Annotated in this window: 117 protein-coding genes, 6 tRNA genes and 1 pseudogene (2 of these 124 only partly in view); all 124 read right to left on the reverse strand. The window is 39.1% G+C overall.

Annotated elements, in window-relative coordinates:
* Positions 1 to 510, reverse strand: the beginning of a protein-coding gene (locus KJ593_05160) for a hypothetical protein (protein ID MBU2541272.1). Its footprint begins 807 nt before the window's first position; 510 of the gene's 1317 nt are visible here — the first part of the coding sequence; its start codon is at positions 508 to 510; the stop codon falls past the left edge of the window.
* 14 nt (positions 511 to 524) lie between these two features.
* On the reverse strand, positions 525 to 1334 hold the full coding sequence (locus tag KJ593_05165) for a polysaccharide export protein (protein ID MBU2541273.1): 810 nt from the start codon (positions 1332 to 1334) through the stop codon (positions 525 to 527).
* Entirely contained in the window at positions 1327 to 1569 is a 243-nt protein-coding gene (locus KJ593_05170; protein MBU2541274.1) for a helix-turn-helix domain-containing protein, read from the reverse strand. The genes KJ593_05165 and KJ593_05170 overlap by 8 nt, the downstream gene beginning before the upstream one ends.
* A 358-nt stretch (positions 1570 to 1927) precedes the next feature.
* The gene (locus tag KJ593_05175; GenBank protein ID MBU2541275.1) at positions 1928 to 2284 is read right to left on the reverse strand and encodes a peptide chain release factor-like protein; all 357 of its coding nucleotides are present in this window, start codon (positions 2282 to 2284) and stop codon (positions 1928 to 1930) included.
* Positions 2285 to 2297: 13 nt separating this feature from the next.
* The gene (locus tag KJ593_05180) at positions 2298 to 2660 is read right to left on the reverse strand and encodes a hypothetical protein (GenBank protein MBU2541276.1); all 363 of its coding nucleotides are present in this window, start codon (positions 2658 to 2660) and stop codon (positions 2298 to 2300) included.
* A gap of 25 nt (positions 2661 to 2685) precedes the next feature.
* On the reverse strand, positions 2686 to 2955 hold the full coding sequence (locus KJ593_05185) for a cupin domain-containing protein (protein ID MBU2541277.1): 270 nt from the start codon (positions 2953 to 2955) through the stop codon (positions 2686 to 2688).
* 20 nt (positions 2956 to 2975) lie between these two features.
* Positions 2976 to 3782 carry a nucleotidyl transferase AbiEii/AbiGii toxin family protein gene (locus KJ593_05190; protein MBU2541278.1) on the reverse strand — a complete coding sequence of 269 codons (807 nt, stop codon included), beginning with the start codon at positions 3780 to 3782 and terminating at the stop codon, positions 2976 to 2978.
* On the reverse strand, positions 3779 to 4417 hold the full coding sequence (locus tag KJ593_05195; protein MBU2541279.1) for a hypothetical protein: 639 nt from the start codon (positions 4415 to 4417) through the stop codon (positions 3779 to 3781). The genes KJ593_05190 and KJ593_05195 overlap by 4 nt, the downstream gene beginning before the upstream one ends.
* Positions 4418 to 4463: 46 nt before the next feature.
* The gene (locus tag KJ593_05200; protein ID MBU2541280.1) at positions 4464 to 5036 is read right to left on the reverse strand and encodes a nitroreductase family protein; all 573 of its coding nucleotides are present in this window, start codon (positions 5034 to 5036) and stop codon (positions 4464 to 4466) included.
* Position 5037: 1 nt separating this feature from the next.
* Entirely contained in the window at positions 5038 to 5961 is a 924-nt protein-coding gene (gene lipA, locus KJ593_05205) for a lipoyl synthase (protein MBU2541281.1), read from the reverse strand.
* Positions 5921 to 7318, reverse strand: a complete 1398-nt coding sequence (gene lpdA, locus KJ593_05210; GenBank protein MBU2541282.1) for a dihydrolipoyl dehydrogenase — start codon at positions 7316 to 7318, stop codon at positions 5921 to 5923. The genes lipA and lpdA overlap by 41 nt, the downstream gene beginning before the upstream one ends.
* A 374-nt stretch (positions 7319 to 7692) precedes the next feature.
* Complete coding sequence (locus tag KJ593_05215) at positions 7693 to 7875, reverse strand: hypothetical protein (GenBank protein ID MBU2541283.1); 183 nt, start codon at positions 7873 to 7875, stop codon at positions 7693 to 7695.
* A gap of 68 nt (positions 7876 to 7943) precedes the next feature.
* On the reverse strand, positions 7944 to 9572 hold the full coding sequence (locus tag KJ593_05220) for a GAF domain-containing protein (protein ID MBU2541284.1): 1629 nt from the start codon (positions 9570 to 9572) through the stop codon (positions 7944 to 7946).
* A gap of 263 nt (positions 9573 to 9835) precedes the next feature.
* On the reverse strand, positions 9836 to 10147 hold the full coding sequence (locus tag KJ593_05225) for a hypothetical protein (GenBank protein MBU2541285.1): 312 nt from the start codon (positions 10145 to 10147) through the stop codon (positions 9836 to 9838).
* A gap of 45 nt (positions 10148 to 10192) precedes the next feature.
* Complete coding sequence (locus KJ593_05230; GenBank protein MBU2541286.1) at positions 10193 to 10657, reverse strand: hypothetical protein; 465 nt, start codon at positions 10655 to 10657, stop codon at positions 10193 to 10195.
* A 44-nt stretch (positions 10658 to 10701) separates the two neighbouring features.
* Complete coding sequence (locus KJ593_05235) at positions 10702 to 11199, reverse strand: nitroreductase family protein (protein ID MBU2541287.1); 498 nt, start codon at positions 11197 to 11199, stop codon at positions 10702 to 10704.
* Positions 11200 to 11215: 16 nt separating this feature from the next.
* Positions 11216 to 12286 carry an AAA family ATPase gene (locus KJ593_05240; GenBank protein MBU2541288.1) on the reverse strand — a complete coding sequence of 357 codons (1071 nt, stop codon included), beginning with the start codon at positions 12284 to 12286 and terminating at the stop codon, positions 11216 to 11218.
* Positions 12283 to 12876: a hypothetical protein gene (locus tag KJ593_05245; GenBank protein MBU2541289.1), complete on the reverse strand. Its 594-nt coding sequence runs from the start codon at positions 12874 to 12876 to the stop codon at positions 12283 to 12285. The genes KJ593_05240 and KJ593_05245 overlap by 4 nt, the downstream gene beginning before the upstream one ends.
* A 144-nt stretch (positions 12877 to 13020) precedes the next feature.
* Positions 13021 to 14388 carry an alginate export family protein gene (locus tag KJ593_05250; protein MBU2541290.1) on the reverse strand — a complete coding sequence of 456 codons (1368 nt, stop codon included), beginning with the start codon at positions 14386 to 14388 and terminating at the stop codon, positions 13021 to 13023.
* Between the two features lie 197 nt (positions 14389 to 14585).
* Positions 14586 to 15239 carry a histidinol phosphate phosphatase domain-containing protein gene (locus KJ593_05255; protein MBU2541291.1) on the reverse strand — a complete coding sequence of 218 codons (654 nt, stop codon included), beginning with the start codon at positions 15237 to 15239 and terminating at the stop codon, positions 14586 to 14588.
* 37 nt (positions 15240 to 15276) lie between these two features.
* Positions 15277 to 15352 (reverse strand) — tRNA-Arg (locus KJ593_05260).
* A 5-nt stretch (positions 15353 to 15357) separates the two neighbouring features.
* The gene (locus tag KJ593_05265) at positions 15358 to 15879 is read right to left on the reverse strand and encodes an adenine phosphoribosyltransferase (protein MBU2541292.1); all 522 of its coding nucleotides are present in this window, start codon (positions 15877 to 15879) and stop codon (positions 15358 to 15360) included.
* Positions 15857 to 16684 carry a sigma-70 family RNA polymerase sigma factor gene (locus KJ593_05270; GenBank protein MBU2541293.1) on the reverse strand — a complete coding sequence of 276 codons (828 nt, stop codon included), beginning with the start codon at positions 16682 to 16684 and terminating at the stop codon, positions 15857 to 15859. Before KJ593_05270 ends, KJ593_05265 begins: the two co-directional genes overlap by 23 nt.
* A 20-nt stretch (positions 16685 to 16704) precedes the next feature.
* The gene (gene ppdK, locus KJ593_05275; protein MBU2541294.1) at positions 16705 to 19461 is read right to left on the reverse strand and encodes a pyruvate, phosphate dikinase; all 2757 of its coding nucleotides are present in this window, start codon (positions 19459 to 19461) and stop codon (positions 16705 to 16707) included.
* A 32-nt stretch (positions 19462 to 19493) separates the two neighbouring features.
* On the reverse strand, positions 19494 to 20801 hold the full coding sequence (locus tag KJ593_05280) for a glycine--tRNA ligase (GenBank protein ID MBU2541295.1): 1308 nt from the start codon (positions 20799 to 20801) through the stop codon (positions 19494 to 19496).
* Positions 20802 to 20811: 10 nt separating this feature from the next.
* Entirely contained in the window at positions 20812 to 21645 is an 834-nt protein-coding gene (gene panB / locus KJ593_05285) for a 3-methyl-2-oxobutanoate hydroxymethyltransferase (protein MBU2541296.1), read from the reverse strand.
* A 59-nt stretch (positions 21646 to 21704) separates the two neighbouring features.
* A complete protein-coding gene (locus KJ593_05290; GenBank protein MBU2541297.1) occupies positions 21705 to 22643 on the reverse strand; it encodes an FAD:protein FMN transferase in 939 nt (312 codons plus the stop codon).
* Positions 22640 to 24361: a DNA polymerase/3'-5' exonuclease PolX gene (gene polX, locus KJ593_05295; protein ID MBU2541298.1), complete on the reverse strand. Its 1722-nt coding sequence runs from the start codon at positions 24359 to 24361 to the stop codon at positions 22640 to 22642. Before polX ends, KJ593_05290 begins: the two co-directional genes overlap by 4 nt.
* Before the next feature lie 48 nt (positions 24362 to 24409).
* Positions 24410 to 24841, reverse strand: coding sequence for a metal-dependent hydrolase (locus KJ593_05300; GenBank protein MBU2541299.1), 432 nt, complete (start codon positions 24839 to 24841; stop codon positions 24410 to 24412).
* A complete protein-coding gene (locus KJ593_05305) occupies positions 24838 to 25776 on the reverse strand; it encodes a 2-dehydropantoate 2-reductase (GenBank protein ID MBU2541300.1) in 939 nt (312 codons plus the stop codon). Before KJ593_05305 ends, KJ593_05300 begins: the two co-directional genes overlap by 4 nt.
* A 17-nt stretch (positions 25777 to 25793) precedes the next feature.
* On the reverse strand, positions 25794 to 26543 hold the full coding sequence (gene recO, locus KJ593_05310; GenBank protein ID MBU2541301.1) for a DNA repair protein RecO: 750 nt from the start codon (positions 26541 to 26543) through the stop codon (positions 25794 to 25796).
* Positions 26544 to 26563: 20 nt separating this feature from the next.
* On the reverse strand, positions 26564 to 27016 hold the full coding sequence (gene ybeY, locus KJ593_05315) for an rRNA maturation RNase YbeY (protein MBU2541302.1): 453 nt from the start codon (positions 27014 to 27016) through the stop codon (positions 26564 to 26566).
* Positions 26931 to 29060 carry an HDIG domain-containing protein gene (locus tag KJ593_05320; protein ID MBU2541303.1) on the reverse strand — a complete coding sequence of 710 codons (2130 nt, stop codon included), beginning with the start codon at positions 29058 to 29060 and terminating at the stop codon, positions 26931 to 26933. The genes ybeY and KJ593_05320 overlap by 86 nt, the downstream gene beginning before the upstream one ends.
* Positions 29038 to 29979 (reverse strand): PhoH family protein, encoded by a 942-nt coding sequence (locus KJ593_05325; GenBank protein MBU2541304.1) that lies wholly within the window; start codon positions 29977 to 29979, stop codon positions 29038 to 29040. Before KJ593_05325 ends, KJ593_05320 begins: the two co-directional genes overlap by 23 nt.
* A gap of 25 nt (positions 29980 to 30004) precedes the next feature.
* Positions 30005 to 30544, reverse strand: a complete 540-nt coding sequence (locus KJ593_05330; GenBank protein ID MBU2541305.1) for a LysM peptidoglycan-binding domain-containing protein — start codon at positions 30542 to 30544, stop codon at positions 30005 to 30007.
* Between the two features lie 35 nt (positions 30545 to 30579).
* Positions 30580 to 31968 (reverse strand): aspartate--tRNA ligase, encoded by a 1389-nt coding sequence (gene aspS, locus KJ593_05335; protein MBU2541306.1) that lies wholly within the window; start codon positions 31966 to 31968, stop codon positions 30580 to 30582.
* A 14-nt stretch (positions 31969 to 31982) separates the two neighbouring features.
* Positions 31983 to 33254 carry a histidine--tRNA ligase gene (gene hisS / locus KJ593_05340; GenBank protein MBU2541307.1) on the reverse strand — a complete coding sequence of 424 codons (1272 nt, stop codon included), beginning with the start codon at positions 33252 to 33254 and terminating at the stop codon, positions 31983 to 31985.
* A gap of 136 nt (positions 33255 to 33390) precedes the next feature.
* Complete coding sequence (locus tag KJ593_05345) at positions 33391 to 33663, reverse strand: integration host factor subunit beta (GenBank protein ID MBU2541308.1); 273 nt, start codon at positions 33661 to 33663, stop codon at positions 33391 to 33393.
* Positions 33664 to 33812: 149 nt separating this feature from the next.
* Complete coding sequence (locus KJ593_05350; protein MBU2541309.1) at positions 33813 to 37265, reverse strand: DNA polymerase III subunit alpha; 3453 nt, start codon at positions 37263 to 37265, stop codon at positions 33813 to 33815.
* A gap of 145 nt (positions 37266 to 37410) precedes the next feature.
* Positions 37411 to 38952, reverse strand: coding sequence for a glutamine-hydrolyzing GMP synthase (gene guaA / locus KJ593_05355; protein MBU2541310.1), 1542 nt, complete (start codon positions 38950 to 38952; stop codon positions 37411 to 37413).
* A 12-nt stretch (positions 38953 to 38964) separates the two neighbouring features.
* Positions 38965 to 40125: a GuaB3 family IMP dehydrogenase-related protein gene (locus KJ593_05360; GenBank protein ID MBU2541311.1), complete on the reverse strand. Its 1161-nt coding sequence runs from the start codon at positions 40123 to 40125 to the stop codon at positions 38965 to 38967.
* 223 nt (positions 40126 to 40348) lie between these two features.
* Entirely contained in the window at positions 40349 to 41995 is a 1647-nt protein-coding gene (gene groL, locus KJ593_05365) for a chaperonin GroEL (protein ID MBU2541312.1), read from the reverse strand.
* A gap of 30 nt (positions 41996 to 42025) precedes the next feature.
* Positions 42026 to 42316, reverse strand: a complete 291-nt coding sequence (groES, locus tag KJ593_05370) for a co-chaperone GroES (protein ID MBU2541313.1) — start codon at positions 42314 to 42316, stop codon at positions 42026 to 42028.
* A 180-nt stretch (positions 42317 to 42496) separates the two neighbouring features.
* Positions 42497 to 43267 (reverse strand): type III pantothenate kinase, encoded by a 771-nt coding sequence (locus KJ593_05375; protein ID MBU2541314.1) that lies wholly within the window; start codon positions 43265 to 43267, stop codon positions 42497 to 42499.
* On the reverse strand, positions 43257 to 45239 hold the full coding sequence (gene uvrB, locus KJ593_05380; protein MBU2541315.1) for an excinuclease ABC subunit UvrB: 1983 nt from the start codon (positions 45237 to 45239) through the stop codon (positions 43257 to 43259). The genes KJ593_05375 and uvrB overlap by 11 nt, the downstream gene beginning before the upstream one ends.
* Positions 45240 to 45247: 8 nt before the next feature.
* The gene (gene nadC, locus KJ593_05385) at positions 45248 to 46099 is read right to left on the reverse strand and encodes a carboxylating nicotinate-nucleotide diphosphorylase (GenBank protein ID MBU2541316.1); all 852 of its coding nucleotides are present in this window, start codon (positions 46097 to 46099) and stop codon (positions 45248 to 45250) included.
* Complete coding sequence (locus tag KJ593_05390; protein ID MBU2541317.1) at positions 46086 to 48731, reverse strand: valine--tRNA ligase; 2646 nt, start codon at positions 48729 to 48731, stop codon at positions 46086 to 46088. The genes nadC and KJ593_05390 overlap by 14 nt, the downstream gene beginning before the upstream one ends.
* Positions 48731 to 50308, reverse strand: a complete 1578-nt coding sequence (gene cimA / locus KJ593_05395; GenBank protein ID MBU2541318.1) for a citramalate synthase — start codon at positions 50306 to 50308, stop codon at positions 48731 to 48733. The genes KJ593_05390 and cimA overlap by 1 nt, the downstream gene beginning before the upstream one ends.
* A gap of 5 nt (positions 50309 to 50313) precedes the next feature.
* Entirely contained in the window at positions 50314 to 51591 is a 1278-nt protein-coding gene (locus KJ593_05400; protein MBU2541319.1) for an aspartate kinase, read from the reverse strand.
* Entirely contained in the window at positions 51579 to 53189 is a 1611-nt protein-coding gene (locus tag KJ593_05405; GenBank protein MBU2541320.1) for a carbon starvation protein A, read from the reverse strand. The genes KJ593_05400 and KJ593_05405 overlap by 13 nt, the downstream gene beginning before the upstream one ends.
* Positions 53189 to 54385, reverse strand: coding sequence for a cofactor-independent phosphoglycerate mutase (locus KJ593_05410; GenBank protein ID MBU2541321.1), 1197 nt, complete (start codon positions 54383 to 54385; stop codon positions 53189 to 53191). Before KJ593_05410 ends, KJ593_05405 begins: the two co-directional genes overlap by 1 nt.
* A complete protein-coding gene (locus KJ593_05415; protein MBU2541322.1) occupies positions 54382 to 55035 on the reverse strand; it encodes a phosphopantothenoylcysteine decarboxylase in 654 nt (217 codons plus the stop codon). The genes KJ593_05410 and KJ593_05415 overlap by 4 nt, the downstream gene beginning before the upstream one ends.
* Before the next feature lie 4 nt (positions 55036 to 55039).
* The gene (locus tag KJ593_05420) at positions 55040 to 56110 is read right to left on the reverse strand and encodes a threonine synthase (GenBank protein ID MBU2541323.1); all 1071 of its coding nucleotides are present in this window, start codon (positions 56108 to 56110) and stop codon (positions 55040 to 55042) included.
* Entirely contained in the window at positions 56107 to 57492 is a 1386-nt protein-coding gene (locus KJ593_05425) for an HD domain-containing protein (GenBank protein ID MBU2541324.1), read from the reverse strand. Before KJ593_05425 ends, KJ593_05420 begins: the two co-directional genes overlap by 4 nt.
* Entirely contained in the window at positions 57492 to 58784 is a 1293-nt protein-coding gene (locus KJ593_05430) for a homoserine dehydrogenase (protein MBU2541325.1), read from the reverse strand. Before KJ593_05430 ends, KJ593_05425 begins: the two co-directional genes overlap by 1 nt.
* Before the next feature lie 42 nt (positions 58785 to 58826).
* On the reverse strand, positions 58827 to 59522 hold the full coding sequence (locus KJ593_05435) for a DUF975 family protein (GenBank protein ID MBU2541326.1): 696 nt from the start codon (positions 59520 to 59522) through the stop codon (positions 58827 to 58829).
* Between the two features lie 68 nt (positions 59523 to 59590).
* Positions 59591 to 59665: transfer RNA gene (locus KJ593_05440), tRNA-Pro, on the reverse strand.
* Positions 59666 to 59700: 35 nt separating this feature from the next.
* On the reverse strand, positions 59701 to 60702 hold the full coding sequence (locus tag KJ593_05445; protein ID MBU2541327.1) for an NAD(P)-dependent glycerol-3-phosphate dehydrogenase: 1002 nt from the start codon (positions 60700 to 60702) through the stop codon (positions 59701 to 59703).
* A 5-nt stretch (positions 60703 to 60707) separates the two neighbouring features.
* Positions 60708 to 61118, reverse strand: a complete 411-nt coding sequence (locus KJ593_05450) for a PilZ domain-containing protein (protein MBU2541328.1) — start codon at positions 61116 to 61118, stop codon at positions 60708 to 60710.
* Positions 61119 to 61221: 103 nt separating this feature from the next.
* A complete protein-coding gene (locus KJ593_05455) occupies positions 61222 to 61383 on the reverse strand; it encodes a hypothetical protein (protein ID MBU2541329.1) in 162 nt (53 codons plus the stop codon).
* The gene (locus tag KJ593_05460; protein MBU2541330.1) at positions 61380 to 61877 is read right to left on the reverse strand and encodes a nucleotidyltransferase family protein; all 498 of its coding nucleotides are present in this window, start codon (positions 61875 to 61877) and stop codon (positions 61380 to 61382) included. Before KJ593_05460 ends, KJ593_05455 begins: the two co-directional genes overlap by 4 nt.
* 46 nt (positions 61878 to 61923) lie before the next feature.
* Entirely contained in the window at positions 61924 to 62667 is a 744-nt protein-coding gene (locus KJ593_05465; protein ID MBU2541331.1) for a thymidylate synthase, read from the reverse strand.
* A gap of 3 nt (positions 62668 to 62670) precedes the next feature.
* Positions 62671 to 63096, reverse strand: coding sequence for a PaaI family thioesterase (locus tag KJ593_05470; GenBank protein MBU2541332.1), 426 nt, complete (start codon positions 63094 to 63096; stop codon positions 62671 to 62673).
* Positions 63080 to 63853, reverse strand: coding sequence for a DUF3108 domain-containing protein (locus tag KJ593_05475; protein MBU2541333.1), 774 nt, complete (start codon positions 63851 to 63853; stop codon positions 63080 to 63082). The genes KJ593_05470 and KJ593_05475 overlap by 17 nt, the downstream gene beginning before the upstream one ends.
* Before the next feature lie 4 nt (positions 63854 to 63857).
* Positions 63858 to 64244 carry a DUF3568 family protein gene (locus KJ593_05480; GenBank protein ID MBU2541334.1) on the reverse strand — a complete coding sequence of 129 codons (387 nt, stop codon included), beginning with the start codon at positions 64242 to 64244 and terminating at the stop codon, positions 63858 to 63860.
* Between the two features lie 9 nt (positions 64245 to 64253).
* Entirely contained in the window at positions 64254 to 64853 is a 600-nt protein-coding gene (locus tag KJ593_05485) for a flavodoxin family protein (GenBank protein ID MBU2541335.1), read from the reverse strand.
* Positions 64854 to 64881: 28 nt separating this feature from the next.
* Positions 64882 to 64955, reverse strand: a tRNA-Gly gene (locus KJ593_05490).
* Between the two features lie 60 nt (positions 64956 to 65015).
* Positions 65016 to 65100, reverse strand: a tRNA-Tyr gene (locus KJ593_05495).
* 9 nt (positions 65101 to 65109) lie between these two features.
* Positions 65110 to 65182, reverse strand: a tRNA-Thr gene (locus KJ593_05500).
* A gap of 23 nt (positions 65183 to 65205) precedes the next feature.
* Positions 65206 to 66267 carry a tyrosine-type recombinase/integrase gene (locus KJ593_05505; GenBank protein ID MBU2541336.1) on the reverse strand — a complete coding sequence of 354 codons (1062 nt, stop codon included), beginning with the start codon at positions 66265 to 66267 and terminating at the stop codon, positions 65206 to 65208.
* Between the two features lie 22 nt (positions 66268 to 66289).
* A complete protein-coding gene (locus KJ593_05510) occupies positions 66290 to 67495 on the reverse strand; it encodes an AAA family ATPase (GenBank protein MBU2541337.1) in 1206 nt (401 codons plus the stop codon).
* Positions 67496 to 67592: 97 nt separating this feature from the next.
* Positions 67593 to 67775, reverse strand: a complete 183-nt coding sequence (locus tag KJ593_05515; GenBank protein MBU2541338.1) for a helix-turn-helix domain-containing protein — start codon at positions 67773 to 67775, stop codon at positions 67593 to 67595.
* A 404-nt stretch (positions 67776 to 68179) separates the two neighbouring features.
* Positions 68180 to 68371 carry a hypothetical protein gene (locus KJ593_05520; protein MBU2541339.1) on the reverse strand — a complete coding sequence of 64 codons (192 nt, stop codon included), beginning with the start codon at positions 68369 to 68371 and terminating at the stop codon, positions 68180 to 68182.
* Positions 68322 to 68897, reverse strand: coding sequence for a hypothetical protein (locus KJ593_05525; GenBank protein ID MBU2541340.1), 576 nt, complete (start codon positions 68895 to 68897; stop codon positions 68322 to 68324). Before KJ593_05525 ends, KJ593_05520 begins: the two co-directional genes overlap by 50 nt.
* A complete protein-coding gene (locus KJ593_05530) occupies positions 68872 to 69189 on the reverse strand; it encodes a SpoVG family protein (protein ID MBU2541341.1) in 318 nt (105 codons plus the stop codon). The genes KJ593_05525 and KJ593_05530 overlap by 26 nt, the downstream gene beginning before the upstream one ends.
* 144 nt (positions 69190 to 69333) lie before the next feature.
* The gene (locus KJ593_05535) at positions 69334 to 70314 is read right to left on the reverse strand and encodes a hypothetical protein (GenBank protein MBU2541342.1); all 981 of its coding nucleotides are present in this window, start codon (positions 70312 to 70314) and stop codon (positions 69334 to 69336) included.
* A gap of 23 nt (positions 70315 to 70337) precedes the next feature.
* Positions 70338 to 70919, reverse strand: coding sequence for a CsgG/HfaB family protein (locus tag KJ593_05540; protein MBU2541343.1), 582 nt, complete (start codon positions 70917 to 70919; stop codon positions 70338 to 70340).
* 109 nt (positions 70920 to 71028) lie between these two features.
* Positions 71029 to 71307 (reverse strand): annotated as a pseudogene (locus tag KJ593_05545) (hypothetical protein).
* 35 nt (positions 71308 to 71342) lie between these two features.
* Complete coding sequence (locus tag KJ593_05550) at positions 71343 to 71744, reverse strand: hypothetical protein (protein ID MBU2541344.1); 402 nt, start codon at positions 71742 to 71744, stop codon at positions 71343 to 71345.
* Between the two features lie 78 nt (positions 71745 to 71822).
* Positions 71823 to 72098, reverse strand: coding sequence for a hypothetical protein (locus KJ593_05555; GenBank protein MBU2541345.1), 276 nt, complete (start codon positions 72096 to 72098; stop codon positions 71823 to 71825).
* Positions 72099 to 72304: 206 nt separating this feature from the next.
* A complete protein-coding gene (locus tag KJ593_05560) occupies positions 72305 to 72862 on the reverse strand; it encodes a PIN domain-containing protein (GenBank protein ID MBU2541346.1) in 558 nt (185 codons plus the stop codon).
* Complete coding sequence (locus tag KJ593_05565; protein ID MBU2541347.1) at positions 72849 to 73025, reverse strand: hypothetical protein; 177 nt, start codon at positions 73023 to 73025, stop codon at positions 72849 to 72851. Before KJ593_05565 ends, KJ593_05560 begins: the two co-directional genes overlap by 14 nt.
* Positions 73026 to 73433: 408 nt before the next feature.
* Positions 73434 to 74303: an NAD(P)H-hydrate dehydratase gene (locus tag KJ593_05570; GenBank protein ID MBU2541348.1), complete on the reverse strand. Its 870-nt coding sequence runs from the start codon at positions 74301 to 74303 to the stop codon at positions 73434 to 73436.
* A complete protein-coding gene (gene acpS / locus KJ593_05575) occupies positions 74257 to 74613 on the reverse strand; it encodes a holo-ACP synthase (GenBank protein ID MBU2541349.1) in 357 nt (118 codons plus the stop codon). Before acpS ends, KJ593_05570 begins: the two co-directional genes overlap by 47 nt.
* Positions 74613 to 75332 (reverse strand): pyridoxine 5'-phosphate synthase, encoded by a 720-nt coding sequence (locus KJ593_05580; GenBank protein ID MBU2541350.1) that lies wholly within the window; start codon positions 75330 to 75332, stop codon positions 74613 to 74615. Before KJ593_05580 ends, acpS begins: the two co-directional genes overlap by 1 nt.
* A gap of 135 nt (positions 75333 to 75467) precedes the next feature.
* Entirely contained in the window at positions 75468 to 76232 is a 765-nt protein-coding gene (gene cdaA, locus KJ593_05585; protein MBU2541351.1) for a diadenylate cyclase CdaA, read from the reverse strand.
* A 7-nt stretch (positions 76233 to 76239) separates the two neighbouring features.
* The gene (gene folP, locus KJ593_05590) at positions 76240 to 77133 is read right to left on the reverse strand and encodes a dihydropteroate synthase (protein MBU2541352.1); all 894 of its coding nucleotides are present in this window, start codon (positions 77131 to 77133) and stop codon (positions 76240 to 76242) included.
* Positions 77134 to 78963 (reverse strand): ATP-dependent zinc metalloprotease FtsH, encoded by a 1830-nt coding sequence (gene ftsH, locus KJ593_05595; protein MBU2541353.1) that lies wholly within the window; start codon positions 78961 to 78963, stop codon positions 77134 to 77136.
* A 141-nt stretch (positions 78964 to 79104) separates the two neighbouring features.
* A complete protein-coding gene (tilS, locus tag KJ593_05600) occupies positions 79105 to 80058 on the reverse strand; it encodes a tRNA lysidine(34) synthetase TilS (protein ID MBU2541354.1) in 954 nt (317 codons plus the stop codon).
* Between the two features lie 28 nt (positions 80059 to 80086).
* The gene (locus tag KJ593_05605; GenBank protein ID MBU2541355.1) at positions 80087 to 80995 is read right to left on the reverse strand and encodes a Fic family protein; all 909 of its coding nucleotides are present in this window, start codon (positions 80993 to 80995) and stop codon (positions 80087 to 80089) included.
* A gap of 96 nt (positions 80996 to 81091) precedes the next feature.
* Positions 81092 to 81168, reverse strand: a tRNA-Ile gene (locus KJ593_05610).
* 14 nt (positions 81169 to 81182) lie between these two features.
* A complete protein-coding gene (locus tag KJ593_05615) occupies positions 81183 to 81971 on the reverse strand; it encodes a dihydropteroate synthase (GenBank protein MBU2541356.1) in 789 nt (262 codons plus the stop codon).
* A 4-nt stretch (positions 81972 to 81975) separates the two neighbouring features.
* Entirely contained in the window at positions 81976 to 82941 is a 966-nt protein-coding gene (locus KJ593_05620; protein ID MBU2541357.1) for an acetyl-CoA decarbonylase/synthase complex subunit delta, read from the reverse strand.
* Positions 82922 to 83680 (reverse strand): AAA family ATPase, encoded by a 759-nt coding sequence (locus KJ593_05625; GenBank protein ID MBU2541358.1) that lies wholly within the window; start codon positions 83678 to 83680, stop codon positions 82922 to 82924. The genes KJ593_05620 and KJ593_05625 overlap by 20 nt, the downstream gene beginning before the upstream one ends.
* A 20-nt stretch (positions 83681 to 83700) precedes the next feature.
* Positions 83701 to 85635, reverse strand: a complete 1935-nt coding sequence (locus tag KJ593_05630) for a DUF4445 domain-containing protein (protein MBU2541359.1) — start codon at positions 85633 to 85635, stop codon at positions 83701 to 83703.
* A 16-nt stretch (positions 85636 to 85651) separates the two neighbouring features.
* Entirely contained in the window at positions 85652 to 86989 is a 1338-nt protein-coding gene (locus tag KJ593_05635) for an acetyl-CoA decarbonylase/synthase complex subunit gamma (GenBank protein MBU2541360.1), read from the reverse strand.
* A 103-nt stretch (positions 86990 to 87092) separates the two neighbouring features.
* On the reverse strand, positions 87093 to 87419 hold the full coding sequence (locus KJ593_05640; GenBank protein ID MBU2541361.1) for a helix-turn-helix domain-containing protein: 327 nt from the start codon (positions 87417 to 87419) through the stop codon (positions 87093 to 87095).
* A gap of 18 nt (positions 87420 to 87437) precedes the next feature.
* Entirely contained in the window at positions 87438 to 87941 is a 504-nt protein-coding gene (locus KJ593_05645; GenBank protein MBU2541362.1) for a polymer-forming cytoskeletal protein, read from the reverse strand.
* 67 nt (positions 87942 to 88008) lie between these two features.
* Positions 88009 to 88449, reverse strand: a complete 441-nt coding sequence (locus tag KJ593_05650; GenBank protein ID MBU2541363.1) for an MgtC/SapB family protein — start codon at positions 88447 to 88449, stop codon at positions 88009 to 88011.
* Positions 88450 to 88484: 35 nt separating this feature from the next.
* The gene (gene tsaD / locus KJ593_05655; protein MBU2541364.1) at positions 88485 to 89459 is read right to left on the reverse strand and encodes a tRNA (adenosine(37)-N6)-threonylcarbamoyltransferase complex transferase subunit TsaD; all 975 of its coding nucleotides are present in this window, start codon (positions 89457 to 89459) and stop codon (positions 88485 to 88487) included.
* 6 nt (positions 89460 to 89465) lie between these two features.
* The gene (locus KJ593_05660) at positions 89466 to 90317 is read right to left on the reverse strand and encodes a divergent polysaccharide deacetylase family protein (GenBank protein MBU2541365.1); all 852 of its coding nucleotides are present in this window, start codon (positions 90315 to 90317) and stop codon (positions 89466 to 89468) included.
* A complete protein-coding gene (locus tag KJ593_05665) occupies positions 90310 to 91605 on the reverse strand; it encodes a S41 family peptidase (protein ID MBU2541366.1) in 1296 nt (431 codons plus the stop codon). The genes KJ593_05660 and KJ593_05665 overlap by 8 nt, the downstream gene beginning before the upstream one ends.
* Positions 91598 to 93037: an Asp-tRNA(Asn)/Glu-tRNA(Gln) amidotransferase subunit GatB gene (gene gatB / locus KJ593_05670; protein ID MBU2541367.1), complete on the reverse strand. Its 1440-nt coding sequence runs from the start codon at positions 93035 to 93037 to the stop codon at positions 91598 to 91600. The genes KJ593_05665 and gatB overlap by 8 nt, the downstream gene beginning before the upstream one ends.
* Before the next feature lie 4 nt (positions 93038 to 93041).
* Complete coding sequence (gatA, locus tag KJ593_05675) at positions 93042 to 94511, reverse strand: Asp-tRNA(Asn)/Glu-tRNA(Gln) amidotransferase subunit GatA (GenBank protein MBU2541368.1); 1470 nt, start codon at positions 94509 to 94511, stop codon at positions 93042 to 93044.
* Between the two features lie 16 nt (positions 94512 to 94527).
* Entirely contained in the window at positions 94528 to 94827 is a 300-nt protein-coding gene (gene gatC, locus KJ593_05680; GenBank protein ID MBU2541369.1) for an Asp-tRNA(Asn)/Glu-tRNA(Gln) amidotransferase subunit GatC, read from the reverse strand.
* 71 nt (positions 94828 to 94898) lie between these two features.
* Positions 94899 to 95690: a ribosomal RNA small subunit methyltransferase A gene (gene rsmA / locus KJ593_05685; protein MBU2541370.1), complete on the reverse strand. Its 792-nt coding sequence runs from the start codon at positions 95688 to 95690 to the stop codon at positions 94899 to 94901.
* Positions 95641 to 96630, reverse strand: a complete 990-nt coding sequence (gene pdxA / locus KJ593_05690) for a 4-hydroxythreonine-4-phosphate dehydrogenase PdxA (GenBank protein MBU2541371.1) — start codon at positions 96628 to 96630, stop codon at positions 95641 to 95643. The genes rsmA and pdxA overlap by 50 nt, the downstream gene beginning before the upstream one ends.
* Positions 96631 to 96657: 27 nt before the next feature.
* Entirely contained in the window at positions 96658 to 97581 is a 924-nt protein-coding gene (locus KJ593_05695) for a peptidyl-prolyl cis-trans isomerase (GenBank protein ID MBU2541372.1), read from the reverse strand.
* Positions 97574 to 99532 (reverse strand): transcription-repair coupling factor, encoded by a 1959-nt coding sequence (gene mfd, locus KJ593_05700; protein MBU2541373.1) that lies wholly within the window; start codon positions 99530 to 99532, stop codon positions 97574 to 97576. The genes KJ593_05695 and mfd overlap by 8 nt, the downstream gene beginning before the upstream one ends.
* A gap of 16 nt (positions 99533 to 99548) precedes the next feature.
* Positions 99549 to 101738, reverse strand: a complete 2190-nt coding sequence (secD, locus tag KJ593_05705; protein ID MBU2541374.1) for a protein translocase subunit SecD — start codon at positions 101736 to 101738, stop codon at positions 99549 to 99551.
* 23 nt (positions 101739 to 101761) lie between these two features.
* Entirely contained in the window at positions 101762 to 102043 is a 282-nt protein-coding gene (gene yajC / locus KJ593_05710) for a preprotein translocase subunit YajC (GenBank protein ID MBU2541375.1), read from the reverse strand.
* Positions 102044 to 102108: 65 nt separating this feature from the next.
* Positions 102109 to 102363 carry a 30S ribosomal protein S16 gene (gene rpsP / locus KJ593_05715; protein ID MBU2541376.1) on the reverse strand — a complete coding sequence of 85 codons (255 nt, stop codon included), beginning with the start codon at positions 102361 to 102363 and terminating at the stop codon, positions 102109 to 102111.
* A 9-nt stretch (positions 102364 to 102372) separates the two neighbouring features.
* The gene (gene trpE, locus KJ593_05720) at positions 102373 to 103860 is read right to left on the reverse strand and encodes an anthranilate synthase component I (GenBank protein MBU2541377.1); all 1488 of its coding nucleotides are present in this window, start codon (positions 103858 to 103860) and stop codon (positions 102373 to 102375) included.
* A gap of 3 nt (positions 103861 to 103863) precedes the next feature.
* Entirely contained in the window at positions 103864 to 104232 is a 369-nt protein-coding gene (hisI, locus tag KJ593_05725) for a phosphoribosyl-AMP cyclohydrolase (protein MBU2541378.1), read from the reverse strand.
* The gene (gene hisF / locus KJ593_05730) at positions 104229 to 104984 is read right to left on the reverse strand and encodes an imidazole glycerol phosphate synthase subunit HisF (protein ID MBU2541379.1); all 756 of its coding nucleotides are present in this window, start codon (positions 104982 to 104984) and stop codon (positions 104229 to 104231) included. The genes hisI and hisF overlap by 4 nt, the downstream gene beginning before the upstream one ends.
* An 8-nt stretch (positions 104985 to 104992) precedes the next feature.
* On the reverse strand, positions 104993 to 105754 hold the full coding sequence (locus KJ593_05735; GenBank protein MBU2541380.1) for a 1-(5-phosphoribosyl)-5-[(5-phosphoribosylamino)methylideneamino] imidazole-4-carboxamide isomerase: 762 nt from the start codon (positions 105752 to 105754) through the stop codon (positions 104993 to 104995).
* Between the two features lie 9 nt (positions 105755 to 105763).
* Positions 105764 to 106363, reverse strand: coding sequence for an imidazole glycerol phosphate synthase subunit HisH (hisH, locus tag KJ593_05740; protein ID MBU2541381.1), 600 nt, complete (start codon positions 106361 to 106363; stop codon positions 105764 to 105766).
* Complete coding sequence (locus KJ593_05745; protein MBU2541382.1) at positions 106360 to 106962, reverse strand: imidazoleglycerol-phosphate dehydratase; 603 nt, start codon at positions 106960 to 106962, stop codon at positions 106360 to 106362. Before KJ593_05745 ends, hisH begins: the two co-directional genes overlap by 4 nt.
* Positions 106963 to 106986: 24 nt before the next feature.
* Complete coding sequence (gene hisD / locus KJ593_05750) at positions 106987 to 108207, reverse strand: histidinol dehydrogenase (GenBank protein MBU2541383.1); 1221 nt, start codon at positions 108205 to 108207, stop codon at positions 106987 to 106989.
* Positions 108204 to 110852, reverse strand: coding sequence for an alanine--tRNA ligase (gene alaS / locus KJ593_05755; protein ID MBU2541384.1), 2649 nt, complete (start codon positions 110850 to 110852; stop codon positions 108204 to 108206). The genes hisD and alaS overlap by 4 nt, the downstream gene beginning before the upstream one ends.
* 10 nt (positions 110853 to 110862) lie before the next feature.
* On the reverse strand, positions 110863 to 111342 hold the full coding sequence (locus KJ593_05760) for a recombination regulator RecX (GenBank protein MBU2541385.1): 480 nt from the start codon (positions 111340 to 111342) through the stop codon (positions 110863 to 110865).
* Positions 111339 to 112868, reverse strand: a complete 1530-nt coding sequence (locus KJ593_05765; protein MBU2541386.1) for a Do family serine endopeptidase — start codon at positions 112866 to 112868, stop codon at positions 111339 to 111341. The genes KJ593_05760 and KJ593_05765 overlap by 4 nt, the downstream gene beginning before the upstream one ends.
* Positions 112869 to 112881: 13 nt before the next feature.
* Positions 112882 to 113910 (reverse strand): recombinase RecA, encoded by a 1029-nt coding sequence (gene recA / locus KJ593_05770; protein MBU2541387.1) that lies wholly within the window; start codon positions 113908 to 113910, stop codon positions 112882 to 112884.
* A 372-nt stretch (positions 113911 to 114282) separates the two neighbouring features.
* On the reverse strand, positions 114283 to 115343 hold the end of the coding sequence (locus KJ593_05775; GenBank protein MBU2541388.1) for an AAA family ATPase. 2206 nt of this gene lie beyond the right edge of the window; the window shows 1061 of its 3267 coding nt (coding positions 2207–3267); its start codon lies off the right edge, out of view; it ends in the stop codon at positions 114283 to 114285.

The following is a 115343-nucleotide window of genomic DNA, read 5'->3' on the forward strand; positions in this document are numbered from 1 at the left end:
GGCTACATCTGTTTCTTTACTCTGGGACTGAACGTTCTTTTCAATAAATACATCAGTTATAGTCTTTGCAATAAGCTGGGTCTCTTCAGGTTCTTTGCCAAAATAAGCTAATCTTATAATATTAGGTCCACGCATCTGAACTAGGATATTATTTCTTAAGCTTTTTATAAGATTTTCATATTCTAACTGGTTTTTTACATTCTTTGCTAAATCCAGCTTTTTAGCTAACTCTACCAGACTGCTCCAGCTTAATATCTGCTCCCGTAGGGTGCGCATCCTCTGTGCAACTGAAGTAGATACAGCCAGGCCTTGAATTAAAGGATTAATAATCTTCTCTTCCTCAACCAAAATCACAGTTGAAGATTCATATGTTGGCGGTAAAGTAAAGGCAAGAGTAATGCTTATCACCAACCCCGCAAATATCGGAGTTATAAACAGCCATTTTCTTCTAAAGAGTATCTTTAGATAATCTGCCGGGTTTCTTTGTTTAGCGTTTTCATAATTTTCCATTTTTTCCTCTTTTTTTATGGGGTCATGGTTGTTGCTGAACGAACACCAGAAGCAGCTGTTCCAACTGGTGCAACAACCGGATTAATTACTCTCATAATCTTTGCCATTACCGTAGCCGGAACGTAAAATACATCACCCGGTTTCATCTCTATATTCTTTTTTAGTTCTCCACCGTAAAGGATCGAATACAAATCAACCTTCTTTTTCTTTCCCTTGCCGTTTTCAGAAGGGGTTATCAACTCGCATTTACGCATAGCAGCAGCTAAGGTAGGCAGACCTGCCTGAACTACAGCCTCTCTTACGGGTATATTCTCTGAGCGCATATAATATTTCCCAGGTCTTGCTACCTCTCCAAGTACATAGATAACCTTGCTTTTATAATCTAAAATGGTTATGTTTATTTCAGGGCTTATGATGAAATTAGCAACAAGCTCCTTAATTTTTTCTTCCAGCTCCTTTTTGGTAAGACCTGTAACCTCTATATCTCCTACAAATTTATACTGTATCTTTCCTTCTAGATTTATAGGATAAACTCCGCTAAACTCGGGGTGGCGCATTACAGTTATCTCTACCACATCCTCAGGTCCTAATGTGTATTTTAATGGATCAAAGTAGTTGGCATTAGCAGGAATTGAACTAGCAAAATCTAAGGCTGGAACACTGGCTGCTTGACTGTCCTTAGGTATCACCTCAACAGCTCGCATGGTCCTGCCATCCTTGGAGATGATCTCTGTTGCCCTTATGGTCTTGTCCTGGGCAAATGCCGGAACTAAAAACAGACCAATTACTAAAACAATAGTAAAAATCTTAATTATCTTATTCATCGCCATCCTCCCCAAAATAAATAATCGTTTCCTTAAAATCTCTCAATTTTTTAAGGTCCTTCTTGTCATAGACCCTCCAACCACGCCAATCACGCTTGGAACGAGTAACCTTGCCAGATTTCTCCCAACGCACAATTGTCTTGGGTGTTACTCCAATGCGATCGGCTATGTCGGTTATAGTCATTCTTTTATGTTCATGATTATTAGCCAATTTTAACCTCCTGTTTTTTAACATTTAATTTATGATTACGTTTTCTGGTCTGTCTGAGTATGTCCTAGTATGTCCTGTATTGTCTTATATATACTAATACAGCATTATCTATGCCAATTAACACCATTAAAAAATATATATTAATCAGATATTGTAACTCTTTTATTTACAATAGGTAATGAATTGAAATTATTTTGGGTTGGAATTACTTTTCGGCTAGGTATTACTGGAGAATGTTGCTAAATTTAAACGAAGAGAATTTATACTTAAAAAAATACTAAAAATGATTGCTCTAACATGTTGCTATACAATGAGATATCCATGATGTGTATTAATATAAACAGAAAATCTAAATAAACATCAAAATTATAAATTTTAAAACTTAGAAGAGATCTTCAGAAATGCCTACCTTCCTCCTAAGGACCTTCTTCTGGGAATGGATCTTTTTCTTCTCTAATCTCTTCTCATGCTTTGCGCGGGATACATTGGTGGGAATACGCGGTTTTGGCTTCTTGCTTAATTGCTTTAGTTTATCCTTTAAGCGATGAAAGGCGAGTTCTAGATTAGCAGACTGATAGCGATGCTCTGTAGCAACGCTGGTAACTCCAGTAGGCCGATGATGCAGGCGGACGGCTGTCTCTCTCTTATTCTTTCTCTGGCCGCCTGGACCTGAGCTCCTATAAAAAGTAACAGTTGTCTGTTTCTTTAAATCGCTTAAATGTAAACTAAGCTTATACATCCCTAGGCTTCAGCTATTTCTTGAAATGAGCCGCTATTTTTTTGAATGTGCTAGTTAAATCCTTCGAAACATCACCCAGCCCGACTTTTAAGTCCCCTAATGCCCCTTCGGAAGCCTTCTTATAAACATTGAATTTCTTAACCAATTCTTTCTCTTTGACCTGGTATTCTTTTAAGAGTTTGCGAAAATTAGCCCTTGCCTCAATACCAGTATCAATTGCCTCAGTCTTAAATTTTTCTATCCCGGGCTTCCATTTCTTAAGCTGGGCCTTGCTTTTTGTTTCTAATTTCTTTAGTTCTCTCTTTACCTTCTTTATCTTTGGTTCTAATTCTTTAAGTTGTTTTTTGATCTGCTTTTCGATATTCTTTTTCTTCATCTCTGCCTCCTTTATTAGCTAAGGATTATTCGAAATTAAAATGTTTTCTTATTTTTTCACTTATTTTCCATTTACACTTCAATCCTTTGGGGAATTCAACAAAGTCACCTTTGCCGAATTCTACGCTCTGATCAGCGCATTCCACCTTTGCCTTGCCTTCTAAAATAAAGCACTTTTCAATCTGATCATACTCCCAGTCAAAAGAAGATGGTTCTTTCTCCCATATTGGCCAACCATCTACACCCTGTTGTTTTAACATCTCCTGAGTAGGTTTCTCAACCTTTATCTTATCCATAACAACACCTCCCTATGTAATCAACGTCCTTTTATTAAGCTGAGTACGTTTTCCTTTGTGAAAATATCCATATCAGAAGGATTTTCCAGAAAATTCTCTACATCCTGCCTTACCTTCTGCCAATCTGTTGTTTTAACAACCTCAAAGATAAAATCCTGCCAGGTATTCTCTGATGGCATTTCCTTCTTCCACCCAGTTTGCTTAAGGGCGTTTTGTAAGAGGGTAATATTGGGCGAGATATCTCTCCAGCGCGAAAGATACCATCCCAGGTCAAAAAAATCTCTGCCCTTGGTATATTTCCTGCTCAACAGTGCACTAAACTTACCGGCAAAAAGCGAAGAAACATCATAGGATAAAAAAGAAATTGGGAAATACTTATTAACGATATCTGTCTTTAATACTGCTCCTTTTGGCGGATTTGTATCAATCTCAAGCTTTACTGAAAACTTTTGCTCTTTATAAGGAGAAATTCCAGCCTCATGCATTAATCTCTCGAACTTAACCATTGCATTTTGAACAGTTTTCTCATGTTTATAGGAAATAGAAATATCGTAACCAGCCAGTTTTAATTCCTGCTTTATTTTCGCCACCAGTTCAACAAACTCATACTCCTTTTCTCTTGTCAGAGAAAAATCTAAGTCTTCTGAGAAGCGTGGCAGATTATATAGAAAGCGTAATGCCGTACCGCCTAAAAATGCGGTAGAACGAAATACCCCTTCATCATGCATAATCCTTAAGATATATGCCTGCAGGTATTCACGCATAATATTCAATTTTGCGTTAAAACCATTCTTTGCCCCTACTAATTCTAAGCAGTAATCCTTCACAACACCTTTTCTCCCTTCTTGCTAGCGACCCTATATTCCTTGATTGCCTTGGCTACCTTTAACATCTTTGGTTTCTTAAATCGCTGCGCATATTCCAATAGTTTCTTAACATTTACTTTCTCTAGATTCTGAAGCCTTAATCCCTTTAGATAATCTAAAGAGACCTTTAGTCTCTTTACATAGAAAAAATCAAGAAGCGCTTTCTCGCAAGATGCAATAAAGGCTGTCTGTTTATTAACAGTAACGGAGCTATAGCCCCAAAAAAGAGACTCTTTAATATGCCTATAATCAAAAATCCCTGCTTTGGATACAAACCTTGCTTCTCTTTTTGTAGTAACTGATGTAAATACAGTTGTTGCCTCAGGAATCAAATTATGGTACTCAAATGCTTTTTCTAAACTAATATATGAAGGTGTTTTTAAAACAGCAGCCAGATAAGGTTCGTAAACCTCGATCTTGCGATACGGCTCTGCCAATAAATACATACCTTTTTTAAGCTGGATAATCTTGCCTGCCTTTTTCCAACGACTAATTTGCACTTCGACCAAAGCAGGGTTAGATACGCCTGCAAGCAAAGCTTCGGGATTAATTACTGGTAATTTACTTGTAATCTTTAAGAATTCTTCCCAATCCATAACAATAACATAACATATTTGTTAAGTAAATGCAATAGAAATAGTATTAAAATTTATTCTTATGAACTACCTGCTTAAGGGACCTTTTGGGAACATGCAAAGTACCCTGCTCATCCTTCCAATACTTAACATCTCCCTTGCATTCTTCTATAACCGAGCTCTCTTCAGGAAAGCCTAAGGCAAGCACAAACTCAACGCTATAATTATCCGGGACTTTAAAAATTTGTCTTATCTTTTCTTTATCAATTGCCCCTAACCAACAAGAAGCCACGCCTTCACTCCAGGCCGTAAGTATCATATTCTCTATTGCGCTGCTAGCATCTACTATACCCCAGGAGCTTTTCTTAGTATCAGTAATGACTATTATATAGGTAAGAGGCCTTTCATCCTTGCCTGGATTTCCCTTTGGAGCAATATATCCAGCCCATTTTAAAGCATTAAACAACTCATCTCTTAACTTTGGCTCATTAACAACTATAAATTCACAAGGCTGCAAGTTTGAAGCACTTGGAGCAAGCCTTGCGCTTTCCAATATTTTCTCTAAGAGCGACTCTCCTATCGACTCTTGTTTAAATTTACGAATTGTCCTGCGTGAGATTATGGTTTTATAAACGTCCATTTTAGATACCACTAGATAAGCAATATGCACTATGAGCCTTATTATATGTCTCTTTTGCGCGCCAGGAGCTTCTGGCAAGAGGCTCAGAAACAACCACTCTAAAGCCTAAAGACTCTGCACTCTTTTTAAGTTTAGCAAACTCCTCTGGTTTATAATACTTTTTAACCGGCCAATGAGCTTTTGAGGGTGAAAGATATTGGCCCAGATAAAGGATATCAACACTTACTTGCCTCAAATCATTCATAGTTTTAACAATCTGCGTTTGATTTTCTCCTAGTCCAATCAAGAGAGCGCTCTTTGTAATAATCGCATGATTAAAATCCTTTAGAGATTTCAACACCTCTAAGGACTTATCATAACTAGAGTCAGGTCTGATTTCAGGATAGAGCCCTCTTACAGTCTCTATATCATGACCAATAACCTCAGCCCCAGAATAAGCGATCCTCTCAAGAAGTTGAGGCGAATTTGCAAAATCAGGTATTAATAGCTCTATTTTTACGTGTGGGCTTTGCTGCTTAATCAGAAATACAGTTTGAATAAATCCTGAGAGACCCTTATCCTTCAAATCATCCCGCGTAACAGAGGTTAGAACAACATAATCAAGGCCTAGTTCTCTAATAGCCTGGGCAACCCTTTCAGGCTCATTAGGATCTGGCACATCCAAATCAGCCTTTGAGACATTACAGAACTTACAGCTGCGAGAACAGTTCTTACCTAGTAATATATAGGTAAGAGCAAGTCCAGACCAACAAGTGCCTATATTAGGACAAGCTGCCTCCTGGCATACAGTCCTAAGATTTAAGCGCTGATTTAGCTCTTTTATGCGCTTAAAAGAACTATTGGTGCTTAACTTAACCTTTAACCAGTCTGGTCTCTGACTTGAATTATCCATGGATTGGCTTATCAAATACTGCCTTTGCTGCATCAACAGCAAGTTCGGAGAGTGTTGGGTGGGCATGAACGGTATGGGCAATATCCTGAACGCGTAAATTATTACTTTTAGCTACTACAAACTCATGTATTAGCTCACTTGCCTCATGGCCTGCAATATGTACTCCCAGGATTTTACCGCTTCTTTTCTCAGCGATGATCTTGATAAAGCCGTCTTGCTTATGTAAAAGAATGGCCTTTCCGCAAGACCTATAAAAATGCTTAACTACTACAATATCTAGCCCTTTATCCCCTGCATTCTTTTCAGTCAAACCAACGCTTGCTGCCTGAAACTCTGAATATACAGCAGACGGTATGGATGAATAATCAATCGGCTTAGGCCTTTTTCCTGAAATCACATCAGCTGCCAGGATGCCTTCAGCTGATGCCACGTGGGCTAACATAGGAGAGTTTATGCAATCACCAATAGCATAGATATTCTTTATATTGGTCTGCATTTTTTCATTTACAACAATGCAGCCTTTTTCCAGCAAAACTGCTATTTTCTCCAAACCAAGGCTTTCAGTGTTGGGTGAACGGCCTACACAAAGAAGCACGTACTCAAACTCCTTATTAATTACCCCGTTAGCAGTCTTGATCTGGGCAATAGAAGAATGGGTTTTTCTCTCTAAGTTAACTACAGAACTCTCAAGTAAAATTTCAATCCCTGTTCTTTTGAGGTATTTGCTAATTTCCTGGGCAATATCAATATCCTCAAGCGGTAACAACTGGCCTGTAAGCTCAACTATGCACACCTCAGAGCCTAGGCTTTTAAATAATGAGCCGAATTCTACTCCTATAGCACCGCCGCCAATAACAAGTAGACTCTTTGGTATTTCCTTGAGCCTAAATACACCCTCACTTGTAATTACATTTTTATCATCTGGCTCAAGACCAGAGAATACTTTCGGCCGCGAACCTGTGGCAATAATAAAGTTGGAGGCATTGACCTCTGTCTCATTGTCGCCACTTATAACCAAAACAGATGTCTTGGAGGAAAAGCGTGCTTGGCCAATAATCAAATCAATATTATTCTTTTTGAATAAATACTCAATTCCGCTGCGAAGCTGAGCAGAACTTGATAGAGCGCAAGAGACTAGCCTAGAAAAATCCACCTCTTTAGCTTCCAGGTCTATACCAGCCTTGGCTGCTTCCTTTGGAATATCATAAAGGTGAGCACTGTTTAATAAGGCCTTGGTGGGAATACAGCCTTCGTTCAAACACACTCCACCTAAGTGTTCCTTGGCATTCTCTATAACACATACAGATTTTCCTAATTGGGCCAGCCTTATAGCTGCAACATAACCGCCAGGTCCAGCTCCAATTACAACAACATCATATGTCTTTGGCATATTTAACTCCAATCTTTCCCAGTTAAACCTATTGCTTATTCTACCATTTACAGAAAAAAATGGCAATACACAAAAAAAGGCGCCCCTTTTTAGGGACGCCTGTATAATATTCCTGAGCCGACAAAGGTTAACTTACCTTACCTCTCTCTTCGGTAACCCAACCACCATACTATGGACCTTCCCCCACTAAAAGTGAGGTTTCGGGTCGCTATAGCTATAGGTTTGCGGCTTTGTCCTGAACGAATTGCTCAGGATCCCTCAAGGAAATAATCCCTGAAAGATGTCCCTAGATTTCTCTAGGTTTACCCTTATCGGCTTAAATAAAAGAACACTTAACGTAAAGTATACCCTATAGATAAGGAAAATTCAAGATCCTATACCTCAGAATCCTTTATGAGGCGACGATAATATTCCAGGCATTTCTTACAAGTTGGATTCTTCTCGTGCCACTCAGGGTGATCCTTCAGTATCAGATTCATCAAGTATTCTTCTGCCTTAATATGAGAAATAGCAGCAACCTCATCAATCTCACGTTGGCAAATTTGGCATCTGTACATAAGTTAGCATCCTTTTTTTGTTAATACTAACATAAAAAGCATGCTATGTCAACGTGATATGATCTATATTAAATATATTTATTCTTATTAATCAAACTAACGAAAACAGGTACAATCTTAGGGTCAAATTGCAAACCAGCATTAACCCTCAGTTCCTTAATTGCATCCTTGACTGTCATTTTCTTCAATCTGTATGGCCTGTCACTTGTCATCGCATCAAAGGAATCTGCACAGGCAAGAATCCTGGCACTTAAGGGTATTTCAGTTTCGGCAATGCGATCAGGATAACCATCGCCATCAAAGCGCTCATGATGATTCCTAACTAAAGGTATGCATTGTTTCATAAATTTAAGCGGTTGGAGTACTTTTGCGCCCTTAATCGGATGAAGCTCGATAATCGAGCGCTCAACTGCAGTCAATCTTCCTGGTTTATTCAAAATCAAATCTGATATTCCTACCTTTCCAACATCATGAACAGTGCCGCCATAATGGATTATCCTAAGCATATTATCAGGTAGTTTTAACTTGCGAGCAATATCCAATGCATACATTGTAACCCGCTCTGAATGACCTCTTGTATAAGGGTCTCTGGCTTCCATTGCCAAAACCAATGCCCTCAATGTACTGAAATAGTTCTTATGCACATCATCATAGTTTTTATTTTCCTGAATGGCGACAGCAATCTGATTGGAAAATGCCTTAATCAATTCAATCTCTTCATCACTAAACTGCTTCACATGGCGATAAAACACGCTAAATACAGCAAGATTTTGCTGTTTGAAAGCTGCTGGAACAACAAGTGCTGAACGCAGATGCTCCTCTTTAGCCTTATCAGGATACAAGACGCGATCATCATGCTGCATGTCATTGCAAATAAAGACCTTACCACTTGCTGCTGCCCTACCCTCTATACCTTCACCTATCTTAAGAGGAGTCTCCATAAGCATGTTTTTACCCAAACCAATGGCAGTCTTTGGAACAAGCATTCTAGACTCATTATCTACATAACGAACTGAAGCAGCATCAGCATGCAATAAGTCTTTGGCTAATTTTGCAATCAACGAAACAGCCTTTGCAGTATCTCCGTTTGAACAAACTAACTTATTGGCAATAACTAAATCATGCAACTCTTCCTGTTTATAGTTTAATCTCTTCAGCAATGTCCTGTATCTTTTATTCAAGGTATCGTTGCCACTAGACACCTTCTTGCTAACAGAACGCATGCGCTTAATCTCAACATTAAGTTTTTTATTTGAACTCTTAAGTTTACCACAAATACTTTTAAGACTGGTAATCTTACTAGAGTGTTGCTTGCTGAGTCTAACCCGATCAGTGACCTCGTAAACTAACTCTAATACTTGAATAACATTACCCTTTTTATCTTTAATAGGATTAGCAATAACTTGAAATAATCCTTTCCTGCCATCCTCCAAGATTCCAGGACGTAATGCCTTATATGTCTTGCCAGTTTTAAATGATCTTCTACATGGACATCCCACACAGATATCATTTCTTCCTTCGTATATTTTATAACAATGTTTACCTATGATATTCCTTGTTTTTGCAAACCATTTAATATGCGTAGCATTAACCCAAACAATACGAAAGTCGCGGTCAATTAGTGAAAAACCAGCCGCGACTTCATCTACGACATGCAATCTTTTAATTAAACTTTTTAGTTGATTTACCTTTAGCATATTCTCTTTACCTATATATCAAAATAAAAAACCGCCACTGTTTTAGCGGCGGCAATTATAGACTTTCAACATTATGTCATTTCCCGGTTCCTTATTAAACCATGGCTTTTGCTAACTTAATAAATACCTCCTAAAAGCGCTTTCTCAATAGATAGTACTGTTTATAAAAGTATACATGACTTTCCTAGCTTTTTCAAGACTATGAAAAAGTTTATCAAAAAAGATTTAACTTACTTTAAAATAAGGGATTATGTCGAAATTTGCTATTTTTTGAAGAAATTTTCTGCCTGAGAGCGGTCTGAGGCATGCTTAAAATCAGCATAGTCAATAAGCTCTAATTCCGGCCGCATCTGCCCTATTCGCTTTATAAGATGAGGAGGAAATCTTCCCTGATTTTGGCGGGTAGCAATAAATTTAAACTCGGAGTTGCATTCTGGACACTTTTTAGCCTTTAGGTAATCTATTCCTATTGCTCTGCAGTTTGCACAATCGGCACTCAACTGGCCAACAATAACAAGATGTTCCTTTACTTCATTAATATCAAAATGTTTCCATACCCTTAGTCGAACACGCATTTTTTGTATTCTACAAAAAGATTTAAATTACAATTAACATAATTCTTAGACTAGTTTATAAACTCTATCCTGTATGCGAACCCGCTTTGAAACCTTCAGGCCCACCTCATCTCCTTTTACTGCTGTCTGTATGGAGACATGGTTTATTTGGATAGATTTAACGCGCTGTTTGAGATTTGTAGTAGAGCCGATAATCCTAATAGTATCTCCAACCTTTAAATTTCCACTGGTTACAGTAAGAACACAAACTGATATCTGCGGAAAAAAGTGAGTAATAACTCCAATCAGCTCTTCTCTAGCTGTCTGGATATATGTTTGCTTCTTAGTTACCTTAACCCTTACTATTTTCTTTTTTCTTGGTTTCTTTGGCCTGGACTTGCGAGAGACTAATTTAGATTTTAACTTTTTTCTTTTCTTGAGAGGGGATTTTTTCTTTAATCTAACTTTTTTTCTAGCTGTTTTCCTTTTGGTTTTAATTTTCTTCACGGTAACCATTGTTTTTGGTTCCATGCTTTGCTTTATTCTTTTGATAAGGCCGAAAATCATTTTTCTTCCTATTTGAACCTCTCCCAATGGACTAGATGATCTAAAGATTTTTTGGGTGCAATTTCGTTCTTCTCTTTCGAATATCCCAAGGCGATCATACTCACTAACTTATATTTATAAGGCACTTTTAGGATATCCAGGACATTTACACAATAGTCTTTCTTATCTCCTGCTACCCAACAGGCTGCGAGCCCAAGATCAACAGCCGCAAGCAGTAAATTCTGCGTTGCAGCAGAGCCATCCTCAAGATAATACTTAGTATCCTCAGATACTATCGCAATGCAAACCGGAGCATCTTTGATAAAATTACCATTGGGAGCTAGATCAGAGATTTTCTTTTTGGTCTGTTTATCTGTTATCACAATAAATTGCCAGGCCTGAATATTCCTTGCAGTAGGCGCAAAACGGGCACAATCCAGCAATTCTTTAATTATATCCTTAGAAACAGCTCTTGATTCAAATGTCCTTATACTTCTTCTCTTTTTGATCGTCTGAATGGTTTCCATGGTTCTTATGAGGAGGCTATCTTAAATCTAACAACGAATCAATTTCGCCAAAATGATTCTTTTCACTTACTGGGTTATTGGGATCTTCGCACCATTTCCCATCAACAACAAAGCGATAGCGATAGCGGCCGGGTTTCAGGTTTAGGTGTTTTTTCCAAATGCCGTTTTCTTCTTTAGTAAACATTGACTTCTTATTTGGCGACCATTGATTAAAATCACCTGCTAAATAAACCTCCTTTGCCTCAGGTGCATGAAGTCTGAACTCTGCCTTAATAAAGCGCTCTATTTCCTTCTTAATTACCTCTTTAACATCATCAAGACGTACATCACTAGCTTCGGCTGCGCTTATGATTTCCCGCGCCAGAGAAAAGTAATCTTTGCTGCCTCGGCAGTATTTATTGAAATCAAAAACAGCAACACCGCTATTTGCTGCTTCTTTCAGCTTAACATTGACATGGATAATGCTGTTGAATATCTTTTCTTTAAATTTCTCGCTTATGTCTGCAAGCATATTATGCGAATATTGTAATCGAGAATCAAACATCGTAACCAAGACCTTGAAGTCTACGGTGTGTTTTAGACGCTGACGAATCAACTCAGCAATACATAGAAGCCGATCTAAGCCTTCAAATGAAAAACGACTCATCTCTACAGGAATAATAAGCTCATCAGAAGAACAAATCGCATTAACAGTTAATATACCAAGATTAGGAGGACAATCCATAATACAGTAGTCATAATCATCTATTTCTGAAAGTGCTGCCTTAAGCCGGCCCTCGCGGCCTATTTCAGTTGACATCTCCTGCTCAAGTGTACTCATAAGCAGACTAGAAGGTGCGATAGAAAAATTATTCTTAACTTTTAAAACAACCTCTTTTATCTTCAATTTTGGCTTGGAAAAATTACTTAAACAATCATACATACTCTTCTCGCTCTCTATACCTAAGCCTATGCTGGCATGCGCTTGAGGGTCTAAATCAATCAACAGGGTCTTTTTGTTGTTCATAGAAAGCGCTGCAGCTAAATTAATAGCTGTTGTTGTCTTGCCGCAGCCGCCTTTTTGATTTGTAATGGAAATTATTTTCATTCTTTTTTAGTAAATTTGATTTTATCTATAAATATACGCCCTTGTTCTTTTTCAATATTCCAGCCCTCGACAATAAAACTAATACCGCTAAGGTCAGAGAAGCTCTTCAGCTCAGAGATCTCAAGCGGAATCTTGAATGTCTTCCAGCGTGATTCTATGCCTCTAATATAAATTGATTTCTTCTCGCGGCGCGAACTCTCAAGGCCCACCTTAATCAAGCTGCTAAATCCTTCTTGCGGATCACCCCGCAGGGCAAACTCCAATACATCATAATCAACCAAATTTATCTTAGGTAAATCAAGACTAATGCTCTTTATCTTTTCATGAGTCTGGGAAAAGTTATAATTAAGCTTTAGAGGCAGGATATTAGCCAAAACCGAAAGGCTCTTTTTTTGCGCCTTAACAGTGTTGGCTTTCTTAAAAATATTCCCTGAAAATAACAAGACGCCAATAAGGACAATAAGACTTACAATGCCGATACCGATAAAGAGATTGGGTCTATTTTTAGAATTAATGTTGCCTCTTGAAACCTCTTCCCTTCTTGTAAAATAGGTGTCAGCAATTCGATTGTAAAGGTGTGTATATTTCATAAGTTAAAGCTATATTCTAAAACCTTCCAGGCCTATATACTCATTTATTATATAACAAAATTTTACTAAAATAAATATTTTATGCAAAAAAAATCCCCGGTTCAATTAAGAACCGGGGATTCAAAGCTACCTACTAAACAACTCTTAGAAGGAAACCTTCATTGAACCAACAGCCTGACTTGCTGTAGAGTTAGTTGAACTATCAAATGCATTACCAGGTATAAATGCACCTAGCTTCAGACCGAACTGTACATCTTCCGTATAGTCATAAAGCAAACTTAGATCGATTTCCTGACCTACAAAAGATTTATCAGTCAAGTCTACGCTCTGTGGCAATGTTTCATGATTAGTTGCAGTTAAAGTACTGTCAAAACCATATGCCTCAGCCCACCAGTATAAATAGCCGCCAAGTTCTACATTGATGTCATCAGCAAGTTCTGCAGTGGCAACTAAACCAGCGAGGTGAATATTGGTCTGATCCAATAGAGCACAAGCAATATCACCAAATGTCTGATTTTCATACAATGGATCCCATGCATGGTAACTAGGATGTTCTGCGTTTACTGGATCCCAACCATCATCATTACCGCTAAAGTATGCATAAAGAGCAGTCAGAGTTGGAGAATATCTTACTTCTGGCCAAGCATAAGTAGCAGCTGTTTCAATAGCTACTGCTTCTCTATCAACTGTCCTATCATCCCTATCAACAGCAACATCATTTATGTAGGTACCAAGCTGATAAGCGCCTTCTAAGCTGTAAGTCAAATTTTCAATCGGATGAGTTACAACTCTTGCACCAAAGACCTGCGTTGCTTCACCATTTCTAATCTCAGCAGAAACCTCTGTATCTTTAATTCGATCATAGAAATAAGCTTCTAAGATTGAACTCCAATCATCACCTAAATCATAATTAGCTGAAATACCATATAGAGTCTGATCATCAGCAGCGCCAGCAGTAGTTTCAGCAATCTTTGCATAGAGTAAATCAACAATTAAAGGCGAATAATCTAGGGTTGCTCTCATAGCATCAAATGCTTTTTGCTTGCTTAAATCTGGCTGGGTAGTTGCAACTGTAGTTGTTACTGCACTATTGTTATCATCAGGATCACCAACAATCATTTCAGAACCCATATGAAGTTCCTGACGACCTAGCGTTAACGTTAAAGGAGAATATAAAAACTCCTTTAAAGTTACGTAAGCCAAATCAAGCTGGATATCTTCTGCATCTGTTGCGTCAGTATCCCATTCTCTTTCGTTAAGGAGCCTGGCTGTAACTGAAACATTGTCAGTTAAATCAGCATTAATCCCTAACCTCAAAAATCCCAGAATAGCACGTTCTTGGTTATCAGTAGCGGTTTGAGATTGAGTAACCAAATCCCAGCAATCACGAGCCAAAGGTACAATCTCTAGATCACCGCTTACTTTTACGTTCTGGACAGCAGCAAATGCCGGAGTAGCAATAAATGCTACAACTGCGGCTGCTAGCAGAACTAGTGTTAAGCGTTTACTCATTTGTTTTTCCTCCTTAAGGAACATTTAATTTTATATAATGAACAGCTAGATCTTTTTCTAGCAACGTTGTTTCACTTATATGTATATCATCAGACTTTTTGATAACCTTTGGGCGTCTTTTTCCTCACGCTCCTTTCTGCCCAGATTTAAAGCCATCACTGATGGTATAACCTATATAACTAGTTATATCTAAAGTATCAAATAACCTTATATTTGTCAAGGATTTTTTGATAATTTTCATAGATTTTTTCAACGTCTTTTTGGCTAAGTCCCGCACCATAAGCAACGTCCCTAAGTTGTTCTGGTGCAATTATATCGTACGGTATGTGCGCGTCGTTATTCAGGCTAAGTTCCGCACCAAATTGAAGAGCTTTTTTTGCAACATAGCCATTGGTAAGACTATGGCCCTTGCGAGATGTTAATTCAAGAGAAACGCCTTTTTTGGCTGCTAATTTAAGCTCTGAATCAGAGATAAACCCGGGATGAGCCAATATATCAATATCAGCTTCTAAGGCTGCTTTATTGGTTCCTTTTCTGACTGGTTCAACAATGGTCTGGCCATGTGCGACAATAATCTTGATTCCTCTTTTTCGAGCCAGGCTTGCAAGGGGCGCAAAATCCTCTAAGTTTAAATGAGTCAACTCTATACCGGGCAGAATTTTTAATTTTGCATTTTTTGGCCAGCCTTTACAAAATTTTAGAATTGCATCAATTACAAAGTCAATATTTGAAATATCTACGTGGTCTGTTATGGCAATTGCTTTATAGCCAGCTACTTCATAACGTCTAGCAAGTTCTGCTGGTAGGAGCTCGCCGTCGCTTAATAAAGAATGGCAGTGAAAATCATACATAATGTTTATAGCTTCTTCTGGCCCGATTTATAGATTATGCGCCTGGGTGGATTCGAACCACCCCAAGACGGGCCTTAGGAGAGCCCCGCTCTATCCAAATGAGCTACAGGCGCTTTTTTTAATATTTAATCAGGGAAAAGACTGGTAAATCACCTAACTTTTCTCTTCCCTTTAACTCAGTAAGCTCGATTAAAAAACAGATGTCGATAATATTTCCTGCAAGTTTTGCTACTAAATCGCAAACTGCCTTAACTGTTCCACCTGTGGCAAGAAGATCATCTATGATCAATATGTTAGCTCCGGGCTTAAATGCATCCTCATGGATAGTAAGCGTATCCTGACCATACTCAAGATCATAAGTAACCTCGAGCGTTTTGTAAGGCAACTTCCCTTTTTTTCTTACTGGGACAAAGCTGGTTCCTAGCTTGTAAGCAAGGGCGCCTCCAAAAATAAATCCGCGTGCCTCAACAGCAACTATAGCATCGATTTTTTTATGCTTATAGTTTTGCGCCATTAAATCAATACTTGCAGAAAAGGCATCCTTATCAGCTAAAAGTGTCGTTATATCCTTGAAGAGTATTCCTGCCTTTGGAAAATCAGGGATGGAACGGATATATTTAGCGAGATCCTGTTTCTTCATTCGTCTTCTCCTCTTCTGATGTAAACCGGCGAATCTTCTTAATCGCCTGTGCCTCAATCTGCCTGACCCTTTCACGCGAGACCTTTAATTTCCTGGCAATCATCGCCAAGGTATGGATTTTTCCGTCTCTGAGACCAAAACGTAAATCCAAAACTTCTTTTTCTCGACGATTTGTTATGTGGAGTAAATTTTCAATATCATCGTGGTCCAATGCCTGTTTTAGGCCTTGTTTTGAAGTCGAGGTTGTATCCTCTATCAAATCCATAACCTGACTCTCATCTGCCTCTCCAATCGGAGCCTCCAGAGAGGACATCTTGGTTATCCAGTTTTCTATATCATTTACCTTATCCACGTGTAATTTCATTTTTTTTGCTACTTCTTCCTGTGAAGGATTACGTTTTAATTTCTGGCGCAGGGCCTCTTGCGTCCTTTTCCATTTGGCAATAAGTTCATTCATATAAACAGGAATTCTGATAGTACGTGATTGCTCAAAGATTGCGCGAGTAATTGCCTGCTTAATCCACCAGGCAGCATAAGTGGAAAACCTAAAGCCCTTCCTATAATCAAATTTATCAACCGCCCGCATAAGCCCAACATTGCCTTCTTCAATCAAATCAATTAAAGGCAGTCCAAAATGAGCATAGCGCTTTGCCATGCTAATCACAAGGCGTAAATTTGAACGAATGAGTTTACGCCTCGCCTCTTTATTGCCACGCAAAACTTCTTTAGCTACTGCTGCTTCCTGCTTGGCTGTCAGAAGCGGGATATCGTGAATATCTCTTAAATAAGTTTTAATGGCTTCCATGATCTAATAATTAATAAAGGTTATTTCTTTGCCTTTCTAGCTTTGCCTTGAGCATTATTAAGCGCTGCTTGGGCAGCGGCAAGTCTTGCAATCGGAACCCTAAAAGGAGAGCAACTAACATAATCCATGCCCACCTTATGACAAAACTCTATAGAAGCAGGATCGCCTCCGTGCTCGCCACAGATACCTACCTTGAGCCCAGGCCTTGTGCTTCTACCCCGCTCTATTCCCATTGTTATTAACTCTCCCACGCCAGTTACGTCAACTGTCTTGAATGGATCGTCTTCTAAAATAGATTTCTGTAAATAATCCTGCAGAAATCCTCCGATATCATCGCGTGAAAACCCAAAGCTCATCTGAGTAAGATCATTCGTGCCGAATGAAAAGAATTGAGCAACCTTGGCAATTTCATCAGCAATGAGTGCTGCGCGCGGAATCTCAATCATCGTACCCGCAAGAAACGACAATTTTCTTAAATTATATTTTTTTAAAACCTGTTTATAAACCTCATTTATCAAATTAAACTGATTATCTAGTTCGCGAGAAGCGCAAACTACAGGAATCATTATCTCTGGTTTAACCTTAACGCCTTCCTGCGTCAACTCTGCAGCTGCCTCAAGGATAGCACGTACCTGCATCTTTGTTACTTCTGGATAAGTAACTCCCAAGCGCACTCCGCGATGACCCATCATCGGATTGCTCTCATGCAAGGCCTCAGCACGTTTCTTTACTTCAGCAACGCTAATAGATAAACTATTTGCCAAGGCATCTAGCTGCTCCTCTTGTTTAGGAACGAATTCATGCAACGGCGGATCAAGAAGCCTTATAGTAACTGGTAGGCCTTCCATTGCGCGCAATGTACCTTTAAAATCATTCTTAACGTGGCCAAAAAGCTCATCAAGCGCTTTCTTCCTTTCAAGGCTTGAATTTGCCATTATCATCTTGCGCAGCTTAAACAAAGGCTCTGCGCAATTCTTGCCATAGAACATATGTTCGGTTCTAAACAGACCAATACCTTCAGCGCCAAAACTACGTGCGCGTTTTGCATCCTCTGGCGTATCAGCATTAGTCCTGATATTAAGCTTGCGTAAAGAATCACAATGTGTGAGAAATGAAAATAACAGCTTATTTTCCTCACCAGCATCTATCATTCCAAGCTTTCCACCATAGATGTTGCCTTTAGTGCCATTGAGTGTTATCCAGTCTCCTTCTTTAACAACCTCAGAGCCTACATTAATTATCTTTTCCTCAGCATTAATCTCTAAAACAGAGCAGCCAACAATACAACATTTACCCCAGCCCCTAGCAACCAATGCTGCATGGCTTGTCATGCCACCGCGAGCAGTAAGTACTGCCTTGGCAGCACGCATGCCTTCAACATCTTCCGGACTTGTCTCTTCTCGTACCAAAATCACTTCTTTGCCTTCATTTGCCCATTTCACAGCATCGCCTGAAGTAAAGACAACTTGACCCACTGCTCCTCCTGGACCAGCAGGAAGGCCTTTAGCAAGAGGTTTTGTAGCCATCTCTTCTTTGGGGTCAACGATTGGATGTAGTAACTCATCTAGCTGATTAGGAGTAACCCGCATCACTAAAGTCTTTTTATCAATCAGCTTTTCCTTATACATATCCATAGCCATACGTAAGGCTGCCGGACCATTTCTTTTGCCAACCCGGCACTGAAGCATAAACAGCCTGCCTTCTTCTATGGTAAATTCAATATCCTGCATATCCTTATAATGTTTCTCTAGTCTCCTCTGGATGCTATCAAGTTGTGAATATATCTTAGGCATTACCTGTTGTAGGGTTTTTAAATCTTTGTTGTGTTCGCTCTGAGAATAGCTATTGATAGGTGCCGGAGTTCTGATACCAGCAACAACGTCCTCACCCTGGGCATCAATAAGATATTCACCATAAAATTGATTCTCTCCGTTTCCGGGATTGCGTGTAAATGCTACTCCGGTTGCGCTATTCTTACCCATGTTGCCAAATACCATTGTCTGTACATTAACTGCTGTGCCCCATTCATCAGGAATATTCTCAATGCGACGATAGGAAATTGCACGCTTGCCATTCCAGGAAGCAAAAACTGCGCCAATACCACCCCAGAGCTGCTTCATCGCATCATCAGGAAATTCCTTTCCTAAGACTTCTTTTACCTTCAATTTATATTCAGCGCATATCTTCTTTAAATCATCTGCATCCAACTCTGTATCTGATTTAGCGCCCTTTTGGCCTTTGACTCTTTCCAGTATTGCCTCTAATTGTTTTCTCACACCTAGATTATCGCTTTTAGGCTCAATCCCAGCTGCCTTTTCCATAACTACATCAGAATACATGGTAATAAGCCTGCGGTACGCATCATAGACAAAACGTTCATTTCCGGTCATATTAACAAGGCCGGGTATTGTCTTTTGCGTCAAGCCGACATTCAACACAGTGTCCATCATTCCAGGCATTGATTTTCTGGCACCGGAACGAACGCTTACCAAGAGCGGATTACTAGAATCACCGAATTTCTTACCCATAACCTTCTCCACCTTTGACAAGGCCTTATTTACCTCTTGCATTAACCCAGCTGGGTATTTCTTATTATTTTTATAATAATAGATACAGACATCGGTAGTGATTGTAAAACCAGCTGGCACTGGTAATCTTAAATCTTTATGGCCTGCCATCTCAGCTAGATTAGCGCCTTTGCCACCTAAGAAATTCTTCATTTTTCCATTTCCATCTGCCTTGCCTGCTCCAAAGAAGTAGACATTTTTCTTCGCCATTACCTAAAACTCCTTTCCTGTTGTATAAAAAATTAACCTAAATTGTCTTTTAAATATTGCCCTACGTTACCAACATCTATCCTGTCTTGTTTCATTGAGTCTCTGTCGCGAACAGTAACCTTAGAATCCCCTAAACTCTCTACATCAACTGTAACGCAATAACAGGTACCAATCTCATCCTGTCGACGATAAAGTCTTCCGATACTTGCTGTATCATCATAAGCACAGAAAAAAGACCTTTCTAAATCAGCTGCTATTCTCTTACATAAGTCGACTATTTCCTTATTCTTTTTAAGAAGCGGCAATACTGCTACCTTTATAGGCGCAAGTTGTTTTCCGAGGCCTAGGACGACTCTTTGCTGGCCACGTACCTCTTCTTCCCTATAGGCATCCACAAGAAAAGCCAAGATTGCCCTGTCAACGCCTCCGGAAGGCTCAATAATAAAAGGTAAGCTCTTTTCGTAGGATAGATCTTTCTTAGAACAATCCTGATGTTGCCTTAAATCAAAATCTCCTCTGTTGGCAATGCCCTCAAGTTCACTCCAGCCAAAAGGAAACTTATATTCAATGTCAGTGCAGGCCAAGGCGTAATGCGCCAACTCCTCTTTTTTGTGTTCGCGCTTTTTTAGATTCTCTTCCTTCATACCGAGTTTTAAATACCAATCGAATCTATCATTAATCCACTGCTTGTAGAATTTATCAGCCTCGTTCGGCAAGACAAAATATTCTATCTCCATCTGTTCGAATTCTCTGGTCCTGAAGGTAAAGTTTCCCGGCGTGACTTCGTTACGAAATGCCTTACCGATCTGGGCAACGCCAAATGGTAATTTTTTACGCGTAGTATTCAGGATATTGGAGAAATTGACAAATATTCCTTGGGCAGTCTCAGGGCGCAGATAGGTTTCTGCTCCACCAACTCCTAACGCACCCAAGGTAGTCCTAAGCATTAGATTAAATTCTCTGGCGTCTGTCAAGCCAACGCCGTCATTACCGCATTCTGGGCACTTATTTGGTTTTTTAGGATTCCAGCGCGGATCATCCGCTTTTATTCTTTTTTTGCAAACCAAGCAATCTTTGTATTTATCGATAAAGCTTTTCACATGCCCTGACGCCTTCCAAACCTCAGGATGCATAAGTATGGCAGCATCTAGACCCACCATGTCTGAACGCATCTGCACGTTCTCTTTCCACCAGGCATCTTTAACATTTCTCTTTAACTCTACACCTAAAGGACCGTAATCCCAGGTATTTGCCAGGCCGCCATAAATCTCAGAACCCTGGAATATAAATCCACGCCGCTTACAGAGTGAAACTATTTTATCCATTAAGTTATCAGACATCTTTTAGCGATTATAATTTCTTCAACTCTTCTTCTTTGATTGAAAAACTATGCTCTTTCGTCGGGAACTTAGCTTCGATAACCTCTTTTTTATATTCCTGGACAGCTGTCTTGATTGCTCTTGAGAGATCTACATACTGCTTTATGAATTTTGGCCGAAAGCGCTGAAAAAGCCCCAACAAATCATGGGTAACTAATACCTGGCCATCGCAATGAATACCAGCGCCAATGCCAATAGTAGGGATTTTAAGTTCTTCTGTTATTCTTTTGGAAATCATATCCGGTACGCACTCCAGTACGATAGAAAAACAACCCAAGTCTTCTAGGAGGTGAGCCTGTTCTATTAATTTGGCTGCCGTAGCAGCATCTTTACCCTGGACCTTAAATCCACCTATCTTTTCTGCGGTCTGGGGCGTAAGGCCAATATGGCCCATAACTGAAATTCCGGCCTTTATTATTGATTCTGTTACTTCAAGACAACGATCAAACCACTCAAGCTTAACGCAATCACAACCTGCCTCATCCAAAAACCTACGGGCATTTTTTACTGAATCCTTAATATCAACCTGGTAGGATTCATAAGGCATATCTCCAATAACTAAAGAGTATTTAACAGCGCGCCTTACTGCCTTGGCATGATGAAGCATTTCAGCCATTCCTACCTTAGTTGTTGAATCCAGACCCAATACAACATTGGCCACAGAATCCCCTACTAAGATCATATCAATACCACACTCATCAATTATAGAAGCAAGAGGAAAATCATAGGCAGTAAGCATGGTGATTTTTTCACGCCTTTTCTTCTTCTCCAGAATCTGGGGGATTGTAATTTTCTCTCTGGTCATAAGAGTCCTCTGCTATTACAAAAATTCTATTTTAGCAAGCTATAAACATACTGTCAAGGTCAGCGGCTTATTATCTTAACCTCTATACCTTCAAATTTATCTGCCAATGCTAAACCCTTTTTCTCACCCAGGATGAAAATTGCTGTTGCCAACGCATCAGAAGTCATGGCGCGATCTGAAACAACAGTTACCGAGCTAATCCTTGAATCTATGGGATAACCAGTGCGGGGGTCAACAATATGACTGTAACGCTTTCCTCCCAGAGTAAAGAATTGCTCATAATCTCCACTTGTAGCAACCGCCCTATCAACCAAAGAAAATACCTGACTAAATTTTCCTTCTTTTTCTGGATGCCTCACTGCAATCTTCCAGGGTCTATTAAATTTTTTTCCCAAACAATAGATGTCACCGCCGGCATTAATTAAAGCAGAGCTAATGCCTGCTGCCTTTAATTTTTCTACGGCAATATCTACAGCAAAACCTTTAGCAATTGCACCTAAATCGATTTTCATACCTGCTTTTTTAAATTTGATTAAGCCATTTTCCCTATCAACAGAAACCTGCTTCCAGTCCACTAATTCCCTGGCCTTTTTTATTTCCTTATGAGGCGGCAATTCTTTACCCTTAATCGCCTTCTTCCAGATATCACTCAAAGGGCCGATAGTAATATCAAATGTCCCTGAGGATTCCTCTGATATCCTTAAAGACTCAACTATTAAATCCAGCAATTCTTTATCAGCGCTAACTATACCATCTCTATTCAACTCAGCTACAGGACTTGAGCTTTTAAAATGACTTAATTTTTCATCAAGGCGCTTAAAGGTATCGAAGACAATCTTTGCTGCCTGATCCGAGTTAGAGGTGACCTCGACAATCGTGCCCATAAGAAACTTTCTCTGAAGCGTAAAGGCCTCTTCTGAATCGCGATAAGAGCATCCAGAAAAAATCAGAGAAATAAAAACTATAATTAATAATTTAGATAAAAATTGTGGTTTCATTTCTTTAAAATCCTCATTAACTCCTTCAAGCCTTTAGTGTTAATACAATCCTTTTTCTCTATCCATCCCCGACGAGCAGTGGCAACGCCCAAACGCATAAAATCCAGATGGTTAAGATTGTGGGCATCGGTATTTATAGCCAGATTAACGCCGTGCGCCTTTGCCTGGCGAGAATTAATATCATTTAAATCAAGCCTATCTGGAAATGAATTTATTTCCAATGCGGTGTTAGTGCTAGCTGCTACTTTGTAGATCTCTTTAAAATCAATGTCGTAGGACTCGCGCACACCCCAAAGCCGGCCTGTAGGATGGGCAATAATATTAACGTATTTATTCTTGCATGCCTTTATAATCCGCTGCGTGAGTTCCTTCTTTGGCTGCTTAAAACCAGAGTGAATTGCAGCAACAACAACGTCAAATTCAGCCAAAAGATCTGCCGGGTAATCAAGCTCCCCATGCGAATCAATGTCAACTTCAGCAGCGTATAAAATACGAATTGAGGAAAATTCCTTATTCAATCTTTCGATCTCCTGTTTCTTTTTCTTCAATGCCTCCTTATCCAGGCCACTTGCAATCTTTAAACTTTGAGAATGATCAGCAATAGCTATATATTCATAACCCTTATTTTTTGCCCTAGAGGCAATATCGGAAATAGAATTTAGGCCATCTGAATAATTTGAATGAACATGCAAATCGCCTTTTATGTCTGATAGCTCTAATAACTTTGGCAATCTATTTTTAATAGCTAATTCCACTTCACCCCTGTCTTCCCTTAATTCTGGCTGAAGAAAAGATAGGCCTAAAGATTTAAAGATGCCCTCTTCTGTTTTTCCAGCCAATAACTTCTCTTTTTTACCTTTAACAGAAAACAGGCCGTATTCGTTTATCTTCATTTTCTTCTTAAGCGCGAGCTGCCTTAGTCTAATATTGAAATCCTTTGAACCAGTAAAATAAAGCAAGGCCGCACCAAAGCTCATCACAGGTACAACCCTCAAATCAACCTGAATGCCGCTGGCTGCAATTATACTTGCCCTTGTCTGACCCTTAGCAAGTATCCTTTTTACGCCTCCTAAATTGATAAAGCTATCAATAATCTTTTTAGCGTTATTTGAAGCTGCAAGGATATCAATGTCTCTTACAGTCTCTTTCATGCGTCGTGCTGAACCAGCATACATAAGCTTCTTAGCCTGCTTGTTGCAAGAGAGATTATTCAGGATGCCCTCAGCAATCTGAAGTGCCTTAGCCAAAGAGATCCTTTCTCTCCCCTTTTTAAAGATGTCTATGCCTGCTAAGATATTGGAAACCGTCTTTTCCCTAATCCCTTCTAACTTATGAAGCCTGCCTCTTTTTGCGCATATCTGGAGTTCTGTAACAGATTTGACTCCCAGTTTTTTGTATAACAAACCTACGGTCTTAGGACCTAAACCAGGGACCTCAAGTATATCCAGAAGGCCCAGAGGAATGGTCTTTTTTAGATCCTCATGAAATTTAAGACTTCCGGTTAAGGCTATTTCCTTAATCTTTGCTGCTAAGTCTTTCCCTATGCCTGGAATGGTTTCTAATTGATCTTCCCTGATAAGTGTGTTAATGCCCTCATTTAAGGATTCGATTGTTGCTGCAGCACGCGCATAAGCACGTATGCGAAATGGATTATCGTTTTTAATCTCTAGAATTTTACTTATCTGCCTGAAGATTTGAGAAATCTCAAGATTATCCATTAATTTTTTCCCTGTTTTTTCCTCTTAAGTGAAAAAATCTAAAATAAACTAACTCTTGGGTATTTTGAATAATAAACTTCCCTTAAATCCTCTAGATAACCTATAGAGGAAAAAATATGCACCTGGCGAGGCTATGGGATTTCTAAATAAATCAAAGACCAGATGCATGGTTATGCCTATTGCAAAAGCTGTCCAAAACAAATTAAACTCAAACAAAAGAATCATCAACCACAATAAGAATACTAATTCAAAAGAATGAAAGACAATGTAGATTCTTTCCTTGTCCTTAACTATATTAGAATAATACAATGCCTTCAAACTAAACTCTCTATTTTTTATAGACAGGTATTCCGGAATATGATCCAGATCAATAAGGGTCCCGCCTAAAAAACAGATAATCGCAGCCAGTAATGAATCTAACCAGCTATAGACAACTAAAGAAGCTGCAAAAGATGTAATTGCATGCGGTAATGGCCTCATATCTTACTAACCCTGTGCTCATAGCTTGCCTCAATAGTCTTTACTAACTCATATAACATGAGATTGATTGGCGTAGCAATGCCTAAGCTCTGACCATGGCGGACTATAACACCATTAATAAAGTCTATTTCTGTCTTTTTCTGTCTTAGCACATCCTGTAGCATTGAAGAAACATTCTTAGCTGTTGCCTCACAAACAGACTCAACCTTGCCAAGGGGATCATCAAAAATTAGTTTTATGCGTTTGCGTTTAGTAACCTTTATTGCCTCTGTGACAGTATCTTTCAAGATCTTATGTGTCCACTCATACTCAATAAGCCTGCCATTATTTAAGCCGGTTATTGCTGTTAAGGCATTTATGCCAACGTTAATGATCAATTTAGACCAAAGCAATCCTTTAATATCCCGCGATATGCGCGTTGACAGGCCGCAAGTATTAAATATCTCGCGTAATGTGCGCAGCTGAGAAGTTATCTTACCATCAAGCTTGCCTAAAACAGTCTCTCCCAAACCGGCATGACGAATATGACCAGGTGTTAACAAGGTGGCACCCATATTAGTGGAGCCAGCAGCAACCTGATTATTACTAAAGATATCATTTATTAACTCTATATTTCCGATACCATTTTGTAAAGTTATTATGAGTGATTCTTCGCCAAGCAAGGACCTAAGCCCTTTGAGGGCCTTTTGCGTATCATAGGATTTTACGCAGATGATGATGAAGTCTGCTGCCTTAATATCGCAGACATTATCACTCGCATTAACCTTGCTGCGCCAATTTCCGCTTACGCCTTCAAGCCTTATGCCTGTATCATTAATTCGCTTTGCCCGAGATTTGTCCTTATCCAGCAACCATACTTCATTTTTGCCTTTAGTTAAATATGCTGCTAATAAGCTGCCGATTGCACCTGGGCCTACAACAACTATCTTCGCCATGGGAATCTACCCCCTCCTTATGACATACTGATGTAGGAAGAAGACTTTAACTCTTTTTCGAGATGATATTTTAAAAACTTATTAAGTAGCGTTGAAAGTTCTTTCTTTATCAAAGTATTCAAACCTAAACGTAAATTATTATCAATTTCGTTATTTTGGATATAAGTGATAGAGGCAATCGTACCCCTGTAAATTAACCTGGATGCCCTATCCTTTTCTAGGCATTTTTCACATAAAAGTCCGCCGCGCGATGAACTAAAGTATGTCTTTTTTGTGTAATCAATATGGCTTGTGCAACTAACACAAGAGTCAAAATGCGGTTTGAACCCGCTTAAGGAAAGAATCTTAATCGTAAATATAAATAGAAGCTTATGATGATCTTGGCCTTGGGACATAAGCCTAAGACAATCATTAAGCAATGTAAACAAGGGAATGCTTACTTCTTCCTGCTGCATAAGAGAATCAATCAAATCAAGCATAAACGAACAGATATAGACCTTATTTATATCTTCACGAATCTTAGAATAATTTTCAATACAATCGCATTGACTTGCCAAATTAAGCTCACCTCTATTATTCTTATAAAAGATTATCTCATTTAGAGAAAAAGGCTCTAAGTTGCTTGCAAACTTTTTCGGCTCACCTCGTATGCCCTTAAACAGACAGCTTATCTTTCCATAGTCCTGGCTAAAAAAGCGTGCTATGAGGCTTGTCTCACGAAAATCGTCTTTTTTTATGAGGAAGGCCTGGGTTTTGTAGATAGACATGACTTTGTCTTTGAGGGATCTTACTTGAGTAGATATTTTATTTCTGGTTTAAGCTTCTTAAGCCAGTGCTGCTGTTCTTTTTCCATACGCTGTCTTTGCGAGGCAGTATTATCATCAAAGCCTAAAATGTGTAAAATTCCATGAATTATATAGAGACAGAGCTCTTGATTAACCGAGGTTTTAAAATAACGACTATTTTTGATCGCTGTATCTGTTGATATCGCAATATCAGCCCAAAGAACACTACCTGATTTTTCCTTTGAGCCTTTATAAGGAAATGCTAATACATCGGTGGGAAAATCGCTGCCTAAAAATCGCTTGTTAAGCCGCTTAATATTTTCATCATCCAAAAAAGCTATACAGATCCGGTAGCGTGAAATGCTAAATTTAGAGAGAATTTTTTTTGCTATCTGCCTTACTGTTCCCTTTACTACTGGAAGCTTGTTTTGGTGATTCTTTATAGACAGAACCATTTTTCTTTTCAGGATATACTACTCGGCTATGATATATACCAGTCAGGATATGGGTAAACACCTTGGCTATCTTTTCTAAATCCTTAAGTGTTAAATCGCATTCATCGAGCTGACCGTCAATAAATTTATTATTGATAACCTTATGTACAGCATCCTCTATCTTAGGAGAGGTCGGCTCTTCGATAGAGCGTGTTGCCGCCTCCACTGAATCAGCCAAAAGACATATCGCAGTCTCCTTATTCTGAGGCTTGGGTCCGGGGTAACGAAATACATCTTCTTTTATATCGTCTTCTTTCTTGAGATCCTCTAAGGCCCTACGATAAAAATAATAGACCAAACTCGTGCCATGGTGCTGGGCAATAAAATTTATTATCGGTTTCTTTAATTTATATTTGCGTGCTATCTCCTGACCTTCTTTTACATGGTTTATGATTACCAATTTACTCATAGAAGGATTGAGTACATCATGCTTACTTTCCGGCTGACTCTGGTTTTCGCTAAAATATTCTGCCTTATCAATCTTGCCGACATCATGGAAATAGGCACCAACGCGGGCAAGGAGTGAATTCGCCCCTATTGCCTCAGCAGCAGTTTCGCTTAAGTTTCCTACCAGTAGACTATGATGATACGTACCAGGAGCCTTTAATACCATATCTTTAAGTAAGGGCTGATTAAAATCAGAAAGCTCCAAAAGCGTGATGTTTGTAATCAGGCTGAAGAGACCTTCTAAGAGCGGTAAAATAACCATCAAGATAACTGCACTTAAGATACCGCCTATAACACCCCAGCCTGCCTGTTCTAAAATTACCGCATATTCTAAATTATTAAATAATCCCCAGGCCAAAATACTGATAAACTGTACACTGCCGACCAAAAGTCCGGCCTGTAATATTTGATTGCGTCTACGCACCTTTGAAACCGCAGTAACGCCTGCGATACTACCTATAAAGAATATAATAAGCAGGCCGATATTATTACTAAAACTTATACCCAGAACCATAGAAAGCAAGGCGGCTAGCACAAAGGACATCGCAGCATCATTGGTAAGCATAAAATAGGCCATAGAAAAAGCTGCGACCGGAACTATAAAACTACTATAAGGAGAAAGTTCAACAAATTTTCCTAAAATTATAGCTGATAAGAATAATACGGCCAGTAACGTCAATTCCTTATTTGAAGAGTAAACCTTGGGGTAATAAATTTTTAAGAAGGCAGCACTTATAATAATAAACATAATCATCAAAATACTCATGCCTAGATTAAAGGAAATCAATTCTTGCTGCGGCCGAGAGGTGTGGGAGGCATTCAGTTTTTTAAGGATACCTTGGGTTAAGATCTGACCTTTACTAATGATCAGTTCGTTATCTTTCACGTTTACCTGTTTATAAATAGGCGCTACTGCGTCCTTGGCCTCAGCTTTTTTCTTTGCAGTCTGCTCGGCATCAAAGATAATATTAGGAACTAATGAAGCTGTTATAAGGTCTAAAACAATATCCTTGTCTTTTTTGCTTTTAAACTCCTTACCTAATTCTTTCTCAATTTGTTTGCGGGCATCTTTAACGGTCTTAATTTCTGTTATGGGTATATTTTTAGAAGTTTTCTTGCGGGAATCAAATACAGTTATCTCCTCTGCCTCAGCTTCTGAAAACCGCTTCTTATCCTCTGCCTTAAGAAAATAATTGTTGTTAAAAGTGCGAGAATAAATCTGGCTTATATTTGGCGCCTTTAATCTTATCCTTTTTGCTAAATTTCTAAATAGGCCTTCGTCCAAGGCAAGCTGCTTAAGGTTATAAATTTCCGATATCTTTCTTGTTGCATTAACCCTTGCCTTTTGAGTTTCCTCCTCATCAATAGGCCCTTGGTAGGTAAAATCTAGCGGGGCATAGATGTCTTTTAGGGCAACATCACCTTCAGAAAGTTGACCGACAAGACCTGTCTTGCTCATTATAATCATAACAATCGGCAGAGAACAAAGAATAATAAGCAATAGACCTCTAGACAACCAATGTATGAGTTTTTCTTTATTTAAAGTTGGGGCGTGCATTTTCATAAGCCTTTATTATCTCAAGCACTAATTCATGTCGCACAACATCTTCGCCAGTAAAATTTACGAATTTTATTCCTTTGATATCAGCCAATAAATCCTTGGCCTGCAGGAGACCTGTAGGCCTACCTTCCGGAAGATCGCTCTGGGTAATATCACCTGTAATAACCGTCTTTGAATCAAAACCCAAACGCGTCAGGAACATCTTCATCTGCTCAGTAGTACAATTCTGCGCTTCATCAAGTATAATAAAGGCGTCGTTGAATGTACGGCCGCGCATATAAGCTAAAGGTGCTACTTCGATAATTCCCATCTCTATTAATTTTTCAATACGCTCAGCATCCATCATATCATAAAGCGCATCATAAAGCGGTCGCAGGTAAGGTGAAACCTTCTGATTCATATCCCCCGGCAAAAAGCCTAAACTCTCGCCTGCCTCTATAGCCGGTCTAGTAAGAATAATCCTGCGCACTATACCTTTCTTGAGGGCATTTACTGCCATGGCCATTGCTAGATAGGTCTTTCCTGTTCCTGCTGGACCTATACCAAAAACAATATCATATTCTTTTATTGTCTTAACATAAGCATACTGACCACTGGTCTTGGGTCCGATATGCTTGCCCTTTAAAGAAACCTCAATTCCCTCCTCTTGACGTATATCATTCTTAGCGCCATTCTTTAAAACAGTATTTACCTCAAGCTTACTGATAACGCCTCTTTTCTCAATGATTGAAAGTAAGTAAGTAATTACCTCTGTTGCCTTCTTTACAGCAACAGCTGCACCTATGACTTTAAGGCCTTCTTTTCGAGTTAAGAGATTGACCTCAAGTTCTTTCTCAATAAGCTTTAAGTTAACGTCACAAGAACCAAATAACTGACGCAAGTCATCTTGATTTTTTAATTTAATTACATATTCCATCTAGACGATCTTTCTTAACATCGCTCTATTTAATAATCTTGATGACCTGTCCAGGATAAATCTTCTCACAGCTCTTTAATTTATCTTTATTATCTTGGCAGATCTTTTGGAATTTCTTGGTGGTATTAAAAAAGCGCATTGAGATCTTCTGCAGCGTATCCCCTTTCTCTATCATATATAAAACAACTTCCCCAACCTCCTTAACGCGTTGCCTAATGCGGGTTGTCTCTTCTGATCCCTCGGAACCGCTCACATATCCCTGATTTCCCCATAATTCTTCATCTTGTGTAGTTTCAGTCTTTGGCTTAGGCAGACCTCTCTCAAATTTTATTGGTGACTGCAATTCAATCTCCACGACATTGACTTTACGCGTTTTCTTTATGTCTTTACTTACATCTTTTGCTGGAATATTACCCTGAATATAACCTTCGTTTCCAGCTACTTCCTGGTCTACTCTCTCCTTAGTCACTGTGTAGGTGCGCACAATACAACCTGAAAGCAGACTAGCAAGAAACAAGAAGCAAAAAGTAAGAACAACAGCTAAAACTGCATCATTCCTTTTCATCTTAACACCCTCCTTTGATATTTTTAGAGAATTGTTTATCTCTTATCTTGCGGATTCCTTAAATCTATACCTAATTCCTTCAACTGTCTTTGGTCCACATCAGTGGGGGCTCCTGTTAAAGGACAAAAACCACTCTGCGTCTTAGGAAATGCAATCACATCTCTTATGGAATCTTTTCCTAAAATTATCGCTATTAATCTATCTAAACCAAAGGCAATACCAGCATGGGCTGGTGCGCCAAAATTAAAGGCCTCCAGCAAGAAACCAAAGCGTTCTTTCGCCTGTTTATCCGAAATGCCGATAAGCTTAAAAATCCTTTCCTGGAGTTGGCGCTTATGGATTCTGATAGAACCACTGGCAATCTCTGCGCCATTTAGAACCAAATCATAGGATTGTGCCCTTACCTTTTTAGGTTCAGTCTCCAAAAACTGAATATCTTCTTCTACTGGTGCGGTAAAAGGATGATGTTCGCTTTCCCACCTTTTTTCCTCTTCATTATACTTGAACAAAGGAAAATCAATTACCCAGATAAAATTAAACTTATCTTCACCAATCTTAGGTTTATCAGTTGCATATTTATCCTGGGCCTGCTTATAACTAATACGCGCAAAAGGAATCTTCAGCTCTAGATTCAGGCAATCCTTAAAGATTTTCTGCAGGAGACTCTCGCAAATATTGAATATATCCTCCTGCCCTAGAAAAGACATCTCCATATCAAGTTGAGTAAATTCGGGTTGGCGGTCTGCACGCAAGTCCTCGTCACGAAAACATTTGGCAATCTGAAAGTATCTTTCAACGCCAGCTACCATTAACAACTGTTTGAAAAGTTGAGGTGATTGCGGAAGTGCAAAAAATTTAGAGGGCAATAATCTTGAAGGGACCAGGTAGTCTCTGGCTCCCTCAGGGGTAGACTTGGTTAAAATCGGTGTCTCAAATTCTAAAAATCCAGACTCATCAAGAAAACAGCGAATCGAATGATTTATACGATGCCGCAGCTTAAAAACATGCAGAACTTCAGGCCGCCTTAAATCAAGATAGCGATATTTCAAGCGCAGCTCCTCAGAGACAGGAGTTTCAGAATCAACCTCAAAAGGCAAACCTGCCGAGACATTTAAGATCTGCATTTCTTTAGCATAAAGTTCGACTTCACCAGTAGGAATCTTGGGGTTTATCATGCCCTTTGGCCTGGCATTTACCAATCCCCTTACGCAGATTAAGAATTCGCTACGTACTTTACTAGCCTGGGCGTGTGCTTCGGGAAAATCCTTAGGATGGAACACGACTTGAGTCCAGCCTTCGCGGTCACGGATATCTAAAAAGATTAATTTTCCGTGGTCACGCCGGCGATAGACCCAGCCAATCAAAGTAGCCTCTTTATCAACGTCTTGCTTTCTTAACTGCCCGCATGTATGAGTTCTTTTCATAACCTATCTTTGGCTTAATCCTTTTTAAGCAACTCTCCCAACTTAGATATAACCTCATCCTTAGGATATGTATTCTGGCTTCCTGTTTCCATGTCCTTCAGAGTAATCTTATTAGTTTTAATTTCTTCCTCACCCAACATAAGTACGATTCTTGCCTTGATGTTATTGGCTCTGCGCATTTGAGCTTTAAGCGATTTATTGCAATAGTCTATATCTGCACTTATTCCAGCAGCACGTAAATCATTCAGAAGCGACAGCCCCGCAGGTAAAAATGTCTCTTTGGTCAAGGCCAGAAAAACATCCGGCCCCCTCTTGCCTACTCCTGGCGAAGTCTTTGCTTGGCTATTAAGGCAAAGGGCAATTCGTTCAAAACCAAGAGCAAAACCAACTGCACCCATATCCGAACCACCCAGCTGTGCCACCAAATTATCATATCTACCTCCAGCACCTAAGGCATCCTGACTGCCTAGATTAGAATTAGTAACTTCAAAAACAGTGCCGGTATAATAATCAAGGCCACGCACAAGAGTCGCTACCTCGTTAAACTTCACTTTAAGCTGATTAAGAAAACCTTTCACCATCTTAAAATGACGAGCACAATCCGAACAGCGAAAGTCACTATCCAATGTAATCTCAGAAACGATTTGTTTACAAGTTTCCTTTTTGCAATCAAGAATCCGCAATATATTCTTTTTTAGCCTCGCCTGGCAATCTTTGCAAAGCCTAGAGGCCTTGGATTGCAGTTTTTTATTCAAGATGGCTTTTAGCTTTTCTTTGTCTTTTGCACAGCCAACGCTATTTAGATTAAGGACATAATCACAAACACCAAAGCTGTTTAAGAGTCTTGTCATTAAAACTATGATCTCTGCATCAAGCGCAGGACTATAAGAACCAATAGCCTCAGCACCAATATGGGTGAATTGCCGCAAGCGTCCCTTTTGAGGCCGTTCTCCCCGAAACATTGGCCCAATATAAAAAATCTTCTTAAATCCTTCTTTTCTGTCCAGGTGATGCTCCAGATATGCACGGATAATCGATGCCGTACCCTCTGGCCTTAATGTTAGAGGCCTTTGGCTAGTTTTAATATTTAGCATCTGTTTTGTTACGATATCACTTGCCTCACCCAAGGAACGGACAAAAAGACCTGAATCTTCAAAGGCAGGGGTAATGATTTCCTCAAAAGCAAAAAGAGAGAATATTTCACGACTTTTCTCATAAATATTATATAAAAACTGAATATCTGAACCTAAGATATCATTTGTGCCACGCGGGGCTTTATAAATCATAGCTAATTAGAAAGATTTGGGGCTACAAATTAAGCTGGAATTTGTGATTAAGAATTGAACATGAGGTTAAGTTTGGAAGTAGTCTTATCCACAAAGGATAGACCTTCCCATTCCTTTTAAGGAAGGGTCTTATCAATTATCTAACTTTCTTTTTCATCTCTAATCCCGGCTTGAAGACTACTACTTTGCGCGGGGGAACTGGCACAACCTCACCAGTGCGGGGATTTCTTCCTGTCCTACTTTTTCTTTCTTTTATTTTAAAGACACCGAAATTGCGCAGTTCTACCTTCTCGCCTCTGACCAAGGCATCCACAATTGAATCAAATGTCTTCTGGACTATCTTTTTTACTACCACCTGTCTTACATTAGTCTGATCTGCAATCTTCAGCACTATGTCTTTCTTGGTCATACTCGCACCTCCAAGGTCATTTGCACGAACAAGAACATCTAATCCTAAATTATGTCCTTATTTAACATAAATACAGTACCACCAAAATGTTACGATGTCAAGTTAAATCTACTTTCTAGCAGATCTAACTTGGAATCAATATGAGAATTCTAGGCGTGATGATGCTCTAAGGACAGACTGAGATTAAGATTGTTACTCAACCCTTCTAATTCTGCTATAAGTTCTTTGGCAGGACGCACATACAACTCCTTACCTACTCGTATCTGTACATGCTGCTTATGAGCATCGGTTATATCCAAGTCAACAGGCGTATTTCCTGGAAATTGCGCTAATTTTTCTTTCAAACTCCTGATAATATTGGCATTTGAGTGTTCTATCCTTATTTTAACGTTTGCAACCAGCTTATAAACCTCTTCAAGCGGAAAGACGTAATTAGCAATTATCTTGGGGCTCTCTTCCTTTAGATTAAGCCGACCTGAAACAAAAACCACAGAGTGACCCTGCAAATAACGTTCATATTCTTTAAACACTCTAGGAAAGACTATAACCTCTACAGAGCCCTCCAGGTCTTCAATCTTTAAAACTGCCATCTTTTCTTGTTTCTTACGAGTCGTTAAATGGCGGATCTTATTTATTAGTCCAACAATGACAACATCTTCGGAGTCAGCGCGGCTAGCTAGCTTAGCTATAGAACAAATGGCTAGCCTGGATATATCCCTCTCGTACTTTGCTAAAGGGTGCCCTGTAACATAAAATCCTAAAACCTCCTTTTCAAAAGTCAAGACTTGAGTCTTAGGCCATTCATTAATCTTTGGTAATTCCTGGCTGTCTTTAAGAATTATATCAAAAGAGCTCTTGTCAGTTTCAAAGAAAGATAGCTGGGGGCAATTGCGTTCCTTCTGAACCCTTGAACCAATCTCGATAGCCTTTAGCAAGACCGTCATCAGCTGCGCCCGATGTGCCCCAAAACAATCTAATGCCCCACACTTAATTAAGCTCTCCAGCACCTTCTTATTCACTAATCTCGAATCAACGCGCTGACAAAGGTCAAACAAAGACATAAACTTACCGTCTTTTTTTCTTGCCTCTAATACGGAATCTATGGCACCTCTTCCTACATTTTTTACGGCCAGAAGTCCAAAGCGTATAGTTCTATCATCTTCTACAGTAAAATCAGCAAAACTTTCATTAATATTAGGCGTAGAAATCTTTATCTTGAGTACCTGCGCTTGTTTGACATACTCCACGATTTTATCAGTATTGTCTTTTTCGCTTGAAAGAAGCGCACACATGAATTCAACAGGATAGTTGGCCTTTAGATATGCGGTGCGATATGAAATAAGGGCATAGGCGGCAGAATGACTCCGGTTAAATCCGTAACCAGAAAAATAATCAATCAAATCAAATATCCTGCGTGCAATTGCTTTATCAATCTTGTTCTTAGCACAGCCATCGGCAAATACTCTACGTTGTTCCTCCATAACCTCAGGTATCTTCTTACTCATTGCCCGACGCAACATATCAGCTTGAGAGAGTGAAAAACCTGCTAATTCACTTGCTATGCGCATAACCTGTTCTTGATATACTATTATTCCATAGGTCTCTTCTAATATCGGCTCCAATTTAGAATGCTCATAGTGAATATGCAGCTTGCTACGTTTTCGGGTGATATAATCATCAAGCATACCACTACCTATAGGACCAGGACGATATAGGGCAAGCAAGGCAATCAAATCTTCAAAACGAGTAGGCTGCGAACGCCTTAAGAGATCACGCATGCCTGAACTTTCAAGCTGGAAAATTCCAATACTCTTTGCAGCCGAAAGCAAATCAAAAGTCCTTTTATCATCCAAGGGTATCTCATGGATTTTAATATCTATATTATGACGCTTCTTTATAATCTTTACGGCCTGTTCAATTACAGTAAGGGTCCTTAAACCCAAAAAATCCATTTTAAGCAGACCGATTTTTGCTACGGCATTCATTGAATAACCTGTAGTCAGCTGGCCCTCTGCCTGAAAAAGAGGTACATATTCATTTAATGGCTTATCTGAGATAACAACTCCGGCAGCATGTGTCGAGGCATGCCGCGTCAGGCCTTCTAAAACCCTGGCAGTGTCAATAAGTCTCCTGATCTGTGCATCAGTCTTATAGAGATTGGCCAATTCTGATTCTGATTTAACTGCTTCTGCGAGATGGATATTAGGATCATGGGGGATTAATTTTGCAATTCTATCTACATCTGCATAAGGTATACCCATAACCCTGCCTACATCACGAATAACTGCGCGTGCCTGCATTGTTCCAAAGGTAATGATCTGGGCGACATTTTGACTGCTGTATTTGGCTGTGACGTAGTCAATTACCTCGCCTCTTCTTTCATAACAAAAATCTATGTCAATATCCGGCAGGCTTAAACGCTGCGGATTCAAAAAGCGCTCAAAAATCAAGCTGTACTTTAAAGGATCAATATCCGTTATACTCAGAAGAAAACTCACCAAGCTTCCCGCAGCAGAACCCCTGCCCGGCCCTACGGGGATATCATGTTCTTTCGCATAATGGATAAAATCCCAGACAATAAGGAAATAACTCGTAAATCCGGTCTCCTTTATAATATCCAATTCATGCTCAAGCCTTGCTTTTATTGCAGGCGTGACCTCCTGATATCTCTTTTTTAGGCCTTCCTTGCATAGATTGCGTAAGTAATCTTCTTTAGAAATTCCTCCCGGCACATTAAAATTAGGCAAATGCGTCTTGGAAAAATCTAGTTCTAGATTGCATTTTTCAGTTATGGCAATAGTATTTGAAATAGCCTCGGGCGCATAACTAAAACGCTCTTTCATCTCCTGGGGGCTTTTAAAATAAAACTCATCTGTCTGAAATCTCATTCGATTCGGGTCTGAAAGCATTGACTGTGTTTGTATGCACAGTAGCGCCTCATGCGCTGCGGCATGTTCTTTTAGAAGATAATGCACATCATTTGTAGCTACCAAGGGGATATTTAGCTCTTTGGAGATCTTTAATAATCCTTCATTGACCTTGGTTTGCTCTGGGATTCCATTTTCTTGAATCTCTAAATAAAAATTGCCTTTTCCAAGAATCTGATAATATTCATCAGCAACCTTAAATGCATCATTCATTCTGGAGGCAGCAATCAAAGATGAGATCTCTCCCTTTAGGCAGGCACTTAAACCGATTAAACCTTCCTGATACTTACTCAATGACTCTTTGTCAATGCGTGGCCGATAATAGAAACCTTCCAGATAGCCGATGGAAGTCAATTTCATAAGATTCTTATAGCCCATTTCATCCTTAGCTAATAGGATAAGATGGTAAGAGCTTTCAGAAATACCTGAGGAAGATTTCTCAAATCTACTTTTTGGGGCAACGTAGACCTCAGAACCAATTATTGGCTTTATACCTGCCTTCATTGCCGCAAGATAAAAATCAATTGCCCCAAACATATTACCGTGATCAGTAATAGTTAAGGCCGGCATCCTAAATTGTTGGGCAAGCTTTACTATCTCTTTAATTCGGCAGGCGCCGTCTAGAAGGCTGTATTGGGTATGCAAATGAAGATGGACAAAATCAGAATGCGGCATGATACCTTGAATAAAAATGGATTAAGGAAATTTGGATGTGCTCTTATTATACCAGATTTAAAACTAGGTAGGTATTAATTTTTAAACCCTGAGATTAAATCTATTATTCGCGCATTGCAGTCGGCGCAAAAATCTTTAAATACTATTATTCCCATTCAATAGTTGCCGGCGGCTTTGAACTTATGTCATAGACTACACGATTGACGCCTCTTATTTCATTGATAACTCGATTAGAGATTATTTCTAAAAGGCCTCTAGGTAGCCTTGCCCAGTCAGCTGTCATACCATCTCGGCTCGTAACAGCCCGGATTGCAACCACATTCTCATAAGAGCGTTTATCACCCATGACTCCCACTGTTTTTATCGGTAACAAAACTGCAAATGCCTGCCAGATAGCATCGTATTTACCAGCCTTTTTTATCTCTTCAATAACAATCGCATCAACCTCTCTTAGAATCTCCAAGCGCGCCTCAGTTACCTCTCCGATTATACGCACAGCAAGCCCTGGTCCAGGAAACGGATGTCGATTAGCTATCGAGCCAGGTAATTCTAATACGTGTGCAATCTGCCTCACCTCATCCTTGAATAATTCTCTTAAAGGCTCTATAAGTTTTAGCTTTAAATTCTTAGGCAGGCCTCCCACATTGTGATGGCTTTTTATTTTGGCACTGGGAGATCCAGTGCTTGAGACTGACTCTATAACGTCTGGATAAAGCGTGCCTTGTGCGAGAAATTTTGCATCCTTAAATTTACGCGCCTCTTCTTTAAATACGTTTATAAATTCGCGTCCGATAATTATGCGTTTCTTCTCTGGGTCAGTAACCCTCCTCAGCTTGCTTAAGAAACGTTTTCTGGCGTCTACAAAATCAATGTCCAGATTAAGGTTATCCGCGAATGTCTCTTTTAGCCTTTTTGCTTCATCTTTTCTCAGGAGACCATTATCAACAAAAATACACTTTGACTGTCTAGAACAGGCCTTATGTAAAAGTATAGCCAATACAGAAGAATCAACCCCGCCTGAGAGCCCACAGATAACCTCACCCTTACCAACCTTGTTTCTGATATTGGAAATTGTCTCTTTAACAAACGACTCTATCTGCCAAGTGCCTTTACATTTACAAATTTTAAATAAAAAATTAGCTAATATATTATTACCCAAAGGAGTATGGACAACCTCAGGATGAAACTGAACGCCATAAATCCTTTTTTTAGCATTGGCAATACTGGCAAAAGTACTATTCCTACTATGGGCAATCGCACTAAAGTTTACAGGCGCTTTCTTTAGACAATCTCCGTGGCTCATCCAGCAGGAAATCTTCTTTGGCAAAGACTTAAATAAATCACCCCTGCTTTTTATAAGAAGATTTGCCTTCCCGTATTCGCGCCTCCCACTACGCCCTACCTCTCCACCCAATAAATAAGCCATTAATTGCATTCCGTAACAAATCCCTAAGATAGGAATGCCAAGATTAAAGATGCCTTTATGAGGTAAGGGGGCATTGCGATCATAAACGCTTGCCGGACCACCAGAGAGAATTATGCCTTTGGGTTTGAGTGCGCGAATGCGACTTGGACTAATGGAAAATGGAACAATCTGACTGTAGGCCTTTAGTTCACGGATGCGCCTTGCTATCAACTGAGTATACTGAGAACCAAAGTCTAATATTAGGATAGTTTCGCGAGACATTAAGGAAGTGAATTATTTGCCCATTCCTACTCGTTGTACAGCCTGAAAGATTTTTCCCTCGGTCTGAATAGAAGGGGCAATAATTATTTCTACATCGTGCATCTGGCGAATTGTTGACACGCCAAGAGAGCCCATTGAAGTTGCTAAGGCACCCATCAAATTCTGTGAGCCGTCATCGACTTTAGCCGGCCCGAAAAGAATCTCTTCTAAGGTTCCTACTGTCTTGACATTAATACGCGTACCGCGAGGAAGGTTAACATGACTGGTTGCCATACCCCAATGAAAACCGCCTCCGGGAGCCTCTTTTGCCCTGGCAAAGGAAGAACCAATCATTACTGCATCCGAACCAGAGGCAAACGCCTTGCATATATCCCCACCCGTATGCATACCACCGTCACATATTATAGGAACGTATCTGCCTGAACGTTTATAATAGTAATCCCTGGCAGCAGCTGCATCAATTGTAGCTGTAACCTGAGGCACGCCAATACCAAGAACGCCGCGCGTAGTACAGGCTGCTCCAGGACCAATGCCAACAAGTACACCAGCAACACCAGTAGAAAGTAAATCTAACGTAACCTCATGGGTAACACAGTTGCCGACTAAAACCGGCACCTTCATGCCTTCTACAAACTTCTTTATATCTAAAGACTTGTATGCCTTCGAAATATGTTTCGCTGTGGTAACCGTAGACTGAATTACAAAAAAATCAACTCCGGCTGAGGAGGCAATCTCTCCAAAACGCTTAGCATTCTGGGGAGTACAACTTACAATCACAGAAACCTTCTCTTCTTTTATCTGACCTATTCTTTTGGCAACCAACTTTTCTTTAATCGGCTCTTTATAAATTGACTGTACTAATCTAGTTGCCTCTTCGTTTCCAGCCTTGGCTATTTTTCTTAAAACAAGGGCTGGCTTCTCGTAGCGAGTCTGTATGCCTTCGAGGTTTAAGACTGCAAGACCTCCTAATTTTCCCATTGTTACAGCAAAACGGACATCAACCACCCCATCCATTGCTGCAGCAATTATCGGTACCTTGAATGATTTATCTCCCAACTTAAAACTGGTATCTACCTCAAGAGGATTCACAGTCACATTTCCCGGGACAAGCGCAACCTCATCAAAACCATAACAACGTCTTGCTCGCCTTCCTATGCCAACCCATTCTGCCATGTTAAAAGCTCCATTTTTAACACAGGTAATCAGCTGTGTTTTTAGTTATAAATATAGGCTTTCTTGATGAATTAACATTCTATCTAATCTTAATAACAATGTCAATTTAAAAAATAGATTTGATTAGGGTGCTAGAGTCATAAAATTTAAAAAAATAGGCAGGACAAACCACTCTATCCTGCCTATCTGTTTTTTCTTGTGAGAGAATGCGCAAATTAGCTTATTAATACATTCCTCCACCCATGCCGCCCATACCACCCATACCACCTGGAGGCATTGCCGGGCCAGCCTTATCCGTCTCAGGTTTATCTACAACTAAGGCCTCGGTTGTAAGCATTAGTGCTGCAATACTTGCAGCATTCTGTAGCGCAGAACGAGTAACCTTGGTAGGATCAATTATTCCCGCCTTTATCATGTCAGTGTATTTATCGTCATTGACGTCGTAGCCTACATTCCCCTTTAATTCTTTGATCTTTTGAACCACAACAGAACCTTCTAAACCGGCATTCTTCGCAAGTTGTCTTGCAGGTTCTTCCAGCGCACGTTTTACAATACCTACACCAATCTGCTCATCGCCTTTCAGCTTTAATTCATTCAAGGAATCTATGGTACGTAGTAAAGCCACTCCGCCACCCGGGACTATTCCTTCTTCTTTTGCTGCGCGAGTTGCATGCAAGGCATCTTCTACGCGTGCCTTCTTTTCCTTCATTTCAGTTTCAGTAGCTGCTCCCACGTTAATTACAGCAACGCCACCAGCTAATTTTGCTAAACGCTCCTGTAATTTCTCGCGGTCATAATCTGAGTCGCTTAATTCCACCTGCTTCTTTATTTGAGAGATTCTAGCATTAAGGTCAGCTGTCTTTCCTGCGCCTTCAACTATCGTAGTATTCTCTTTATCAATCTTTATTCTCTTGGCGCGGCCTAGATCATCTAAACCGATATTCTCTAACTTTATTCCTAAATCTTCAGTTATTGCTTTTCCGCCAGTAAGTATGGCGATATCTTCCAGCATTTCCTTACGTCTATCACCATAACCAGGAGCCTTAACTGCAGCAGTGACTAATGTTCCTCTGATCTTATTGACTACCAAAGTAGCCAATGCCTCACCCTCAATATCCTCAGCAATAATAATCAGAGGTTTGCCGCCCTTTGCCACCTGTTCTAATAGCGGTAGTATATCTTTAAGGCTTGAAATCTTCTTTTCGTAAATTAAAATAAGCGGATTATCAAGTACACACTCCATGCGTTCGGAATCAGTAACAAAATAAGGAGAAAGATAACCCTGATCAAACTGCATACCTTCAACTAAATCCATTGTTGTAGCCAAGGATTTTGCCTCCTCAACTGTAATTACGCCGTCTGTGCCTACCTTATCCATTGCATCAGCAATTAAATCACCGATAAGCTTATCACAGTTTGATGCAATAAATCCAACCTGAGCCACCTCTTTCTTCTCGCTTAATTCTGTAGATAAACCCTTTAATCCAGCAACAACCTTTTCTACTGCCTTTTCGATTCCGCGCTTTAAGGCCATTGGATTTGCGCCAGCAGTAACGTTCCTTAAGCCTTCCTTGTAAATTGATTCTGCTAAAATTGTTGCTGTGGTAGTACCATCACCAGCAATATCAGAGGTTTTTTCAGCAACCTCTTTAACCATCTGAGCACCCATATTTTCATATGGATCTTCCAGATCTATCTCTTTTGCTACTGTTACGCCGTCTTTGGTAATTGTGGGAGAGCCGAATTTCTTATCTAGAACTACATTCCTTCCCTTAGGACCCAAAGTTACCTTGACGGTCGAAGCAAGCTTCTCCACGCCGCGCATAATAGCATGCCTTGCTTCCTCGCCAAATGCTAACTGCTTTGCCATTGTCTTTCCTCCTTCTTGAATAATTCTCTCTTATTTTAGAATCGCAAATATATCCTCTTCTCGCATGATAAGAAGCTCTTGGCCATCTTTGGTAGTAACTTCTGTTCCGGAATATTTTCCATAAAGGACCTTATCGCCAACTTTAACCTCTAATTTTTGAAGAGTCCCTTCTTTGCCAATCTTTCCTTTTCCTACTGCAACTACTTTACCTTCTTGAGGCTTCTCTTTTGCGGTATCTGGTAGAACAATGCCGCCTTTTGTTTTAGTTTCAGCCTCTAATGATTTAACAACTACACGATCTCCTAATGGCTGAATATTCATACAACAACCTCCTTCCTTTAAGTTAAATTATGTAACTTCTTCTGATACGTTAAGTTTCGTGCCTCTTGGAATCTATTTGTTTTTTTAGCACTCGATTTTTAAGAGTGCTAAGAAAGGTATTCTACATTAAAGTAAAATTTTGTCAAGAGTTTTTTTAAAAACCAAGGGTTAAGCGCAAGATTATATCTGAGCTAACAAATTAAGGGCTTTCAAGGTTAGGTCTTCATCTACAATATCTATGCTTCCAGCCAGGAATCTACGAATGATCTTTATGTCACCGCCAGTTGCAGCTACCTTAGCATTTTTGCCGATTTTTTTCTTCACCTCTTTAATCAGCTCCTTAATCATGCATGAAAAACCAAAGAACAATCCGCTATATATACTCTGGCTCGTTGTTCTTCCTATCAAAGGCAGTTTAGCTGGCTTTTTGCTTAAGCTTAAACTTGGAAGTAATGCTGTTTTTTGCGAAAGTGCCTCAAGACTTATCTTTAGACCGGGTGTGATTATGCCGCCAAGATAGGCGCGGCCTTTAGAAACAGCTTCAATAGTAACAGCTGTTCCAAAGTCCAAGATTATGAGTGGCTGACCATAGAACCTTGCGGCAGCATAAGCAGTAACTAATCTATCCTGACCAACAGACTCGGGGTGTTTATATAAATTTTTTATTGGGACAATTAAATCTTCGCCGCAAAATACAGGTTTAACTTTAAGGATTTTCCTTAACTCGAAGCTCAACACCTTATTCATATCCGGCACAACGCTACATATTATTATTGCATCTGGATGCGCCCCTAAATGCTTAAGACGCATAAGATGTCTTCTTAAAACAGGCCGGCTTGATCTGGTTGCAATACTAATTTTAGATTTTAATACAGATTTTCTAAATAGACCAATACTAATATTGGTATTGCCTACGTCTATAGCTATTATCAGAGATTTTCTATTTTTCAATTTTAACCTTCTCCTTTCTTAAGCTAAGAAGTTTATCGCGAATCTGAGCAGCACTTTCAAACTGCAAATTACGTGCTGCCAGTTCCATATCATGTTCAAGTTCAGCTATTATTATCTCCCTTTCAAATTCATGCGGAGTTAGATCTGTCTGCTCTCTGACCAATTCCCCTGCTTCATATTCCTTCTCAATGCCCTCTGAAATCGCCTTTTTTATTCCGCGCGGCGTTATCTTATTGCGACGATTAAATTCTATCTGTTTTTTCCTTCTGCGATTGCATTCTGAAATTGCGGCCTTCATTGACCCGGTAATTCTATCTGCATACATAATAACAGTTCCGTTGATATTACGCGCTGCCCTGCCTGCAGTCTGAATCAAAGAAGTCTCAGAACGCAGGAAACCTTCCTTGTCTGCATCAAGTATTGCTACTAAGGATACCTCTGGTAAATCCAGGCCTTCACGCAGGAGATTTATTCCCACAAGGCAATCAAACTTTTTCTTTCTTAAGTCCCTTAAAATCTGGCTACGACTAATTGTGTTGATTTCAGAATGTAAATAAGTAACATTTATGCCTTCTTCTTTAAGATAGGTTGAAAGATCTTCTGCCATTCGTTTCGTAAGTGTTGTAATCAATACACGCTCTGATCTTTTGGCCCTTAAACCTATCTCCTTTATCAAATCATCCACCTGACCCCTAGTCTCTCTCAGGATAATCTCCGGATCAACGAGCCCGGTGGGCCTTATAATCTGCTCAACTATTTTAGACTTACTTCTTTCAATCTCAAAGTTAGATGGCGTTGCCGATACATAAACTGTCTGATTGATTAAGGATAAAAATTCTTCAAACTTCAAAGGTCGGTTATCCAAACAGGAAGGCAAACGAAATCCATATTCAACAAGGGTTTGTTTTCTTGCTTTATCGCCTTCATACATACCTCTAATCTGAGGAACGGCAACATGTGATTCATCAATAATAAGAAGAAAATCCTTAGGAAAATAATCCACCAGACAATATGGTCTGCTGCCAGCAGGCCTTCCCGATAAATGCCGGGAGTAATTTTCAATTCCATGACAATACCCAACTTCCTTTAACATCTCCATATCATATTTAGTGCGGGTTGCCAACCGATGTGCCTCTAGAATCCTGCCTTCTTTTTTTAAACCTTTGAGTCTTTCCTCTAATTCTTTATCTATAGAAATCAAGGCAGACTCTATTTGGTTTTCACCTACCATAAAATGTTTTGCAGGGTATAGTGATATCTTATCCAGTGTAGAAATCACCTTGGAATTAAGCACTTGGAATGTTGAAATAGAAAGAATCTCATCTGTGCCTAATTCTAATCTGTAGGCATCCTGCAAATAAGGCGCAAATATATCCAAATGCTGGCCTCTAATCCTGAATTTTCCTGGTCTAAAATCAAAATCACTACGTTCATATTGCAAACTTACTAAATCCTGCATAATTTGCGTTCTATCCAGGTTCTGACCGACTTTAAACATCAAAGTTGAATCCTGATATTCCCTGGGTGAGCCTATATTATAAATACATGAAACCGATGCTACTATCAAGCAATCGCGTCTGGCCATTAGAGAGCTCGTAGCTGAAAGACGCAGGCGATCTAAGCGCTCATTGATTGAGGCATCCTTCTCTATATAGGTATCAGTAGCTGGAATATAGGCCTCTGGTTGATAGTAATCATAGTAACTGACAAAATACCCTACTGAATTTTGCGGAAAAAACCCCTTGAATTCAGTATAAAGCTGAGCAGCCAATGTCTTATTATGAGAAATAACCAATGCTGGTCGATTGATCTTCTCAATCAGATTGGCTAAGGTAAATGTTTTACCGCTTCCGGTTACTCCTAATAAAACCAAGGAATCAGCGCCTGCGGATATTTCTTTAAACAGAGAGTTAATAGCCTGGGGTTGGTCACCACAAGGCTTAAAATCAGAAACTAATTTGAATTTATCCATGGGTTAGATTAAGCGATATCTAAACTAAAATCTATAGCTTTAGGCGAATGGGTAAGGCAACCAACGGAAATGAAATCCACCCCAGTCTTTGCAATGGCATGCACATTCTGCAGAGAAACTCCACCCGAGGCCTCAAGTTTTGTTTTAGGGCTGAATCTTCTTTTCAAAATCAGGCATGTTTTTAATTGCGCAAGGCTCATATTATCAAGCATTATAATATCTGGAGCAAAATGAATGATTTGAGAAAATTCCTTTATGTTCTCGATTTCTATCTCAATCTTGGTATTACTGGAGGTTTTAAGTTTAGCCTTCTTGATTATATCTTTAAGATTATGGCCTCTTAGGATCTTTTTATGATTATCCTTAATAATAACTGAATCTGCAAGCGACATCCTATTTTTAATTCCGCCACCACAGCTAAAGGCATATTTCTCAAGCTGCCTCATAAGCGGAATTGTCTTTCGCGTATCCATAATCTTTACTTTTGTGCCTCTGACCTTGTTTAGGAATTTAGCTGTTAAGGTTGCAATGCCACTCATGTGAGAGAGAAAATTAAGAGCTACTCTCTCTCCGGAAAGAATTGCCCTGGCATTGCCGCTTATCTTAGCTACGATACTGCCTTTGCCTATTGCAGCCCCATCCTTAAATCTACTAACAAATTTTAAATGAGGGTGAATCGCCTTAAAGACTGCCTTTGCTACTGCCAGGCCTGAAAGGATACAATCCTCTCGCGCAATAATCTGTGCATTGGCTTTCCTCTTGCGTCCGATTAAGGCCTTTGTAGTAATATCAAAAGAGGCCTTATCCTCTCTTAATGCCTTAAGGACTATATCTTTAATCTTTGAATTATTTAAGTACACGATGAATTTCTTTTAGCTTTTTTAGGCTATGTTGATAAACCTGCAGTTTATCTCTCTGGCGAGTTAGGACATCTTTGGGGGCCTTTGCTAAGAACTGTTTATTTTTTAATTGGGAGGCGATATTCTCGCTATTTTTGGTTAATAGAGCAATGCGTTTTTCTATAGTTTTTAATCGGATTGCAGTATCACTAGCAGCAAAGGGTATATAAATACTCAAGCCCCCCTCTACATCCGCTATTGCCTTTGGCGGCTTCTTGGCAGAAACTGCAAACTCACAAGACTTAGACTTTGTTAACTCCTTAAATCTATGCTTCAGGCTTTCTAAAAAGGCAATATCCTTCTTAGAATCAGAGCTTACCAACACATCAATTAGGTCTGACTTATCAAGACCTAAGTCAGCACGTAAATCCCTTACCCTCTTGACCAAAGACATGAAAACAGCCATCTCGCTCTCCAGTCTAGAATCTATAAATTTAGTATTAACCTCAGGGTATGGTCCATACATTATTGAGACGTTATCAGCCTCAGCCTTGATCAGGGATGAAATCTCTTCAGTAATAAAAGGCATGAAAGGATGTAATAATTTTAAAAAGTCACTCATACAGTAAATTAATACAGCCTTGGTTTGAAGACGACCCTTAGCTACATCATCCTTAGCAATTTCAATAAACCAATCACAAAATTCGTGCCAGAAAAATTCGTACAAAGATTTAGCGCTCTCACTAAAATTATATTTTCCTAAATTGCTCCTGAGTCTAGCTATTGTGTGCTGCAATCTGCTCAAAATCCAGCGCTCAGCTAAATTTAAGTCTTTTAATTCAACTGCAGGCAGTTTGGATTCACCCATATTCATAAGGATGAATCTTGAGGCATTCCAGATTTTATTCGCAAAGTTCCTGCCCATTTGAAACTTCTCTTTTGATAAAAATATGTCCTGGCCTGTAGCAGTAAAAGATGCCAAGCTGAAACGTAAAACATCAGCCCCGTATTCATTAATTACCTCTAAGGGGTCAATAATATTGCCTAAAGACTTGGACATCTTTTTTCCCTCGATATCACGCACTGTACCGTGGATATAGACGTCATTAAACGGGATATCCTTCATAAATTCAAGCCCGGCCATAATCATCCTGGCAACCCAGAAGAATATTATCTCAGGTGCTGTAACCAAGCAATCTGTGGGATAAAAATATTTCAGATCTCTCAAGACCTTTTTGCTTTGACTTGGCCAGCCAAAAGTAGCAAAAGACCAAAGCCAGGAAGAAAACCAGGTATCAAGGACATCTTCATCCTGTTTAAGATTTGTCGACTTGCAAGAAAGGCAGGCCTTAGGATGCTCAATACTTGCCATTGGCTTACCCTTGCAATCCAGACAATACCATATCGGCAGTCTATGCCCCCACCAGATCTGGCGAGATATACACCAATCTCTGATATTCTCCATCCAGTTAAGATAGACCTTAGTCCAACGCTGGGGATAAAACTTTATCTTGCCTTTTTTCACCGCAAGAATAGCAGGTTTGGCCAGGGCCTTCATCTTAACAAACCATTGACGCGACAAATATGGTTCAATTATCGTATGACAACGATAACAATGACCAGCAGAAAGCTGATAATCCTCTATTTTTTCTAAAAGGCCTTCTGTTTTCAAATCTTCTAGAATCATCTGGCGCGCCTTAAATCTATCCAGGCCCTTGTATTTACCAGCGCGTTCATTCATTGATGCATCCGGATGCATGACATTTACAAACTCCAAGTTATGCCTCTTGCCTAATGACTCATCATTAGGATCATGGGCTGGAGTAACCTTTACTGCGCCTGTTCCAAATTCTTTATCTACAATACTGTCTGCAATAATCTTTATCTCTCTGTTGATCAGAGGCAGAATTAAAGTCTTGCCAATAAATTTGTTATAACGCTTATCTTTAGGATTCACTGCTACTGCCGTATCTCCCAACATCGTTTCAGGTCTAGTTGTGGCAACAATAATGAATTCATCAGGCCTATCCTGAAATGGATACTTTAAATAATAAAGATTGCCTTTTAATTCACTGTAGGGAGCCTCTTCATCTGAAAGGGCAGTAAGACAGCGCGGACACCAATTAATAACCTTATCATCCTGATAGATTAAACCTTTATTCCAAAGTTTAATAAAGACCTCTTTCACAGCATAAGAATAATCTTCATCCATAGTAAAGCGCGTACGTGACCAGTCACAGGAGGCGCCTATTTTTTTAAGTTGGTGTATTATCATCAAACCGTATTCCTCTTTCCACTTCCAGACCTCTCTTAAAAACTTTTCCCTGCCTAAATCCTGCCTTCTAAGCCCTTGCTTGGCTATTGCCTTTTCAACGACATTCTGGGTGGCAATTCCAGCATGATCTGTTCCTGGCATCCACAATGTTTCATAGCCAGCCATTCTGGCAAATCTAATAAGGACATCTTGGTAGGTATTGTTTAAGGCATGGCCCATATGCAAGATGCCAGTAACATTAGGCGGTGGTATCATAATAGTATAGGGACTCTTCCTGGAATTAATCTCAGCATGAAACAAACCTTGCCTCTGCCAGAAATCATACCATTTTTCTTCGATTTTTTCCGGATTATAGCGGGTAGGAATATCGGGGTTCATCATTGATTAGACTTTGCATCTTTAGATAATTTATATTCAACTGAATCCATTAATGCCTGCCAACTGGCTTCGATAATGTTTTCAGAAACGCCTACAGTTCCCCAGGAAGCCTCTTCATCTTGAGATTGAATCAACACCCTTACCTTAGCTGCTGTTCCGGATTTTGCATCCAGAACTCGAACCTTAAAATCAGATAGGCGCATCTTAGAAAGGGTTGGATAAAAACCTTTTAAAGATTTACGCAAGGCATTATCCAAGGCGTTTATAGGACCATCACCTTCAGCAGTAGTATGCTCAATTGCCTTATTGACTTTTAACTTGATAGTTGCCTCACTCACTAGTTTTCCGCTTTGTTTTTTCTCGATAATAACGCGAAAACTTTCAAGCTCGAAAAATTTGGAGTGCCTTTTAAATGCCTTTTGTAATAACAAGGCAAAGGATCCATCCGCAGCCTCAAATTGATATCCTTTATGCTCTAGGTCTTGCAAGAGTTTAAGCAACTTTTCAGCCTCAGGCGACTTTTTCTCCAAATCAAATTCCAGTTCTTTGGCCTTTATAACTAAAGGAGTCTTGCCTGCTAACTCCGAGACAAGAATCTTCCTGCTATTCCCCACTGCCTCTGGATCAATATGTTCGTAGGTCTTGGGGTTTTTTGTCATTGCATCAATATGCACGCCTCCTTTGTGAGCAAATGCAGAATGGCCCACAAAGGGGAGATTATTGGGTTGTATGATATTTGCTACTTCACAAATATAACGTGAAACCTCTGTAAGCTTTTTTAATTGAGCCTCAGATATGCAATTAATCCTAAGTTTTAATTTAGCTATGGCTATAACACTGCATAAGTCAGCATTGCCACAGCGCTCTCCTAATCCATTGATCGTTCCCTGTGCCTGAGAACAGCCATTCTCAATTGCAACAATCGAATTTGCAACTGCCAGCCCTAAATCATTATGCGTATGAATTCCCAAGGGAGCATTTATCTTAGAGCTAACTTCTTTTATTATCTCTCTAAGTTGGGAAGTAACTGTGCCGCCGTTAGTATCACAAAGCACAAGTAATTTTGCTCCGCTTGCTGCTGCGACCTCTAAGGTCTTTAGCGCATAATCCCTGTTGGACTTGTAGGCATCGAAGAAATGCTCGGCATCAAAAAATACCTCTCTTTTATTAGAAACCAGATATTTGATACTCGCCTCGATTATCCTAAGGTTCTCATCAAGACTCACCTTAAGCACATCCTTAACATGTAAATCCCAGGATTTACCAAAAATAGTAATTACCTTTGTTTGGGCCTGAAGCAATCTCTTTATGTTCTCATCTGTTAGGACAGTTTTATTTACCCGATGAGTCGAGCCAAAAGCAACTAGTTGACTAAAGCTTAATGGGTTCTTCTTCAAGATTTCAAATACCTTTCTGTCTTTGGTATTAGACGGCCAACCAGCCTCGATGAAATGGACACCCAGTTCGTCCAAAACCCTGGCAATCCTGATTTTATCCTCTAGGGAGAAAGAAATACCTTCTGTCTGAGCCCCATCGCGCAATGTGGTATCATATAAGAAAAGTGTTTTAGGTAACATTTAACTTACCTCTTTAATAACTTATGGCTGCCTGATTTATTCAGTTTAAATTTAGAATGGAGCGTCCTTACTGCCCTTGTAGCAAATTTTTTATTAATAATACAGCATATGCTTATTTCGCTGGTAGAGATCATCTCAATATTTATCTTTTCCTTTGCAAGTGCCTCAAACATCTTTGCAGCTACTCCTGGATGGGACTTCATCCCTACGCCCACAATCGAGACCCTTGCGATATCCTCATCGCTTAAAACCTCGCTTGCTCCGATTGAACCGGCAACCTTACGCGCTATCTTTAATGCCTTAGATAAGGCCCCTTTGGGAACAGTAAATGAGATATCTGTTTGTCTAGTGTGGGAAACATTCTGGACTATCATATCAACATTTATATCCGCACTTGATAGATGTGTAAATATCCTGGCTGCCACACCAGGTCTATCAGGAACATTACAAACAGTAATCTTTGCCTCTGTTTTATTTAAAGTGATACCTCTTATGAGGACATCTTCCATCTTACCTACCTCCTTAATCTTTAAACGCCTCAAGTCGCTAAAAGCCCTTGTAATAAAAGTGCCGTTCTTTTTCTTAAAGGATGAACGTACATGAATAGGAACGTGAAATTTTTTAGCAACCTCAATAGAACGTACCTGCAAAACCTGAGCACCTAATGAAGCCATCTCTAGCATTTCGTCATAATTAATAAATTTTAATTTTCTGGCATCTTTTACAATTCTAGGATCAGCAGTAAAAACTCCATCCACGTCAGTATAGATTTCGCAAAGCTGGGCATTCAAGGCCTTAGCCAAGGCCACGGCAGTTAAATCAGAACCGCCCCTGCCTAAGGTCGTAATTTCATCTTGGGCTGTAACTCCCTGAAAGCCAGCTACTATAACTATAGAGCCTCTTTCTAAATGGCGATTAATTCTACGGCAGTCAATTCTTAAAATTCTTGCATTTGTGTGACGCTTATCAGTAACAATACCAACCTGAGCACCAGTCAAGGATACTGCCTCAGAACCTAACTTATGTAGTGCCATTGCCAATAATGATACAGAGATTTGCTCTCCCGTAGAAAGAAGCATATCCATCTCCCGCTCCGATGGATTGAGATTAATCTCACCTGCCAAGGAAACTAATTCGTCCGTAGTATCTCCTAAGGCTGAGACGACAACGACTACATCGAAATTCTTACTTCTATATTCAAATACTCTTTTGGCAACGCGTTTAATCTTGCCAGGATTAGCTACAGAGGAACCGCCAAATTTTAAGATAATCAATTTACGCATTTTATCCTTTTTCTTTTCATTATCACCTTATAAGATTCAAAAGATAGAATTAAGGCCAAGGCAATCAAGAAAACAGAAATAACCAACAATAGATAATCTGCACTGCGAATATAATTTATAATGCCCAGAATAAGCGCTGCAATTGTCGTAACAAGCATAAGGCATGCAGGAATCAAGACATAACGTGCAGGTTTACCTTTAGCCAACAACCAACAACTAATAACCAGAAGTGTTAAGGCTGCGACCAGCTGATTACTTGCTCCAAACGCCGGCCATAATTTAGACCATTTACCGCTTAAAGCAAGAAACGAAGCAGGCAGCAAAATTATTGCTGTGCTAAGATATTTATTTTTGATAGAGGTCAACTCCTCTAGTATATAACGTGCAATCCTGGTTCCAGTATCCAATGTTGTTAGAATGAAGGCATTCAAAGTAGTAATGGCAATAAATATGCCGAATCTACCAACAACTACCTCCGAAACTGCCCCAAAACCTTTACCAAAAAGCCCTACTGGCCCGATATCTTTTATAAGGGCTGCTAAGTTTATTGTCTTGTCAAAACCTGTAAGTGAACCGACTACAATAACTGCCATTAGAGCGACTACGCCTTCAACAACCATCGCCCCGTAGCCGATTGCTTTGGCATGTGCTTCGCTTGATAATTGCTTGCTGCTAGTACCACCGGCAATCAAAGAATGAAAACCTGAAATTGCCCCACAGGCAACTACGACAAACAACATCGGCCACATTGGACCGGATGAGGTATTATAAGCAATAACTGCACTTTGAGCAATTACAGGCTGAGAAATAACAATACTTGAAACTCCCACCAGAATAGTAAAAAACAAAAGAAAACTACTTAAGTAATCCCGCGGCTGAAGCAAGATGTTTACCGGCATTATTGAAGCAAAGAAACAATAGACAATTAGGATCAAAGACCACTTTAACATTGCATTTGCACCTATCATAATCGGCGCAAACTCTCCTAAGAGCATCAAACAAAAAAGGCAGACTAGTCCTAATCCCGTAGCATAGACTATATTCAGATTGCGTTTATAGATTAAAAAACCTATAAGCATCGCAACTGGAATAAGGCCTAAAGAAGGCGAAACTACTTTAGGCTCATCTACGAATGTCTTGGCACAAAAATAAATAAATACTGCAACAACCAAGATTAAAGCAAGCAGTACAAATATACTAAAAATTATCCTTGCCCTTTTAGATATTATCTCCTCTGAAACATCAGCTATGGAACGTCCCTCATGCCGAACTGAAACCATAAGCGCAGAGAAATCATGTACGCCACCTATGAATATCGTACCTAATACTACCCACAATACTGCTGGTAGCCATCCCCATAACGTCAGGGCAATAACCGGCCCGATTATCGGTCCTGCGCCAGCAATAGAAGCAAAATGGTGCCCAAAAAGAACAAGTGAATTTTTTGCGGGAACATAATCAATACCATCATTTAATCTTTTAGCAGGTGTAGGACGATTCTTATCAATTCCAAAAAGCCGCTCTATGACCCCCCCGTAGAATCTATAACCTAAGGCAAACAAAAATAAGGCCGGTATTATAATAAATATCGAATTCATTATTTAATAAGATACTTTATTAATTCAAATCCTTTATCAAAAACTAATTCTGATTGCCTGGCTATTCTTTCGCTGAACGCCATTGCCTTATCCGCCTCTATACCAGCACCGAATATCACAAAGGGAACAGGCTTATTAGTATGCGTACGCAGGCTGATTGGCGTGGGATGATCAGGGGAAACTAAAATACGCACACCAGACATATGCTTTGCTGCCTCTAGCAGGGGACCAACAATCAAATTGTCAAAACGTTCAATCATAGTAATCTTTTGACGCAGATCTCCGTTATGACCGGCTTCATCAGTTGCCTCGACATGAACAAAGACAAAATCACAAGATTGCAGTGCGTCAATCGCATACTGGGCCTTTCCTGAAAAGTTCGTATCGTAATATCCAGTCGCACCTGGCACATCAATAACCTTAAGCCCGATTATCTTACCAATACCTTTAATCAGATCAACAGCTGAAATTACAGCTCCCTTAATACCAAAAAGAGATTCAAAACTTGGCATCTTAGGCAATTGACCCTCACCCCATAGCCAAATCATATTAGCTGGATTCTCTCCTAAGTCAATTCTCACATGATTTACCTTATGATCTTTCAAACAAGAACAAGAATCATTCATTAATTTTATCAAAACCTGAGAGCCCTTGCCTTTTGGCAGATTAGTTTTTATGGGCTTGGTCATTATATCATGGGGCGGTTGACATATAATTTTACCCTTATCATGAAAGACGGATTTATTGATTACAACCAAATTACGATAACTCGTGCCTGAAAAAAACCTTATGGCATCAGAGCCAATCTTCTTATTCAAGAATTTAATTAATACCTGGGCCTCTTTTGTACTGATGTGTCCGGCGCTGTAATCAAGTAGCTTATCATCATTACTTGCAGTAATGAGGTTACAACGAAACGCGACTTCATCCGCGCTCAAATTAATACCAAGATGCGCTGCCTCTAAAGCAGCCCTGCCTGTATAATATTCTAGCGGATCATAACCAAGAAGAGAAAGATTGGCCACATCAGAAGCTGGCAATAAACCCTTAGGCACAGTTTGAACCATGCCTACCTTCCCAGAACTAGCTAGAAAATCCATATTAGGGGTCTTGGCAACCTCAAGTGGGGTACGTCCCTTTAATTGGCGTATCTCAACATCCGCCATCCCATCTGGAACAAGAAATATGTATTTCATTTTACTTTACTCACTGTTGTTTCCAAAATAGAAACCAGTCTTTTAGCTAACATTTGTCGCGAATCTGCCTTTGTAAGCATGCCTTTATGATTAAATACAAAGGATTTCAAGGTATCTTTCTTAAATGTATTAGCAACTACAATATCAGCACCAGCTGCTTTTTGGGCTAGCCTTGCCTTCTTGATCAATTGTTTTAGGGAACTATTAACCTCTAGCTTAAACATTACCAATAGAGATCGCGGACATCTTCTTCTAATCTCTTTTATAATCTTTGGTGCTCTAACTAATTCGATTCTTAGCTTCTTTAGGCTTGAATCTATTTTTTGCCTAGATTGTCTCTTAACAAGAAAATCAGAGACAGCCGCATTATGGATTATGAAATCAAAGTTATTTTTCTTAATCTCCTCTTGAATCAAAGAACGTAATTGATTGAAAAAACGAAAATGCCTGATCTTAATGCCCTTGATTCTTTCCTGTTTTAAATCTCTGCTTAATAAAAGATGGACATCTGCACCGCATCTTGCAGCCTGTCTGGCAATCAATTGGCCTGTCTTTCCAGTGGAAATATTTGTGATTACCCTAACAGGATCAATTGCCACCTGCGTCGGACCAGCTGTAATAAGAATCTTCTTATCCTTTAGGCCTTTCACTTTCTTAATATCCGATTTCTTTTAAGACTGCCTTTATCTTGGCTGGAACAGTCTTTGGCTGACTTATTGTCTTTATTGCCCTGTCAGGGTCTTTCAAACCATGGCCGGTTAAGATACATACAATTTTTGTCTCTCTGCTTGCTGCCCGTTTGAAATAGCCTTGCTTCTTTAATTTCAACAGACCAGCAACAGAAGCAGATGATGCAGGTTCAGCAAATATCCCATCATATCCAGCTAAGATTTTGTATGCCTCAATTATCTCTTTATCGCTTACAGAATCAATTAAACCACCTGATTCATCCCGCGCTGCCTCTGCCTGAGCCCAGCTAACAGGATTTCCAATCCGAATCGCCGTAGCAATGGTTTCTGGATTTTTAATAGGCTCACCCTTAACTATGGGTGCTGCTCCCTCTGCCTGAAAACCAAGCATCTTGGGCAGTTGTTTTATCTTTTTGATATCATAAAATTCCTTATAACCCTTCCAGCAGGCAGTAATGTTACCAGCATTGCCAACAGGCATCACTTGATAATCCGGAGCCTCCTCAAGAAAATCACAAATTTCAAATGCAGCTGTTTTCTGTCCTTGGATGCGATAGGGATTTAAGGAATTTACCAGTTGTACGGGGTATTGTGAACTAATTTTACGCACCAATTGCATACAATCATCAAAATTACCATCTATTGCTAAAACTGTCGCTCCATGAATTAAGGCCTGGGATAATTTTCCTAAGGCAATTGCACCTTTGGGTATTAAGACAAGGCTGCGCATACCAGCCTTAGCAGCATAAGCAGAGGCAGAGGCTGAGGTGTTACCAGTAGAGGCGCATATAACTGTTGTCTTGCCTTCTTCTTTTGCCTTAGATATGGCAAGCGTCATTCCCCTGTCTTTAAATGAAGCTGTGGGATTAAGGCCTTCGAATTTTAAATAAACACTAAAGCCCTCACCAATACAACTACTTAAGTGAGGAGAAAGAATCAAAGGCGTATTACCTTCACAAAGTGTAATTATGGGTGTTTCTTTGCTTACAGGCAGAAACTCCCTGTAACGTTGGATAACTCCAGCATATTTAATCATATCAAATTAATAAATCTATCTACTACCTCCTTATCAAAATGTTTGCCAGCATATTTTAAGAGTTCTTCCTTGGCTTCCTTGCTAGACATAGCCTTACGGTAAGGTCTATTGCTGACCATGGCATCAAATGCATCAACCACTGTTAAGATCTTTGTCATTAATGATATCTCATCGCCTTTAAGGCCATCTGGATATCCAGTTCCGTCTATCCATTCGTGATGATGACGTACTATATTACATAAGGGTCGTAGCGAAGCTATTGGTTTTAATATATTTTCGCCAATTCTTGGATGTTCTCTGATCATATCTAATTCTGGCTTACTTAATCGATTTGCCTTTCTTAAGATCTCATCACTCGTTCCGATTTTTCCTACATCATGCAAGACACAGGCATCGCTAAGTAGCTTCTTTGATTTTTCATCCAAAGAAAATGCATCTGCAAGACACAAGGAATATTCAGCCATGCGCTTAGAATGGCCGCGAGTATAAGGATCACGTGCCTCAACCGCCATAGCCAAAGCAGATATTGTCTGAATATAAGTACTCTCAGCATCCTTGTGCAGACGATGATTTTCAATCGCTGAAGCTGTCTGGTTCGCAAGCTCTGAAAGCAATATAAGATCATCTTTATTGAATGCCTTATTCTCATCCTTTTCTTGTACAGTAAAAACCCCAATTACGCGATTGCCATATTTTAAGGGCACGGCCATAAATGAAGCCTCATCCTCTATAACAGGCACAAGCAATGCCTTTCCACTCTTGGCAACAGAACCAATAAGGCCCTCACCTACAATAATCTTCTTATCCGCAATAGCCTGGCCATAGGAGACCTTCACAGACAACTGCTTGCCACCAGGCTCGATAAGAAAAAGACTAGCCTTCCTAGCACGCAAGGAATTAGTCATTGTCTCAACGATTAAATGTAAGAATTTATCTATGTCTTCAAAAGACATTATTGCCTCGCCTACCTTTAGTACGATATCCTGCAACAATGCTTTTGATTTTTCTAATTCCTTTATGTTCGTTTGAAGCTGCTTGGTAATGCGATTAAAGGAAAGCGCAAGTTCCTTGATCTCATTCTCCTCATCAACTTCTATCTTTTCAGATGCGGTATTACCTTCGACGATTGCCTTTGCCCCTCGATTAATCAATAAAACAGATTTTATGATGCGGCGGATAATTTCAAGGCCTGCTAAAGCACTTGTGACTAATAAGGGAATTGTCACTTTCATAAATGCTTCTGTCTGAAAATCAATACCAGAAGAAGAGTATACAAAATAAATAATAGCTAAAATAGGTAAAATCGAGGTCAAAATAAAAGAAAGGGCGATTTTACGCAATAAGCTGTCACTCTTAATTGAGCGCATCTTCAATCTAGCCATTACTTTCCTTCAATTCTAAATGCCACAGGAAATCTTTTTATTACTACAAATCTATGCATCTCTTTCAACGCCTCTTGTACATCCTTCTCCTTTGCTTCATGCGTAAGGATAACTACTGGCACGACCTTAGCTCGACGTCTCTCTTTTTGACTTACCGAGGCAATGCTGATGTGGTGTTTTCCCAAGATTCCTGAAATCTTTGCAAGTACACCTGGCTTATCAATTGCCATGAACCTTAAATAATAACGGCTCATTAATTCTTGCATCTTAGCCAACCTGGCCTTTAAGACAAACCTCGATACTGGTAATCTCTGACCAGTATTTGACTTAATATTTAAGGCTACATCTACAACATCACTTACCACTGCTGAAGCTGCTGGCAATTGCCCGGCACCGCGACCATAAAGCAAGACATCACCTACTAAATCAGCTGAAATAAATACTGCATTAAATACTCCGGAAACAGATGCAAGCGGATGTCTTTTTGGTAAAAGCGTAGGATGAACGCGTATCTGAAGCCTTCCCTGTTCAAGTTTAGATATCCCCAATAACTTCACTACATATCCCAACTCTTTTGCATATTGGATATCAATAGGAGAAATTCCCTTAATGCCTTCTACATAGATATTCTCAAGTCTTACTGCCTTACCAAAAGACAGATAAGTAATTAAGGCCAATTTGTGGGCACAATCTAAGCCGCCGATATCTAAGGCAGGATTTCTCTCGGCATAGCCCTTCTTCTTTGCTAGCTTTAGAGCCTGATTAAAATCTATTGCCTCATCAGTCATCTTAGAAAGAATATAATTGGAGGTACCATTAATTATGCCATAGATAGCATTAATCTTGTTAGCGACAAATCCCTCCCGGATTACTTTAATGATTGGAACACCAGCCATCACCGAGGCCTCAAAATATATATCACAGTTAAACCTCTTTGCTAATTTAAACAGGTCCTCTCCACATTCTGACAATAATGCCTTGTTAGCAGTAACAACAAATTTACCAGAAGATAAGGCCTTCTTGATGTATTCTTTTGCTGGATGGATTCCACCGATAAGTTCAATTACAATATCAATCTCAGGATCGCCAACTAAATCACGCGCACTAGAGGCAATTAACTGTTTGGGCACAGAAAATTTCCTTAGAGTGCGTCTATTTATTTCATATACCTTTCTTAAGCGTATATCAATACCGAGTTTAGATTTAAAGAAAGAGTTGCGACCGCGTAATAGCCTGTATACACCTCTGCCTACGGTGCCAAATCCTATTAATCCTACGTTTATTTTTTTCATAACCACCTCTTTACACATCCGATCACAGATTGAACAATTTCACTATTGGGGAATGCTTACTTGCCCCCGATCTCCTTTACTTTGCGCTTTCTCATCTTCTGTTTTTTCTGCCTGAGCTGCTTCTGAATCCTCCAGTAGCTTTCTATAAACAAAGCCTGCGGCAAGCATTGTAGTCGGTACTGAAATAAGTAGACCGATCAGAAAAAACAGCGCTCCCAGTATATTTATTCCGATAAAAACAATAGCAAAGATAACTAAATTCCACTTCACGCCTTTAGTCAATACTGAACTTTTCTTTAAAGCAGCCACAGGCCTCATTTCTCTATCAACAACCAGATATCCATAAAAAGAGAATTGGATAGCCCAGATAATACCGGGAATAATCAACAAAAGCGTACCGGCAAAACAAATTAACCCATAGAGAAATGAAGCAGCGAGATATTTAAAAAACAAAGGGGCAGGAGAAAATAAATCGCTAAATTTAGGCAGTTCATTATCATAAGATTTTAAAACAATTCTTATTAGCCCCATCGAAACAATAAATGAAAGGGTTGAACCTATTAAACTTATTCCCAGCGGCAATAAGAGAAAGTCCTCTTTAAGTGCATCACTAATAAGCTTTGGCGCGAAATTAATCATTACGACAATAAATGTTATCGTTACAAAAAATCCGCCATTCTTCTTAACAGTGATCCATCCAAATTTAAATGCTTCATTGATTGAGAATTTTTTTGCCATATCTGTCCTCTCCCTCACAAGAAAGAGTTAAAAAGTTAGGATCTTGCGATTATACCTATTATGTTTTATCGGGAAGGCGGGACTTGAACCCGCGACCTCTTGAACCCCATTCAAGCGCGCTAGCCAAACTGCGCCACTTCCCGCGATTCCTCGCTTAGACTAACCTATTATAACTTCTCTATTCTGTCTTCATCCTCCTTGACATCAAGACATCAACTGCCTCTGGTGCTTTCTTTCCTTTATAAACAACATTGTAAATCTCTTTTGTAATCGGCATTTCTATCTTGTATCTATGACTCAATTTATATGCAGCCTTAACAGTTGTAATGCCTTCAGCAACCATACGCATTCTTTCTTTAATTGTCTTTATGCTCTTGCCTTTTGCTAATTGCTCTCCAACAAAGCGATTACGGCTAAATTTACTAACACAGGTAGTAACTAAATCCCCTAAGCCGCTGATTCCGTTTAAGGTCTCACGCCTGGCTCCCATAGCGTGCGCCAAATTGCGCATTTCATTTAAGCCGCGTGCCAGGATAGCTGCCTTGGCATTAGCACCAAAACCCAAACCATCAGAAATCCCACAGGCAATAGCGATTATATTCTTAAGGCTTCCTCCCAGCTCAACGCCAATAACATCAGTATTCCTATATACTCGAAAACGCCGGCTGCTTAATAACTCTTGCAAGCGCTTCAAATCTAGCGTATTTCTGCCTGCAATTACTGCGGTTGCTGGATGATTTCGCGCTACCTCCAGAGCAATAGTCGGACCAGAAAGCACATATATCTTCTCTGCAGCCAGTTCCTTTTTAATAACTTGGCTCATGCGCATGGATGTCTCTGGCTCTATGCCCTTAGTTACGCTTAAGATCAATTTTTTCTTAATCCCCTGAATATTTTTAAGCCTTCTAATTACCTTACGCAGATAAATAGAAGGGACTGCAACTATAAGCAAATCTGCACCGATAACAGCACGCTTTATATTAGAGGTAATCTTAATCCCAGAAGGAATCCTTATCCCCTTTAAAAACTTGGGATTCTTTCTATATCTATCCAAATACGTTGCATATTCTCTTGAGAAGCTCCACAATGAGACTGAAAAGTTCTTTCTATGCAGGATAATTGCCAGAGTCATACCCCAGCCTCCGTCACCTAAAATTGTAATATTCTTAATCTTAGACATATTACTTATTCTTTAAAAGATCCCCCTTCTTTATTCAATCTATTACAAAGAGCAATAAAACCTTCATCTTTTTCCTGGCGCGTTAAGAAACACAGACCTACATCAAAATATCCATCAGCTCGAGGACTAACTCTAACAACCTTTCCCAGTATTCCCCTTTGAACAATAAATGTGTTTGCTTCTATCTGTCGACAAAGATCTAAGGTGCCCATATCAAAAGAAAGCCAAAGGATTACCTCTTCTGGAATTCTATCCTTTAATTTACATAATAGGCCGGATTGACTGATATTCTGAGTATAGCCTGAGAATAATTTAGATATAGTTTCTTGCTTGCAGACCTTATAGCCTAATGGCTCTGTATAATCAAGGCGCACAAATCTCCTGCGCTCTGGCCTAGAATTAGCGTGATTTTCCATAACTCTATAATTATAGATAAGATAGGTGTGATTTGCAACTAAAATTTGATAATGCAGGTAGGTGCAAGATGATAAGAAAAATAACAAGTAGGACTTAAGCTAATCAACGAGATTCTCTTAGATGCTGCCTTGTTGACTTGGATAATCTTGAAGAGTATTTAGCGAAGAATTCATTCATCTGACGCAGCCATTCTAATTTCTTTTTAGGAGATATTTTCATAAACCTCAAAAGCCGCATCTTTTCACTTTCCCATTTAAAAATCATTTTCCCTTCCTTAATTTCTTGATCTTTTTAAGTTCAGCTATATCAAATTTATCTACTATTCGAGATGTGTTTTTCTTCATCCTTAGAAGGTCATCTATAGAGATCACAGGGATCCTAATGTCATCAATCTTCATATTTATCGTCCTTTTTCTAGCTACCTCATAGGAGACGGGTGAATCTATGATTATATCAACCTCCTTTATTCCGTCCTTACCATAGAAATTAAATGCCTTCATATGTTTATTTTTAATCCAATCTGCTCTTATTTTCCTATCTGCAATTCCCATAGGGTCTACTGGTTGTTTTACCTTAAAACCGCGCTTTTTTAAAATCTTAACAATTTTTGAAAGATTGTCATCACTCATTTCTACGAGTATGTCTAAATCAGCAGTACTTCTCAGTGAACCGAGGAGATTAACAGCAATTCCACCTACGATCATATATTTTACTTTCTTTTTCTGAAAGGCCCGTAATAACTCTTCGTAAATAAGCATCTCTTCAACCTATATACTACATTCTGTCTTCAATATCCTTAAATCTTTATTTTATTTCCAGATTATATTTATTGGTACGCATCTTGGCAAGCTCCCAGGAATATTCGTAAAGATGCAGTCCTTTACTTACAGCAATAATCTCACCGTTTTCAACGCCGATTTCATCAGCCATATATTGCTTTACTAGCTCTAATCCACCCAGATTAGAAGGAAACCCTCCCCATAAATCCCAGGAGCGAAAATAAAGGATGAAATGTAATTTGCCGTAACGAATTCGCGTATCGATAAGACGCAGACAGGGCGGATCAACGAGCTTTATATCAGAAGGCATGCCGATTTCCATAATTGCCTGATTAGTTCCATGCCCTTGCCTCTTGTATATGTTAATAACCTCCTGAACCTGATTAACATTTAAGGCCAATTCCTCAGCCATCTTGTTTTCGGATTGAGTAGCTACTTTAACCTTGGGATCAACAAGTCTCTCTCCATAAGTGTACTCTTCGGTCTCTGTCTTAGTCCCTGTCAAAAGATAGGAAAGATATCCTTGAATATAGTCCATATCCGTTGGCGAAGGAATACTCATCCCCTCGGGAATAATGGGAATAATCTGATGGGCTGGATTCTTAACGCGCACAACAACAAAATCAAACTCCAGACGACGCTGCCCCTGATAACTGCCACGCGTAATAGTATAGACGTGACCCTTCTCTAAAATAGCGTTTAGGCACTGAAACCAGGCATCATCTAAATCAAAGCTTTCAATACTTACAGGATTTAAAAATTGGCTCATATCTTAAGCGACAACAATGCACTTTGCCTGTGCAGAGGCTATCATCTGGCCATTAGAATTTTTTGCCTGCGCAGAGGTCTTTATGATTTTGCCTTTCTTTTCGTCTATAGTAGATGAAAAAAACAATTTTTCTCCGACCTTACTGCTCTTTCTGAAACGAACCCCTAATTCAGCAGTTAAGGCATAAATATTTTTTCTGTATAGGAGGTTAAGCATTACTTCATCTAATACAGTAGCAATAATACCTCCATGGGTAATATTCGCAAAACCCTGGTGTACTTTCTTAGGGGTAAACTCTGTCTTCATTGTATTGCCATCTAACTGGAAAGTCAAACCTAATCCAGAGCTGTTATGCTTGCCGCAAACAAAACACATGAAGTCATCTTCCAACTTTATCTTATCAACCTTATTACTATCGGTCTTGGACATGAGTACCTTCCTGATAATTAGTCATCACCAATTCTGCCGGCGCTAAAGATACTGCCCCTACGATCTTTAAAGGAATTCTTTTTTCATCAACGCTAAGCCAAAGCCTAAATTTCTTAGGCACACTTTCAATATAAAAGGCCTGAAATTTTCCAGCTGGAACACTTATCTCCTCAATGCGCTTTACCTCAAGCTCAAGTTTATCTAACGGCAAATTTAAGTAAAACTTTCTTCCGATTTTAATATTTTTAAACTGACGATAATAATAAATACTTGAGATGGCATGCTGCAAGGGCCTATCTGATGTTATAACCTTGCTGCTTTCATTTCCCTTTTTATTTTTCGTAATAGTTACTGCCTTGGGATTGCTCTTATAGTCCTCCTCGATAACCTCTTCTTTTCCAAAAAAGAGGATGCTTCTCTCAACCCTAAGAGGATAAAATGATTTTGGCACTGCATATATTTTATCCAGATCATGGAAGTTAGCCACGTCAGTTAAAAAAGTAATCAGTATGGCTTGCACATCCTTTTTAGCCTCAAGGCCTTCGTAGGAGAGTTGCGCCTTACCTATCCTAAAATTATACAATTTTACATCATAGTTTATTATTTCGCCTTTTTTAAAGGGGGATTCATCCATTGTCCTGCTGATTGTTTTAGAAGTAAAAACAAAAGAGGCCAACTTCTTGCCATACAAAAAAACAACAATAAGAAGAACAATAGCTAGAATCAGAAGAATCTTTGTGCACCTTCTCTGAAACATAATATTAGTCTATCCTTAATCGTTCTGAGATCTTATTTGTTATATCGTGGGCCAACTCTACCTTTGGTAATAAATTTTTGCGGGCCTTCACAGTAAGCTTTACAGTTTTATCAGTAACCTCTTCTACCCTAACTCTCACCAGGCTACCTGAAACCTTTGCCTGAATGCTGGCAGAGGCCTTACTACTCTTCAAGATATCTCCGGATTCTTCCAACACATTAAATGCCACTTGCCACAGGCCAGATACGTCAGTATCAAAATAACTAGTGACACCATCCGCACTTACGACTAAGGTACCAGCAGCACCCGCACCTACCAAGGCAACGCTACAGCCAGTTAAGAGTAGTGGTAAAAACAAAAAAACTAATAATCTTATTTTTAAATTTCGCATCCAGCACTCCTAAAGTTCTAAAGCAGCCTCGGCAATATCCTTTGCCTGTTTTTCTATGCCGGGAAAATCCAGGATTTCGCCTTTTTTATCTATCTTTGCATAAAATAACTGACCGCAATACTGAGTATTAACTACATCAAAGAAATTCTTGATAATCTGCTTGGCATTTTCAAAAAAGTATTCTCTGCTTGAACCAGATACCAAAACCAAAAAACCTTTTTTTCTTTTTATATTTAATGTTGCCTCCTTTGTTAAAGAAGGCTCCTCTAGGCGCTTTTGCTTTGCTACCCAAAAAGGCTGCATGCGATCAATCAACATCTTGGCCTGGGAACTTAAGCTGCCAAAATAAATAGGCGAGCCAAAAATAATAACATCAGAATCAGCAATTTTTTTGTAAATGCCTCCTAGGTCGTCATCTAGAATGCAAACTGCGCCTTCTGCGCATTCCTCACAACCCTGACAAGGACGAAAATTTAAATCATTGATAATAATGGTTTCGGATTGTGCGCGTTTGCCAATAGAATTACTGATTTTGCTAAGTACAATATCAGTGTTGCCGCCTTTTCTCGGGCTAGCGTTTATAAACAGGATCTTCTTGACCTTAGACATATTATTAATCTGGATAGGGTTTGGCTGATGGAGCGGGCAACGGGGCTCGAACCCGTGTAGGCGGCTTGGAAGGCCGCTGCACTACCACTGTGCTATGCCCGCGTTGCTGGTTTGAGGTTATTACAAGACCCACCACCTCAAAACTTACTTAAGTTTACTTAATGGTGGGCAGGGCAGGATTTGAACCTGCGAAGCTATGCGCAACAGATTTACAGTCTGTCCCCTTTGACCACTTGGGTACCTGCCCATAAAGTTAAGCTGGCGAGAGGAATCGAACCCCCGACGTCCTCATTACAAGTGAGGTGCTCTACCAACTGAGCTACGCCAGCAAAATATCATAACTTATTTTCTTTCAATGAACTACAACAACAGACTTTTCTTCCGATTTCTTAACAATAGCCTCTGGTGACCAAATAGTGTCCATTCGCTTGCTTAAAACGTCCACTGCACGCTTCTTATGGTCAGGCGAAAGGTGACTATATCTAAGGGTCATTTTAAGGGATTTGTGTCCTAGAAGCTCTCTAACAGTATTTAAATCGACTCCTGACATAACAAGATGTGAGGCAAAGCTATGCCGTAAATCGTGGAAACGGAAGTTAATTATACCTGCTTTCCTCATTGCTGTAAAGAATGATTTTCTTACATTACCATAAGGTTCACCCTTATCATTACAAAAGACATATGGACTCTCAGAATGTTTCTTTGTTCTAATAAGAGCGGTCTTAACTTTTTCATTCATAGGTATTTCTCTCTTATCTCCATTCTTAGTATTAAGTAGGTGAATTATCCCTCGCCTAAAATCGCAGTCCTGCCATTTAAGATTAAGTATCTCACCCCTACGCATCCCAGTGTTTAAAGCTACGATAACAATCGGTTTTAGATGTTTACTACATTTTGCCAGCAATTTAATTATTTCCTCTTTCTCAAGATAGCGAAGTCTCTTGTTATTCTCCTTAAAAAGTTTTACTTTAAGCACAGGATTATCTCTTGCCTTTCCCCACTCAATAGCACGATTATACATAGACTTAAAACAAGCAAGAGCTCTATTAACTGTTGCTGGTGAAACTTCCTTTATTCTTTTTGCCTTGTATCTCTCAACATCTTGGGGCGTTACCTCATAAAGATATTTGCCTGCAAAATACTTTTTTAGATTCTGGATAATGATAAGGTCTGATTTCTGCCAAGACCTGTTGTTTGGTTTACTATGAAGCTCTAAATATTCATTAGCAAAATCCTCAAACTTAATCTTTAATTCTTTTCGGACATCTAGATGTTTATTCTCAGCTACCTCTACTAGTCTTTTCTTGAGGACTTGCTCTGCTAAGACTTTACTAGAAGATATCTTCTGTCTAATACGCTTACCGTTAGCGTAGTAATCAATCCACCAATTACCTTTTTTAAGATAGACAGCCATTACTCCCCCCTAAACTGCTATGTTACTCCAAAAGTTTTTCTGATAGACCTTTCATTACTACATAAGGTTGTAATAAAGGATTTTTAAATCTATACCTGTATCTTCTCTTTCCTCCAGTTTTGACTAAAGTAAACCCTCTTTTTTCTGAACAAAAATCTGATAGATGGCGATTAAAGGTGGCAATGTTCACTTTATGCTTTACGATTCTTTCCAAAGGTTCACGTACATCAGCAGGAGCAAAATAACCTAACTCATCTACTTGACATAACGCACAAGCAAACAATACTTGTTTAAATAAAGTATCTTTCCTTGGACTTGTAGTAGCTTTGGTATAAGCATTTATAATAATTTGTTGAGCATCATTTATGGCATCATTTATACCTTCAAATAAATCTGTATCAGTGATATTCAAGCGTTGAGATTGCAAAGCTTTCCTTGTAGCTGCCAAACCAACTAAATGCGTATAATGTGGGAGCCCTTGAGATAAACGTACTATCTCCTGCTTTACTTTAGGATCAATCGACATTTTAAGTTCTTGAACTGCTGAATTAATTATTCCACTTAGTTCATCTGACTTCATTCTGGGCATCAAAATTTGTACCAATGACCTATCAATAGATGCGTGTTCCTTCACTAATTCTTCGATGCTATCAGCTACACCGATTAAAATAATCGTAACATCTATTGAGTAATCAGAAAGCATCTTAATTGTGTCTGCAAGCAACGCCGTTACTTTACCCTTTTTGATTCTATCAAACTCATCAAATATAAAGACAAAACTTATGTCTTTTATTTGTTGGAGCTTACGAATATCTTCAATTTTTATTCCGTTTTCTTTTACCACCAAATCTTTTAAAGAAACAAGCGTTTCTTTGCTTTGCTGACTAAAGCCAATACTTGGCTCCTCCATTATAAGAGATACATTATTTAAGGTTTTGCTCCATAAAGACGAAAAACTATCAGAAATATCACAATTGACTCTTGAGCAAAGTATCTTATGTTTAGCTAAAGGTTCAAGAACTTCCTGTAGAATATTTGCCAATGAAGTTTTCCCAACTCCTCTTTCTCCATAAATGACGCTATGTTGACCTCTGGCAAAGATTAAATCAATAACACGATCCAATTGATAATCTCTTCCAGAGAATAGACTCCTTTTATCTATTGGGGTTGAAGGACTAAAGAAGCGACCAGCATAAAAAGATTTTTGTTTATAATCAATTCCTTCCATATAAATACCTCACTTTTAATACTAACAATGACTAATTACTATTTATTGTTACTGACTACAATTATACATGATTTTGCCGTTACGTCAAGTATTATTTTTAGGTTAATGGTTTTATCCCTTTCTTATTTACCCAAGTATCTATTTCCCTAAGGTCAAATCTTAAGGCACCATGGAACTTATGGCAAGGGATTTTTCTATGGCAGACCCAGTTGTAAAGTGTCTTTACTGCTACACCCAAATACTGAGATAAGTCCTTAATTCCTACGAAACGTCTTTCCATTCTAAATGCTCAAATTTCTATTTTGCCCCTAAAGTCTACTTATTAAGCTCCCTTTACTCCTAAAATTCACCTTTTTCCCGTATAATTGCTGCTAGTTTTTCCTCTTTTTCAAGGCTAAATATTAACCTTTTAAGTTCAAATGTCTCAAAAAAATTAACCTTTTTACACTTAAATCTCAGTATTTTTCAGTAAAATAACATACTTGAACACCCTTGAACAACCTTTTTCCTTAACATTTCTTAGCATTTCTTAGTATTTCTTAGTAATATGTCAACATTTGTCAATAATATGTTAGCATTTGTTAGCTTAAATGCTTACTTTTGCTCACTCAACTCTACTTTAGGGCTGTAATATTGTATAAGCAATGTCCCTAATCTTCATATGTTCCATAGAAAAACCATTTCTCAACTATCTCTTTTTTGCGTAGGAATTGAAAATTTCCCACCAATGCCTGATCTCTTTGGATTTTTCCCAAAACGATACATAAACAAAGCACAATCTGTAATCTCGCAGCTTCTGACCTCTGAAGGCTGCCCTGCTGAACAATCAAGACATTTTGCTCTTATGGCCTTTATTGGAGTTAAGCGCTTCATCATCTATTTCCTCCAAAATTTTATCTATCAACTTCCCGTCATAGCCTCTATCCACATAGAAACTCCTTGCTTTTTTACTGCCACTAACCTTAATAATACCTCTCACCCCTTCCTTAATCTCCTTTTCTGAGGAAAATTGATTATCAATATACTTTATTTCTTTATTTATTTCTTTATTTGGGGTAACATTTTGTTGCCCTATACTTGACATTTTGTTATCCTTAGAAGAATTTTTGTTAGCCTTTCTTTGCTGAATAAAGGATAACAATTTATTAGGCTGTACTAATATCCAATATTTTGTAGCCTCGGTCTTCCATCTCCCCCTAGTACATTTAATAAGACCTATCTCCAGCAAATCCGCCACCTGTCTACCTATTGTTGCTTCACAAGCAAACTCTTCCTCAGCTAGCCTTTTATCATCATAGTAAAATGAGCCGTCAGACTCTAGCATCCTTTTTCTACAAAAGTATTTATATTTGCTAGCTAAATTATAAAATAATGATTTAAGGGGCTGTCTCATTCTTTTCATTTTCTTTCACCACTTTTTCCATCAATTCTTCGTATTTCTGAAATATAGCTTTGTTAATTATTTCTGCGGTTTCTCGGTTAATAGGATAAAAAATGTTGATCTCTTTGCCATTGGGCAATACTTTAATGGGATATAGCAAACGGTAGCCTTCGCCATTTGGACGTGAGTAAATTGCGATTGAATTTAGAGAGATAGAATCATTGATTACACAGGAAGCAAAGCCCAAAAGGCCTTTCTCGGTAGGTTTAACTGGTATGACGACTGATTCGGTAATTACGATTTCGCTCATCATCTCCTATCCTCAATAAACAAGAAGCTGTTGCAGACCTATTCAATCTGAACAGCTATAGTATACATTATTATCTATTTAACGTCAGTGGACGTGCTAAAAGAGCTTATTTTTCTATGGAGATGCTATAGAGTTGGCTAGATTTCTTCAGCCAATTTTAAGGGGAGGCAAACCAAAAAGAACACCTTTATCAGGGGGAGGCATATTCAATTGAGCTATCTGCTCACTCATTCTTTTTATAGCTTTCTTGATTACATCTTGGAGGGGAGAAATACCTGTAGAAATCAATTTACCTTTTCTTCCTTCTTGCTTACCAGTTAGATAATGCTGTTTTGCCTCTGTAAAATCTGCTTTATATTTGTCAGAAAGAAAACCATTTACTATCTCTTCATGTAATTGATGATCATCCAAAACCTTTCCTTGTAAATCCTCTTTTTTAATCGTGTCTTTGATTCTTCTGGTAATCAGAATATCAATATCCCGCATATGAAATCTCTTTTCTATTTCAGCAATCTTTTTTATTGAAAATCCTTTTTTCTCCACATCATACCATCTCAAATCTCGTTCAAAATTGCCCTTACCTTCTATTTTGGATAAATAATACTTCTGCAATCTTTCGACATCCTTCCATTTTTTTCTAATATCTTCTAAAGTAGCCCATTTTGTAATTGTAATTGAAATGCTATCCCTGCCTTTTCTAGGGTCTTGATCGAGATGTATTTCTACTGGTTCTCTTATAAACTTCCACAAATTGCTAAGATTGCATTCCCATCCTTCTCCTATACACCATCTATCACAAAATTCAAACCAAGAATCCCTAAAGCGCTCAAAGACTGACTGTAATTCATATAAATCATTACTGTTCCTTAAAGGCTTAAGGGCTTTTTTTCTAAGGTCATTACACTTATTGCAATAATCTTTCGCTTCTTTAACTAATTCTGGATATTTATTAACTTTGAAAAAACGAAGCACCTGCCTAGAAGGATCATGTCTGTTCCCAATTTTATCTAGTTTTTTGGCTAGCGGAAAATACTTCCTGCCTATTCTTTTCATAATTGCATTAAGTTCTTTATTAAACATCTCATTTCTTATAAGCAATTGAATTCTTTGAGTTTTCTTTTTCTCCACTTCTTCCTCACATCTTTAAAATTTCAAGTATCGCTGTCAGATGATTCCTTAGTATGTTGTGGTATTTTATTCAGATTAGCTAATTCTCTTAATGCTTTTAACATATCTTTTGCAGTTCGTCTAACCGCAGCTACCGCAGCCTGATGTTCACTCCATCCCATCAATAGCCCGCTTGGCTTATGACTTACGGAAACTATCTGTCCAGTTTTTGTATCAATCATTTTTACTGTAGCAAAAGCATTCAGAGTTAACCCGTTATTATATGAAGTTATGTTACCTAACAGTACCACTTCAGCATTAACCGATTCTCCAATTTTTTGTGCTTCAAGAATAGTAATAGCGTTATTGACATCGTTTTTTACGCCTATTTTAGTAATTGCAAACTGAATTGTTGAAGGCTCAACAAGTACGAAATCATCTTGCTCTAAAAGGTGGAGATTTAGTGTGTCTGTGGCTACTTGAGTAAATCGCATGTCTCCTGAAAAAGGTAAAACCGCAATTTTTGACCAATTATTCGGAATAAACTTACTATTTCTTCTAAAATAAGAAGGATTAGCGCATCCAACCAAACCCAAACATAACAAGACAACAAGAATCTTCTTCATCTCTCACCTCATCCTTATTTCATATTTTCTGATATTCTCATCTGCGTATCTCTATCACAGTATCCGCTTCTTTTTTTAATCTTGGCCGCTTCAGCTCTAGGTCATCTGCATCAAGACACATAAAATGAACTTCTGCTTTTGGAAAATTAGTTAGTATATACGGTGGCTTGGCCTCGCTGATATGAATTACCTGAAAGTGCTTTCCTTGATTTTCACAAAATTCGTTAGCCTCTTGTAATGCTTTAGCCTTGAGTTTCCCCGAACCAGAAAAACCCGTAGCCGCTTGACGAGAGACCATAAAAGTGTCTTGCCCCATTGGAACCACGCCTGAATTTATCGCACACCCAACCAATCCTAAACACAATAAGACAATTAAAATCTTTTTCATATCTTACCCCCAAGCAACTATTAATTGTTTTTTATTCATTTTCTATTAGCATTTGGCTTAACAAAAAACTTTGAACGATGCATAGCCCAAATAACAAGCGGGAACGCAGCTAAAAGAGAAGTTGTCCTTTCTGCAAGGTAAGGTTTAGATATTAAAACTGCAATTAAACTCGCAGGAATCATTAAAAAGGCGTGTATAATCCAAATTCCAATTATCCAAAATATGCGTTTGGGAATACTCCAACCTCGGTCAGTGCAAGCAGCCAAAATAGCAAAAATCAACATTATCAATATGGTAAATCCAGACTCGTGACTGTAAGAACCTCCACTTCGTGCAATTATCCCAGCGCCAACAGTGCTTATCAACCAAAAGACAATTAAACCTAACCACCAGCGTTTTGGTTTCCATTTCCAATTTGTTTTATTACTTTTTTCCATCGCCCCGCCAACCATTAATTGCTTTCTATGTAACGCTTCTCCTTAAAATCAACTTCGCTTTTGGTATATACTACAAAGTTACCCCTTAAGTTCCCTAATACATCTCTTTAGATTTGCAGTCATCAATTTAATGATGGGGAAATACAATGGGATAAGTAAAGGCAAAGCAATAATACAAGCTCCATTCAATACAATGTCTGAATAAGGATTAGGCATCAAGGGATATATAACAAAATATAAGATTGTTACCAAAAGCCACGCAATTAATAATGGCACTCCTAACAATAATATATTGATAATAATTTTTAATCCGATAAGGTAAGTTTTAAAAAATTGCCTTTGTTTTTCATCCATAATAACCTCGCATCCTCTAAAATAAGAAAAAACTAACAGCTTAACATTGGCCTAAGATTAGTATACTTTGCCCCATAACCACTCCTTTGTGGTGGGTATGCTATTACACACTGGAAGGTTATTTTAGCTCTGTTCAATTATTGTGTCAAACAAAAACCCCAGCTCATCACTGGGTGTTCTTTAGTTAAAATAATGGGGGGTCTTTTTTAGCTAGGCTTGAGTCTGTCTGGAAAAGTTTGGTAATTATTCGGATCTAATACAGCTATACTCAATCTCTCGGCAACTTTAGCCATTGCCAAATCGCATGTTACAAGAAAAAAATCTTTATGTCTCTTCTTAAAATTTGCTGCCATTCCTACTATCAAAACATCTATACAACTAAGGAAGTCTCTTTCTTCATTATATTCTAAATATATATCTCTTGCATGATCAAATATTTCATACGTTTTTATAATATCCTTACGTGTTATAGAACATATATTATATTTTCGTTTTTCAAGATCATATGTAAAATTGGTTTTCATCGTTAAAAATTTATCATCATTTATACGTTTACTTTTATCTGTATATCTCTTAGTGTAAAATACCAAAAACGTTTCAGTAATACAGATGTCTGGCAAAAATAAAGAGAGCCTATTAGCTCTCTTTTTATCTTTTTTGTGGCTCTCTATCCAAAATGTAACTGCTTTTGTTCCAGTCGGCTCCTTATTGTAATACTTTACAAAGGCACTCGTATCAAAGAATAATTCATCATTTCTTTTCATCCCCGTTCCTTCGTAACTTAATTACAGTGCCTGATAAATTAAGATTGCCTGTTTTCTTCAGCAATTCATCGTGCGCACAAACATATTTCTTTAAGTCCTTGGGAACGCAAAAACCTTTCTCGTCAACAAAGATGCTTTTAATAGTCTGAAATAATTTAACCATAATTTTCTTCTCCCTCATTATACCCACTTATAGAGTATAGCATATTTTACCTCTATATACCAATCACTGTCAAGCTTTTCAAATTTTGCTATTCGCACCAAAGATACCCCCTATTTATTATATCTATATCAAAAGCGATAAGGTGTACTCCTCAATTTGATTTTACCCATAAGACTCAATATATACATACCCAAGGGGGTGCCTTTGGGACGCCTAGGGGGTTGGTGTCCAAATAGTGTCCATCTGATGGGGAAAAATGGGGTAATTCGGGGAAGAGCAGAGACTAAAATATTTTATGTAAGTGGTTGGGAGTTAATATATTTAATTGAATTTCAAGAGGTTAGGAAAAATACTTCTATCGCTTTACAAGTGAGGTGCTCTACCAACTGAGCTACGCCAGCATTTAAATTATTGACTACTTTTTTTTATTGCCTCAGGGATTCTTTCAATTAAATCCGAGGCGATTAAACTCAACTCGCCACTTTCCCTTGCTGCTAAATCGCCTGCTAGGCCATGGATATATGTCGCATACTTAGCCGCAGAATAAACATCCAAACCTTGGGCTAGGAAAGAAGCAACAATGCCTGTAAGTACGTCTCCACATCCAGCTGTTGCCATACCTGGATTTCCTGTAGTATTAATATAAACCTTGCCGGAGAAATCAGCAACAATACTTCGATAACCTTTCAAGATAAGCGTCAGACCAAATTCTTTTGAGAATTTAGAAGCAACTTCTTTTCTGTGGCCCTGGACATAAGAGGTGGACTTGGCAATAAGTCTGGCCATCTCTCCTGGATGGGGTGTTAAGACTAAATTCCTATTGAGTCTTTTTTTTGCCCTTAGTTTTAATACCTTTAAATTTGCAGCCAAGGCATTTATTGCATCAGCATCAATAACCATCTTCAGTTTACAATGAGCAATAATACTGCGAACTAATTTTTGTGTCGATAGATTTAATGATAATCCGGGACCTATTGCCAGAACGTCTACCTTCTTTAGAAAATTATTTATTTTTGGTAAGGCCTTAATACTGGCTGACTGAGAGCTTGTCTGGGCCAAAGGCAGGGTCATTACTTCAACTAATTGCTTCTGGAATATATTATTAAGGCTTTTTGGTATGCCTAGCGTAACTAATCCAGCTCCTGTTCTCAGACTTGAGCGCGCTGTGAGTATTGCAGCTCCCGTCAATCCGGCTGAACCACATAAGGCAAATATGTGTCCGTAATTTCCCTTATGTGAATTGGGCTTTCTTTTCGATAACTGCGCTGGCAACTGCATAATTTTCCGTATGGGAAATAGAGATTGCAATATTAAATCCGTCTCTACTAAGCCGGCAAAATGGCCTGCCTACATCATCATTTAGTATCTCTATATCCTTAAAATTGAATTGACCGCGGCTAAAGCCCTTAAGCACTGCCTCTTTTGCGGCAAATCTGCCTGCAAGATGCATTGAAGATAATTTTTTACTTTTGGCGTATCCGATTTCTCGCACCGTAAAAATTCGTTTCAAGAAATTATCGCCACCGCGCTCAATTGCCTTTTCAATACGCTCTACTTCAATTATATCTATACCTGTACCAATAATCATTACGCTCTATCCATTAATTTACGCATTTGCCTAACAGCGGTTCCCAGCCCGAAGAAAACTGCTCTACAAATAATAGAATAACCGATATTAAGCTCTTCTATTCCCTTTATTGCTACAACATCTGCTGTATTGGAATAATCAAGGCCATGACCTGCTGCCACGCAAAGACCAAGTTGCCTGGCAAAATTGGTCTTGAGTTTTAAGTCTTTAAGTAGTTGGCGGCGCAATTTATGATTCTTAGCCTCGGCGTATTTTCCAGTATGTAACTCTATTGTATCTGCGCCTACTCTTTTTGCCGCCTTGATTTGTTTTTTTACAGGATCAATGAACAAGCTGACATTAATACCGCAAGATTTAAGACGTTTAACAACATTTTTAATTTTAGATTCATTGGATGCAACGTCTAGGCCGCCTTCGGTAGTTAATTCTTGACGTCTCTCAGGAACTAATGTTGAAACATCCGGCCTAAGGCGCGTGGCAATATCAACTATATCCTTATTGATTGACATCTCCAAATTTAGATGCGAACGAATAACCTTCCTTAATCTAAATACATCCTTGTCCTGGATATGTCTTCTGTCCTCGCGCAGATGAACCACAATGCCGTCAGCGCCATTTAAGAGGCATATCTTTGCCGCCTCTATAGGAGAAATAAGCGTGCTTTTACGAGCCTGTCGCAATGTTGCAACATGATCAACATTTACACCTAACCTCATAATAATTATTCTTTACCAATTGGAAGCTCTCTCAAAAATAGACTCCCCGAGAAACTTCACTGCTTACGTAAAACCAGGTAATAATAGCAAGGACGAGAGAAACTGCCTTAAGCCACAAATTATTGTTTATCCAGCTTTTCATATTTTATTTCTCTTTATTAATAAATTCTTTAGTGTCTTATCTAATTTCTCAACATCAAGATTCTGCTCCAATCTGCCGTTAAGCGCTGAAGATACAACTCCTTTATTTTCAGAGACAACAATTACGACAGCATCGGTCTCTTCGGTTAAACCAATGGCAGCACGATGTCTTGTGCCTAGTGTAGGAGAAAGTCCTGGCTGTTGCGTTAAGGGAAAAAGACAAGAAGCAGCAATAATCCTGTTACCACTGATAACCACACCGCCATCGTGAAGTGGGGCGCCAGGAACAAAAATACTATTAAGTAATTCAGCGCTAATCATACTATCTAGGCGAATCCCGCTTTCTACAAATGTTTTTAATTTATGGTGTCTCTCTAAAGCAATGATTGCTCCAACATTCTCATAAGAAAACCTACGAATAGCCTTAATCAGCTCTTTAATCATCTCCTCTACCTCTTCTTCTTTTGGCGGCAAATGAAAGAGATGATGTTGTCCTAAGTGAGCAAGGCCTTGACGTAATTCTGGCTGAAACAAAATGATCGTACCTATCAACCAAAATGCAAATAACTTAGTAAGCAACCATTCGATAGTAAGCAATCCAAGTCTTTGAGAAACAAAAAAGGCAATAATAAGAATAATTATTCCTCTCAAGACATGGACAGCTCGCGTACCCTCAAAGAAAATAAGCATCCTGTAGAATATGAACCAAAGAATGCTGATTTCCAATATCGGGCGCCACAATAAATTAACGTATTCTAACATAATCTGACTAATTTAAAATTTTTGAATTCAAGATAGAATCACTCAAGCGCGCAACCTGCGCCATTTCTCTCACATCGTGCACCCGCACTATGTGTGCACCAGCACTTATTGCTAAGGCAACTGAAGCAGCTGTGCCAAAAATACGCTCTGTCTCGGCAACGTCTAGCACCTTGCCGATAAATGATTTACGGGACGTGCCAATAAGAATAGGTCTTTTTAAAACTCTAAATTCTCCTAAGCAATTTAAGATCTCTAAATTCTGCTGGGTTGTCTTTGCAAAACCAATTCCCGGATCAATAATAAGACGCTTAAATCCTAGGCCTGCCTCTTGAGCACACTCAATAGCTTTCTTTAAATATCTTATAATATCGGGAATTAATGACCTATATTTTGTAAATCTCTGCATGTCATTAGGAGTTCCTCTTATATGCATCAGGACTAAACTTGCAGCTTTCTTTGCACAAATCTTGGCTATTCTTTTATTGTAATCCGGATTTGCCCCCATGATATTATTTATAATTACAGCTCCAGAGTCAAGTGCAGCTTCTGCAACCTCACTTTTGTATGTATCTACGGATACTGGAATTTTCAAAGATGCGCTGATCCTTTTTACCACCGGAACAATTCTTGCCAACTCTTCCTTAACTGATACTGGCCTTGCTCCTGGACGCGTTGATTCTGCGCCAATATCAATTATATCTGCGCCATCATTAACCATTTTCCTGGCAAGCCGCAAGGCTCTATCAATTACCAAAGAACGTTTAAGTCCAGATTTAAACAAACCATCCTGGCTAAAGGAATCCCTAGTTAGATTGATAATGCCCATCACCAGGGTGCGCGAGCCAAGCGCTAGCTTAAATTTCCCAGCCGGCAGAGAAAAATGTCTTCTTGCAACTGACATCTAATTCTTTTTACTAGAAGATTCTTCCTTAGTATCCTTCGCAAAGATTCCGAGCAACTTCTTAACCTCCTCAACTTCCAAGACTTCCTTCTCAAGCAATGTCGAGGCTAGAAGCTTTAACTTATCTTTATTTTTTTCTAATGTCTCCTTTGCAACATTATATCTATCTTCTACAAACTTTTTTATCTCTTTATCAATTTCTTTTGCAGTATCCTCAGAATAATTACGTTCCTCAGTCAAATCCTTGCCTAAAAATAGCAATCCTTTTCTGCGTCCAAATGTAATATGGCCAAGTTTATCACTCATACCGAATTCACAAACCATGCGCCTGGCAAGTGCTGTGGCAACCTCTAAATCATTTTCCGCACCAGTGGTGATTTCACCAAATGCCATCTCTTCGCTACAGCGACCTCCCAAAAGAACAGTCATCCTCGCCAAAAGTTCAGATTTTGTCATGATATATCTATCCTGCAGGGGAAGCTGCATCGTATATCCTAAGGCTGCTGTGCCGCGCGGAATAATCGAAACCTTGTGCAAGGGGTCAACATCAGGAGTCAAAAGCGATAAAAGGGCATGCCCAGCCTCATGATAAGCAACAATCTCCTTTTCCTTCTTTGAAATCACACGGCTCTTTCTCTGCGGCCCGGCAATAACCCTCTCTATGGACTCCTGCAGCTCTGGCATATTCACCTTATCTTTATTCCTGCGCGCTGCCAATAAAGCTGCCTCATTACATAGATTAGCTAAATCTGCGCCTGAAAAACCCGGCGTCTGACGCGCTATAGAATCTAAATTAACACTTTCATCTAGTTTAATGTTACGAACATGAATCTTGAGAATCGCGTTTCTTCCTTTTATATCAGGCCGATCAATTACAATCTGTCGATCAAATCTTCCTGGTCTAAGCAAGGCCGGATCTAAGGTATCAGGACGATTAGTTGCTGCAACAAGAATCAAACCTTCCTGGGGAGAAAATCCATCCATTTCTACAAGTAAGGCATTAAGTGTTTGCTCGCGTTCGTCATGGCCACCGCCAATACCTGAAAAACGTAAACGTCCCACAGCATCAATCTCGTCAATAAAAATAATACATCCTTTTCCACCCATCTTTGCTGCAGCTCTTCCTTGTTCAAAGAGGTCCCTGACCCTGCTAGCCCCCACACCAACAAACATCTCAACAAAATCAGAACCGCTTATTGAAAAGAAAGGAGCACTAGCTTCCCCCGCTACAGCCTTGGCCAAAAGTGTTTTTCCGCATCCCGGAGGACCAACAAGCAAAACTCCTTTAGGAATCTTACCGCCTAACTTCTGAAATTTCTTAGGGTCTTTAAGGAATTCAATAATCTCTGTCAGTTCCTCTTCAGCCTCATCAACGCCAGCAACATCATTAAACGTAGTCTTATTATTTTTTAAATCCGGGGCTGGCTTTGCCTTAACCTTTCCAAAAGACCAAAGACGACTACCCATCTGATTCCCGCGATAAGCAAAATACCACAAGAAAAGTATAAAAAGAATCATTGGCCCCAAGGAATAAAAAATATTTGCTAATAATGTCCGGGACGGTTTTACTTCAAAATCACTTACATTCTCACGAATAAGAGGGATAAGGCTTTCATCCTGTTCTGGAATAAATAGAGAAAACTGTAAGCCATCTGAAAATTGACCTTGAATCCTGCTCTCCTCAAGCGTTAAGACTAAACTTTTAATCTTACGCGTTTGTGCATTATCCTTTAGAGTTTCATAAAACTGGCTGTAGGTTAAAGCCTGGGGAGCATTAGTTATAGCAAGCGGGATCTTTGCTGAAATATAAAAGAGTAATAGGAAAAACATAATCCAGAAAAAAACCGGATTAAAAAATGGACTCTTTTTTTCTGGCTTTCCTTCTTTCTTCATCTGTCTCTTTAATTTTTTCTGTGGTAAAATGTCCATAACTGCCTCAAATTAATAATTATATACCATTAAGAATAAAAATCAATACTTTCTTGTATATAGCCTTAGTCTGTCTTTGTCTTTTCTGACTGAAAGACTCTTTGGTAAATCCACAATTGAGCCTTCTATTCTATTAAGAAGCAAATCCTCAATCTCGCGCCAATGCCGATAATCAAACTTACGAGTTGTGCCTAGAATTCTCTCTATGCATAAACGCAGTACCATTCTCTGCATAGAGATATGTAATTTAGATAACTTTTTTAAATCCAAAGAAAGTCTCTTTCCTCTGTTAGAAATAAGAACCCGCTTCATCTGTCTTCTGGCAACATCAGTTAGATATTCATAATCAAAAGAGATAACCTCAGAAAGATTTGCCAAAGACAAACGAGTACTTTTATTAAAATCAGATTCCAAAAACGGAATAAGTCTATTGCGAATTCTATTTCTAAAGAATTTAGGGTCTAGATTAGAGGCATCAAGGCAGGCCTTAACTTTTATACGCTTAAGATAAGAATCTATATCCTTCCTTAAAATCTCAATTAACGGCCTGACAAAGAACAATTCCCCAATCAATCTAACAGGACGGATTGCCCCCAGCCCATAAAGTCCGCTACCGCGGATAATGCGCATCAGCACCGTCTCTGCCTGATCATCTCTATTATGACCCAGGGCAATCTTATTAAGAGAATATTTCCTAGCAATATCTCTGAAAAATTTATGACGCGTATTACGGCTAACCTCCTCCAAAGAACCTTTTTTCCTAAAAGAGACGACATTAACACTTTTACAATAACAGGGAATATTTAATTTTTTTGCGATTTGTTTTACAAATTCCATATCGCGCTCAGCCTCACTCCTGCGCAACATATGATTTAGATGGGCAATATACAAAGTTATTTTGAGTTCTTTTTTTAAAGAATTCAATACGTAAATAAGAGCAACAGAATCCGGACCGCCCGATACCCCAACCAGGACCTTATCCTGCTTTTTAAACATTTTAAATCTCTTTATTGTTGTCCTGACTTTATTTAACATCATATCTTAAGAAATTATAACCTTTGATTATACTATCACAAATCATCTGGACTAAATTGGAGAATTCTCCCATATCGCCTCTGCCCAAAGCAAAGTAGTATTTATAACGATCTTCTATCTTTATAATCGCAGGTGGATAACCCTTGGATAATAACTGCGTAATAAGAATCAACCTTCCCACCCTTCCATTACCATCAAAAAAAGGATGGATACTTTCAAATTCGTAATGGTCACTTGCTACCTTACCAATAACATCCTTGCCATATTTATTGACCTTGGACACAAACTTTTTCATCCTCACAGGAACCATTTGCGCGGATGGAAGCGCTTTTTCTGTATTAATAAGATTAACAAATCCTGTTCTGTATTTTCCGGGAAGTTTATCGTTAAAATTATACATAACTATTGAATGAAGCTTTAATATGTAGTCTTCATTAATCTTAAAGCTTGGCTTTATTGCATCCAGCAGAAAATTTAAAGCGTTATTATGATTTACTGCCTCTAAGACCTCAAAAAGCTCTTTTCCCCTTACCTTTCCTCCCTTAATCGCGGTTTCTGTCTCTTTAAGGCTCATGCGACTTCCCTCAATTGCATTGGAATGATAGGTCATCTCCAGAAAAAACCTTTCCTTCAAGGCCTTATTATTCCTTAGAATTTTTATAGGCTGGCTTAAATCATGCTTTAATTTTACAACCAACTCCCTTAAATCAATGTGTTCCTTAAATAATTCATCGATTCTTCGGGATTGGCCAGGATGTGGGTTAATACCCTTATCCAGCCAGCGATAAACTGTCTTATAGCTGACTTCAACAAGCTTAGCCAATTGAGACCGAGACATCCTGGTCTCTTCTAAGATTCGCCTTAATTTCTGCCTATCTTCAATAATAACCTTTTTCATCTTTATTTAAAATAATAATAGGACATATGTCCTATTATTATACCTAACAAAATTATACCATATGTCCTAATGGAATACAAGCCCTGTTTTTTATTTTGGTGGCGGGGGAGAGATTTAAACTCTCGGCCAATCGGGTATGAGCCGACTGCTCTATCAGGCTGAGCTACCCCGCCATTGTTGGCTATATTTACTTCTTCCGGTATGCGCTCAAGAAGGAATCGCAGTATATATGTTTATTGAGCAGTAGATCAGAGGTTATTACTGCATCCATGAGTTCCTTATCTAAAGGATCAACGATAGCTGCATCCAGGCCGTAACCAATTGCCATAGTTAGAAAAACCCTGTTTATAATATTCCTCTGGCAGCTACCCTGGCTAACATTACTTAAACCCACAACTGTCTTGGGAGCAGGATCGGAAATCACCTTAAATTCATGCAAAACCTCTAAAATCATTTTAAGCTGGGGTTGAGCAACATTGACCGGTAAAACTATTGGATCTAGATATATGTTATTAATATTAAAATCTTTCTCTTGTGCAAAGGCTAGTATCTGTGCTGCCAATTCTAAACGCCTGTCCTTATCTTGCGGTACTCCTTTTTTGTCCATTGTAAGGGCAATTAAAGAGGCATTGTACTTCTTGGCCATGTTTACATAAATTTCAAGACGCTCTGGGTCTGCGCTTGTGGAATTAATAATCGCCTTACCCTTTATGAGCTCAAGACCTGCCTGAATAACATTTGGCTTAGTACTATCAATGGCAAGCGGCAAATTAGAGCCCTTCTGAATAGCGCTCACTAACCACTTCATATCACTAACCGGATCCTTGGATAACGGTCCGCAGTTAACATCAAGGGCATTAGCGCCTTCTGCCTCTTGCTGTTTAGCCAAATTAATAATAGCCTGCTCATCCTTTTTCGAAAGTGCCTCTTGCACGTTTTTATACATTCCGTTGATTAATTCACCAATTATAAACATAGCCCTATTTCTCCATAAGTTTGTCAACAAATTCTTGAACTGATTTAACTGCCTGAGGATGGCGCATAACCAAAAGGTCTGCTCCAGCCTGTAAAAAAGTAGAGGCAGTCAATGCCTCCCAGAGCAGGCCGCGTTCTGTTTGAGATCCCCATTCAGGAACCTCATCGCTGGTTGCCTTTGCCTCTTTTGCCCTCCAGGCCTCCTGACCAACTAAACAAACAAAAGGCATGGCAAGCATTGTATCGCCGGCTAAAGCAGCTAATCTTGCACGCTCCATAATCGAATAAGCATATTCTAAGCCATATCCAAGGGCGCCTACAGTTGGATTAATTACAATACGCTCAGCCGGGAATCCCATATCCGAAATCAAGATATTAAGCTGTTTAGCAATATTGATATCAATGGGTGATTGGGCAATAATGCTGTGACCGTCAGCCAAAAGCGAAACAACTAAGGTCTTATAATTATCCTGGACTGCCTCGCCAAATAATAACCGCTCTCCCTTTGTAGCCTCAGAGATCTTTGGCAAGACCTCGTTATCTTTAACCTCATCGTTACAACCTAAGATAATTAATGGTAAGTCCACGGTCTTTAATAAATCCTGAACTAATTTTACAATGCTATCAGCTGGTTTGTTTCCATTATCAGGATGAATGCCAGCTAAACGCAAGGCCAAGCCCTTAGCCTGAAACTTTTCTTTGCAGACCTTAGCCCATTCTAGTGTGTTTTTCAGGATACCTGCATCATACTGGGCCTTTAAACTATCTGGCCAGTCTGGTTCAATATCCCAGATCTCAAAAACCAGCTGGGGCTGATGCGGCATCTTTGTCTCCTGATGCAGAAAGGACAGGCCGGTTTCGCCTCCCACTGTAATCGTAGAACCCCGGCTGCCTCCTTCTTGTTTTGTGGCTCCGATAGTAACCGTATTAATGCTGCTTGACCAAGTTTCTTTAATTAGCTCTAAAGCCATGATCTCTCTTAAACGCCTCCATTTTTTTTAAAAGCCTTGATTCCTTACTAAGCTTAAAAACAGATTCACCTTTAATACTTAAATCAAGCACTTCATCATCAAAGGGTAATTGATAAATCTTATCAAAATGAACTTGAGTCAGCTCCTCAGACAAAACTAGGTTATCCCTTGCCCTGTTAATTAAAAGAAATGTCTTATCAAACTTAAATTCCAACTCATCAGCCAATTTTTTAATCCTGGCAGCTGAATGCATGCCAACTACTGTTGCATCACTTACTAAAATAAAATAATCAGCTGCCCTTGTAGTTCGGCGGGATAAATGTTCCATGCCTGCCTCATTATCAATAACGCAGAAATTATACTGATTTATAATTCTTCCAATTGTATCCCTGAGGAGATTATTAGCATAGCAGTAACACCCGGGCCCCTCAGGTCTTCCCATGCTCAATAAATCAAAACCGCTATTTTCAACAAGCGAATGTTCGATCTCTAGTTCCAGGAAATCCTTTTTGGTCATACCGGGGGGTACTGATTGAGGATTTTTAGCTACAGAATCAATCAATTCGCCTATAGAAGTGCCTGCAGTTATACCTAATACTTCACCCAGATTACTGTTCGGATCAGCATCAATTGCCAAGGCTGAACCTAATTTATCGGCAATAATTATTTTTAATATAACTGCCGCTATAGTAGTTTTTCCTGTGCCGCCTTTTCCAGCAACAGCAATGGTAAACGCCATAAGCCCTTTATCAATCTTGTTTATAATTTAAAACTGGGAAACTTACTCCTATCTGTATGAGGAAAAAACAAAGCTGCCATATATTCATCCATATATGTATCTTCAACAGAAAGTTCAAAATAGGTTACTTTTCTGGCAAGTTCCTCAGCCTGATTCAAGGCCTGGCTCGATAGTAAAATCGCCCTTGCCCCGGCTAAAGAACTGTTTCCTACAAATTCAAATCTTTCTAGTTTAAGGTCTGGCAACAAACCTATGGTAATTGCCTTTTTTATATCCAGATACGTACCAAAACCTCCTGCAATAAATATTTTCTTTATTGCGCTCATTTCAAAGCCCATATGTCTGACTAAGGTGCTTGAAGCAGCAAATATGGCTGCCTTTGAGCGCTTTAAATTATCTATATCTCCTTCCGTAATTATAATATCATTACCTGTAGCAGATTTTTTCTTGTCCACAACGATAAAAGACTTCCCTGTCTGGGTTGACTTTATTAAACCTGGGGCCTTTTTTTCGATTATACTGCCTGAACTATCAATGATGCCGCTAGATAGCATTTCTGCAAGTAAATCAATGTAGCCTGAGCCGCAGATACCGAGAGGCTTACCGCCAAGTATGGTAGAACATTTCACATTATGAGTCTTTTTGTTGATGGATACTCTCTCGATAGCACCTTTGGTTGCCCTCATACCGCAAGATACACCACTACCTTCAAATGCCGGACCAGCGCTGGCTGCACAAGCAACCAACCAATCTTTATTACCTAAAACAATCTCGCCGTTAGTGCCAACATCAATCAAAAGTGACAGATCTTTACTTTTATCTATGCCGCAAGCTAAAATCCCAGAAACTATATCTCCACCCACATAGCTTGCGATCGAAGGTACAGTGGCTAATAAGCCACGCGGGTTTATCTTTATGCCTGCCTCAGAAGCCCTAATTACAGGCACAAAATTTGCAGTAGGAATATAAGGCTCCCGCCTTATGTATGTGGGATCAATCCTTAAAAGCAAATGCATCATTGTTGGATTACCAGCACAGAGACAACAGGTAACGTTGTTTAAATCAATATCATTTTCAAAAGTTAGCTGGCGTATCATATCATTCATTACATCAATGACAGCATGATGAAGCCTTTCTAGGCCTTCAGACTTTTGGGCAAAGATTATGCGCGAAATTATATCTGTACCAAAACTGGCCTGCCGGTTATAAGAGGCCTTTGTGCCTAAGATCTTTTTTGTGTTAAGATCAACTAATTGGCCGGATACAGTTGTTGTGCCGATGTCAAAAGCAAAACCATAGTTTTTATCAGAAGTGTCTCCGGGTTGGATGAGAACCACCTCTGTCGTGCCTCCCCGCTTACCCAGTGTTACTGTAACATGCCAGTTTGCCGAACGTAATATCATACCTAATCTTCTGATATTGGTAAGGCCTGCCTGCATAATCTTTAAATCTTCTCGTTTTCTTATTTCTCTGTACAACCTCTCTAAATCACTTACCTTATCTTGCAGATCTGGTGGCTCTAACTTAAGCGATAATTTTGTGGCCAAAGGTGAATGAGCAAAAATATCCTCTCTAACAAATAAATGGGCCTTGTCAATATCCTCGGCCTTGCTGTAAACCCCTTTTAATCGCTGGGCATAGGCCTCTTCTTCGGAAACCAACTCAGATTCAAGGCGAGACTCAACAGGTATCTCTACCGTAATATCACTTTTAATGACTGAAAGGCATGCCAGGCAATAACCTTTTTGCCTTTCTTCTTTTTTAATCCTTCCGGAAGCTGCAGACTGAACATTGCCTTTTTTTACGATAACCTTACAGCGGCCACAAACGCCTTCTCCACCGCAGCTTGAATGCAGATAGACACCTGCAGAAACCGCAGCATCAAGGATAGTCTTACCCTTGGGCACGTTTATCGTTATTTTATCTGGCAAAAATCTAACCTTAACTTCTTCCATTTCCTTGTGCCTATACTTAGTTATTAAAATTCTTCAAAAATGCGCTAATCCCGGATGCCTCTCGCGGACCAACCATAACCTTCCAGCCGCTCTGTTCTTCTAAATCTCCGCTCATAACAGCAACATAACCGGGTATAATAACTATCTTGTGATTCACCAATTGCTCTGTAGAGGCCTTTTGCATAGACTGTGTTATTTTCTCAGGAGTAAACTTCTCCGCTGCCCAGGCAGTTAGAACTGACATGCCTTCTGTATCCACGCTTAGTATGTAAGAGGAAATCTTGCTCGATTCCACTTCTGAAAGAACTGTATAATAAGTAAGTGAAAAATTAGTAGTTACCAGTAGTGGAGACTCATTTGTTGGCGAACCAATCGGATATATCTTTGGTTCAACCTGCAAAGGTCTCTGCGGATCAGAATAAATATTCTGGCGCAACGTAAGCAATGAAAGTATTGCAGGCACTGATGCCTTTTCCAATAAAATGATTGATGCATACTTAGCCATAAGCGCACCAGCATTCAAAACATCAAACACAGACTCTCCGGCTTTAATAACGCTAATTGTAGGAAAACCAAAAGGGCGAAATGTCTTCTTTAAAGCAAGACGGCGGATTTGAGTAAGGCCTTCAATCTGGGCTGCTAGGCTATTATTTTCCACATGCAATACTAAATCCTCACAAGTCCTCTGCTTGAGCTTTTTAACAAGTTCATGGAGATCGTCAAGGCTAGAAGCAGAGACAACTAAAGGTGCTTTAGCATTATTTGCAATCTCAGCGAATTGAGCATGATTATTTTCATCTGCCCCAAAAATTAGCGGTTGTTCATCCTTACAAATCTCAATTGCAGCTTTGATAATTTCAGGATTCTTGGAAATAAATACAAGATTTAGCTTACTATTTTCCTTAACAAACTTCACGCAATTTGAAAAGGTCTGTATATCTCCTGAAGTATCCTTTATTGCAATTAAATCCAGCTTTAACTCCTGGCCTACCCTTTCAAACTCTAGACCTTTCAAAAATTTAACGAATTCAGACAGCTCTGCTTGGGGAGTATTATCTTCTATTATGAGTCCAATCCCCGTGGGATGATGAAACTTTTCTTCATGGCGGAACAGCACAGTCTCATTACCAACACTTAAGGCATCCTCTTCCTTGCCGATAGTAATTAATTTTACTGGCGGTTGAGAAGACGACTCCAGGGCAGCCTTAGCCTCGTCAGTCAAAAAGGGACACTTGGTGATGTCTGTGGTTTTCTTAGCCAGCGCCAATGCAAAAGCAAGGCAAGTGGGAAAATTACACTTCCTGCAATTTGTCTTTGGTAGTAACTTATAAATCTCTAATCCTGCTAACCCCATAACGCAGACTCCTTTTTTAGAATTTACTTATTTTAAGAAGGGGAAAAACGATTCTCACTTGGGAATATAAAAAGAAATTTATCAAAAGATTCAGGAAAGTATTTCAGCTAAAAACAACCAAAAGAAGCGTAAGGCAAATAAAGAAACAAAGAAAATAAAAATCATTGAAATAAAGGAAGTCGTTAATCCTCTCGATTAGATTACGGTAACCCAAAGAAGCATCAACGTCAACGCTGCTTTTGCGAATATGCGTTAAGACACGCGGCGTGATCTTAACCTGCTTCAGCTGATCTTCCTTAAATCGCAAATATACTCCACCGATCTTATAAGCCGGAATTGTCCCTTGTTCAGACAAATCAACAACCGCCTTCTCAGAGATACCAAAATAGGCTGCCGCTTCACGCACAGTTAATAATTTTTCTTTCGCCATCGTTAAATTTTCCTGATCTTACTGCTTTAGTTTCCCTGATGCTATCCATTTATCAATCTTCTTTCTTTCAAAGCGCCAATTATCTCCATCCTTGAAAGCAGGCACCTTTCCAGAATTGGCCCACTCCATAACAGAATTCAAATCAATCTCTAGGTATCTTGCCAAATCATCTGGTCCGAATATGTCTTCTAACATGCGGCATTCGCCTTCAAAGATTGCCCCTTCCATAACAATAAGTTTGGCTGTTTTGATCTCGCCTTTGACCTCTGCTGTTGACTCTAAAACTAATCTCTCCTTAGAGACAATATCTCCTTTTACCCTGCCAGCAACAGCAATGTTTTCTCCGATAATATGGGCATCTACATCTGCCTTTGGCCCGATTTGGAGATAGCCTTTTGTCTCCAGCGTGCCTTCAAACTTACCGTTTATACGTAAATTAACTGGATCTTTGAATGTTAATGTCCCACTCATTGCTGCATCTACATCAAGAAACTTTTCTGGTTCCTCCCTTCTTGATCTCATGGCCATGTATCAGCCCTCCTTTAATGAGACAATAATTTAGACTCGTTAAATTATATCCTCGCTTTATCTATTTATTTTGATGCTTACTAAGATGAACCTCAACGCCTCTTATTGCCCATAAGACAATAAGAACTAATAATGTAGTAACAAGTGCCGCCAGATAAAAACCACAGCCTACGGCTATGCCAATAGCAGCCACAATCCACAAGGTCGCAGCAGTGGTAAGACCATGCACAGTATCTCCGCCGCGAATAATTGCACCTGCGCCTAAAAAGCCAATTCCAGTGACAACGCCGGCTACAATGCGCGAAGGATCTACATTAGCTATATCTTTATATATATCAAAAACATACGCGGATGTCAACATTATCAAACTAGCACCCACACAAACAAGAATATGAGTCCTAAGTCCTGCACTCCTTTTTTTGATCTCACGTTCAAGACCAATGAACCCCCCCAAAACTGCAGCCAAAATAAGACGCAATATTACCTGCTCTGTCAAAAGCATGATTACCTCTCTTGTTTTATTAAAGATAAGCTCATTTACTTCCTCAGATGATATGCCAACCCTGCAATCATTGCCGCATTATCCTGACAAAACTCTAAATCAGAAAAACTCACTCTGATCTTTTCCTTAAGAGAAGATTGTAAGATATTTTCTCGCAGTAGAGAGTTTGCTGCTACGCCTCCTCCAATTATTAAATCTTTCACATTTCTAGCCTTACAGGCCGCAATTGTTTTATCTACCAAGACATTAACTACTGCCTCCTGAAACGCTGCGGCAATCTCTGCCTTAAGAGAAAATGGCAACTTGCAAGAAGGGTTTTTTCTTTGCCAGTCCTGTACGAAATAAAGAACTGCTGTTTTGATTCCACTGAAACTAAAATCAAAACTATTAGGTAGCCGGGCGCAATTAAAATGCAATCTTGGCCTTGAAACAGCCTTAGCTAACTTATCGATTTCAGGACCGCCCGGAAAAGAAAGTCCTAGAATTTTAGCAACCTTATCAAATGCCTCACCCGCAGCATCATCGCGAGTTTGACCTAACAATTGAATCTTCCTAAAGCCCTTACAATAAAATATACGCGTATGACCGCCTGAAACCACCAAGGCCACTAAGGGAAATTTAGGTTTTTTTCTATTAAGCCTTGCATCCAAAAAAGGAGAATAAAGATGTGCCTGAGTATGGTCTACTTCTATTAAATCCTTTCCTAGAGAAAAACTTAAGGCACGCGCAAAACTTAAACCAACCAGTAATGCCCCTGGTAGACCCGGCTGCTTTGTTACGGCAATAAGACCTATATCTTCAAGGTCTACTTTTGCCTCTTTTATAGCTTCCTGAGAAACAAATGCTATTGCCTCTAGATGTCCCCTTGCTGCAATCTCAGGTACTACGCCTCCATACTTCTTATGTAAAAAAAGTGTAGAGGATATAACATTGGATAAAACCTTCTTGCCATCTCTGACAACAGAAGCCGCAGTCTCATCACAGGAGGTCTCAATACCTAAGACATTCATATCGACTTATTCCACTAACTCAGAAAGCAAGACAAATTCTATTTGCTGTTTTCCAGAATCTAATTGAGATATTTTATCATCCAGAACCCTTAAAGTAAGTTTACGATCATGACCAATGCCGACTGCCTTACCTTTTTTCTTAGCCAATCTAATCAATTTTTCAAATTGATTAGAAATATATTCATAATCTTGCTCATTGTCAAGAAAGATATCACGTGTAATATAGCCTACGCCTAAATCCTTTGCGATTTTTCTACTTACAGGGCGAGAAATAACCAAGCTGTCTAGAAAAAACAGATTTCTTCTGGCTAATTCTTCAAATATTATTCTCATAAGCGGCTCAGAGGCAGTCGCCTTAGATCCCATGTGATTTGAGACGCCAACAACCATAGGCAGGGACTTTAAATCTTTATTGAGAATCTTAAATATCTCATCTTTGCCCATTGTAGTAAGTATAGTATCGGGTTCAAGTTCGGCACCTTCTGGAAGGGAACGAGGCTCAAGCGGTAAATGCAAGATTGCCTCACGCATATGTCCTTTAGCAAAACTTGCGATTTCCTTACTATAGATAAGAGAAGGCAATATTGACAAGGTCAATGGGACATCTAGCTTTTCTAAATAGGGAATATTTCTCCTGTTATAGCCCCAATCATCAATCACCAAGGCCACTTTAGCCAAGACCTCTTTTTCTATCTCGATTTCAGGATAAGACTCCTCAACTAACTCTAAAGGCTCAATCGGTATAGCCTCTTTCTTTTGCTTAACTAGCAAAGAGATTATTATGCCAAACTGAACCAGGACAATACAGAGAAGAACTATTACTAATGGATTTGAGTTGCCTGTTGACTTTTTAGCCAATTTTTTGAACCTTATTATAGACCTTTATTGCCTTTAAAAGATCTAACGCCCTTAATAGCTGTGAATCTCTCAAATAAAAATCATCATCTTTGTTAATATTCTCTTCCTTGCTGTCTTTTTCTGGTTTCTTTTTCTCATTCTCTAATTTCTTAAAGACGTCTTCTGTATCCTCTTCGGCCGCTGCCTCAGAAATAAACTGAGCCTTAACTTCAATATCTGGCTCGATTCCAACATTGTGTATTGAACGCTCAGATGGCGTAAAATACTTACTTGTCGTAAGCCGCAAGGCAGAACCATCATTCATAGGCAACACGGTCTGTACAGAACCCTTTCCAAAACTTTTTGTTCCCAATATCAGGGCACGATTATAATCCTGTAAGGCACCCGCAAGAATTTCTGAACCTGATGCGCTTCCTTCATTAATCAAAACCACCATTGGTATATCCAAGAGTGGATCTTTAACTCGTGATTTAAATTCAAATCTGGATGCAGGGTTTCTGCCTTGAGTTGAAACGACTAATGTATCATTGGGAAGAAAGGAAGAGGTAATATCAATAGCGACATTTAAAAGTCCACCCGGATTAAATCTCACATCTAAAATCAGAGCCTGCATACCCTCATCCTGCAGGCGCTTCAGGGCAGCCTTAAATTCCTTTGCGCTATTTTCTCGAAATTCTATTAAACGAATATAACCAATTCCATCCTCTAGAATAACTGCCTTCTTTATGTCTTTGATTTTGATAATATCGCGAACGATCTTTATCTCTAGAATTCTGCTTTCTGATTCACGCAAGATTGTCAGTGCGACCTCTGTTCCAGGTTTACCGCGCAGTTTCTTTACTGCTTCCGAAAGTGTAATGTTACGAGTAAGCTCGCCTTCAATCTTGACAATTCTATCCCCTGCCATAATACCCGCCTTCCAGGCCGGAGTATCTTCAATAGGAGTAATAATTGTCAGTAGGTTATCTTTAATTGTTATTTCAATTCCTAAACCGCCAAATTGCCCCTCGGTCTCAACCTTTAATTCTTTAAATTCATCTGGATCAAGAAACTGACTGTGCGGATCTAGGGAGGTAAGCATGCCTTTTAAAGCACCATAAATAAGATCATGAGTTGTTACATCCTCAACATAACCATTGTGAATAATACTTAAAGCACCAGAGAATAATTCCAACTGCGGATATATATTCTCTTTCTTCAACTGTTCTGCGCTCAACATATATATCCCGCCTAAAACCAAACCTAAAGTAACTACGCTAATAATACCTATCGATATCCGTCTACGCATCTTTTTTATCCTCCTTTAACTTTCTTTCCAAAAGTTCCTTCACCTTCTTAGGGTTTGCCTTTCCTTTACTTTTTCTCATTACCTGACCGACTAAAAACATCAAGGCCTTGACCTTGCCTGAAAGAAAATTTTCAACTGACTCCTTGTTTTCGAGGATTACCTCTTGCGCCAATTTTATAAGGCTGGCCTCATCAGAAACCTGAACAAGATCTTCCTCATTGATAACCTCATCCGGGCCTTTTTTCCTATCTATCATTAATGTCAATACAGATTTTGCAGTGAGGTTACTAAGTGCATCAGTCTTTAGAAGCTTAATCAGTTTTATGAAATCCTCTGGCTTAATGAAAAGTTCGGATATAGTCTTATTCCTCTGGTTAATCTCATATAACAGAGGACCTCTAATCCAGTTTAGTATAGATTTTGAATCCTTAAATAATTTATTGCAATCTTCAAAAAACTCTACCATGTCTTGTTCTGTCACTAAAAATTGCGCTTCTTCTTCAGAGAGTTTATACGCCTGCCTTATTCTCTTGGTCTTCTCTCTTGGTAACTCTGGCAGGCTACTTCTAATTTCCTTAAGAGACTTCTTTTCAATGGCAAAAGGAACAAGGTCTGGTTCGGGAAAATATCGATAATCACTTGCCTCTTCCTTGCTGCGCATTGGAATGGTTGTTCTTTTCTCCTCATCCCAGAGAAGGGTCTCCTGAATTACGGACTTACCTTCATCAAGAAGCCTGCCTTGTCTTTTTACCTCTACCTCTAAGGCAGCCTTCACTGCTTTAAAAGAATTCATATTTTTTAATTCTGTCTTGGTTCCTAGGACTTCTTCGCCTTTAACGCGTAAAGAGATATTGGCATCACAACGCAAAGAGCCCTTTTCCATATCACAGTCTGAAACAGCCAAATATTTAAGCAAGGTCTTTAAGGTGACTAAATACTTGTAGGCTTCATCAGGAGAGCTGATATCAGGTTCAGTCACAATTTCCAAAAGAGGTATGCCGGTTCGGTTATAATCGATAAGACTATATTCCTTTTCATGAATTAATTTTCCGGCATCTTCTTCAATGTGTACGCGCCGTATTCGTATGCGCTTATCTTTATTCTCGCTATTTATCAGAATATGACCTTCATAAGAAAGTGGCATATCGTATTGAGAAATCTGATAATTTTTTGGCAGGTCAGGATAATAATAATTCTTTCTATCAAATTTAACCTGATCGCCAATAGTGCAGTCCAAGGCCAAGGCCACCTTGACCGCATATTCAATTGCCTTTCTATTAATAACAGGCAGGCTCCCCGGTAAACCAAGGCAGACAGGACAGACTTTACTATTAGCCTCTGCAGCGAACTTTACCTGACAGGAACAAAATAACTTAGTCTCAGTTGCAAGTTGCAAATGAACTTCTAATCCTATGACTGGTTCTAATTCCATTTTATTAAATATTCGGCCTCTTTTTATGCCAAGGGGTATTCTGTTCATAAGTATAGGCTGTGCGCAAAATCTTACCTTCCTCAAATGGCGCTCCCATAATTTGTAATCCAATCGGTAGATTCCCTGAATCAAAACCACAAGGCAAAGAGATAGCTGGCACGCCTGCAAGATTAGCAGATATTGTATAGATATCAGATAAATACATCTTCAACGGATCATCTATCCTCTCACCTATTTTAAATGCTGTCGTGGGACTAGTAGGAGCAATTATGCAATCACAAGTTTTAAGGGCATTATGGATCTCATCCCTAATAATCGTTCTCACTTTCTGAGCCCTTAAATAATAGGCATCATAATATCCGCTAGACAGTACAAATGTACCCAACATAATCCTGCGCTTGGCCTCGTTCCCAAAGCCTTCACTGCGAGTGCGTTTATACATATCTATGATTTGAGACTTAACAGCAGAAGAGTTATTGCTTCTATGGCCATATTGAACTCCGTCAAACCTGGCCAGATTAGAACTTGCTTCTGCAGTTGCTACTATATAATACACACTTACTGCATATTTTGTATGGGCAAGTGAAATATCAAAGACCTTTGCACCTAAGCCTTCAAATGTCTCTTTTGCCTGCTCGATAGCTTTCTTTACTTCAGGCGCAATTCCATCTGAGCCAGCAAAATACTCCTTGGGTATTCCAATCTTTAAACCTCTGATATCGTTAACAAGAAACTTGCTATAATCAGGTACTTCTACATCTACACTTGTAGAATCCTTATCATCATAACCAGAGATTACAGACAAAAGTAGAGCTAGATCACTCACATCCCTTGCAAAAGGACCAATCTGATCAAGGCTTGAACCAAAGGCAACTAGGCCATAACGAGACACCCTGCCATATGTAGGCTTCATACCCACGACGCCGCAAAAACTAGCAGGTTGACGGATCGAACCGCCTGTATCAGAACCCAAGGCCAAAGGTACTTGGCCACTTGCAACCGCTGCTGCTGAGCCGCCGCTTGAGCCTCCACTTACGCATTCCAGATCCCAAGGATTCCTTGTCAGGCCAAAACAAGAATTCTCTGTAGATGAACCAAAGGCAAATTCATCCATATTGGTCTTGGCTATTATTATTGCTCCTTCTTTTTTAAGTTTTTCAATAACCGTGGCATTATAAGGAGGAAAGAAGCCTTTCAGTATTTTAGAACAACAGGTTGTCTCTATGCCTTTAATACAGATGTTATCTTTTACTGCAACAGGTATGCCGCTAAGCCTGCCTGTTTCATTCTCCTGTTGCGGCTTATCAATAACCTTAACAAAGGCCTTAACCTTAGGGTCAACCTGTTTTATTCTTTTTGAGAAACATGACAGAACATTAGAGCTATTAGTCTGGCCTCTCTCGTATGCTGATAATAGCCCGCTGGCCGTCAACTCATACAACTTTTCTTTTTCAAGGGGATCTTTAGAATCCATGACTTATTGAACTAATTTAAAAATTCTCGATCTCTTCAATAATCTTTGGTACGCGAAAGAATTTATCCTTTCTGTCAGGACAATGTTTTAAAACTTCATCGATTTCAATCGAGGGCTTCACAACATCTTGCCTGAAAACATTAGAAAGACACATAACATGAGAGGTAGGCTTAATCCTTTCAACATCTACCTCTTTCAATTGTTGAATATAGTCTAATATAGAGTCAAGTTCACGGCCGTATTTTTCAAGGTCGCTATCTGAAAACTCTATCCTAGCCAGATCGCCTAAATGTCGTAACTCTTTCTTTAAAAACAAATTAGCCTCTCTTTCTTAATGTTTTTATGATAACAGAAATAAACTAAAAAGTAAACCCCGCTTATCGCTCTCTATCTGTCCAAGGCCTTACTTAAGCTTATAAATCCCTCTAAACTTACTGCCTCAGGTCTTGTTTTGGCCTCAATGCCACAAGATTGCAAGGAGAGCATAATTCTATCTGCGCCATATTCCTTTTTCAATGTATTAAATAAAGTCTTTCGGCGCTGATTGAAGGCAATTCTTATAATTCTAAAAAGCAATCGAGTGTTGACGCCTTCAAACTCCTTAGACTCACGCGGCAGGAGCCTCAAGAATGAAGCATCTACCTTAGGCACAGGCCAAAAACATGTTCTCTTTATTTTAAAAAGCACTTCCGGTCTTGAGAAAAAATGTACAAAAAGACTAAAGGCACTTGAATTTCGCCTGCCACTCGGACACATTAACCTCTCTGCCAATTCCTTTTGTATGGTAAGGAAAAAAAACTTGATTCTTTCTGACTCAGGCAAGAATCTTGCAATAATCTGACTGGATATGCAAAATGGCAAATTTCCTATTAAAGTAACTTTAGTCTTAAGATGTAAATCTCCTAAATTGAACTTTAGGATGTCAGCATTGACCAGACGAAAATTTGCTCTCGTTGCGAATTTTTCCCTTAAGATAGGATCAAATCTCTTATCTATCTCAACAGCTGTTACGTCAGCGCCAGTATCAAGTAATTTTTCAGTCAAAAGACCAGTGCCAGGACCTATCTCAATAACCTTATCAGACTTATTAATCAAAGATGCAGAAACTATCTTAGATACAATGTTATTATCAATAAGGAAATTCTGACCTAGGGATTTTTTTGGACGAATCTTTTGCATTAGCTACCAATCTCAATGTCAACCTAATAGCATCTAGCAGGGAATTAGGATTTGCCTTATCTTTGCCGGCAATATCAAATGCCGTACCATGTAAGGGTGATGTCCTGACAAAAGAAAGTCCCAGCGTTAGATTTATGCCTGTTTCCTGATACAAAAGCTTCAAAGGAAGCATTGCCTGATCATGATAAAAACAAATAGCAGCGTCTAGCTGGCCCTCTCGCATTTTTAAAACAATGCCTTCTAAAAGATGTGGGCCAAATACCTTGATATTTTTTAATATTTTTTGGGATTTTAAAATTGCGGGCTTAATGAAATCTATCTCTTCTCTACCTAACAACCCTGCCTCACCCAGGTGAGGATTAAGGCCGCATATTCCAATTTTGGGCATCTTTATCTTAAAAAATCTTTCTAATTCTAAGGCCGTCAAACAAATTGTCTTGTAGATATTTTCTATGCTTAATCTTTTACTTACCTCTTTAAGCGGAATATGCGTTGTGCAAAGACTAAATCTTAATTTCGAAGCCAAAAGCATCATCCTTACAATCTTGGCGCTATCAAGTCCTCCTAGATACTCTGTCTGGCCATAGAAATCATCCCTTACTAAGTTGATTGACCTTTTACTGACAGGGCAAGTTACAATACCGTAAATCTCACCTGCCTTTATGAGTCGATGCGCCTTATCTAGATACTCTAAAGATGCCTTAGCGCAGTCTAAATTTGTCTTACCGAAAGAGAAGTTCCTCTTCTTAACATTGTCCAGATCCACCAGATCATATTTAATTTTATTTAAATTCAGACCAACCTTCTCTAAAACAAAACGGCTGCCAATAATAAGCAGTAATTGCCGCTCCTGCTTAGACAGCCTGCTTAATGCCTTTAAGATAATCTCCGCACCTATACCTGCAGGATCTCCTAAGGTTAGGCCGATTCTTCTTTCCATGTTTTATCAAGGCAAGGAATGAGGCCTTTATTTAATAACTATGTAAGCCTCATTTTTTAGTTTATCCAACCAAGACATGAACTCAAGGTTGAATTTTTCATTAAATATAATCTTATATATTGAATCTTGCGCCTCAGGTAATGTTAGATCTTTTGGTGGTAAAAATTTTAAAATCTTAAAAATATAAAATCTGTTATTAAGCTCGATAACATCTGAAATCTCACCCGGTGAAAGCTTGAAAACATTAGCCTCCACCTTGGCATCTAACATACCCTTTCTTATTTCAAAAAGCGCCTGGTAATTCTCATGGCCAGAAAAAAGCAGATTGAAATTTTTACCATTTTTGATTTTCTGCAAAGAACGCTCTGCCTCGGATTTATCTAGAAAAAAGACAAAGCTGACCTCTAGGCCTTGAAGTATTGCGAGTTTTTCAGGGTATTGCATATAAAAATCAGTTATCTCAGAAGGACTAACCTGAATCTTTGACCTTATTTTTCGATCTACGATAGCTCGCATTAACTCCTGCTCTCTAAAATGCTTCTTGATGTCACTCAAAGACAAATTTTGAGAAAATAATGAGCTTTGAAAATCTGCCTCTGTTGGGAATGTCGACTTTATATCCTCAAGTCTATTTTCAATAACACGCTCAGAAACTTCTATTTTTTCCTTAACTGCCTCCTGCAAGATTAATTTATCTTCAATGATCTTCAACAACGCCTTATCCGCAATATAGGAAAGCTCTTTCTCTAACTCTTCACCCGAAAACCTAGAAGAAAGTTGGATATAGGAAAAATTAATGAAGTCTTGTACCTCACTTTGTGTAACTATCATATCGTTGACAACAGCAACTATCTTGTCGCCGTCTATCTCCTGCGATAGACAAAATATACTCGACGCTAAAAGGAGACAGGCAATGATTAAAAACTTCGCACAACTTCTAATATTAAACATGGCTAATAGAAAGCTTTTTCCTGTTTTCTTCTTGGCCGTACAATCTACTTACAGCTGAACGTAGGAGACGAGCATAAAGATCAAAACCTACTGCCATAATATAACCGTGCTGTTCCTTTCCCAGGAGGTTACCCGCGCCTCTGATTTCCAGATCCTCAAGCGCTATACGAAACCCAGAGCCTAGCTGCGAATATTCTTCTATGGCCTTTAGGCGTTTTTTGGCATCTTCGTTTAAATCTGTAACACCTGATACAAGAAAATAGGCATATGCCTGTCTGTTGAACCTGCCTACCCTGCCGCGCAGCTGGTGTAAGTCAGAAAGGCCGAAATTTTCAGCATTATCCAGAATAAGTGTATTTGCATTAGGTATGTCTATCCCAGATTCAATAATCGTTGTTGATATAAGGCAATCTATTTTATGCTTTAGGAATAAAAGCGTTACCTGCTCTAGGTCACGCGAAGCCATCCTGCCGTGAGCCACACCAAGACGCACCTTTTCCTTTAAGATTGATTTTAATCTAAGATATAGCTTTTGGATATCCTCAATACGGTTATGGACAAAATAAATCTGACCACCTCGTTTTACCTCTCTAGTTATTGCCTGAGTTATAATACGCTCATCATATTCAGCTACAGCAGTTTTTACAGCTAGTCTCATCTTAGGAGGTGTATTTATCGCAGATATATCTTTTAATCCTGTAAGCGACATATAAAGTGTGCGAGGAATAGGTGTTGCTGTGAGAGTTAAAATATCAGCAAGTAACCTAATCCTTTTTAATTTTTCCTTTGCCCTTACTCCAAAACGCTGTTCTTCATCGATTATAATCAAACCTAGGTCCTTAAAATCAATATCGGAGCTGAGCATGCGGTGTGTACCAATCAATATATCAATCTTGCCTTTTTTGACAGATTCAATAATCTCAAGATTCTCTTTTTTTGTATTGAATCGCGATATCATTGCCACATTGATCGGGAAATAAGAGTGCCTCTTGCTAAAATTGTAATAGTGCTGGGTGGCTAAAATAGTCGTTGGAACCAAAATAGCTACTTGCTTATTATCCATGACTGCCTTAAAGGCAGCACGCATCGCAACTTCAGTCTTTCCATAACCAACATCTCCACAGAGCAACCTATCCATAGGCCTATCAGATTCCATGTCCTTTTTTACATCATCTAGGGCCTTTCTCTGATCAGGTGTTTCAGTAAAAGAGAAACTGGCTTCAAACTCTCTCTGCCAATCAGTATCCTGAGAGAATCTAAAGCCACTTAAGGTAGATCGCGCAGCCTGTAGATTCAGCAAATCTAATGCTATGAACTTTACGGCCTTTTTGGTTCTCTCTTTGATCTTCTGCCAATCACCTGATCCAAGATTAGATAATTTAGGGCGAGCGCCTTCAAAGGCAACATAACGCGAAACAAGATGGATATCTGCCATCGGAACATAAAGCATATCCCCTCTGGAATAACGGATAGCTAAATGATCTTTCAGTTTTCCTTCATGCTCTAACTTTTTTATCCCAACAAATTTTCCAATACCATAGTAGGTATGAACAACGTAATCATCAAAAGATAAATCAAGGAAATTATCAACAGGGACTTCTTCGCCTCCGCTTGCGATATATACGCTATCTCCCCTTGCATTAGTAAGAGAACCCAAAGAGAAGTAAGACTTGCGCCTAAAGGCAAGTATAATAACCATTTGATGATCCCAGAGCATACGCTGACTTTGCACATCAAAACTTTTGATAGAGGCTATTTTGTCTATATCCAGCTCTATGCGCAGAGGGTATTCAAATGTAAAAGGAAAGATATCGATTATTGAGCCTCGATGACTAAAGTCTCCCTCCTCTTGAATCTTGGCTTGATGCGAATAGCCAAATTTCGAGAATTCATCCAGGAGTGCGCCTTTGGCAATCTCTTGATTAAGGTAGATCTTGAGTGTCTTAAACATATTTCCTAAAAATTGATTAAGAGTGAAATCTTTTTCGTGAAGCCCTTTTGCTCAAAATGAGCACTAAAGGAGAGGCAATAAATATTGTAGAATAGGTCCCGGATACGAAACCTACTAACAGGCAAAATGCAAAATTATTCAAAACTTCCCCGCCAAATAAAAAGAGCGAGACAACTACAATAAGCGTTAATACTGTTGTAAGAATAGTACGCGAAAGGGTTTGATTCACGCTTAGGTTTATGATTTCTTTCAAGGTAATCTTACGAGATGTCCTGGATACCTCGCGTATCCTGTCAAAAATAACAATAGTATCATTAATCGAATAACCTGCTATAGTCAAGAACGCAGTAACGATTAATAGATCAATAGAACGACCTGACATCACTGTCAAACCAAGGGCAATGAGAATATCATGCAAGAGAGCAATTATACCCGCAAAGGCAAAATCAAAGTGTCTAAATCTAAATCCTATATACAATAGGATCCCTGCCAAAGAGAATATGATCGCCTTGATTGCCTTTGATTTTAAAAGACCTCCTGCAAGCGGCCCGACCTTTTCTACTTTTACAATCTCGAATTGATTATCAGGAAAACTCTCTTTGAATTTTTCCGAAACTATCTCTAAGGATTCTTCTTTTGTGCGTACAGCAATCTGTTTTGGATTGCTTTTAAATTGCTGCAATATCGCATGGCCTAAATTTATTTCCTTTAAGCTTGAGCGTATGTTATCAATTGAAGGCACTTCCTTGAATCTATACTCCTGCAATTGACCGCCAGCAAAATCAATACCAAATGCCTCATTACCTTTCATCAGGAAAGAACCCAAACCAATCACTATAACTAATAAAGAAGATATAAAGAAAACTAAATGAATCTTTAGGAAATCTACATTTGTCTTTCGAAAGAGTTGAAGCATGGGTAAATTTTTAAGAATTCTAAATTTAAGCAATAATTCAAATATGGTTCTGGTTACTATCACAGCTGTAAACAAGCTGGCCAAAAGACCAATGCTCAAGGTTATGGCAAATCCACGTATGGGACCTGTTCCAAACAGAACAAGCAAGGTGGCGGCAATGATAGTAGTCACATTGGAATCTATTATTGCACCAAGCGCCTTCCTGTAACCATTTGCGATTGCCCCGGGCAGGCTTCTGCCTAATGCCAACTCCTCTTTGATGCGTTCATTAATAAGTACATTTGCATCAACCGCCATACCCAGAGTCAAAACTATACCTGCAATACCAGGCAATGTAAGCGTAAAGCCAAACATACTTAATCCCGCAAAAATTATAAGCAGATTAAGCAAAAGCGCTAAATTTGCAATAAGACCAGCAACCATGTAATAAACAAGCATGAACAAAAAGACAAAAACAGCTCCCATGATGGTTGCATTTATGCCTGCCTTAATTGAATCCTGTCCAAGAAGCGGACCTATTGTTCTTTCCTCTTCTATATATAAAGGTGCGGGTAAGGCTCCAACCCGCAGCACTATTGCCAAATCCTTCGCTTCGCTCTGGGTGAATCTTCCAGTAATTACAGCTTCGCCTGATGGAATTGCCTCATTGATTCTAGGAGCGGATTTAATTTTCCCATCTAAAATTATTGCTAGACGCCTACCAATATTCTTTTTCGTGATCTCAGCGAATTCTTTTGCACCTTTGGAATTGAATTGCAAAGAAACCATAGGTTCATTAAAACTCGTCTGATCAAAACGTACAGTGGCATCTACTAAACTCTCTCCAGTTAAAGATGCCTTTTTTTCGACCAAAATCGGTTCTTCATCAAGATACTTAAACTCAAAGCCATCCGGCACCTCTGAAGCAAGCGCCTTCTTTAGAAGATTAGGGTCATTATTTACTAATTTAAATTCCAATAAGGCAGTTTGACCAATCAAGTCTATTGCCCGACCCCGCTCTGTAATCCCAGGCAACTGAATAATGATTCCATTTTTACCTTGACGCTGAATTGTGGGCTCCTTAACACCAAATTCATCAATACGGTTGCGGATAACTTCAAGCGCCCTGTCTACAGCATCCTTCTTAGACTCTTGGCTCAACTTGCTATCATCGACACGCATGACAAGATGCATTCCGCCTTTGAGATCAAGGCCTAAATTAATCTTTTTCTCAAGTGGAAACGCCATAGCACTTGCCAGAACAACAACAATAATGATTATAATTACTCTTAAATTTAGATTTTTATACATAATAATCTCAATGCCTTCTTTAATTAGTCTGCCATCTTCTTAACTGAAGAGACAGCAGTCTTATCAACTTCTACCCTCACATTCTCATCTATACGCAGGATAAAAGTCTTCTCCTTTACGTTAACAATCGTACCGTGAATACCACCCGCTGTCACGACCTCATCATTTTTTCTTAAACGGCTTAGCATTTCACGATGTTTTTTCTGCTGAGACTGCTGGGGACGAATAATCAATAAGTAAAAAACACCCATAATCAAAATAAAAGGAATGAAACTAATAAATGTTGGGGGTTGCTGAGTTGGCATAATAATTCTCCTTTAATAGTCTCCGCTGTTTGAAATAAAACAGTAGAGGGAATTAAACTAACCTGCTATTGCTTCTCTTTCTTCGCTTTCTTAATCAGCGAGGCTACAGTATCACTCGCTACAGCACCGCACTTTAACCAGTAATCTGCCCTTGCTATATCAAGTTTCAGCAATACTGGCTTCTTAGCTGGATTATAGTAGCCTATTTCCTCGATAAATCTTCCATCCCGCGCTTTTCGCTGATCAGCAACCACAATCCTAAAATGATAATTCTTCTTCGAAGACTTGCCTGATTTCCTTAACCTAATCCTGACTGCCATAGAATCCTCCTATCCTATTTTTAACGCTTCTAACATTGCCTTTGCCTTATTAACAGTTTCCTGATATTCCTTTTTTGGCTTAGAATCAGCAACAATACCAGCGCCTGCCTGAACATAAGCCTTATTGCCTTTAATCAGAATTGTGCGAATCGTAATACATGTGTCAAGATTTCCCGCAAAACTAAAATAACCAACGCATCCAGCATAAGGACCTCTGCTGAGACCCTCCAACTCCTCAATAATCTCCATTGCCCTGACCTTGGGTGCGCCGGTAACAGTACCTGCAGGAAAACATGCTATAAGTAATTGAAATATATCGCATGTCTTTTTTAAGATTCCCTGAATACTTGATACAATATGCATTACATGTGAATAATACTCAATCTTCATAAACTCAGCTAGGTTAATGCTCTTAAATTTACAAACCCTGCCCAGATCGTTTCTTCCTAAATCCACAAGCATTGTATGCTCTGCCCTTTCTTTAGCATCAGCCAGTAATTCCTTTTTCAATCGTTCATCCTCTGCATCGCTTACTCCTCTAGGACGCGTCCCGGCAATTGGCCTTGTCTCTACCTTTCCTTGCTCATAACGAACCAGCATCTCGGGTGAAGAACCGACGAGAGAAAAATTCCCTAATTTTAAAAAAAACATATAAGGCGAAGGATTTATTGAACGGAGATTGCGATATAGTGAAAATGACTGTCCGCGAAAATCAACTGAGAACCTCTGGGATAAAACTACCTGAATAATATCCCCTTTTCTTATATAATCCTTGGCCTTGGTTACAGCCTGCAGAAAATCTTTTTCTTTTAAATTGGAAGTGATCTTGAATTTATTTTTGCTTTTTTTCAAAGATTCTTTTCTACCCTTGACAACTCTATTTTTTAGCCTGCGATGATTCCCTTCAATAACAGCCAGAGAATTCCTATAAGCCCTTTTTAATGCAGCGGGAGATTTATCTTTAGCAATATAGGCACAAGATACAATCTTTATTGTCCTTTGGATATGGTCAAAAATCAAAAGATCCTTAGCGAGCATAAGAGTAGAATCGGGTAACCTTAAATCGTCTTTATTTATCTTGGGCAATCTTTCAAAAAAACGCACACAGTCATAACCAATATAGCCGACAAGACCGCCGCAGAATCTTGGTAGGCCCGCTAAATCTACGATCTTAAAAGAACTCATAATTTTTTTTATCTCTTCCAGAGGGTGGGTTAGCGTTGTAAAAGTGCGGGTTTTCTTTTTGGCTCTATCGATTATCTTTATTCTTTTGCCTTTTGACTGAAAAACCATAATAGGCTGAGCTGCCAAAAATGAGAATCTGCCGATTTTCTCCTGTTCTTCAACTGATTCCAATAGAAACGAATAACTGCCATCTGCAATCTTAGAATAGGCGCTTACAGGTGTTTCTAGATCTGCTAGAATCTGTTTATACACCGGTATCAGATTTCCCTTTTTAGCTAACTTTAAGAATTCTTTTTCGCTTGGATAAATCATAATCTATTTGATCTTTCGATAAAAACAACTTCTGCTGCCTGTATGACATGCGACCCCAATCTGCCTGACCTTTATTAACAGGGTATCTTTATCACAGTCATAAAAAATTTGTTTAACAACTTGAAAATTTCCAGAGGTCTCTCCCTTGGTCCAGAATTTCTTTCTTGAACGTGACCAAAAACATGTCTTGGCATCTTTTAATGTTTTTGAAAGTGAGTCCTTATTCATATAAGCAAGCATCAAGACTTCTTTAGTTTTATAATCCTGGATAATAGCCGGGATTAATTTGTTCTTATCAAACTTCAACTTGAGATTTCTTGCACACTTTTGTAATGACTTAAGATTTTTCGTTTTTCTTTTTTTTGTCTTCATAATCTTACTGGAATGCCTCTTCTTTTTAAATATCTTTTTAAATTTGGAATACTTAGCTTTCGAAAATGAAATAGGCTTGCTGCCAAGGCTGCATCTGCTTTAGCCTTAATCAAGACATCAGCAAAGTCAGAAACCCTGCCAGCTCCGCCTGATGCAATGACTGGAATCGATAAGGCAGAAGTCATTTTTCTTGTCAGTTCTAAATCAAAACCTTCCTGAGTCCCGTCCGCATCCATACTCGTAAGCAATATCTCTCCTGCCCCTAACCTTTGAGCCTTCTTTGCCCAGGAAATTGCCTCTAACCTACGAGGCACTCTTCCGCCATGACTGTAAACCCTAAATATCTTTCCTTCACGCCTTGCGTCAATTGCAACTACAATGCATTGTGCGCCAAAACGACGCGAAGATTTCTTAATAAGTTGCGGATTCTCAATTGCTGCTGTATTAATGCTTATCTTATCTGCGCCGGCATTTAAGATTTCACGCATATCATTGATGTCTCGTATGCCGCCGCCAACAGTAAAAGGCATAAATACAGCCTCAGCTGTCCTTGCTACTACATCAAGTAGAATGTTTCTCTTTTGAAAGCTTGCGGTTATATCTAAGAAAACGAGCTCATCTGCACCTTCTTTCTCATAAATCTTTGCAATCTCAACAGGATCACCTGCATCTCTAAGATTTAAAAACTTCACTCCTTTTACAACGCGGCCATCCTTAACATCAAGACAAGGGATTATTCGTTTGGTCAACATATCTCTATCTAGCTTAGCGCTTGCCTAAAATCAAGTTTTCCTTCATAAAGGGCCTTGCCCACAATTGCTCCATAAAGAGAATTTAGTTCCTTAAGTCGCTTAATATCAGATAGAGTAGTAATACCTCCGGATGCAATCAAGTTTAAATTTGAGAAATTCCGCGCACAGGCTAAAACTACTTCAATTGCCGCAAAATCCGGCCCTGTCATTGTGCCATCGCGCGCAATACTAGTAAAATTAATAAACCTGATTCCATAATCATAGAATTTTTGCAAGATATCACCTAAATTCACCTCTTGTGATTTTAACCACCCAAAATTGGAGACATCCATAATTATTTCAGTAGTCCCATCCTTCTTCTCTCTGATGTTGATAAATTTTGCATCAATGCTTACGGCAATACGTTCACCTGCCATACCTTTAAAATTATCCAAAAATGAATAATCCGAGAATACCTTTGAGCCAAGCACTACACGCCTGGCCCCTGCATCTAAGAATTCATTAATTATAGCAACGTCCCTCAGGCCACCGCCTACCTCTACTTCAACAGAGGTCGCCTTTATTATTTTAACTAGCAGGTCTTTATTTATGGGTTTGCCTTCTAGGGCTCCGTTTAAATCCACGATGTGTATAAGCTGCGCCCCTTGATCTTGCCAATGCAAAGCAGCCTCCAGAGGATCCTGGCCATATTGAGACTCTTTAGAAAAATCCCCCTGATACAGCCTTACGACCTTGCCATCTTTGATATCTACTGCTGGAATAATTAACATTGCTTAAACCTACTTTAAAAAGTTACTTAAAATCTTAAGTCCTGTTTTTTGGCTCTTCTCAGGATGAAATTGAACGCCATAGATATTGCCCTTAGAAAGCACACTGCAGTAACTGCGGCCATAAAAAGTCCCGGCTGCAATTACGCGCTTGTCTTTTGGCTGACAATAAAAAGAGTGACAAAAATATACGAATGATTTATTCTTTATACCCTTAAATAGCTTACAGGTTCTGTCTCTTATCTCCAGCTGGTTCCAGCCGATTTGCGGCACCTTTAATCTATTTGAGAAACGCTTAACCTCACCTTCAACTATACCAAGACCTCTTACGCCGGGAGCCTCTTGACTCCTACTAAACAATAGTTGCATTCCCAGGCAGACCCCTAAGAAAGGAGTACCACAAGCTATCTTTTCCTTTAACAAATCGAATAATTTTAACTTTTTTAACTCCCTTACAGCATCAGCAAATGCCCCTACCCCAGGCAGAATAATCTTACTTGCAGCCAGAATTTTTTTTCTCTCTGCAGTAATAATTACATCTTTTTTAGTCAAAAGACAGGCCTTGAGCACAGAACGTAAGTTGCCCATCATATAATCAACGACTACAATCATAGATCTATCACGCCTTTTGTAGAAGGAATGCCTTTTCTGCGTTCATCAATGGTAGAAGCGCTATCTAGAGCAATAGCCAATGCCTTAAAAAGGGCCTCAAAATAGTGGTGAGAATCAGTTCCTTTACCAGCTGGATCATGAGGGATTCTAATGTGGAGGGTAATCTTTGCGTTGTTTACAAACTTATCCAAAAAGTCAAAAAATGCACCTTTTTTTAGATCAAGGTTGTCTTCATTAATAGGTGCAGGATCGCTTACCAATTTTGGTCTTCCGCAAATATCCACAGAAACATCAACTAATATCTCTTCCATTGGCACAGAACCAGTTCCAAACCGTCTAATAGAAAACGTATCACCTACAGCCTGCCTAAAGGCATTGCCTAAGGCAATGCCAATATCTTCCACTATGTGATGACTCAAATCACCTTTTGCCTTTAAATCCAAATCAAAAAAACCATGAAAAGCAAATTCGCTTAACATGTGATTTAAAGAGTCATAAGGGGTCTTGATATTCTGCTTGCCTTCACCATCTATAGTCAAGCTACCGCTTATGTCAACCTCATTAGTTTTTCTTTCAATTAAAGCTTGTCTTTTATTCATATTAAACCCCTTTGGTTTTTATATTTATTTAAAACGTACCTTAACAGACTCAATATGTTTAAGGAGTCCTTCTGCAGAACCAATTTTCTCCAAAGGCTCCTTAACTTTCTCTAGCGCCTTTTTCGAATACCAGATTACATGTGTAGACTTAAGAAAATCATAAAGCCCTAATCCTGAAAAAAAGCGTGCGCTTCCTCCTGTAGGCAAGACATGACTTGGTCCAGCAACATAATCTCCCACTGCAACTGGGCTATAGGGCCCTAAAAATACAGCGCCTGCATTTTTTATCTTTTTAAGGAGACGCCTGGGATTATTAGTGAGAATCTCTAAGTGCTCCGGCGCAACCTTATTAGCTATCTCTACTGCCTGCTCGAGATTTTTAGTAATAATTATATATCCAGACTGAACTTCTGCCTTTAGCTGACGAGCCAGACGCTTGGAATTAGTAATCAAAATTGCCAATCCTTCCGCATGTTCTCCTTGAGCCAAAAGATCTGCTTTTACAAATTCAAAGTTTGAATACCGATTAGCAATAATCAATAATTCTGTCGGACCAGCAAGCATATCTATATCGCAAATTCCAAAGACTTGTTTTTTTGCTTCCGTAACATATCTATTTCCCGGACCAACAATCTTATCTACGCGAGGAATAGTCTTTGTCCCAAAGGTCAAGGCAGCAATCGCCTGAGCACCGCCGACCTTATATATTTCATTTACTTTCAGAAGATCTGCTACCACAAGTATGTGTGGATCAACAAAGCCTAAATTATTAGGTGGGGTGACCAGCGCGATACGCTTTACTCCCGCAAGTTTTGCCGGAAGCACTGACATATAAACACTCGAAAAAAGCGGCGCTGTACCAGCAGGTATATATATACCAACATTTTCTATAGGGCTGACCTGCTCGCCTAAAACAACACCATCGCTATTTCGTATCTTCCAGGATTTTTTAATCTGTTTCTTGTAGAATCTATTAACGTTCTCAATGACTACCTTGAGGGTAGAAATAAAATCAGGACTGATATTCTGATAGGCACCGCTTATTTCTCTTTCTGAAACACGCAATTGCTTAACTGTAAGCTTAACCTTATCAAACTTGCGCGTATATCTAATAAGCGCCTCATCGCCAAATAGACGCACGTCATTTAGAATCTTACTGACACATTCACGTATACGTTTCCTGTCGATAAAATTGCGGTTATAAATTTTTTCCAAATCTTTGCTATTGGCTTTAAGAATTTTCATTTTTTAATCTTGTCCTTATTAATTTTTAAAATCTCTGGTATCTCTCCTATAAGCTGTTGAATTTTATCGCTATCACAGGAGCCCTGCGCAAGTTTAGATCTTCCGCCTCCACTTGCAAGCGCGCCCATCTGGCTAATCCTTGCTATCAAAACATGAAGTACGCCCACATCAGAGCCTTTATCAGCAGCCTGATATCCAGCCTTTACTAAATCATCCGTCATTTTTACAACAAAAATTCCTTTTTTTTCTAAAATCGACCCTAAAACTATAATTAACCCCTGAGCCTTCTCTTCAAGAAAATCCGTCAATCTGCGTAATTGGTCACGATCACAATCTTTTAAAAAGATAGAGATGCATTTAACTCCTTCTTCAATCTCTCCTGCCTGCTCTAAAAATGAAGAGATTTCTTCTTTAAATGTCTTTTCTTTGACCTCAACTGAATGATGCCGCAATTCCTTTTCTCTGGATTCTTTTTCTTTCCTTAGGCGTTCTTCGCTCTCTTTTTTCTTCTTTTGTGCTTGGAAATCTCTTGCATATTTCTCAGTGCAAGCCTGGATTCTTCTAATCCCGCTTGCAATAGATGATTCCTTCATTATTTTAAAAAAACCAATTTGACCGGTTGATTCTAAATGTGAACCGCCACATAATTCCTTTGAATAATCACCGATTGAGACTACCCTCACAGAATCTTCATAGCGATCGCCAAAGAATGCCAAAGCACCTCTGGCCTTTGCACTTTCTAAAGAGGTAATCTCTTTATTTAATTTATCATTTAAGACTATAAAGCTATTAACTAAATCTTCAATTTTTCCTAACTCTTCATTTTTGATTGCCCTCGGATGTGTAAAATCAAAACGAAGATAGGAGTCAGTTACCAGGGAACCTTGCTGGCGTACATGCGGACCTAAAATCTTGCGCAACGCTGCCTGTAATAAATGCGTTGCTGTGTGATTTCTCATTATAGCCAATCTACGCTCATAATCTATAGAGGCACGCACCTCATCATTTATCGCAATCTCTCCTTTTAGAATTTTACCTTTATGTACTATTGCCCCTTCAATTGCCAAGGTATTAATTATCTCAATTTTCGTTTTTTCGTTTTCTAAAAAACCTGTATCACCCACCTGACCACCACTCTCAGCATAAAAGGGTGTCTTATCCAAGATTATTTCAACAAAACTAAGACTTTTGGCCTTACCAATGTGAGACTTTTTCTTACCTTCCTCTTTAAATATAGCTATGACTTTTGCGGAAATGGTTTTGGCATCTACAAATTCAATGTCTGAGCGCTTAAAATCATATAATTTTTCAAAAATCGAGCTTGAAAGCTTCGACGCACCCCGGGAACGCTTACGCTGCTTATCCAAGAGTTTTGAAAATTTTTTCTTGTCACATCTGATTTGGAATCTTTCAGCCTCTTTTTCCATCAGGTCCCAAGGCAGGCCAAACGTATCATAAAATTTAAACAAGGTTTCTGCTGGAACCTCAGAAACACTCTTATCTCTCAATTCCTTAACTGCCTCAATAAATTCTGGAACGCGCGTCTTTAAGGTATCTATAAAACGTTCTTCTTCGGCCTGAATAATTGAAGCTATATTTTCACGCTGGGCTCCTAAGTCTGAATAGGCCTTCTGCATTTTTCGCACCAAGCTGTCAACTAACTTATACAAAAATGCGCTCTCTATGCCTAATTCTCTTCCAAAGGCAGAGGCGCGCCGAATAAGACTCCTGATTACATAACCTCTTTCTTCGTTAGAAGGATATATGCCATCAGCAATTCCAAAACAAACTGCACGCAGATGATCTGCTATGGCCCTGACTCTGAATTTCTTCTTAAGTTCATCCAGATGAATATCTTCCGAAACTAAAGTCAAGATCTCGCCAATTATAGGTGTAAATAAATCTGTCTCGTAATTAGTCTCTACATTCTGCATTACAGCGCAGAGTCGCTCTAAGCCCATACCTGTATCAATGTTTTTCTGGGGTAAAGGATAAAGCTGAGCATCGGCCTTGCGTTCAAATTGGGTAAATACGAGATTCCACACCTCCACAAAACGTCCACAGTCACATGCAGGAGAACAGCTTTTATTACCGCATCCGACTTTTGTACCTAAGTCAAAGAATATCTCTGAGCAGGGTCCACAAGGACCGTTGGGGCCTTTAATCCTTGCCTCAGAAGGCCAAAAATTTTCTTTATCTTGAAATTTTAAGATTCTTTCTTTATTGATTCCGATATCTTCTAGCCATATTGAAAAACTCTCATCATCTTCAGTGTATACCGAAACCCATAATCTAGATTTATCTATCTTCAATTCTTGCGTTAAAAATTCCCAGGCAAGTTGAATTGCCTCTTTCTTAAAATAATCACCAAAGGAGAAATTCCCCAACATCTCAAAGAATGTATGGTGCCCGCTTGTTTTTCCTACCCTCTCCAAATCACCAGTGCGCAAACACTTCTGACAAGTAGCAACCCGCCCGGATTTAACATCAATGCCTAAAAACTGGTTCTTAAATTGATTCATGCCGGCTGAGGTAAAAAGTACACTCGGATCAGATGTAGGAACTAAAGAATCGCTCGGCATTATCTTATGAGCGTGTCTTTGAAAAAAATCGAGAAACTTCCCTCTTAAGGTATCTGCATCCATAAACTATTTTCTAACGGCTAATTGTTCTATCTAAAACTGTTATAATGTCGCCGGAGGAGAATCCCCTGCCTAGCAGGTAGCGGTATAACTTCCCTTTGACTTTGATTCCATCCTTCTCTTGCTTGCGAAGTGAGCGCATTTTTTTGTTTGTTAATGAGGCAAGGACATCTGACTCTGAATCCTTAAATCTAACTTGTTGCAAAATCAACTTCAGGATATCCTCACCTATGCCCTTTTGCCTTAATTCAAGAATGATTTTTTTTAATCCGAAGCTTGACTTTAGGCGAAAATCTATCCATTCTCTGGCAAATCTCGCATCATCAACGTAGCCTAAGCTCTCCAATCTTGAAATTACCTTCTTTATTGTCTGGGAAGAATATTTTCTTCTATAAAGCTTATCTCTTATTTCCTTTTGGCTACGATTTCTATAGGCCAGGAGACGAAACACATAATTCTTAGCCCTAGCCTCATCCTGCTCGAATCGCTTCATTTGGAAGAAATGACAAAATAACCACGCGATGTCCTGACTAGACAATCGCCTTTTACGTTTTCCTTAATCCGGTTAAAATCAACGATATTGGAAACCTCATTTTTGTTTAATTCCACTATTATATCACCCACAACTATACCAGCATCATCAGCCAGGGAAGCTGGTTCTACATCAACTACTACTACGCCGTTTCTTTCTTCGATTTTATAACGGCGTCTAAGCGACTCGTTTAAGCCTTCAACGGCCAATCCCCGCCATCTTTCCTTAATGTCACCTGAGTCAACTCTGCCAGATGCTAATTTTTCTTCACTCGGCCGCTGGCCAATCTTAACCTGTAATGTTGTGCGTCTTCCATCGCGCATAACAACAATTTTAGCCTTGTTTCCTACAACACTCTCACCTACAACCTTAAGAAGATCGCGAGTATCTTTTATTCTATTATTATCAAATTCCAAAATCACATCTGAACTCTTCATGCCTGCTTCCTTAGCAGGTCCATCCTCAAGCACGTTCACTACCAAAACTCCTTCTGCCGAATCCAATTTCATATATGTGGTTAATTTTTCATCAATATTCTGGATCGTAATCCCAAGCCAACCGTATACAACTTCCTCGCCTTTTATCAATTTTGAAACTATACGCTTGGCATTATTTATGGGAATAGCAAATCCTATGCCCTCATAGCCACCGCTGGTAGAAAATATTGCCACGTTTATACCAATAATCTCTCCCTTAAGATTAACCAACGGCCCGCCTGAATTACCAGGGTTGATTGCTGCATCAGTCTGGATAAGATCAGAATAATCCTTTTCCCGGCCAAAGGCACGCCCTAAAGAACGATGCAAGGCACTTACAACCCCTGCGGTAACAGTAGGCTCTGGATTCTGCAAGGCAAAACCAAAAGGATTACCAACAGCAACAACCCATTGCCCAATCTTTAATTCACGAGAGTCACCCAGGACTGCAGTAGGCAGATTATTCGCATCAATCTTAATTACTGCCAGATCAGAACGCGAATCAGAGCCCTTAAGCACTGCCTTGAACTCTCTGCCATCAGAAAGTTTTACTGTCAACTTATCTGCATTTTTCACTACATGTTCATTTGTGAGGATGTAGCCGTTAGCATCAATTATAACGCCTGAGCCCAGACCTATACTCTTAAACTCTCTATCCGGCAACTGACCAAGAAAATCGTCAAAGAATTTATTGAAGAAATCATCCTCAAAAGGACCTTCGCTAAAAGGAGCGCTATATCTCTTGCTATATTTTCTCTGCTGTACAGATTCTGAACTTATAGACACAACCGCCTTGCCTATTCTCTCAGCAACATTGATTACGGCATTCTCAAACGAGTTATCCTCAAATACATTTGCCTGGCTGCCTGATGTATAATCAAAATCAGCACTCTGCGTCTTAGTGTCTATATTAAACCTTGCTGTCAGAGTCAAGCCAATAATCAACCCGACTAAAAGGGCAAACGAAAGCAGGGCAAATTTATTCTTTTGAAAAATATTAAACAGAAACATAAAATATCCTCCTTTACATTTTATCCTTAATAGCTTCCTTAATCTTTGCCTCAATCTCTTTTATAAGTTTTTGATTATCTTTTAGATATTGCTTTGCCTTTTCTTTACCTTGGCCTAATTTTAGTTTTTCATATACATACCAGGTCCCAGATTTTTCGACAATTTCGCATTTGGCCGCAGTATCTAATAAATTGCCTAACCAATCAATGCCTTCCTTGTAAAAAATTTCAAATTCTGTTTCTTTAAATGGTGGCGCAACTTTGTTTTTTACAATCCGCGCCCTTACTTTATTGCCGATAACCTCATCGCCAGATTTGATGACTCCCAGACGGCGCAAATCAATTCGCACTGATGAATAGAACTTTAAAGCCCTGCCACCCGGGGTTGTCTCAGGATTCCCAAACATAATCCCAATCTTCATCCTAATCTGATTAATAAAAATCACGGATGTCTTGGATTTACTGATAGCGGCAGTAAGCTTTCGCAAGGCCTGGCTCATTAGGCGCGCCTGTAATCCAATAAATGTATCTCCCATTTCACCTTCAATCTCAGCACGCGGGGTCAAGGCAGCGACAGAATCAATAACTACTAGATCTACGGCATTAGAACGGACTAGGGTCTCTACGATTTCCAATGCCTGTTCTCCAGTATCAGGCTGAGAAATCAACAAATCATCAAGATTAATACCTATTTTCTTGGCGTAGGCAGAATCAAAGGCATGTTCAGCATCAATAAAAGCCGCCACCCCGCCTTTTTTCTGGGCCTGGCATATTACGCTTAAAGTAAGTGTTGTTTTTCCCGATGACTCTGGGCCAAATATCTCTATTACCCTGCCGCGCGGTATACCTCCGACGCCTAAAGCCAAATCAAGGGAAAATGCACCTGTTGGTATTGAATCTATATTCAAAACCACATTTGAACCCAACTTCATAATCGAGCCCTTACCAAATTGTTTCTCAATCTGATTAAGGGCTAATTCCAAGGCCTTCTGACGCTCATTAACACTTGTGGATACGTCTTCTTTTTTCTTAGGAATACTCATATTTCTCCTCCACTTTGCTCTTCCCATATAATCCCTCGGATTGTATGGGGCACAATACACAGGTTTACACAGATTAAAGCAGAAATCTTCATTTGCAGGGTGAAAGGCGGGATGCGACCTTATCAAGGCCTCTTCATCCTCATATTATCAGCTCAAATTCAGGTAGAATCTAGGAAAATTGCATTTTATTTTACACCATATATTATTGCCTGTCAATCAGTTATTACCAATGTGCCTGCCTCGTTTTTTTGCTCTTTTGAAGTATGAAAAATAGGCAATAATCAGTCTTAAGATCTATTGAAGTATAAACAAAAAATCAAGAAATAATGGCTTAGGTGCTTTCAGAATATGTGCAAAAAGTAGCAAGAATGGCTATTCTTTTAATGCGGGAGATTTTACTGGCTTGGGTTTTGAGGCATCGGCTGCCTCCTGTTTAGCAAATTTAACAGAGACTATCTTAGAAACTCCAGATTCCTGCATAGTGATGCCATACATAACATCAGCATTGGTAATGGTCTTTTTATTATGGGTTATGATGATAAACTGTGTCGTCTTAATAAATTCCTGCAGCACCTTATTATATCTATCAATATTACTCTCATCAAGTGCTGCATCTATCTCATCTAAGACACAGAATGGTGAAGGCTTCACCTTAAATACGGCAAAAATTAAGGCAATTGCAGAAAGTGACTTCTCTCCACCTGAAAGCAGTGATATGTTCTGTAATTTCTTTCCAGGCGGACGACACACAATTTCAATACCGGACTCTAAGATATTGTTTTCATCACTGAGCAAAAGCTGGGCATCTCCGCCATTAAACAACAATCTGAAATAATCCTTAAAATGATCTCTAATCTTTTCAAATGTCTCTTTGAACATCTTCCGAGTTGTCTGGTTAATTTTAAGTATTGCCTTGTGGATAGAATCCTTGGCAGTTAACAAATCATTCTGTTGATTTAATAAGAATTCAAATCTTTTTTTGAGTTCTTCATATTCTTCAATAGCAACAAGATTTACATTTCCGTAAGAATCGACTTTTTGCTTTAACTTCTCAATCTCTGCATCTATCTCTAATGTAGACTCCTGCGACAACTGCTGGCAAGTATCGCCAACTATATCCAAATTAACATGGTAGCTGGCTTCAATTCTGTTTTTAAGATTTAAGATCTTGAAATTTATCTCTTGTTCTTTCGATGTTATCTGAAAATTGGCCTGGCGACTTTTATCAAGCATGGTATTCTCTTGGTTAGTATCTTCTTGAATTGCATTAATCTTCTCTAAGGTGACTTCCTTTTCCTGTTTCAATGCTCCTAAGCGGACCAAGACCTCTTCCTTGCCTTTAGTTGTCGATTCAATATCTATTTTTGCTTTCTCAATTTGCCCAATTAGCCGCTTAGCCTTATTTCGGCAATCCTCACTCTCAGCCTGGTTAA

This window comes from Candidatus Omnitrophota bacterium, assembly GCA_018830005.1.
Lineage (GTDB): Bacteria > Omnitrophota > Gorgyraeia > JAHJTE01 > JAHJTE01 > JAHJTE01.

Excerpts from the sequence above, each read along its gene's own strand:
- KJ593_05760 (MBU2541385.1), bottom strand. The coding sequence starts at position 111,342 with ATGAAGCGATTCGAGCAGGATGAGGCTAGGGCTAAGAATTATGTGTTT.
- polX (MBU2541298.1), bottom strand. The coding sequence starts at position 24,361 with ATGGATAATCTTGAGATTTCTCAAATCTTCAGGCAGATAAGTAAAATT.
- recO (MBU2541301.1), bottom strand. The coding sequence starts at position 26,543 with ATGTCTATCTACAAAACCCAGGCCTTCCTCATAAAAAAAGACGATTTT.
- groES (MBU2541313.1), bottom strand. The coding sequence starts at position 42,316 with ATGAATATTCAGCCATTAGGAGATCGTGTAGTTGTTAAATCATTAGAG.
- KJ593_05185 (MBU2541277.1), bottom strand. The coding sequence starts at position 2,955 with ATGGATAAGATAAAGGTTGAGAAACCTACTCAGGAGATGTTAAAACAA.
- KJ593_05650 (MBU2541363.1), bottom strand. The coding sequence starts at position 88,449 with ATGCTTTTGACAGAGCAGGTAATATTGCGTCTTATTTTGGCTGCAGTT.
- KJ593_05465 (MBU2541331.1), bottom strand. The coding sequence starts at position 62,667 with ATGAGCCAATTTTTAAATCCTGTAAGTATTGAAAGCTTTGATTTAGAT.
- KJ593_05745 (MBU2541382.1), bottom strand. The coding sequence starts at position 106,962 with ATGAATAAAAGACAAGCTTTAATTGAAAGAAAAACTAATGAGGTTGAC.
- KJ593_05350 (MBU2541309.1), bottom strand. The coding sequence starts at position 37,265 with ATGCCGCATTCTGATTTTGTCCATCTTCATTTGCATACCCAATACAGC.
- secD (MBU2541374.1), bottom strand. The coding sequence starts at position 101,738 with ATGTATAAAAATCTAAATTTAAGAGTAATTATAATCATTATTGTTGTT.
- folP (MBU2541352.1), bottom strand. The coding sequence starts at position 77,133 with ATGTCAGTTGCAAGAAGACATTTTTCTCTGCCGGCTGGGAAATTTAAG.
- groL (MBU2541312.1), bottom strand. The coding sequence starts at position 41,995 with ATGGCAAAGCAGTTAGCATTTGGCGAGGAAGCAAGGCATGCTATTATG.
- KJ593_05530 (MBU2541341.1), bottom strand. The coding sequence starts at position 69,189 with ATGATGAGCGAAATCGTAATTACCGAATCAGTCGTCATACCAGTTAAA.
- KJ593_05540 (MBU2541343.1), bottom strand. The coding sequence starts at position 70,919 with ATGAAGAAGATTCTTGTTGTCTTGTTATGTTTGGGTTTGGTTGGATGC.
- KJ593_05420 (MBU2541323.1), bottom strand. The coding sequence starts at position 56,110 with ATGATTAAATATGCTGGAGTTATCCAACGTTACAGGGAGTTTCTGCCT.
- KJ593_05695 (MBU2541372.1), bottom strand. The coding sequence starts at position 97,581 with ATGTTTAATATTAGAAGTTGTGCGAAGTTTTTAATCATTGCCTGTCTC.
- KJ593_05470 (MBU2541332.1), bottom strand. The coding sequence starts at position 63,096 with ATGTCCAAGACCGATAGTAATAAGGTTGATAAGATAAAGTTGGAAGAT.
- KJ593_05520 (MBU2541339.1), bottom strand. The coding sequence starts at position 68,371 with ATGATGAAGCGCTTAACTCCAATAAAGGCCATAAGAGCAAAATGTCTT.
- ftsH (MBU2541353.1), bottom strand. The coding sequence starts at position 78,963 with ATGTTTTTCCTATTACTCTTTTATATTTCAGCAAAGATCCCGCTTGCT.
- KJ593_05265 (MBU2541292.1), bottom strand. The coding sequence starts at position 15,879 with ATGAAGAAACAGGATCTCGCTAAATATATCCGTTCCATCCCTGATTTT.
- KJ593_05330 (MBU2541305.1), bottom strand. The coding sequence starts at position 30,544 with ATGAAAAGGAATGATGCAGTTTTAGCTGTTGTTCTTACTTTTTGCTTC.
- KJ593_05425 (MBU2541324.1), bottom strand. The coding sequence starts at position 57,492 with ATGGCTAGATTGAAGATGCGCTCAATTAAGAGTGACAGCTTATTGCGT.
- KJ593_05635 (MBU2541360.1), bottom strand. The coding sequence starts at position 86,989 with ATGGGGTTAGCAGGATTAGAGATTTATAAGTTACTACCAAAGACAAAT.
- KJ593_05345 (MBU2541308.1), bottom strand. The coding sequence starts at position 33,663 with ATGACCAAGAAAGACATAGTGCTGAAGATTGCAGATCAGACTAATGTA.
- KJ593_05305 (MBU2541300.1), bottom strand. The coding sequence starts at position 25,776 with ATGGCGAAGATAGTTGTTGTAGGCCCAGGTGCAATCGGCAGCTTATTA.
- KJ593_05555 (MBU2541345.1), bottom strand. The coding sequence starts at position 72,098 with ATGGATGAAAAACAAAGGCAATTTTTTAAAACTTACCTTATCGGATTA.
- KJ593_05225 (MBU2541285.1), bottom strand. The coding sequence starts at position 10,147 with ATGCGTGTTCGACTAAGGGTATGGAAACATTTTGATATTAATGAAGTA.
- KJ593_05645 (MBU2541362.1), bottom strand. The coding sequence starts at position 87,941 with ATGAGATCAAGAAGGGAGGAACCAGAAAAGTTTCTTGATGTAGATGCA.
- hisF (MBU2541379.1), bottom strand. The coding sequence starts at position 104,984 with ATGTTGACCAAACGAATAATCCCTTGTCTTGATGTTAAGGATGGCCGC.
- KJ593_05665 (MBU2541366.1), bottom strand. The coding sequence starts at position 91,605 with ATGCGTAGACGGATATCGATAGGTATTATTAGCGTAGTTACTTTAGGT.
- KJ593_05445 (MBU2541327.1), bottom strand. The coding sequence starts at position 60,702 with ATGTCTAAGATTAAGAATATTACAATTTTAGGTGACGGAGGCTGGGGT.
- KJ593_05300 (MBU2541299.1), bottom strand. The coding sequence starts at position 24,841 with ATGAGGCCATTACCGCATGCAATTACATCTTTTGCAGCTTCTTTAGTT.
- KJ593_05220 (MBU2541284.1), bottom strand. The coding sequence starts at position 9,572 with ATGCTAAAGGTAAATCAACTAAAAAGTTTAATTAAAAGATTGCATGTC.
- KJ593_05640 (MBU2541361.1), bottom strand. The coding sequence starts at position 87,419 with ATGGCGAAAGAAAAATTATTAACTGTGCGTGAAGCGGCAGCCTATTTT.
- KJ593_05565 (MBU2541347.1), bottom strand. The coding sequence starts at position 73,025 with ATGGTTAAATTATTTCAGACTATTAAAAGCATCTTTGTTGACGAGAAA.
- KJ593_05485 (MBU2541335.1), bottom strand. The coding sequence starts at position 64,853 with ATGTCTAAGGTCAAGAAGATCCTGTTTATAAACGCTAGCCCGAGAAAA.
- KJ593_05170 (MBU2541274.1), bottom strand. The coding sequence starts at position 1,569 with ATGTTAAAAAACAGGAGGTTAAAATTGGCTAATAATCATGAACATAAA.
- cdaA (MBU2541351.1), bottom strand. The coding sequence starts at position 76,232 with ATGTTAGAATACGTTAATTTATTGTGGCGCCCGATATTGGAAATCAGC.
- gatB (MBU2541367.1), bottom strand. The coding sequence starts at position 93,037 with ATGGAATTAGAACCAGTCATAGGATTAGAAGTTCATTTGCAACTTGCA.
- KJ593_05215 (MBU2541283.1), bottom strand. The coding sequence starts at position 7,875 with ATGTACAGATGCCAAATTTGCCAACGTGAGATTGATGAGGTTGCTGCT.
- KJ593_05235 (MBU2541287.1), bottom strand. The coding sequence starts at position 11,199 with ATGGAAACCATTCAGACGATCAAAAAGAGAAGAAGTATAAGGACATTT.
- KJ593_05180 (MBU2541276.1), bottom strand. The coding sequence starts at position 2,660 with ATGAAGAAAAAGAATATCGAAAAGCAGATCAAAAAACAACTTAAAGAA.
- KJ593_05195 (MBU2541279.1), bottom strand. The coding sequence starts at position 4,417 with ATGGATTGGGAAGAATTCTTAAAGATTACAAGTAAATTACCAGTAATT.
- KJ593_05230 (MBU2541286.1), bottom strand. The coding sequence starts at position 10,657 with ATGGAACCAAAAACAATGGTTACCGTGAAGAAAATTAAAACCAAAAGG.
- KJ593_05410 (MBU2541321.1), bottom strand. The coding sequence starts at position 54,385 with ATGAAATACATATTTCTTGTTCCAGATGGGATGGCGGATGTTGAGATA.
- KJ593_05765 (MBU2541386.1), bottom strand. The coding sequence starts at position 112,868 with ATGTTTCTGTTTAATATTTTTCAAAAGAATAAATTTGCCCTGCTTTCG.
- KJ593_05620 (MBU2541357.1), bottom strand. The coding sequence starts at position 82,941 with ATGGCTTTAGAGCTAATTAAAGAAACTTGGTCAAGCAGCATTAATACG.
- KJ593_05560 (MBU2541346.1), bottom strand. The coding sequence starts at position 72,862 with ATGAAAAGAAATGATGAATTATTCTTTGATACGAGTGCCTTTGTAAAG.
- pdxA (MBU2541371.1), bottom strand. The coding sequence starts at position 96,630 with ATGGAAAGAAGAATCGGCCTAACCTTAGGAGATCCTGCAGGTATAGGT.
- KJ593_05280 (MBU2541295.1), bottom strand. The coding sequence starts at position 20,801 with ATGTCTGATAACTTAATGGATAAAATAGTTTCACTCTGTAAGCGGCGT.
- guaA (MBU2541310.1), bottom strand. The coding sequence starts at position 38,952 with ATGTCTCGCGAAACTATCCTAATATTAGACTTTGGTTCTCAGTATACT.
- lpdA (MBU2541282.1), bottom strand. The coding sequence starts at position 7,318 with ATGCCAAAGACATATGATGTTGTTGTAATTGGAGCTGGACCTGGCGGT.
- KJ593_05510 (MBU2541337.1), bottom strand. The coding sequence starts at position 67,495 with ATGGAAGGAATTGATTATAAACAAAAATCTTTTTATGCTGGTCGCTTC.
- lipA (MBU2541281.1), bottom strand. The coding sequence starts at position 5,961 with ATGCAGCAAAGGCAGTATTTGATAAGCCAATCCATGGATAATTCAAGT.
- KJ593_05605 (MBU2541355.1), bottom strand. The coding sequence starts at position 80,995 with ATGAAAAAGGTTATTATTGAAGATAGGCAGAAATTAAGGCGAATCTTA.
- uvrB (MBU2541315.1), bottom strand. The coding sequence starts at position 45,239 with ATGGATAAATTCAAATTAGTTTCTGATTTTAAGCCTTGTGGTGACCAA.
- KJ593_05625 (MBU2541358.1), bottom strand. The coding sequence starts at position 83,680 with ATGGCGTTTACCATTGCTGTTGCTGGAAAAGGCGGCACAGGAAAAACT.
- KJ593_05240 (MBU2541288.1), bottom strand. The coding sequence starts at position 12,286 with ATGAAAATAATTTCCATTACAAATCAAAAAGGCGGCTGCGGCAAGACA.
- KJ593_05270 (MBU2541293.1), bottom strand. The coding sequence starts at position 16,684 with ATGGAAGCCATTAAAACTTATTTAAGAGATATTCACGATATCCCGCTT.
- yajC (MBU2541375.1), bottom strand. The coding sequence starts at position 102,043 with ATGCCAACTCAGCAACCCCCAACATTTATTAGTTTCATTCCTTTTATT.
- KJ593_05390 (MBU2541317.1), bottom strand. The coding sequence starts at position 48,731 with ATGAACCCCGATATTCCTACCCGCTATAATCCGGAAAAAATCGAAGAA.
- hisH (MBU2541381.1), bottom strand. The coding sequence starts at position 106,363 with ATGATTGTAGTCGTTGATTATATGATGGGCAACTTACGTTCTGTGCTC.
- trpE (MBU2541377.1), bottom strand. The coding sequence starts at position 103,860 with ATGATTTATCCAAGCGAAAAAGAATTCTTAAAGTTAGCTAAAAAGGGA.
- ppdK (MBU2541294.1), bottom strand. The coding sequence starts at position 19,461 with ATGGCGAAGAAAAATGTCTACTTCTTTGGAGCAGGCAAGGCAGATGGA.
- hisD (MBU2541383.1), bottom strand. The coding sequence starts at position 108,207 with ATGAAAATTCTTAAAGCCAATAGCAAAGATTTGGAAAAAATTTATAAC.
- KJ593_05200 (MBU2541280.1), bottom strand. The coding sequence starts at position 5,036 with ATGGACGTTTATAAAACCATAATCTCACGCAGGACAATTCGTAAATTT.
- tsaD (MBU2541364.1), bottom strand. The coding sequence starts at position 89,459 with ATGAATGTCTTAGGTATTGAGACCTCCTGTGATGAGACTGCGGCTTCT.
- KJ593_05460 (MBU2541330.1), bottom strand. The coding sequence starts at position 61,877 with ATGCTTATTTACGAAGAGTTATTACGGGCCTTTCAGAAAAAGAAAGTA.
- KJ593_05165 (MBU2541273.1), bottom strand. The coding sequence starts at position 1,334 with ATGAATAAGATAATTAAGATTTTTACTATTGTTTTAGTAATTGGTCTG.
- KJ593_05430 (MBU2541325.1), bottom strand. The coding sequence starts at position 58,784 with ATGAAAAAAATAAACGTAGGATTAATAGGATTTGGCACCGTAGGCAGA.
- rsmA (MBU2541370.1), bottom strand. The coding sequence starts at position 95,690 with ATGCAAAAGATTCGTCCAAAAAAATCCCTAGGTCAGAATTTCCTTATT.
- KJ593_05320 (MBU2541303.1), bottom strand. The coding sequence starts at position 29,060 with ATGCACGCCCCAACTTTAAATAAAGAAAAACTCATACATTGGTTGTCT.
- KJ593_05175 (MBU2541275.1), bottom strand. The coding sequence starts at position 2,284 with ATGTATAAGCTTAGTTTACATTTAAGCGATTTAAAGAAACAGACAACT.
- rpsP (MBU2541376.1), bottom strand. The coding sequence starts at position 102,363 with ATGGCAGTCAGGATTAGGTTAAGGAAATCAGGCAAGTCTTCGAAGAAG.
- KJ593_05525 (MBU2541340.1), bottom strand. The coding sequence starts at position 68,897 with ATGAAAAGAATGAGACAGCCCCTTAAATCATTATTTTATAATTTAGCT.
- hisS (MBU2541307.1), bottom strand. The coding sequence starts at position 33,254 with ATGATTTATAAAGCCCCGCGTGGCACAAATGATATCTTAGGTTCAGAT.
- cimA (MBU2541318.1), bottom strand. The coding sequence starts at position 50,308 with ATGTTACCTAAAACACTTTTCTTATATGATACCACATTGCGCGATGGG.
- alaS (MBU2541384.1), bottom strand. The coding sequence starts at position 110,852 with ATGGATGCAGATACCTTAAGAGGGAAGTTTCTCGATTTTTTTCAAAGA.
- KJ593_05735 (MBU2541380.1), bottom strand. The coding sequence starts at position 105,754 with ATGTTAATTATTCCAGCAGTAGATATCAAAGATGGCAAGGTCGTAAGG.
- KJ593_05550 (MBU2541344.1), bottom strand. The coding sequence starts at position 71,744 with ATGGAAAAAAGTAATAAAACAAATTGGAAATGGAAACCAAAACGCTGG.
- KJ593_05405 (MBU2541320.1), bottom strand. The coding sequence starts at position 53,189 with ATGAATTCGATATTTATTATAATACCGGCCTTATTTTTGTTTGCCTTA.
- KJ593_05455 (MBU2541329.1), bottom strand. The coding sequence starts at position 61,383 with ATGATTTTTAAATGGGAAAGTGAAAAGATGCGGCTTTTGAGGTTTATG.
- KJ593_05325 (MBU2541304.1), bottom strand. The coding sequence starts at position 29,979 with ATGGAATATGTAATTAAATTAAAAAATCAAGATGACTTGCGTCAGTTA.
- ybeY (MBU2541302.1), bottom strand. The coding sequence starts at position 27,016 with ATGGTTCTGTCTATAAAGAATCACCAAAACAAGCTTCCAGTAGTAAAG.
- KJ593_05255 (MBU2541291.1), bottom strand. The coding sequence starts at position 15,239 with ATGTATGATTTTCACTGCCATTCTTTATTAAGCGACGGCGAGCTCCTA.
- KJ593_05360 (MBU2541311.1), bottom strand. The coding sequence starts at position 40,125 with ATGGCAGAATGGGTTGGCATAGGAAGGCGAGCAAGACGTTGTTATGGT.
- gatA (MBU2541368.1), bottom strand. The coding sequence starts at position 94,511 with ATGGATTCTAAAGATCCCCTTGAAAAAGAAAAGTTGTATGAGTTGACG.
- KJ593_05475 (MBU2541333.1), bottom strand. The coding sequence starts at position 63,853 with ATGTTTCAGAGAAGGTGCACAAAGATTCTTCTGATTCTAGCTATTGTT.
- aspS (MBU2541306.1), bottom strand. The coding sequence starts at position 31,968 with ATGAAAAGAACTCATACATGCGGGCAGTTAAGAAAGCAAGACGTTGAT.
- recA (MBU2541387.1), bottom strand. The coding sequence starts at position 113,910 with ATGAGTATTCCTAAGAAAAAAGAAGACGTATCCACAAGTGTTAATGAG.
- panB (MBU2541296.1), bottom strand. The coding sequence starts at position 21,645 with ATGACCAGAGAGAAAATTACAATCCCCCAGATTCTGGAGAAGAAGAAA.
- KJ593_05400 (MBU2541319.1), bottom strand. The coding sequence starts at position 51,591 with ATGCGTAAATTGATTATCTTAAAATTTGGCGGTTCCTCTGTAGCTAAT.
- KJ593_05250 (MBU2541290.1), bottom strand. The coding sequence starts at position 14,388 with ATGAGTAAACGCTTAACACTAGTTCTGCTAGCAGCCGCAGTTGTAGCA.
- KJ593_05435 (MBU2541326.1), bottom strand. The coding sequence starts at position 59,522 with ATGGCAAAAAAATTCTCAATCAATGAAGCATTTAAATTTGGATGGATC.
- hisI (MBU2541378.1), bottom strand. The coding sequence starts at position 104,232 with ATGAAGACAAAAAAAAGAAAAACGAAAAATCTTAAGTCATTACAAAAG.
- mfd (MBU2541373.1), bottom strand. The coding sequence starts at position 99,532 with ATGTTTAAGACACTCAAGATCTACCTTAATCAAGAGATTGCCAAAGGC.
- KJ593_05570 (MBU2541348.1), bottom strand. The coding sequence starts at position 74,303 with ATGCAGTTGCCAGCGCAGTTATCGAAAAGAAAGCCCAATTCACATAAG.
- KJ593_05245 (MBU2541289.1), bottom strand. The coding sequence starts at position 12,876 with ATGAAATATACACACCTTTACAATCGAATTGCTGACACCTATTTTACA.
- KJ593_05480 (MBU2541334.1), bottom strand. The coding sequence starts at position 64,244 with ATGCGAAATTTAAAAATAAGATTATTAGTTTTTTTGTTTTTACCACTA.
- KJ593_05290 (MBU2541297.1), bottom strand. The coding sequence starts at position 22,643 with ATGAAACCACAATTTTTATCTAAATTATTAATTATAGTTTTTATTTCT.
- acpS (MBU2541349.1), bottom strand. The coding sequence starts at position 74,613 with ATGATTATTGGTACAGGTATAGATATAATTGAAGTAGAGCGTATTGAA.
- tilS (MBU2541354.1), bottom strand. The coding sequence starts at position 80,058 with ATGTTTAAAAAGCAGGATAAGGTCCTGGTTGGGGTATCGGGCGGTCCG.
- KJ593_05515 (MBU2541338.1), bottom strand. The coding sequence starts at position 67,775 with ATGGAAAGACGTTTCGTAGGAATTAAGGACTTATCTCAGTATTTGGGT.
- KJ593_05505 (MBU2541336.1), bottom strand. The coding sequence starts at position 66,267 with ATGGCTGTCTATCTTAAAAAAGGTAATTGGTGGATTGATTACTACGCT.
- KJ593_05450 (MBU2541328.1), bottom strand. The coding sequence starts at position 61,118 with ATGGAAAATCACGCTAATTCTAGGCCAGAGCGCAGGAGATTTGTGCGC.
- KJ593_05630 (MBU2541359.1), bottom strand. The coding sequence starts at position 85,635 with ATGGAAGAAGTTAAGGTTAGATTTTTGCCAGATAAAATAACGATAAAC.
- KJ593_05615 (MBU2541356.1), bottom strand. The coding sequence starts at position 81,971 with ATGTTTATAATTGGTGAATTAATCAACGGAATGTATAAAAACGTGCAA.